Origin of the sequence: Luteolibacter yonseiensis, assembly GCF_016595465.1 — a bacterium.
GTDB classification, from domain to species: domain Bacteria; phylum Verrucomicrobiota; class Verrucomicrobiia; order Verrucomicrobiales; family Akkermansiaceae; genus Luteolibacter; species Luteolibacter yonseiensis.
Genome location: NZ_JAENIK010000008.1, coordinates 173,015 through 288,357 on the forward strand (window position 1 = coordinate 173,015; position 115,343 = coordinate 288,357).

Here is a 115,343-nt window from a genome sequence, read left to right on the forward strand (position 1 = left end):
TCACCTGCTGTTATCGCGGTAGCCGGAGCGTCCGCGCTGATGCTGAAAAACGGCGAACCCGTGCCGATGAACGAAGCCATCGCCGTGGAAGCCGGGGATGTTCTGAAAATCGGCAGGTTCGAGGGAGCCGGAGCACGCGCCTACCTCTCGGTGGCGGGTGGGATCGAGTCTCCCGAATATCTGGGCAGTTGCTCGACATTCACCTTGGGGAAATTCGGCGGCCCGTTTGGAAGGGCGCTGCTGCCGGGGGATGTGCTGGGCATCAGGAGTTCACCGGCTGGAGCCGGCAAGTCTGAAACACCCCATGAAACCGGCCGGTTGAAACCGGCGCCCCTTGGTCACGACTGGCGGATCGCCGTCCTCTACGGCCCGCACGGTTCGCCGGATTTTTTCCTCGATGAGGACATCGACACCTTTTTCGCAACACAGTGGGAGGTCCATTACAATTCCGCCCGCACCGGTGTCCGCCTCATCGGCCCGAAGCCGAAGTGGGCGCGCGCCGACGGCGGTGAGGCGGGACTGCATCCCTCGAACCTGCACGACAACGCCTACGCCATCGGCGCGGTGGATTTCACGGGTGACATGCCCGTCATCCTCGGCCCTGACGGCCCCAGCCTCGGTGGATTCGTCTGCCCTGTCGTCGTGGTGGACGCGGAGCTGTGGAAACTCGGCCAGCTCCGCCCCGGAGACCGCATCCGGTTCGTTCCCGTGGACGAGGCATGGGCGCGGGACCGACAGACCGAGGTGGCTGAATTCATTTCAGGAAAGCGATCGGAACTCGCCGACCCTTCGGAGGCGGCACGCGGTTCGTGTTTCATCGATTCCTTTGGAGAGGGAGATGACGCCGTGGTCGTCCGCCGTGCGGGAGACCGCTATTTCCTGATCGAGTTCGGTCCGCATCACCTTGACCTCAAGCTGCGGTTCAAGGTCCACGTCGTGCACGAGTGGCTGAAGGAGCGGGCCATCCCCGGCATCCTCGACCTCACACCGGGAATCCGCTCGTTGCAGGTCCACTTCGATCCGGGAGTGATCGGGCGCGGTGAATTGTGGAAAATCATCCGGGACGGCATCGAAGGCCTGCCGCCCTTGGAGCAGATCGAAGTGCCGACACGCGTGGTCCACCTGCCTCTGAGTTGGGAGGATCCGAGCACGCTGGAAGCCATCCGCCGCTACATGCAGAGCGTGCGTCCCGACGCGCCATGGTGCCCGAGCAATCTGGAGTTCATCCGCCGCATCAACGACCTGGAATCCATCGACGAGGTGCGCCGGATCTTTTTCGAAGCGTCCTATCTGGTGATGGGGCTGGGCGATGTCTATCTCGGGGCTCCTGTTGCCACTCCGCTCGATCCACGCCACCGGATGGTGACGACGAAGTACAACCCGGCACGAACGTGGACGCCGGAAAACGCCGTCGGTATAGGTGGGGCATATCTCTGCATCTATGGCATGGAAGGCCCCGGCGGCTACCAATTCACCGGACGCACCATCCCGGTGTGGAACCGCTGGCGCAAAACGGCGGATTTCGAAAAACCGTGGCTGCTGAGATTTTTCGACCAACTGCGTTTCCATCCGGTAAGTGCCGAAGAACTGTTGCGGCTGCGCGAGGAGGTGCCACGTGGCCGGCACAAGCTGGAGATCGAGGAAAAGGTCTTCCGATTTTCGGATTACGAAGCGTTCCTGGCGGAAAACTCCGCAGGCATCGAGGCGTTCCAAAACAAACAGCGCGCGGGCTACGAGGCGGAACGCAAGCGTTGGGAGGAAGCCGGTCTCTCGATGGACGCACCCGCGGAAACCGTGGAGGAGGAGGATACCGTGGTGATCCCCGAAGGATGCTCCACCCTCGACAGTCCTGTGACCGGAAGCGTCTGGAAAGTCGAAGCCCTGGCTGGCACGAGGATCGCTGCCGGCACCACGGCGCTCATCCTCGAAGCCATGAAAATGGAGGTCCCGCTGGAAGCCGATGAACCGCTCGAAATCGTCGAAATCCTCGTCGCGGAAGGGGCCAGCGTAAGGGCGGGCCAGCCGCTCGTCATTGTGAAACCCGCAATCTGAAAATGACCATCACCGAACTCAAGACCCGCTACGCCGGAGGTGCCACACCCTCCGAAATCATCGGGGAAATCCGGGATAAGACCATCGCTTGGAATGATCCGGCACTCTTCATCCATCTGCCGGAGAAATCCGTCCTGCTGGAAATCGCCGCTGCCGTCGAAGCGATGCCGGAGGGACTCCCGCTGTGGGGCATTCCCTTCGTCGTGAAGGATAACATCGATGTCGCCGGTTGGCCGACCACCGCGGGTTGTCCCGAATACGCCTACCTGCCAACCAAGGATGCCGAGGTGGTGCGGCTCCTGAGAGCTGCGGGAGCGATTCCGATCGCGAAGGCGAATATGGACCAGTTCGCCACCGGACTGGTCGGCACCCGCAGTCCCTACGGGGTCGCACGGAACGCCATTGACGCGGAATTCCTTCCCGGCGGATCAAGCTCCGGCAGCGCCTCCTCGGTGGCTGCGGACCTGTGCGCGTTTTCCCTGGGGACCGATACGGCGGGTTCGGGCCGCGTGCCGGCGGCATTTCAGGAACTGATCGGCTGGAAACCCACCAGAGGCTTGCTGAGCAATCGCGGGCTGGTTCCCGCGTGCAGGTCGCTGGATTGCATCTCGGTTTTCGCGAACACGGCCGCGGACGCCCTGCTGGTATCGGAAGCGGTGTCCGTTTACGACGAAGCGGATGCTTTTTCCCGGAAGGTGATCCCCAAGGGAGGGATCGGAGCGAGATTCCGCTTCGGAGTGCCGGTGTCTCCCGATTTCGCGGGCGATCCGGACACGCCGGGACTTTTTGCGGCGGCGGTTGAAAAATTGAAATCGCTGGGAGGCACCCCTGTCATGGTGGATCTCACCGCATTCACGGAAGCCGCGAAACTGCTCTACGAAGGCCCGTGGGTCGCGGAGCGCTGGGCGGCGGTCGGAGGGTTCGTGGAAAAAAATCCCGATGCCGTTTTCCCGGTCACTCGGAAAATCCTCGAAGGTTCGAAAGGCTGGGACGCGGCATCCACCTTCCTAGCGCAATACAAGCTGCGGGAACATGCCCGCGACGCGGAGGCTGTCTGGAAAAAGATCGATGTCCTGCTGTTGCCCACCACTCCACGGATCCACACCGTAGCGGAAAATCTGCAGGAGCCCTACGGCACGAATGCGACGCTCGGACGTTACACGAATTTCATGAACCTGCTGGACCTCGCCGCCGTCGCGGTGCCCGCCGGGCGGGCGAGATCCGGACGAGCTCCCTGGGGTGTCACCCTCGCGGCACCGGCGGGCTGGGATGTGGTCCTGCTGGGATTGGCCGCCCGCTTCAGGGGAGAACCGGAGATTGAGATCCGCAAACCGACGAGGATTCCCCTGCTCGTCTGCGGAGCGCATCTGGAAGGACTCGCACTGCATTGGCAGCTCGCGGATCGTGGTGCCGTCCTTCGCGAAAAAACGCGGACCGCGCCGGTTTACCGGATGTTTGCGATGCCGCCGGTGGGAACCATTCCCCCGCGTCCCGCGTTGATCAGGGATGATGAACGCGGTGCCGGCATCGACGTGGAGGTCTGGGAACTCGAAGCCGCGGATTTCGGTGATTTCGTTTCAAAAATCCCCGGACCGCTGGGAATTGGCAAGGTGAAGCTGGAAAACGGTGAGGAAGTTCCGGGATTCATCGCCGAGCCTAGGGCGATCGAAGGAGCCGGGGAAATCACCGATTTCGGCGGATGGCGGGCCTGGTTGGAGCGGTCGTAATCCCGCCCGCCTTATCTTTTCTCGCCAGCGGCGGGATGCTCTGGCAAAAGTCGCGCGTGTCCGAGACCAGAATCCTACAAGCCGCCGATGATGAAATGAAAGACGCCGTGCGCGAGGCCAGCGCCATGCTGCGTGCCGGCGAAATCGTCGCCCTGCCGACCGAAACCGTTTACGGCCTCGGTGCGGACGCGCTGAATCCCGAAGCCGTCGCGAAGGTTTTCGCAGCGAAGGAAAGACCGTCGTTCGATCCGCTCATCGTCCACATCGCGTCGCGCGGGGATTTGAAGGATGTCGCCATCGTGCCGGATGACATCGCGGAAACGGTCAACAAGTTGACCGCCGAATTCTGGCCCGGTCCCCTCACCTTGATTTTACCAAAGCACCCCGATGTCCCCGATCTGGTGACCAGCGGACTGCCGACGGTGGCGGTGCGCCAGAGCGCGCATCCGGTGTTCCGCGCGGTAGGCAAGGAACTCGGACGCCCCATCGCCGCACCAAGCGCGAACCGCTTTGGCAGGATCTCCCCCACCTCAGCCTCCGCGGTGATGAAGGAACTGGAAGGACGCATCCCCCTCATCGTGGATGCCGGAGCCTGCAGCGAGGGAGTGGAGAGCACGATCATCTCCATCGAGCCACGTGAGGGAAAGAAACCGGTTTTCCGGCTTCACCGGGCCGGCCCCGTCACGAAAGAGCAGCTTCAGAATTTCGGCAAGGTGGAGAAATTCCGCGAAAACAAGAGCGAGGCCCCGCAGGCACCGGGTCAGCTCGAAAGCCACTACGCGCCGCTCACCCCGCTGATCCTGTTGGAAAAGCCGGAGGATTTCGTGCCGGAGGAAGGCAAGAAGTACGGCCTCCTCAGCTACACGGGTGACGACGACAGTCCTTATGTGAATCTCCACGACTGGGAAGCCATCGAATCGCTCAGCCCCGGCAGTGGAAAACTCGCCGAAGCGGCGATCCGCCTGTTTTTCGTCATGCGTATGATGGATGAGGCCGGACTGGATGCCATCATCGTGGAGCCGGTGAGCGAGACAGGACTCGGTGTCGCCATCATGGACCGGCTCCGCCGGGCATCGGTCAATTTCAAATAGTCCGTCATGAAACCCTTCCTGCTTTCTATCGCCCTGACCCTGCCCACCTCGGCCCAGGTTCCGGATTGGGAGAATCCCGCGGTTTTCCGGATCAACAAGGAGGCGCCCCGCGCGACCTCCATGCCGTTCCCGACCAAGGAAGCGGCTGCCAAGGGACGCATGGAGTCGCCATGGTGCCTCTTACTGAACGGAAACTGGAAATTTCACCACATCGGCAATCCCGCCGGAAAACCCGCCGGATTCGAAAGCCCATCCTTCGACGACTCCACATGGAAGGAAATTCCGGTCCCATCCAACTGGCAGATGCAGGGCTACGGCGTTCCGCTCTATACGAACATCACCTACCCTTTCGCGAAAAACCCGCCGACGGTGATGGGAGAACCACCACGACATTTCACAAATTTCCCGGCAGACAACCGGAATCAGGTCGGCTCTTACCGTCATCGGTTCAGCCTGCCGGGAGGTTTCGAAAACCGCCGGACCCACATTGTTTTCGGTGCGGTGGACTCGGCGTTCTATCTTTGGATCAATGGTAAAAAGGTCGGTTACTCCGAAGACTCCAGAACGCCGGCCGAGTTCAATATCACCGATTACCTGCAACCGGGGGAAAACCTGCTCGCGGCGGAAGTCTATCAGTATTCGGACGCTTCCTATCTCGAAGACCAGGACATGTTCCGCATGTCCGGCATTTTCCGTGATGTCTACCTCTGGTCGAGAGACTCTCTTGACATCAATGACTTCTGGATAAATACAGGGCTTGCGGACGACTACAAGACAGGGACAATCACCTTCAATGCGAGCATCTCGAACAGTGGAAATACGGATGCTCCGGTGGTTGCCACGCTGACCCTGACGTCACCCGATGGCAAGGTCATCAGCGCGCCTGTCTCCGGAACCGCGCGTGCCGGAGGAAGTCCCACGGAGTTCCATGCGGAAATTCCCAACATCCCGGACGTCAAGGCATGGTCCGCCGAGGTTCCCGACCTCTACCGCTACGAGATCACGCTCGCCGATCAATCCGGCAAGGAAATCGCCACATACGCGGGCAAGACAGGATTCCGCCGTGACGAAATCAAAAACGGACAGTTTCTCCACAACGGCCAACCTGTCCTGATCAAGGGCGTGAATCGTCACGACCACAACCCGCGCACCGGCCATTACGTGACCACCGCCGACATCCGCGCGGACCTCCTCCAAATGAAGCGCGGAAACATCAACGCAATCCGGACCTCCCATTATCCGAATGATCCCGCGTTGCTGGAACTCTGTGACGAGCTTGGCTTCTACGTTGTCGCGGAGGCGAACATCGAATCCCATGGCATGGGTTACAAGGAGGAATCGCTGGCGAAGAACCCGGCGTGGTTCGAAGCCCATCTGGACCGTGTCAAAAACCTGGTCGAGCGCGACAAGAACCACCCGTCGGTCATCATGTGGTCAATGGGGAACGAAGCGGGAGATGGAGAGAATTTCGTCAAATGTTCTGAGTGGATCCACCAGCGTGATCCGTCCCGCCCCGTTCACTACGAACAAGGCGGGTACCAGCCGCATGTGGACCTGTGGAGTCCTATGTATGCCACCATCGCGGAATGCGAGAAATACTGCCGCGAGGAGGAACGGAAGCCTTTGGACCGGCAACGTCCGTTGATCCAGTGCGAATACAACCATGGCATGGGGAATTCCTCGGGAAATCTCAGCGACTACTGGAACCTCATCCGCAAGGAACGTCTTTATCAAGGTGGTTTTATCTGGGACTGGAAAGACCAGTCCTTCCTCCAGATCAAGCACAAGAGCTCCGATCTCGAGGATCGTTCGGGAAATGGCAACGCCTTCCGGCTATTCGGCTCTCTCGCAACAGATGAAGGACTCTACAGCGGCGGCGCAGTCGTGGAGAAATCCGCAGGATTCGACCTGGCTGGCAGCCTGACGCTCGTCGCCGAGGCCCGCCTCAATCTCACAGGGCAGAACCAGGGCGGACAACCGTTGATCACCAAAGGAGACACCTCCTACTCGCTCAAGATCACCGATGATGGAAAAAATCTCGAATTTTTCATTCACTCCGAAGGAATCTGGCACAACGTGAAGGCCGCGCTGCCCGAAGACGCGGCATCGCAGTTCCATACTTACGCCGGGGTGTATGATGGAAAAAACCTGCTCATCTTCATCGACGGCATGGAAGCCGCGACCAAACCCTGCTCCGCTGTCGTATCCAAGAATCCATTCGAAGTCGCCGTGGGCATCGACACCGAAGAAACCGCGCGACGTCTCAAGGGCGCGGTGCGGAAAGCGGCGGTGTATGACCGGGCCCTGACCGCCGCCGAACTCGCCGGGAACGCGGAAAAACCACTGGTCCTGCTCGACTTCGCCAAAGATGCCGAGAAGCCGAAGACTCTGCGCTGTTTCGCCTACGGTGGGGATTTCAACGAGCGTCCGACCGACGGCTCCTTTTCATGCAACGGACTGGTGATGTCGAACGGCGCGCCTTCACCACAGTTTGAGGAGGTGAAAAAAGTGCATCAGGAAATCCACACCTCTCCGGTGGATGTCTCGACTCCGAATGTCAGAATCCGGATACACAACGAGTATTTCTTCCGGGATACCGGCCATGTCACCGGCTCTTGGAAACTGATGGAGGACGGCATGGCAGTCGCGGAGGGGAGGCTCGACTTCGCTCCCGTCTCCCCACAGCAATCAGTGGAACTGGAAATCCCGACAGGGCACACGGCGAAACCCGATGCCGAGTATTATTTCCGTGTCCGTTACGACCTGAAGGCCGCGAATGCCTGGCATCCCGCGGGCATGCCGATCGCGTGGGACGAGATTCCCCTGCCATGGGGAAGGCGCACTCCGGCCTCGCCGGCACCTTCGCAAACCGCCGCCGAATTCTCCGAAGATGAAAATGGGATCACGCTGAAAGCGAAAGACGTCACGGCGGTCGTCGACAAGGCCGACGGATGCCTCCATTCGCTCAAAGCCAAGAATGAGGAGTGGCTGCTCTTCCCGCTGCGCCTGAATTTCTGGAGACCGACCACCAACAACGACGAGGGCGCGAAACTCGATCACAAGCTGAAGGTCTGGCAACATGCGGGCAACCGGGCCAGGGCGAAAAGCGTGACCGCCGTGCGGGACGGCAACGATGTCCTCGTCACTGCGGAACTAGGCATCCCGGCTGCGGACAGCGGCGCGACGATCCGCTACCGCTTCACCGGCAACGGACAGATCGGAATCGAGACGGAATTCCGTCCTGGAAAAGGATTGCCAACCATTCCTCGTATCGGCTTCCAATGCGGTGTTTCCAACAGAGCCTCTATGTGGAAATGGTACGGAAACGGCCCACATGAGAACTATGTGGACAGGAAAAGCGGATCTTGGACGACCGTGCACGAAGGGTTCATTCCCACATTGTTCCACCGCTATGCGGATCCCCAGGAATCCGGAAACCGGACCGACATCCGCTGGGCCACCATTTCCAGTCCTGTCGGCGGAAGCAGCCTGCGGGTGGACGCGACGGGCGGACATCTGCTGGAAATGAGCTGCTATCCCTCCACAGCCCGCGACATCCAGCTCGCGATGCATCCCGGAGAGTTTTCAGACTCCGGATCCCAGACGCTGAACTTCGACCATCGGCAGTCCGGTCTGGGCGGAACGAATTCGTGGGGAGCCCTTGCCCTACCACGGTATCAGATTCCCTCCGACAAGATCTACCACTGGTCGTATCTCCTGACGCTGGAGGAAACCCCGATAGCACCGCAGATCCGATTGCCCCGCGGATTGCCCGCCCTGCCGGGTGGACCTCGGCTTCCGCCGCCTCCGAGGGAGGAAAAGTGATCTCTGACGGAGGTCCGGAGGCAACGCATCCGTCGTTGCACCGCCGAAAATTGGCAACGCGTCGTTAGCCTCCGGAGGCCTGGTTTTGATTCATTGGCACCCGTCCGGTCCGGAATGATTCCGACCCGCGACGGCATTCCAAAAATCAACCGCACCCGACTCCGATCCATGAACAAGACAATCATCCTCACGTCCACCGCGGCAGGCCTCCTATGCCTCGGCGCGCAAGCGGCCATCGTGAACAACAACCTGACCGGCAACAAGGAATACGACGGCTGGGACCGCCTCGGCTCTTCCGCGCCGGGCCTCACCACCACCACCCTCTCGACAGGTTCCGGCTTCGGATCCAACGAAGCCGGCTCCGGTGACGCCATGCTGCTGCGGGTTTCCGGAGGCCACTATCCCGCCAGCCTCGGTCTCTATTCTTTCGGCTCGAATTCCACGCTGCGCGTGTCGGACACGGTGACTTCCTTCAGCGACATCCGGACGGTGGCCATCACCATCGTCTCGTGGAGCAACGGCGATGAAGGGCTGCCCTCCGGATCGTTCAGCAGCCTGCCCACGCTCGGCTTCAACGGAGGAAGCCAGGCATTGGCCGCCGACTGGTTTGGCACGACCCGGGTGGGTTCGGTGGATTTCGGGGGACCGATCCAGACCTATGCCTTCACCTTCCAGTGGGATCTCGGTTCCTTCGGCGATCCGATCACTTCCTATGACGTCTCATGGGGGCAGATCGTGCACACCGGAGTGCTGGGCATCCAATTGGAAAGCGCGGACACCTATTCCCTGAGCAATGCGGTTCCGGAGCCTTCGTCCGCACTGCTGGCGGCCTCCGCCGCGATCCTTGCCTTCCGAAGGAAGAGACGCTGAAACGCATGCAACGTAGGAAACAACTCCAAGCCGGCAAGCTTTCCCAAGCTGCCGGCTTTTTTCATGGGCGGAGCGTTTTCACATGCCTTTCGCCGCCATGACTCCGAAAGACGTGATCACGATCGCCGCGACGATGATCAGCACATAGAGGCTCAGGATCACCAACATCGCGATTCCCAGGAACTTCCAGAACGACCGTTGCTCGTTGAGCGCGCCCTCCAGGTCCATCACACTTCCAGACCGCACCAGATCCCCGATGCGGCTCGCATATTTCCACAGCTTGATCCCGGGATAGATATAAACACCCGCGAACAGGAGGTAGATGCCGCCGAATCCGAATCCGAGCCCCTTGCCGAACATCGGGTTGGAATTTGCCGGGATGCCAATGAGCATCGTGACCAGGGCAAGCAAAACCATCAGTCCCGCGCCGATGAACACCATCACCGAAATGAACCTTACCCAGGGTTTCGTCCTCGCGAGCTGCTCGATGATTCCCTGGGTGATCGCGTTACCGGAAGAAAGGCTCCCCGGGACGCTGTTCGCTACGGGAGAGGAATATGGGTCCAGTGACATGATTCTCCAGACTTTCATGACAGTCCCACCACGACAAGCTGTATCTGGAACGGAGGCTGAACTCCGCGCTTCTCACCCGCCGCCCGACACGTTTGAATCGCTCCGCACGATGTCCGAAAACTTCTACCAACAAACCACCGCCGCACCCGCGACCTCGTTCGATGTCTCGCTGCGGCCGCCGGCGTTTTCGGAATTCATCGGCCAGGAGAAAGTCAAGGAGCGCATCCTGCTCATGCTGGAGGCGGCGAAGCAGCGTGGAGACGTGCTCGACCACGTGCTTCTTTCCGGCCCGCCCGGCCTTGGCAAGACCACCCTCGCGAACCTCATCGCCCGCGCCGCCGGGACCCAGCTTCACACGACATCCGGGCCGCAGATCGAAAAAGCGGGCGACCTCGCGGGCATCCTTACAAACATCCAGAAAGGCGACATCCTTTTCATCGATGAAATCCACCGGCTGCACCCGGCCATCGAGGAATATCTTTACCCCGCGATGGAAGATTTCCGATTGGACATCATCATCGACTCCGGTCCGTCGGCACGGTCGATCCAGATCAATCTGCCCAAATTCACCCTCGTCGGCGCGACGACCCGCTCGGGCATGCTCACCGCTCCTTTGCGTTCGCGCTTCGGCCTGGCGAACCGGCTGGACTACTACACACACGAGGAACTCGCGGACATCATCGAGCGTTCCGCAGGTCTGCTGGACGTACCCACCGAGCGGGCCGGCGCGCTCGAAATCGCCTCCCGTTCGCGCGGCACGCCGCGTGTGGCGAACGCGCTGCTGCGCTGGGTGCGCGACTTCGCCCAGGTCCGGGGGAAAGGGCACATCGATGGAAAAATCGCCGATGCCGCGCTGGCGATGATCGAGATCGACTCCCAAGGGCTTGATGAAATGGACAAGCGCCTGCTCGAGGTGCTCATCTACAAGTTCAACGGCGGTCCCGTCGGCCTGAACTCGCTGGCCGTCGCGGTGGGTGAGGATGCCGCCACCATCGAGGAAGTGCACGAGCCGTTCCTCATCATGCAGGGATACCTGATGCGGACGCCGCGCGGTCGGACGGCGATGCCCGCGGCGTATGCCAAAATCGGCGCGCCGGCGCCGCCATCGAGGCCGGACGAACTCGGTCTGTTCTGAGGGGCATCACAAACCCTCACACAAGCTGCGTCTCGACGAGCAGCTTGTAAGTCCCGTCACGGGCGAGGAGTTCCTCGTGGCTGCCGCTTTCCACGATTTTCCCGTGGCTGAAGACGAGGATCTTGTCGGCATGGCGGACGGTGGACAGGCGGTGGGCGATGACGAGGCTGGTGCGACCGACCATCAGACGTTCGAGAGCTTCGTTCACCTGGCGTTCGCTTTCGGAGTCGAGCGCGGAGGTGGCTTCGTCGAGGAGAAGGATGCTCGGATTCGCCAGGATCGCACGGGCGATCGCGATGCGCTGGCGCTGGCCGCCGGAAAGCTTCGTTCCACGTGGGCCTACCAGGGTATCATAGCCGGACGGCAGGGCGCTGATGAACGAATGGGCGTTCGCCATCTCGGCCGCCCGGGTGATTTCCTCACGCGAGGCTCCGGGTCTGCCATACTCGATGTTCTCAAGAATGCTGCCGCCGAAAAGAAGGACCTCCTGCGGGACGATGCCGAGCTGCCCGCGCAGGCAGGCAAGACTGATGTCGGAGGAATCAGCATCGTCAAAGGACACCCGGCCGTGCTCCGGGGCGTGGAAACCGAGGATGAGGGAGAAGACCGTGGATTTCCCAGCACCGGAAGGGCCGACGAGAGCGACGCGCTGCCCTGGCCGGACATCGAACCGGATGTCGTCGAGCACCAGCACATCGGGCCGGGAAGGGTAGCGGAAGTTGACGCCCTCGAAAGAAAGCCCCCCCTCGAGCCGGATGTCGCTCCGGCCGGTGGCGCGCTCGGTCGGAGTGTCGAGGATCTCGCGGAGACGGTCCGTGGCACCGGCGGTTTGCTGGAACTGGGAGATGATTTCGGGAAACGAACCGAGCGACGCGCCGACGAAAATAGAGAACAGGATGAAGGCCGCGAAATTCGTCCAACCGATCTCGCCATGCGCATACATGCGCGCCCCGAACCAGGTGACGAATGCGACGGTGCCGAAAAGGGCGAAGATGATGAAGGATAGGAAGGCCGCACGGTGGCGGGCGCCGCGCAGCGTGACATCCATGAAACGGTCCAGCGCCCGGTCATAGCGGCGGGCTTCGAACGTTTCATTTCCGAAGGCCTTCACATCCGCGATGGATTGGGTGGATTCCTCGATCACGGTGCCGGCTTCCGCGAGGGAGTCCTGGGCATCCCTGGAAAAACCACGGACCTTCCTGCCGAAGAACGCGATGGCGAGCACGACGACCGGCACGCTGGCGAGCATGATGAACGAGAGCTTCCACGAGGAAATGAAGATGAAAACCAGGCCTCCGACGAGGATCACGCTGTGCCGCACCGCCTGCGGCACGGCGTTGAGCAAGGTGTCCCGGACGATGCCGAGATCGGCGGAAACGCGGTTGCTGAGCGAACCGGAACGCTGCTCGTGGTAGAAACCGATCGGCAGTTTGACGAGATGGGCGAAAATGTCACGGCGCAGGTGGTTCAGCGCGGCCTCACCGGAGCGGATGAACCCCTGGACGCGGAAAAACGCGATCACGGACTGCACCGCCAGCGTACCGACGAGCATCAGCACGATGCGGTTGGATTTTTCCAGGATGATGGCGGGATCCACCCCTTTGATCATCGCGTCGGTCGGATTTCCGATGAGTTCCTTGAGGAAATACGGGAAAGCGAGCGAGAGGACCGCGGTGAAGAAAAGCGCGGCGAGAGATGGCAGGAACACGGCCTTTTCCCGCATGAGATAGCTGAGAACCCATCGGTGGGAAGAGAGGGGCTTTTTCGCTTTCGGCTCGGACAACGGCATGTGCGGATGGGAAACGATTGGGCGGGCTGCGTCAATGACCGCGAATGCTGGAAATTTTCCATTTGCCAATCCTCCGGAAAATTCTGAGTCTCATAGTTATGAAAATATCCCGGCTGTGGATTCCCGCCATTTTCGTGCTTTCCGCAATGTCCGCACAAGCGGTGGTGAACCTTTCCGGGAATATCAACAACACGGCTCCCGGAATCATTCCCGGCTTCGGCCTCTTCGGCAATGTCGGCGTGGTGAACACCAGCGGTTCCGGGATCTACCTGGGCGGTGGATGGGTGCTGACGGCGAATCATGTGGCGGGATCGCTGCCCGCCACGGCGACGTTCGGCGGCGTCGCCTACCCGACCCAGGCGGGAAGCTGGCAGCGCATCACCAACCCGACCGGCATGGGATTGAGCACCTACACGGACATGGTGGTATTCCGGCTTGCGGGTTCATTGGCGTTGCCAACGGTGGATCTCGCATCCTTGAGCCCCGCCCTGTCGGACAACGCGATCCTGGTGGGGAACGGACGCATTCAGGAAAACACTTCCACCACCTGGATCCATACGCCGGTGGCTGGAATCAACAACGATACCTGGGTCGAAACCCCTCCCGGCAGTCCGAACCGCGAGGGCTATGAGACCATCGGAACCCACGAAGTCCGCTGGGGGGTGAATGACGTGGCCTCCGTATCGGTTCAGACGGTGAACATTGCCGGGGCGGATGTACGGTATTTCACCACGAGCTTCGACAACCCGGGGTATGCCAACGAGGCGCAGGCGGTGACGGGAGACTCGGGTGGCGGGGCATTCATCTACAGCGGCTCATCCTGGAAGCTCGCCGGCATGATGTTCTCCGTGGCGACCTATGAAAACCAACCCGGCGGGGCGAATTCCGCCATCGTAGGACAACAAACGGCGATCGCCGACATCGCATCCTACCGGAACCAGATTCTGGCGATTGTTCCGGAGCCGTCGACGGCCCTCCTCGGGTTGTTGGGCTTGCTCGGATTCTGCAGGCGCAGAAGGTGAAAACCCGCAGGGAAACGAGGCCAGATGCTAGTCCGGCCCCTATTTTCCCCCCGCCACCCGGCGGTCTCCCCACTCTCCGCTATTGCGCGTGGCCTGCGGATAGGCCATGAACGGCGGCCATGACGGGTCGAGAAATACGGGAACTGCTGGATCACGCGGGGGTGCTGCCGAGCAAGCAGCTTGGGCAGAACTTCCTCATCGACCCGAATATGGCGCGCTGGATCGTCTCCCAGCTCGAAATTTCCCCGGATGACGCGGTGGTGGAGGTCGGCCCGGGAGCGGGTTCGCTGACCACGCACCTCGTGGGTCAGGTGCGGAAGTTGATCCTGATCGAGTTCGACGCGCGCCTGGCCGCCGCGTTGAAGGAAAAGCACAAGGACGATCCCGGCGTGGAGGTCCATCATGAGGACGCGGTGAAGTTCGACGGCAGGAAACTCTTCAAACACCGCCCGCTGAAATTCCTCGGCAATCTCCCGTATTCCTGCGGCGGGGCGATCATGAAAAACCTTCTCAGCCGTCCGCATCCGTTCGACCGGGCGGTCATCATGCTGCAAAAGGAAGTCATCGACCGTCTCGCGGCGCAGCCGGGTACCAAGGACTACGGCATTCTTTCCCTGCGGACACAGGCGAACTGGGAGGTGAGATCCCTCCGCACCGTGCCTCCCGAAGCGTTTTACCCGCAGCCGAAGATCGACTCCAGCGTCGCGGTGCTGACACCCCGGACGAGCGGGCTGCCGGTTTTCGACTACCGCTTGTATGACGAGCTCATCCGCCGTGGCTTCGCCCAGCGCCGCAAGCAGTTGAAAAAGCAACTGCCCGACGGGCCCGATTGGGAGACCGTCACCCGGGAACTGGGCGTGAACACCACCGTGCGCGGCGAGGAACTCACGCTGGTCCAGTGGGTGGATCTCACGCGGGCCTTCGATCCACACCCGCTCAAGGACATCGCCCAGAAAGCCGGGGAGATCTTCGATGTGGTGGATGAAAATGACAACGTCACCGGCACCGCCACCCGTGGCGAGGTGCACGCACAGAAGCTGGTCCACCGCGCGGTGCACGTCTTCGCCTTCAACAAACGCGGGGATCTGTTGCTCCAGAAACGTTCGTCGCTCAAAGATCTCTGCCCCGGCCTCTGGGATTCCAGTGTCTCCGGCCATCTTGATTCCGGTGAAGATTACCTCGCCGCATCCGTGAGGGAGCTGGAGGAGGAAATGGGCATCGTGTCAGAAACCACGCCGGAGGAGATCGCCCGCATCACCCCTCGCGAGGAAACCGGCTGGGAACACGTGCGCCTCTACCGGGTCCGCTACGATGGAGCGCTGCGCTACCCCTCGGCGGAGGTCGAAGCGGCCATCTGGTTCCCGTTGGAAGAGGTCGGCGCGTGGATCGCCGCGAGACCTGCCGACTTCGCACCCGGTTTTCTCCAGTGTTGGGAAAAATTCAAATCACTACCGTCATGACACGCCTGCTCGTCTCACTCGCCGCCAGCCTGGCGCTGGTTTCCTGTCACAAGCCCGCACCGGATGCCCTGTCCTACCGGATCGTCTCCACCCGCGAGCACGACGGAGGAGCCTACACCCAGGGTCTCCAACTGGTGAACGGCCGCCTTTTCGAAAGCACCGGCCAATACGGTGAGTCCACCGTGCGCGAGCTCGAACCCTCCACCGGCAAGGTCCTCCGCAAGCGTCCGCTCGCGAAAAACGTCTTCGGCGAGGGGCTCACCGTCATGGGCAACGAGATGTGGGTGCTGACTTGGAAAGAGAAAACCGTTTATGTGCTGGAGCCGGACACCTTCAAGCCGATCCGCACCCATACCTACGAAGGCGAGGGCTGGGGACTGGCCAACGATGGCAAACAGCTCATCATGAGCAACGGCAGCGAAACGCTGAAATTCCTCAACCCCAAGGACTTCACCGTCACCAGGTCACTGGAAGTCAAGGACGGCACGCAACCGGTCCGCATGCTCAACGAACTGGAATTCATCGATGGCCAGATTTTCGCCAATATCTACCTGACGGAAAAAATCGCCCGCATTTCCCCGGAAACCGGCCAGGTCACCGGCTGGCTCGACCTCAAGGGCCTCCGCAACCAGCTCGCGAATCCCGGTCGCGCCGAGGTTCTCAACGGCATCGCCCACGACCCGGCCACCGGCCACCTGCTCGTCACCGGCAAATACTGGCCCCAGATGTTCGAGATCAAGATCGGGAAGAAATAACCGTCCCCGGCTTGCTTAGCCGCACCACCCGACTACCTTCCGCCGCCGATGCCCCTGCCTGATCCAAGCCAAGAACCCGCGATCCGGGACCCGAAAAAGCTTCGCAACACCGCATTTGTCCTGCTCGCCATGATGATCGTCGGTGGCGCGCTGATCCTGAAAGCCTACGAGCAGTGGTCCGTGAAGCAGTCCCAAGACGACCGGCCCGCCGTCGTTTACCGCATCACTCCGGAACGCGACCTGCGCATGCTCCGGCAGGATGGAAAGACCGTCGATCTGGTGGATCTGCGCGGAAAGGTCATCGCGCTCAACGTCATCAGCCTGCGTGATCCCCAGGCCGCCGAACGCAGCCTGGCGGTGATGAAACGTCTCGCCGGGACCCGCAAGGCGGACGGCGACATCCACCTTGTCACCCTGATCCTCGACCCCATGCCCTCGGAGAAGCTCCTTCCAGCCCTCCAGGAAACGGCCGCGGCCCACGGCATGACCCTGCCGCAGTGGTGGCTTGGCAGCAACGAGCCAAAGACCCTCCACAAGTTCATCAAGAACGAGCTCAAGGCGAATGTTTACCCCAACGAGGCAAGAGGCAGTTGGGAATACGACCCCGCCATCGTGCTGATCGATAAAAACGGCCATGTCCGCCGGGCGGTGGTGCCGCAGAAACAGGGCGGCCCTCCGTTCATCGCCACCTTCGATTTCGACCAGGCCGCGGGATGGGACGCGAAGGGAGTCAAAACAGGCACGGATCATTCCAATTCCGAGCAACTGGAAATCCTTCTCAACCATACCATCGACAAGCTTCTGGCAGAAAAATACGTGAAATGAAAAAGAACACCACCATCGCCCTCTTCTACACCGGCGTGGCCGCTCTCTGCGTCGGGATCCTCGCCATCGCGTTCTCACTGAGGCCCGGACTGACCAACACCTATACGGAACCGGCTGTGGACATGGGGAAAGACACCGTCCGCGAATGGTTTCCCATTGAAAAGGATCTCGCCGCCGTCAACCAGGACAACGAGTCCGTCAAGCTTTCCGACCTGCGCGGCAAGGTGTGGGTCGTCGCCGAATTCTTCGCCATCTGCCCGCATTGCGCGGTGAGGAATGGCGAGGAGCTGCGGAAGCTCTATGACGAGTTCAAGGGGAATCCGGATTTCCACATCACCTGCATCTCGGTGGACCCGGAAAACGACAAGCACGACAAGCTCTCCGACTACGCCAAGGCCCTCGGCGCCGAGACGAAGAACTGGTGGTTCCTCAATGCGGGTGAGGTGAAGGCCACCCATGAATATCTCGAAAAGGAACTCAAGTTCTTCGGCATCCGCGAGCGCACCGATCCCGTCGATGTCGAGGCGAACGGCAAATTCGCCCACGACCTCGGCTTCCTGCTGGTGGACCGGGATTTCAAGGTCGTCGGCAAGTGGCCCCTCGCCGACGCACGCTCGGAGGACGCGAAAAAGCGTGACCCGGAACTTTACCAGAAACTCAAGGACGATCTCTACGGACGCATCCGCCAGGAGCTTGGCAAGAACTGAACCACCGGCACCCGACCATGAATGACGAGCGCAAACAATGGCTGTCCCGCCCGCCGCAGGAAGCCCTCTCGAAAAAACTCGGCACCATCGCCTGGATCCTGACCGCGGCGGTGCTCGCCCTGGTGATGGTCATGCGCGGGCCGAAGATTCCTTTGCCGGACGGCTGGTCGTTCGCCTTCCTGCCTCCGGTGCACGCGGTGCTGAATTCGCTGGTGGCCGTCTCGCTCATCGCCGCCATCGTCGCGGTGAAACAGGGGAAAATCCGTCTGCACCGGATTTTCGTTTCCATCGCGATGCTGTTGTCTGTCGGATTCCTCCTTTGCTACGTGGCCTACCATTTCACCACGCCGGAAACCCGCTACGGCGGAGAGGGCGCGCTGCGCCTCGTCTATTTCTTCCTGCTCGCCACCCATATCGTCCTCGCGGCGGTGAGCCTGCCGTTCATTCTTCTCACCTTCATCGCCGCACACACGAACCGTTTCGCCGCACACCGGAAACTGGCGCGGTGGGTGTTTCCCATCTGGCTTTACGTGGCGGTCACCGGGCCTGTCTGCTACCTGATGTTGAAACCGTATTACGGATGATGGCGCGGGCGCGCGGAGCTTGTGAAGGATCCGCCCGCCGGGCGGTGGTCACTCCGCCGGCTTGGCTTCCTCCGGCTTCGGAGCATCAGGTTTCTGCTTGGGCGGTGGCGGTGGAAAATCCTCGGTCGAGATCTTCAGATCGTTGTTCCGATCCAGCAGCTCGAAGCGCTCTTCCTGCTGGTCCTCGGTGAGGTTTTTCACCGCAGGCCCGAGACGGAATTCCTCGAAGGAAAGTGAACCGTCGCCATTGGTATCCAGCTTGCGGTTGATCTGCTCGGGCGGTTTCTCCGGGCGGTCACCGTCTTTTTTCGGGCCGCGGAACGGAGGCTCGGGTTTGTCCTTCGGAGTGATGACACCGTCGCCGTCCGTGTCCAGGCGGCGGAACACCGTATCCTGTTTCTCCGGCGGAAGTTTCTTGAAAACCTCACCTGCCTTGAACTCCTCCAGACTGATCCCGCCGCTCTTGTCGGAGTCGAGTTCCCAGAACCGTTTCGCCGGGTGGTCACCCTTGTCGTGGGGTTTTCCGAAGCGGCCGAGCTCTTCGCGGCTGAGCTTGCCGTCACCATCCTTGTCGAGACGTTTGAAAATGTTCGCGCGCTTTTCCTCCGGGATGTTCACGATGCGGGGCATGGCGGCGAACTCGGCGGTGGACAGGAATCCATCGTTGTCCTTGTCCGCGGCCTTCCAGGTTTCGGCAAATGGCGGACGGGGCCCCGGCGGGCGTCCCTTTCCCTCACCCGGCGGCGTCTTCTCCTGTTCCGGCGGTTGGGCAAGGCACAGGACTGGCATCAGCATTCCGGTGACAAGTAAGGAAACAGGGATTGTTTTCATTGGCGATTGAAGCTTTCCTAGCCGCGCTCCGCGCAGCTAACGAGCAAAGAAACTCCACCCCGAAGGAAAAGTTTCGCCCCCGCCGGAATGCCTTCCATCCATTTTCAACCGACCACCCATGCACATCCGCGACATTCTCAGCGACCCGAAGCCATCGCTCTCGTTTGAATTCTTTCCGCCACGCAGCGCGGCGGCATGGGAGGACCTTTACCAGGCCATCCGCGAATTGGAACCGCTGCACCCCACCTTTGTCTCGGTGACCTACGGCGCGGGCGGCGGCACGCGGGAACTGACGCATGATCTCGTGGTGCGCATCAAGGAAACCACCTCGATCCCGCCGGTCCCCCATCTCACATGCGTGGGCCACTCGGAGGAGGAGGTTTTTGAAATCCTCGAACGTTATGCGAAAGCGGGGGTGAGCAACATCCTGGCGTTGCGCGGAGATCCGCCCAAGGACAGGCCGGATTACGATTGGTCGGAAAGCGGCTTCCGCCATGCGGCGGACCTCGTGGCGTTCATCCGCAAATTCAACGAGTCCGGCGCACACCCGGACCCGCGCGGATTCGGCATCGGGGTGGCGGGATTTCCCGAAGGCCACCCGACGACGCCGAACCGGGTGGATGAACTCGATTTCCTGAAGGCGAAGGTGGATGCGGGAGCTGACTACATCTGCACCCAGTTGTTCTTCGACAACCACGACTTCCTGGACTTCCGCGACCGTTGCGATTTCGCGGGCATCCGTGTGCCGATCATCGCCGGCGTGATGCCGGTGACCTCGCTCTCGGGGATGAAACGGATGGCCGAGCTCGCCGCGGGCGCGCGCTATCCGGCCAAGCTCCTGCGTGCCTTGGAACGGGCGAAGGCGAATCCGGAGGCCGTCGAGCGTGTGGGCATCCACTACGCGGCGGAGCAATGCGCGGGCCTGCTCGACGAGGGAGTGGATGGCATCCACTTCTACACGCTGAACAAAAGCCACGCCACGCGGGAGATCTACAACAGCCTCGGGCTGACGGCGGGGGTCTGAACCTCTGGAAAACAAGGAAGCCCCGCCTTTGAGGGCGGGGGGATTGGGCATCTCCGTTTCAGCGGCGGCCCTGCTGGTAAAGTTCCTCGGCCTGGTCGAGGGTGAGTTCGTAAAGAGTGCCCTTCAACGGCACCACCATCGGAATCCGCCCCAGGTTGGCATCCACGGGGAATTGCTGCAGGAGCCTTGGAGAGCGCTCGAAGATGTCGGGAGGCAGGGTGATGCGAACCGAGCCTTCGTAGCGGAGCATGCGGGACGAGCGTTCCGTGGCCTGCACCTCCAGTTGCCGGGCATCCAGGGTTTGTGTCATCCGGTCCATCAAGGACGTGTTTTCCAGCGCCTTGGCACCCCCCGCACGTTTCGCCGCCTGACCCGCCTTGCGCAGGGTGAAATCGAGCGCCTTGTCTTTCTTCGCAGGTTCGGCAACGACATCCTCGGAGTCCTCGCCATCAAAAATCGGGGTTGCTCCCCCAGTGGCCGCCTTGTTGAGCGACTCCTGGATTTCCTCGGGAGTGGGAAGCTTCACGGTGAACCCGCCATCGATAGAGAAATGGTCGCCTCCGCTGAGGCTCAGCTCTGTAACACTCATCCCGCCATTCGTCGTCTTCAGCTGGATGTATCCCTCGGTGAAGTCCACCCGGTGGTAGTTCCGTACGATGTCCAGATTGGAAAGGGCCTTCAACAAATGCACGCGGTCCCGCAAGGTGAGGGTGTCCTGTCCGTCCAGAAGAATGCGGCCTTCGAAACCAACCCCTTCGGGCGAGTTTGTCGATCCCGTGACCTTGAAATCTCCGGAGATCGTACCTTCCAGGAAATTTCTCATCGCGGGAGCCAGAACGCTGTCGAGGCCCAGTTTCCGGAGTTTCGCCACCCCGTCGATCGTCGGACGCTCGCCACCGGTCACCCTCGTTCCGGACAAATCCACCGTTCCCTCACCCCGGCGGAATTCCGCCTTTTCAAACACCATTCCCTCCGGGTCGCAGGCGATCGTCAGGTTGACGATGCTCAGATCCGTCAGCCAGTTTTGGGAAAATTTGCCGCCGGTGAACATCAGCTTCATGCCGGTGGCCGAGTTCTGGATTTTCAGGTTGCTGCCGGTGATCTCACCGCGGGTCCTGTCGGAGTAGCCCCAGCTCAGGGAAGCTTCCGCGATTTCGTATGCGTTCGTCGTCACGCCGCCCGACCGGGTGAAGAGGGCCTTGGACAGCATTTGCGCGGACTCAGCATCGTCCGCTCCCGCGCGCAGTTCCATATCCAGCCGCGAGATGAAAACCGTGCCGGTGTCCCAGTTGTTCGAAAAGCCGTCCAGCAGGTTCATTTTCCCCCGGAGGTTTCTTGCCTCCAGCCGGGTGAAAAACGTCTCATTTCCACCTTCGGCGGCGATCTGCTGGATATTGAACTCCCCTTGGGCGCGGCCGAACCCCTTGAGCTCGGCCTCGGTCGCGTGAAGCCCGGCCTTGAGCTTGTCCTGCAGGCCTGCCCTGAATTTCTCGGACTCCAGCCGCTTCATCAGATAAACCCAGCCGCATGCGGCGACGATGAGGAGGAAGACCAGCCCCCGGAAACCCATTCTCAACAAATGGAACATCACGGTTCCCTTCGAACCACTGCCCGACATCGAATAACGGATCTGGAACCAGAAACCCTGATTTGACACCCACTGGCTCAGGCGCTCGTTGAAATTTTGCGATTGCTCGGACTCCATAATTCTACTCGGCTTCGACGCCGCGAGTAAATCCGCTCGCACCCTATGAGGCGAGGCAAATTTCCTCGCACTCGTCCACCCGAACCTCTACCAACCGCCCCGTGGAAGCCACCGACTACAAAGTCCGCCTCGAAATCTTCGAAGGCCCCCTCGATCTGCTGCTCTATCTCATCAAAAAGGACGAGGTGGACATCCATTCGATCTCAATCGAGCGCATCACCCGGCAGTATCTGGACTACATCAACACCTTCAAACTGCTGAACATCGACCTCGCTTCCGAGTTCATCGTCATGGCGGCGAACCTGATGTATCTGAAAAGCCGGACCCTGCTTCCCCGTGTCGACCAACCGCCGGAGGAAGACGCGGAGGACGACGATCCGCGCTGGGAGCTGATCCGGCAGCTCATCGAATACAAGAAGTTCAAGGATGCCGCCGGTTTCCTCAGCCTCAAGGAAATGGAACAGGAAGGCAGCTTCGCCCACCAACCGGACGCGGCGGACGCTCCTGTGGAAGAGCCGCCCGCGTTGGCGGAGGTCTCGATCTTCGACCTGATCCGCGCGTTCCAGAACGTGTTGAAACGCTTCGAGGAATCGCACGATTTCGGCGACATCATCGACGACCGCTACACGGTCTCGGACAAGATCGAACTGCTGCTCGGTCATTTCAAACCCGGAGAATCGCGGCGTTTTGAAACACTTTTCCAGTCCGCCACGACCAAGGCGGAAGTCATCGTCACATTCCTCGCGCTGCTGGAGCTGATGAAGTTGAACCAATTCATCGTCCGCCAGAACGAGCTGCTCGGAGACATCGTCATCGAGCGGCGCGACAACCAGTCCGTTGCCGCGCTGGAAGCCGCGGAGGTGGGTGCGGATTACGCGTGAGGAGGCGAAGAACCCTCCCACATGCGAAAAGCCCGGTGGAACCGGGTTATTTCCGGGCCTTCAACACCACTCAGTTCACTTCGAGAACGACATCATCCTCCGTCCACAACGCGCGGTCCGGCCCCGCCGACCTCACGTCGATTTGACGCGAGGTGACCGGGTGGAAAAAATACGGCGCACCCCAGCGATCCAATAGTTCGCCGTTTTTCGCAAACGCCGGATGGTCGGGAGGCAGGACCGCGAAACCCTTGAAGTTTTTCCCCGCCAGCGCCCCGGCGATTTCCTCGTTCAGACCGCCATCGGGATTCAGCCCGTTGTTGGCCTTGCGGAAAATCGTGAGCAGGAGTTCGACGATTTCGAGATCCTCCTGCGGACTGGTTTCGCCGGAGTTGAGCCTCCGCGCGATTTCGGCGGCGTCGGGCAGCAGGTAGATCCGGGCCGGGGTCGTGGGTTGCAGGATGAGGGGCTGGGTATTCTCCGACGCCGGGTGAGGAGCCGGCTCCGGCAGCTCCGGAGCCACCGGGTCCGCTTGGCGGCCTGGAGTGAAACTCCGCTGATCTTCTTCCCGCAACCACGCGACCAGACCGATCGCGAGGAGAAGGAGACCAACGGAGAGGAGCGTGACGGGTTTCTTGCGTGACATGACCGCGTCTCAGAGGAAGCCCAGGTTCGCGCTGCCGCCGAAGGGATTCTCAAACCGTGAAAGGTTCGGAAAAATATCCGCGAGGTAGTTGGCATCGACGCCCAGCCAGTTCGCGGAAACAGCCGCATATTGGTCCACCGAGGTCGTCGGTATCCATCTACCCCGGTTGCTCGACCCGGCGTCCAGCCCCGCGCCCAGAGCGAGGGAAGGAAAGGAACCGTAGATCTGCCCGCCATTCACCGGACCGCCGAGGACGATCTGGTGGCCGCCCCAGCCGTGATCGGACCCGGCCGTGGCAGCATCCTGACCGTTGGGCGTGAGGGTGCGGGTGAAGTCCGAGTGGGTGATGGTGACCACATTATCGTTCACCCCGAGCGCCTTGAGGGTCTCGTTGAATGCCTTGAGACTGTTGCCGAGCTCTCCCAGCAGATTGTTCTGTGCGTCGAGCTGGTCCTGGTGCGTGTCGAAGCCGCCGATGCTGGCGAAGAAGATCTGGCGGCTGTTGCCCAGACTGACACGGCCCGCGATGAGTTTCGCGATCGATTTCAGCTGATCGCCGAGGGGCGACTGGGCGTTCGCGAACTGTGCGTCGAAATCCACGCCCGAGGTCGCCGCAGCCGTGAGGGCCGCTCCGATGAGCCCCTCGTTCGCGCGGGCCCGTTTCACCACTTTCGCATGGTCGTCATCAAGCAGGTGCTGGTACGTATGGTTGGTGATGTCGTCGAAGGCCTTGAGCCGCTTGCCGGTGAGGCTTGTCTTGTAAGTTCCATCCGTATTGAGCGCGGCACCATAAGGACCGCTGGCATTGCTGTAGCCGGCCAATGGAATGGCCCCCTCCGGAGTGACGGCATACTGCACCTCCTGATCCGCCACCTGCAGGCTGTTGATGCCGGCCAGGCTGACGGAAAGCGACACCTGCCCCTGCGCATGTCCCTGCGAGGCCAGCAGATCGGCAACCCGTCCGCCCCAGCCACGGCTGAAAGGCTGGTCCGGCACCGAACTCTGCCACTGGACCTGTTGGTCCGAATGCGAGAAAAGCTGTGGTGGCAGGGGCACCGTACCCGCGTTGTATTGGGCGCGCGTGGTCGGATGCACCAGAGTGCCCACGTTTGCCACGAAGGCCAGCTCTCCGCTGTTGAAAAGATCCGCGATCCCTCCCGCCGCGGGGTGAGTGCCGTAGTCCGCGCCGCCACCGGTCAACGGAATGGAGGCCGGCTGTCCGGCGACGTAGGCAGGATCATTCGAGTCGAGGATCTTGAGCACGCCGCGGGCGGTCTTGTATTGTTCGTAGGAGCCGTGGGTGCGGCGCGGGATGAGCAGGTTGTTCGAGTCGTTCCCGCCGAAGAGGAACAGCACGACCAGAGCCTTGTAGCCTCCCGCCGGTGTGGTCTGGGCCAGCGCGGAGTTCACCAGCCGGAGATGGGCCAGGGTGTTCACCACTCCTGTGATGCCGAGCGAGGCGCAGGCGGACTGCCGGAGGAACGAGCGGCGGGAAAAGAAGGAGTTGTTGTCTTGGGATTTCATGATGATGAAGGGACGAAGGGATGAAATGAGACGGATTTACTTCTGGTTGACGTATTCCGGCGAGGTGGCCAGCAGGTAGAGCAGCTCCTTGACCCGAACCGCGGTGGTGGTCGCGGGGTCCAGCGAAGCGACCGTGTCCAGCGTGATGCTGCGTGGATTCGGCGTGGCCGCGGAACCGTAGCTGTTCTTGAAGTTCCCTGCGGTGAGAAGCAGGTCGAGCTGATCCAGCACCACGGTGGATGCCTGCGCCACCGTGTCACCGGCGGTGATCCGGGCGTCGTAGAGCTGTTCGTAAACAGTCCGGTCGAGCTTCACGTTTTCCTCCAGATCATCCGTGGAGCCGACGAGGCGGTTCACGTTCTGGCCATTGTTGTTCTGGATGAGGGTATTCGCGTAGTTCGTCGTGCGGATCACGCTGGTTTCCGTGCTGAGCTGGAGCTCGGGTGCCACCAGTCCGGCGGCGGCGAGCGAACCGCCGGGGTTGAAGCCGGGGAGGAACCAGTTGAAAACCGTCGGCGCGTTCTGCGGCGTCTGGGCGAGCTGGTCATCGGTATTCGGATAGCGGTAGAGCGTGGTGCCTGCGGGGAAGTTGTTCAGCTGCCCTGACGGATAGCCGAACGAAGTGAGGGCCGAGAGCGGGAGGGTGGATTTTCCGTCCAGCGCGCGGATCAGCTGCAGATAACGAATGATCGGTTCCTTCTGTTTTCCGTAGCCGACCTGGTTCACGAGCGTCAGGTCGCGGGCCTCGGGATCGAGAAGGATCGCCTTGATGACGGCTTTCAGGTTTCCACGGGTGCCGGAGCCGTTGTTCTCGAATTTCTGGGCGACGCGATAGACATACCCACGGCTCGGGTTCGAGGTGACCAGGCGCTGGATGAGCTGGCGGCTGATGAACGGCCCGACGTTCGGGTGGGCGTAGATGATGTCCAGCGCCGCGGCGAGGTCGTCCTGGCCGCTGAGCCCGGCGGCGATGCTTGTCCCGAGCACGGTTTTCGCACCGGTGTCATGGTAGGCGGCGAAGTTTTTCAGCGGGTTGGTCCATGATGCCTGGTAGTAGGCAGGGCCGTTCCCTTGGAAAAAGTTCGTGTTGTCCTGCTCGGGATACCCCGCACCCGCGGTGCCGTTTTTCTTGCTGAAACTCCAGCCGGTGAAAACCCGGGCGAGGTTGGTGATGTCGTCATTGCCATACGTGGCGATCGGCAGGCCATCGCCGCCCAGCTTCAACGATCCGTCCGGATGGAGCTGCACCAGCCCGATCGAGAAAAGCTGGAGGATCTCGCGGGCATAGTTTTCGTCCGGACTGATGAGCACGTTGCCACTGCCATCGGTCACGGTTTTCTGGTTCTGCAGGTGGCTGAGGTATTTCCCCATCACCGGGCTCTTGCTCACATCCCCCAGCAGGCTGCGGAAGCCGCCGTCCGCCTTCGCACCCAACTGGTCGTAATAATTCGCCAGGCCGTAATGCCTGCTGCGGAGCAGCGCCAGTTCCTCGGACACCACGAAGATCTCGCTCAGCGCGAAAGCCGTCCGCTGCCGGAGCTGGTCCTTCGCCTTGGCGGAAATGAGCCACCAGCCCCTGCGGCGGTTGTGGTAGTCCACCTCGTTGTTGGTGGTGAAATTCGAGGGAGATGCCCCGCGCAGATTCCACTCGTGGGCGTCGGCCGCCTGCGTGTAGTCCAGCAACCGTGTCTGGCCGAGAGCGAACTGGGCCTCGATCCATGCGGCGTATCCGGCGATGCGGTCACCGGCGTGGGTCGTCTGGATCGAATCCACCAGCGCGTCGATTTCCGGCTTGGTCGCGCCGAATGTCGCCTGTGTCAGGAAGCGGGAGACATCACGGGTCAGCGCATCCCCCGTCAGGACCGCCGGTGCGGGCGCGGCGGGCGGCGGGGTGAAAGTGCTTGAGCCGGTCTGGAGGCCGAAGGTGCCCGCGATCTCTCCCGCCGGATAGGTGCCGGTACCGATGTTCAGGTAGATCCATTTTCCACCGCTCTGGAACAAGCCGTCGACAAGATCCTGCCCGGCCAGCGCGCCGACCGGATTGACGGTCCACGTTTCATTGATGACCTGTCCGATCGGCAGGGTGGGACGCAGTTCCTGTCCGATGCCGGAGGTCACTCCGTAACGGATGTAGGCGTTCACCTGGTTGGAGGTGAGGCCGCTGAAGCCGAGGTTCACCCGCGCCACGGTTTTCGAACCGTTGAGGTAGAGCGTCGCGATGCCGGAGGCATACGTCTGGGCGGTGCCCTGGCGTGTCAGATAGGCGACGAACAACTGCTCGTTTTGAGCCGTGTCTGTCGCGTCCTTGATTTTCACCGCCGCCGTGGATGGCGAGCCGAGGGAATAGGCGGCTCCGGACGAAAGCGTGAGCGCCACGGTTTCCGGATATTCGTTCAGCGAATCCAGCACGGGAACGATGAAGATGGTCCGCACGCTTTCCCCCGCCGCGAAGGAGATCGATCCGGTGAGCGTGTTTCCGCGATCATCCTTCACCACATAGTCGCCCGCCGAAGCGGTGCCGGTGAGCGCGAAGGAAACCGTTGCCGGTGCGACTCCTCCGCTGCGGGTGATGAGGAACGCGGCACGTCCGCCTTCTTTCTCGAAAGCATCCGGAACCGACGCCGCAACGGTCAGGGTGCCGGCCCCGTTCGCCACATTCGGATTCGTGCCGTAGGTCTGCTCCGCAAGATTGCCCAGTCCGTCTCCATCTGGGTCGAGCGCTCCATCGGCGGAGTTGTTCGGATTCAGGCCGTTCGCCAGTTCCCATGTGTCCGGCAGCCCGTCCTCATCCGTGTCCAACGCGCCGGAAACCGCGAGGAATCCCGCCTTTTCCGCCGTGTGTGCGATGTTCACCTCCAGCGAGGTTTCTTCCTGCAATCGAAGATCCGCCCCTCCGGCGGTCAGGTTCGCGAAGCGGGGCGTCACCGGATCCGCATCATTCCGCGTCTGCGGATCCGCGAACAGGAAAGGTTCGGCAAGCTTCCGGGCGAAAACCAGCGGCCTGAAAAACTCGGTCACGTCAGCGGCCGTCACGCCCGCATGAACGGAGAGATAGGGCGGAGTGACCAACCGGCCATTGCCTTGCTCGACCGCCAGATAATGCACCGTTTCGTCGGCATGGGTCTGATCCTGCGCCGACTCCTCTTCCAGTCTGACCGAAAATCCGGTGGCCGTGACTCCGCTGAGGCGCGACTTCACCGCGCTGCTCCCATTCCTCGTGACGGTCTGCGTCAGCACCGCCGGAGCCGCTGCGAATGCTTCCGCAAACGTCCGCGCCGACGGGGTGTTGTTCACCAATGTGGACCGGCCGAACTGCCACTGCAGTCCGCCGATGACATACGTCCCCTCCTCCGCCACGACATAGTGGACCTGCTCCTGCGCGTGGATGCCGTCTTGGAAATCCCATTCGTCGAACTGCCACTCGAAACCGGTCGAGGTGACGTTCCGCACCCGCACTCCCACGGGTTCCGGATCGTTCTGCGTCGCGGGTCCGAAGACTACCACCGGGTTTGCGTAGCTCTTGGCGAATGTCACCGTCTGCCAGGTTCCCGCAGCCGCCTGCGCCTGCACCAGCTCGCCGAATTGCAGCTTCGAGCGCAGTTCTCCCGCCGTTTCACCGAGCACGAGGTAACCCACGTTTTCCGCGTTATGTGTGGTTTCCGTCGCTGCGGATTGCTCCTCCTGCAGGAAGATCTCAACCCCGGTTTTCGTCAGGTTCCGCTGGCGGACCACAAAGGGATCGCTGCCGTTCGCCGTCTGCCCCTGGGCGAAAATGAGCGGCTGCCGCACCGTGCCGCCGAAGGTGATAGGCTTCCATGCATCCGTCACATTCGCCGCGGTCCTGACCGCTTGGAAAGATGTTCCGTCCAGTGTTCCGCTGGCTTGGGCGATGGCGATCCAGCCCACCGATTCATTCGACAGCGCGGCGGTGTCGGATTCCTGGGTGAGCGCCTTCACCTGGAAATTGGTGGTGGTGACCGCCTGCACCCGGCTGGTCACCGCCTTGGCATTCGCCACCGATTCGACCTGGGCCAGCACGATGGGAGTCGTGGTGAAGCCCGTGCCGAGGGCCACCGTCTGCGCCGTGCGCGTCACCCCTGTCGTCCGGCCCGCTTTCCAGGTCTGCCCATCGATGGTGTGCGTGCCCGGTTCGATCGCAAGGTAGTTCAAGGTCTCCTGGCCGTGCACCCCGTCGAGATAGTCCCATTCGTCGATCTGGTATTCGAAACCCGTCGCGCTCACATTGCGGACGCGGGCTGCGAAGCCGGCCGGATCCAGATGGGTCGGCGTGCCCAACACCACCACCGGCACAGCCGGAAACGGAGTGATGAACGTCACGGTTTTCCACGTTCCGGCATTCGGCTGTGAAAATGTGAGGGATCCGGATTCATATTTCGGGACGGCGGCGGCGATTGCGGAGATTCCGATCGACAACAACGAGGTAAGGAAGACGGCATTGCGCCGCCCGGATAAGGGATGGGTCATGGTGGAAATGAGGGATTTCCAACACCAGGGGCCACGCGGCCTATGGGCGGAGGATGATTTCGGTCACTCTAACCGGCCTGCGGGATGCCGCAGGTGGGTGCCGCCGCCGTGTGGAACTACCGGTGGGCGAAATCGACGATCCTCTTCCAAAGGTCTCTGTCGCTGCTCGTCCGATTCCAATATGAATCGCTCAAGCGGATTAAATCATTACTTAAATGAGCAATATGGTCAACAATTTTCTTACAAATGAACAATGCTGCCAATTGATTTATTTCCAGCAATTTACAAAATGATGCAACACCTCTTGAGGAGAAGCCTCCGTGGAGGCATGAACAAACGTGCCCGAGAAACCTCCATCACGGTCCCCTTGGATACCCGGCATCACCGATCTGAAAAATATCGGTCCCCCTGGCTGCCATCACGGATGCACGGCACCTCATCAACTGGAGCAAATGATCCACACCTCCGCTCCGCCAACGGACGGGCGCTTTGCCACGAAAAACAATCCGGCGGTTTGAACAACCCCATCGCCCTCGCACGATCGTCCACAAGGACGATCAGCGGGCCACCACTTTACGAGAGACGGAAAACGATCCGCGCCTTCGTAAGATCGTAAGGAGACATTTCCATCTTCACCTTGTCACCCACGACGAGGCGGATGAATCGCTTGCGCATTTTCCCGGAAATGTGGGCGAGCACTTCGTGACCGCTCTCCAGTTTCACACGGAACATGGTTCCCGCGAGAACCGAGGAAATCTCGCCGTCCACTTCCACCGCCTTCTCATCTTCGTCCTTGGAGGAACGCTTCGGCGGACCGTAGCGGTTGCGGTTGGTACGACGGCCGGAATTCTTAGGGCGTGGAGGCATGGTGGAGTGGAATAAAACAAGCGGCGGAGCAAAAACCTCCGCCGTGCGACGAGTCGGTAACTTATCCCAGCGGCGCCATCAATCCCAAAAAATGCGGGATTTCGCCACACTCGTGCTTTTCTGCATCACCCCACGCTTGCCAAGGCGTCCTCGAACCTCCACTTTTCCCGCCGCAGCCATCGTCGAGTGGCATTTCCAAAAACCGCACTATCTTCAATTGCCATGCCTGAGATCACCGAAAAAGAACTCCCCGCCAATCTGAAGCCACTTTGGCTCAAAGCGCTCAGCGCCGTTCAAACGAATAACCTTCCCTATGGCATCAGCCTGCTGCAAGCCGTGCTCAAGGATGCTCCCGGCTTCCTCGACGGCCGGAAGATGCTCCGCAAGTGCGAGTTCCAAGTGGCCGGCCCACCTAAGAAAAAGGGCGGTCTCTTCGGTTCCTCCGGTGGCACGAAACTGGCCGGCCAAGCGAAAAAAGATCCTCTCGGAACCATCCCTCTCATTGAAAAAGAGCTGGAGAAGGATCCATACAACGACGCTTCCAACGATCTTCTCTTCGACACCTTCTTCAAGCTGGACCTTTTCGAAAGCGCCGCTTTCGCCCTCGAAACGGTCCGCAAGGGCAGCCCCGAGAATGCGAAGCTCCTTCACAAGCTGGCGGAATTCTACATCAGCCGCGAACAACCGATGCAGGCATCGGAAGTCTACAACGACATCATCAAGCACCACCCGACCGACGGCGCCGCCATCAAGGGTTCCAAGGATTGTTCCGCCCGCGCTTCCATGCAGAAGGCGAAGTGGGATGAGAACTCGGACATGCGCTCGCTCATGAAGAACAGCGCGGAGTTCGAGGAACTGGAAAAGGCTTCCCGCACCGGCCTCACCAAAGACCAGCTCGAAGAGCGTCGTGACGCCGTCATCGCGAAATACAACGAGAACCCGAACAATCTGGCCACCGCCAAAGACCTCGCCGGGCTTTATGAGCAACTCGAGGATTGGCACAACGCGCACGCCTTCTACGGCTGGGCACACACCCTCAGCAATGGTGACGTGGCGCTCGCCACCAAGGCCGGTGCCATGAAAGACCGGGCTCTTGAGACGGATCTGAAAAACCTCGAGGCCGCTGTCGCGGCGGACCCGGGCAACGAGGAGCTCAAGGCGGCGCTCGACGCACGCAGGGCGGACCGCCTGGCGGAGCAGGTGCAGGAAGCGCAGAAGCGTGTCGATCAGAACCCGACCGACCCGCAGCTCCGCTTCGAACTGGGCAGCGCGCTCTACCACGTGGGAGACCACAGCGGAGCGATTCCACACCTCCAGCAGGCGACGCGCAACCCGCACATCCGCACCAAGGTCCTGCTCCTGCTCGCCCGCACGTTCCGCGCCAAGGGCATGTTCGACCTCGCCATCAAACAGCTTTCGGACGCTCTCGCCGATCTCGTCGCCATGGACAACACCAAAAAGGAAGTCCTCTACGAAAAGGGCCTCATCCACACCGAAATGGGTGGCAAGGAAGCCGCTCTCGATTGCTTCAAGCAAATCTACGAAGTGGACTACGGCTATCGTGACGTGGCCAACCGCGTGGAGTCCTCCTACGCGTGATGCCCTTGCGGGATATCTGACAATCACCTCGCCGTCCTTCTCAAAGAGGGACGGCGTTTTTTTGGATCCGTCACGCCGGGCTCTACCGCGGCGACGGCAGGCCCCGTGCTCCCGGGAAGCCGTCGCACCTTGATCAAAGGAGGTCGGATGCCCGGGCGGGTACCGTCCCGGACCGGATCCCGGTTGCGTGGCATCCGGTGCGAATCGACCATTCTCCCAGGTATCAACCGTGCCGCCCCGGAGGCTCGGCCACAACCCAGTCACCCGCAACGATGCGGGTGATCTCGAACTGCTTGGACTCCGCCTCGCTGTTGCGGCGGATCTCAATGGTCGCACGGCTCATTTTCTGCCCTTGTGAAAAGAGCTGTTCCATCCTCCGCGCCTCGGCCGAGCCGACCTTGCAATAGCCGCGAAGCAGCTCTTCGGTATCCGGCGAGGCGATGGTATAACAAACCCAGTCCTTTTCGGTGTAGAGGCCGTTGTAGTAGGAATCGTTCCCCACCAGGACGCGCACCACTCCTTGGTCGATTTTTTTCGTCACCAGGTCCTGCCAGGACGGGCGGTTGGAACGGGCGAACGCGTCAAAATCCACCTTCCACTCTCCCGCTTCGTCCGGAGTGAGAAAGGCGAGACGCTCCACCGGTCTTTCGGAATTCTTGTAAACCACGAGCACTCCCTCCAACAACAAACCGTCCGTATCCATGCTGCTGAGCCAGTCGTATCGCTCCACGACGCCGTCACGTTGTTCGCTGGATTTCAGGAATTCCAGAACCTCGGCGCTGGTGGCACCCCCCATGCGGAAAAGGGCGGGCATCTGGTCCTGGTTGCGGTTCGTCAGGGCACGCTTCACCTTCTCCAACGCCTGCTCCTTGCTCGGGGATGGAAATTTGGAAACCACACGCTCCTCCGCCACGGGCTCTCCCGGATGCGTACGCACCACATTCTGGAACACGCGCGACTTGGCCCAGAGGGAAAAACAAACGCCCAACACACCCAGGGTCGCCCCCCCCAACAGGACGGACCAGACCAGCAGGACCCTGCTGCGGTTGGCATCCGGCTTCCCCTCGCCGCGACGGCGCAGGCGACGGGTGCCGGTCGAGGAAGTGAGGCCGCCACGCAGACGCGAGACACGGCCGATGTCGGGCGCTTCACCGCCCGTCCTGCGACGGGTGGATGCGATTCCGCATTGGATATCGGGAGTTTTCATTGGGGGATGATCCTGGGGAAGGATTGGAGCCTCGACGCTCGGCAGGATCAGATCCGCCCATGAAACGGGGGAGCGGGTATCACCCTGATTTACGATGACAGGGTTACTAATAAATCCCGGCCTGAGTGCGCAAGCCCAGAAATGTTACAAGTCAAATGATTTTTCCAAAAGAAATAACCATTCTCCCGTGAATGCCGTTCATTTGAAGCGATCTTCAAATGGCTTGGATCCCACAACCCAATCTTCCGCAACAACTTGGGAAATTTCCACCTGTCGGGAATCCCCGCCTTCCACCCGGCGTATCTCCAAAGTGGCCCGGTTCATACTGGGATTTTTCCTGAAAATGGACGCCATCGCGGCCGCCTGGGGAGAGTCTTGCCTGCAATAGCCCAGCAGGATCCGGCTGGTGTCCGGCGAGGCGAGGCCGTAGCAGACCCATTGCGTCTCGTCCCGGAAGACGCCATTGTAGTAGGAATCCGCCGCCGCGTAGATCCGGACCCGGGCCGACTTCGCACCCTTTTCCAGAAATTCGTCCCAAGAGGGGGTCACGGTCCGGGCGAACGCGTCAAAATCCACCTTCCACTTTCCCGCCTCGTCCGGGGTCAACATGGCCACCCGGTTGCGGGGCAGCTCCGTGCCTTTGAATGCGACGATCAGGCAGTCGACCGCCATGCCGTTCCCATCAATGCTGCCGATCGAATACACCTTTGAGACCACTCCATCCACCTGATCGAGCGACTTGAGAAAAGCCACGATCGCCTCTGGCGATGACTCGCCCAGACGGAAATATTCGGAAATTCTCTCCGGTTCGCGGACAGTCAGGGCCTCCTTCACCAACGCGATGGCATCCGCCTCCGGCAATGACGGAATGGCGGGCCTGATGAATTCGTCCTCCTTTGCCAGAGCCGCCGGCCTTCGCGCCACTTCCCTTCTTTCCATGTTCGGACGGATCCACAGCCAGACCGAAACCCCCAGGATCACCAAAACCAATCCGGACAGCAGCAGCGACCACATGAGGATGACCTTCCGCCGGAACTCGCGGCCCCGGTCAGTCTTGCGGATTTCCCCGCTCGCGCTGCCGCCCCCTTCCCCCCTGCGCTTGCGCCGGATGGTTCTCGGCAATCCGGTACCGGGCATCCGCCCTACTTTCCCGATGTTGGGAGCATCCCCCTCCGAGCGGCCATTCTTGCTGGAACGGACGGAACGCTGAAAGTCGTCGGATTTCATAGAGGGGGGATGGGGAAGGAGGAACTCAACTGGTGACGCTCAGCGCGGAAACATCGTGATCCGGTAGCGGTTGTAACGGTCGTCCGGACGGAAAAGCCAGCCGGGCTGGCGATCCACCACCTCATAACCGGTCAACATGAACTCGGGCAGGAATTGGTTGCTGTTCGGATCATAGGCCTGGGCTCCGGTGTAGTAGCCCCGCAGGCGGTATTCGAAATTATTGTCGAACGCATAGCGCTGGCCGGAAGGGCCGTTTTCGGACATGCGGTCCGGCGCGTGTTTCTTATCCTCCCGCAGGACAACGAGCTTGCCCCGGTTCCACGATTGGCGGGGCTGGCGGACATAACCCCAGAAGCGGGTTTTTTCGACGAAATAACGGCGTCCGTAGAAAAAGTCACCGGTCGGCTCGCTGGCGATTTTCGCGTTCCTCTCCTCCACTGTCGGTCCGCCCAGGTTGCCGGAACCCATTGATGGTCCGCACTGCGTCAACAGCGCGCACACGCTTCCGAGCAGGATCATTTTCAGTGAGAAATTCGCCATGGAGGAAACCTAGCCGCCTTCCCGCCCGCCCCGCAAGCGCGGAACCGGGGCAATAACCGGATATAAGACGAATTTCCCCGCTTGGCAGGTCCCGCCGATCCACGGATGTTCGGGCATGCCCCGCATTGTCATCACCATCGGAGATCCCGCCGGCGTCGGACCGGAAGTCATCGACCTCGCGCTCGCTTCCGGAAAAATCCCCTCGGGTTTTGAAATCGAAGTGCTCGGCGACAGGACCGCGGGCACACCCGGCCGACCGGACAGCCGTTCCGCCGCCGCCGCGCTCGCCGCGCTTGATGAAGCCGTGCGCCGGTTGAAGGAAGGCAGCGCCGACGCTGTCGTCACCGGCCCGGTCTCGAAGGAAGGACTCCAGGCCCTCGGTTTTCCGTTTCCCGGCCAGACGGAATACTTCGCGGATGCGTTCGGAGTGGCGGACTATGGAATGCTCCTTACGGGAGACACCCTGAGCGTCGGACTGGCGACCATCCACGAACCGCTGGCCAAGGTCCCGGAGCTTCTCACGCAGGAATCCATCCTCCGCATCGGCCATCTCACCGCGGATTTCCTGAAGCGCCGGGGCATCGCCAGGCCGAAGATCGCGGTGGCCGGACTCAATCCCCACGCCGGAGAGAACGGAGCCTTCGGGGACGAGGAAATCCGCACCATCACCCCTGCCATCGCCCGCCTGAACGCCACCGGAGATGCGGTCTTCAGCGGCCCGGCCGTGCCGGACGCCATTTTCCGCGATGCCGCACAGGGACATTACCATGCGGTTCTCGCCATGTACCACGACCAGGGTCTGATCCCGCTCAAGCTGCTGGACTTCGACACGGCCGTGAATGTCACTCTCGGCCTGCCGAAGCCCCGCACCAGCCCGGACCACGGCACCGCCTTTTCCATCGCGGGAAAAAACCTCGCCAGCCCGTCCTCCATGATCGCCGCCATCCGGCTGGCGTGCGAACTGGCTTGATCCGGCAGGCCGAACCACTAGCGTCACGGATATGAAAAACTGGATGTCCTGGGAAGGCGGCGTGGATCTCATCGCCAAAACAAATGCGGAACTCGAAATGCCGAACGTGATCGTCCACGTCGCACGGATGGTCCACACCCCCGCAGGCTCCTCACCAAGCGGCATGATTTTCTGGCAACCGGATCCGGCGGCACCTCCTCTCGCATTCGGCTTCGTGAGCGGTGACGAGGCGGTGGGCGGTTATTTCTCCAAGCACATCTTCGCGGGAACGCCCTTCGAGGGAGCCCCCGTCATCCTCGGAACCATCACCATCGACATCGATTCCGAAAAGGCCACCGCTCGGGTGGAGATTCCCGGCTTCGTCTTCGAATCGCACCTCACAGGGTTCTCTGAAACCACACTGATCAACCGCGCGCCGCTGCCAACCGCGCCGTTTCACCAACAGGGCCTCGAAGCCGCCGCCAGCCATGCGGATCTGAAGGTGAATGGGGAGAAAATCGAACTGGTCATCCCACCCGTCGGCATCACAGGCGGTCCCTGTGCGGTCGTCGCCGCCAGCGGAATCTACGCACGCTGAGTTCCCGGATCACCCGCCTCGCGCCCGCGGTAAAACACGGCGAACACGACGAAACACACCGCGATAATCCCGGCGAGGATGGACCAGAAATCCAGCCAGCCGTGGCCGTCCGCCGTGACGTAATGTCTCCTCACCCAACCGCAGACCACCGCGCCCACCAGCGGGCCCAGGCCGCTTGTCACCAGTGACAGCAATCCCTGCGCCTGGCCGCGCATGCCCGGATCCACCCTTCGGTCCAGGAACACCTGCGCCGTGATGAAGTAGAAGGTATAACACATGCCATGCAGCATGATCCCCGCGATGTGCCAGCCGATCATGCCGCTCGCTCCGGCGTAACCACTCATTCCGAACCGCACCACGGACAGACCCAGCGACCACAGCAGCACGGTTTTCACACGGAATTTCATCATCACGGACCCCACCAGCAACATCGCCGCCACCTCGGTGATCTGCGCCAGCGTCATCGTCGCCGTGGAACGCTGGTCTCCAAGGACCTTCAACAACTCCGGCGCATACATGTAAAAGGCCGTCAGCGGGATCGAGTAAATCGCCGTCACCACGAAAAACACACAGTGGTCGCGGTGTTTCATCAGGGAAAAGGCGTCCAACCCCAGTCGGCTTTGCCAGGAACTTCCCTTCCCCAACGGCGGCGTGTGCGGAAGAAAGAACGCCAGCATCCCCACCGTCATCCGCGTGGCCGCCGAGGCATAGCCGGCGGTGGGGCTGGTGTCGGCTTTCAGGACATAACTTGTGGTCACCCCGGCAAGCATCCACCCCAGCGTCGCGCCGAGCCTGACCAGGGGAAACTTCCGCTCACCTTCGGACAGATTGGTCAATGCGATGGTCGTGAGGAGTCCCCATGCCGGCCCCGAAACAAGCGAGTAACAACCGAGCAGCGCGACGAACCACCACGGATTCCACCCGGCGTGCAGCGTGCCGAACGCGGCCAGCAGAGCCACCGATCCGATCAACGAGGTCCACGCGAACAACCGGTCCGCCGCCACCCGCTGGTCCGCCAGCGCGCCGCCTATCAATGGGGAAATCACCGCGCACAACGGCGGCACGATGAACACCAATGCGACCCAGTCCTCCAGCCCCCTTGCTTTCAATATGTTCGTGAGGGCCGGCATCCAGAAGCCGGGTGTCATTCCTTGCAGGAAAAACACCAGCCACAACCGGACGAAAACCCCGCGGCCGTTCGTCGAGGTTCCTGTTACGCCATGCACGTCCATTCACTACCCATCCCCATCGGAAAAGGCCAGCGGGATAGGAAAAATTCCGCTTGCGGGTACCCCCTCCTTCTGATTTGTTCTAAGGAACACTGTTCATAGCGATGCAAGACGACCTCACCCTCCGCCAACAAGAGATTCTCGACTACCTGCGGAAATCCCAACGCAAGACCGGGATCATGCCGTCCACCCGCGAGATCCAGCACTATTTCGGATTCGCAAGCCAGACCGCCGCCATGAGCCATCTGCGTGCGCTCGAGCGCAAGGGCGTCATCCAACGGCTTCCCGGAAAAGCCCGCGCCGTCATTTTCCCGGAAGAGCTCGACCGTGGCGAGATCATCGATATCCCGGTGCTTGGAAACATCGCCGCCGGCATGGCGCAGCTCTCGGAACAGGACCGCCAGGGCTGCATCTCCATCGACATCGCCTCTCTCGGACTCCCCCGCCATGCGAAAACCTTCGCTCTCAAGGTCCGGGGTGAATCCATGATCGATGCCCACATCTGCGATGGAGACACCGTGATTCTCGAATTCCGCGAGCCGCGCAAAGGTGACATCGTCGCCGCCCTCATCGACGGAGAAACGACGCTGAAACGCTACGTCGTGGAAAAAGGCAGACCCTTCCTCCGTGCGGAGAACCCCCACTTCCCGGACCTCGTTCCCGCGCAGGAACTCGTCATTCAAGGTGTCATGATCGCCTTGCTCAGGCAATCGATATGAATGGGACAGCCCCGCGGTTGAGGCGGAGGCTTCCAAGCCCTTGAAAAGGGCGCTTCTTCATGAGCGGCCCACGAACGCCTGATGATGACCAACGAATATCATTCCCCGGCGATCGGGTAAGGCTCCATGTCGTGGGCATCCTTCCAATAAAGGTAGAGTTCACGCCAGCGGCGGAACAAGCTTCCGCCCTCGTCCCCTTCGCCGATGCTCCAGCCACGGACATGAAACCAATGGAGCAATCTCATCTTCTCAGCCTCCAGGCGCGCCCGCGCCTCGCGGGAAAGCGGGGCATTGGAATTCTCAATACTTGTCAGATAGTAGTATTTCTCAGTCTGGAGCTGGTTGAGTGAAAGCGATGTTCCCGATCGATAGATCAAATGGATGATCGAGGGACCGGTCACCACGATTGCCGCGAGAAGAGCGATCAGCAGCAGGCATCGGGCCGAGGCGGATTGGGGTATGATTTTCATGACTAATGAAGATTTTGTGACAATCGATGCCTGATCCGGAAATCGGTCGGATGTCGGGGTTCAAGTGTTGTCATTCCAGCAGCATCCAGCGATGCAGGGTGACATGAGAGTCGTACCATGGATTGCGGTCCGTCTTCGGATTCCCGACCGCCACCTTCCATGGCCCTGGATCGGCTTGGATCCATCTCCCCTCGCCGAAGCAGACCATCACGTGCCGGCCATCTCCCGTGACGGCGAGATCTCCGGCGGACAGCACACCGGAATCCAGATCCCGCAGTTTGCCAGCCATGCCCAGCGGTCGGGTGAATCCGCGATAATTTTCGCCCAGGGCCTTGGCGCTCGTGTCAAACCACCACTGTTCCGCCCATTGACGGAGGGCGGTCGGATTTGCGGTTTCAAAAGCGGTCTCCCACAGCGCATCCCTCAACGCCCTGCGGGGCAGGCCGGAGCAATCGACGCCCCTGCGGCCCTCTCCTCCCCACAGGTAGGGAACACCCTCCATCCGCCCGAGCGCCGCGACATAGCGGCTCGAAAGGTCGCTCGGAGAGACAGGCTTGCCCGGCATCAGAAACGGAACCACGCACAACACCGGCACCACCAGCAGGGCGAACCGTAAAACCTTCCGGTTCCAAAACAAAACCATCCCCGCCGACAGCAACGCCAGCAGGGACAACGGGAGACCGTAGCGCAATGCCCCGTCATGATACGGATGAAATGCCAATGCGACCAGCCCGGTGACCCCCGCCGTGAAAACCACCCGGAAAAATTGACGAATCATCCCCGTGTCATGTGACGGTTCGGGCGGATTGACGATGAAGATCCGCACCTTCACGGAAATTTCACACTGGAGCCCCCACCGCCAGACGCGCCATTTCTTGAGAAACCACCTTTGACGTGCGCCGTCTGAGGACGCACATTCCGCCCGCCATGGCTTTTGCGGATGTTTTTCCTGAACTGATGAAGCGACCGACTCCTCTGATGAGGCGTTTCCTCCAGCTTGTTTCCGAAGAGACCGGGGGTCCGCTCGAAACGCTGGCCCGCCAGAGCCAGCAGGTGACGCGCCGCCACTTCGGGAAGACCATGCGCCTGTTCGCCCCGCTCTACGTCTCGAACGAGTGCGTGAACAACTGCAAATACTGTGGTTTCTCGCGTGATGCCGCCATTTTCAGGACCACCCTGACAATCGACCAGGTGGTGACCGAGGCGAAGCACCTCCATGGCCTCGGTTTCCGCAACGTCCTGCTCGTCGCGGGCGAACACCCGAAGTTCGTCTCGGACGGCTACCTCCAGGAATGCCTGGACGCCCTCAAGCCCTTCATCCCCACCCTGGGACTCGAAGTCGGGCCGATGGAGGACGACCAATACGCGGAAATCGTCAGCCATGGTGCCGAGGGACTGGTGGTCTATCAGGAAACCTATCACCGGGACACCTACCAACAGCTCCACACCGCCGGACCCAAGAAGAATTTCAACTGGCGGCTGGACTGCCCGGAGCGCGCCTACGCGGGAGGCTTCCGCCGCATCGGTATCGGCGCGCTGTTCGGACTGGCGAACTGGAAATACGAGGCGCTCGCGCTCTGCGCCCATTTGGAATACCTCTACCGCCATTGCTGGAAAGCGCAGTTCACCGTCGCGTTTCCCCGCATGCGCCCCTACGCGGGCAATTACGAATATGAGCCGGATCCGGACCTCTATCTTCCCGACAAGGCCTTTGTCAGACTGATCGCCGTGTTCCGCCTGCTCTTCCCCCAGGTCGGCATCGTGGTTTCCACCCGCGAACCCGCCGCGCTCCGCGACGCCATCGCCACCCTCGGAGTGACCCACATGTCCGCCGGCGCGCGCACCGAACCCGGCGGCTACACCGGCGCGGGCAGCGACGACCTCCACCTCACCGTGAAAGGCCGCCGCGTGGAGCTTGAGGAAAAATCCGGTTGCGAGAAAGCCACCGAGCAATTCCAGATCACCGACCACCGCAGCCCCGCCGAGGTCGCCGCGATGCTGCGTTCGCAAAACCTCGATCCCGTGTGGAAAGACTGGGATGAGTCGCTGCTGGCGATGGCGTGAGGGAACATCGAACATCGAACATCGAACATCGAACATCGAACATCGAACATCGAACATCGAACATCGAACATCGAACATCGAATATCGAATATCGAATATCGAATATCCGACGCCACACACCAGATGGCGGAGGGTGGAAACAAGGCACCGCCCGCAAACGGGCGGCGCCCTGCGTCCGATCAATCACTGAAGACGCCAGCGCTGCTGGAGCGCGCCATTCCAGCCCCACTGGATCAACGACTGGCCGTTGGTCATCGTGCTGGCGCTGTCAAGGGACGCGCCGCTCTGCTGGTTCCAGATCCTATAACTCCCGTCCGTCTGCAGATCCACCCACCATCGTTGGTTGCTTCCCCGGGTGGCGGGCCATTGGATGATCTTCGTGTTGTTGGCGGAAGTGCCACCCGGAACATCCAGCGATTTCCAGCTGGACTGGCTGACGATGTTCCAGGAGTTGTCCGCATTCTGGCTGAAGTTCCAGATCTGGGTCTGGCCGTAGTTCAGGCCCCATAGACCGACGGTGCTGTTGTTCGCGGTCAGGCCGAGGGAGTCGATCGCCATGTTGTGCAGGCCCACGATGGTATGCCGGCCCCAGATGTTGCTGGGGATGTTGACGGGGGTGAATTGCAGCCAGGCCGCGGCATCGCAGAACCGGTTGGTGATGATGTTGTTGTCGTTCGGAGTCTGCTGGGTGAAGTTGCTCCACGTGATGTTATAGTCGGTGCGCCGGCGGGCCCACGCGGCGTTGGCGTTGGCCACCGCCCAGCTGTGATAGGTGGCCCACTGGCGGTTGTCCCGGCAGAAATGTCCCAGAGCCCGGGCGTATTCGTCCGACCAAGTGTTGGTGCCGCCTCCGGTCATGATGCCGTCGTTATACCAGAGTGAACCCTTGACATAATCGAGCGCCCTTTTGGCGTCGTTATAATACATCACGTTTCCGGTGATTTGGTAAAGGTAGTTGGCGTAATCCGCGAACGTTCCCTGGTTATACACATTCCTGCTCGTGTTGACGGTACCGTTGGGTTCTATACCGTTGTAAACGTGGCCGTTCGAGGTGTTGTAGAGATTGGCCCTCACCCAGGCATAGATCTGGACCGCTCGGTCCAGGTACCATTGGTCGTGATTTCCCATGTAGATCAGGCAGGCCGCCTTGCCCATGGTATTGTTGGAGAGGGCCTGCTTGTCGATGGTCTGGCCCGGCGGAGTCATGTTCGGCTGCTGCTCCCAGATTCCACCTCCGTTGTACTGGGTATCCCAACCGCGCGCCCACACCATGTCGAAGCAGGGGACGCGGGCGTTGTAGAGCAGGTCCGCGTTGCCGGTGATGAGATAACCGCGGGCCAGCATGATGGAGATCCATCCGATATCATCGTTCCAGCCGTCCCACTCGTAGCCCGGAGGAAACTTCTGGAGAAAGGTGGTGCAGAGCGCGTTGACAAGATTCTTGTGCGCGATGCTGCCGGTCCGCTCGAAGGCGTCCTGCGCGATCATGATATTGATCGCGCCGGTCCAGCCTTCATCGAACGTGTTTCCATTGATCTTATTCTTGTAGTAGTTGCCGTTCACGAGGAAGGCATTGTTGAAGCCGTTGAACATCGTATCGGCATCGCCAGCTCCGATGGCGGAAGCCGGTTGGACAAGGACGCTGCCGGCGGCGATGGCGAGGGCGGCCAGGAAGGACCGCGCCAGCCATCCCTTCCGGACCGGCGTCATGGCTTTTTTTCCGGACGAGGACATGGCTCCGCCATTCGCTTTTTCCAATGCATGTTTCATTTTATGGGTTTTGTTTGGGTTTGCGATATCGCGACCGTTTTCGTCGTGCCGCGTGAACCACCTGATGGCATCGAATAAATATCCGATGGATATACCGTGATTCATGATCAGGCTGCGCCATGTGAACGCTTTTGATAAGCTCCCCAAGTAGGGAGTTTTATCAGACCGGCCGCCCGAGCCACGCAGGACCACATGAATACATGTGGATCTTGTCTCCCGATCTCGGTTTCATCAGCAATCCGACCTATATAATTGAATATTCCAATCCTTCGAAAACATGATGCGAGCATTGCTCCATTTTCCATACAGGATATGGAATGAGCAACCCTGCCAGTGACGGCACGATCGATGATGGAACGAAATTTCCGAGCCTTCCGCCATGAAATCACGCGGCAGCATCATGAAGCCCCACAGGCTTGGAGCATTGGATTTCGATCCGGATCCGGAACCTGCCTTTCATACAAAAAAACCACATCCGACCCTACCGGCGGGCGGGTTTACTGCGTCGCCACCTTCACCAGCAATCCGGATTTCCGCACGTGCCTGAGGTTCATCGCGAAGAAGATGGCCGCCACCGCGCCCCAGACAAGATTGAGCAGGAGCGCGTGCTCCACATTTCCCCATGGCACCGGTTTTCCGGAGAGGACGGTGCGCATGCCTTCGAAGACGGGTGTGCAGGGCAGGGCCATGGCGGCGGGTTGCAGCCATGAGGGCAGCACGGAGACCGGATAAAACACGGCGGCGAGCGGCTGGATGAAGAACGGGATGGCCCAGGCCAGACTCTCCGCCGCCTGGCCGAAGCGCATGATGAGGGCGGTGGAAATCATGCCGAGGAACCAGCCGAAGAGGATCAGATTTCCCAAGAACGGCAGCAGGCCGAGGCCGAGATTGGTGAGTTGGAACTGATAGGCCAGCGCCGCGACGATGGTGAGGACGACGAGGGTGACTCCGACACGCAGCACTCCGACGACGCAGGTGGATGCGACATACTCCGCCGTGCGCACGGGCGCGACGAAGACGTTGAGCAGGTTGCGGGTCCAGACATCCTCAAGGAAAGAGATGGCGACCCCTTGTTGGGAACGGAAAAGCACGTCCCACAGGATCATCCCGCCGATGAGGAAACCGATCGAAGATGGAAAGCCTCCCTCCCCATGTCCCTTCAGGTAGGTGGTGAGGAATCCCCATACGAGCAGATCCACCAGCGGCCAGAAGATCAGCTCCACCAGCCGGATCGGATGGCGGGTGTAGAGATACAGGTAGCGGAGGACGAGGGCTTGGACGGTGTTGATGGAAAACGGCATGGCTTCGGGTGGTTACTTCACGATGGCTTCCACCTCACCGCGGGCGACGCCGATGAAGAGGTCTTCGAGGGAACTGCGGTTGAATTTCTCCGCGATGTGGTCAGGCGTTCCTTCCGCCAGGACCTTTCCACCGTGCAGGAAGATCAGGCGGTCGCATACCTCGTGGATGTCCCGCATGTTGTGGGAGGTGTAGAGGATGGAGAGGTTGTTCTCGTGCTGGAGCTTGCGGAGCAGTTTCCGCACACGGTCGGCGATGTCCGGATCGAGCGATGCCGTGGGTTCGTCCAGCAGGAGCAGGCGCGGCTTGTTGAGGAGGGCCTTCGCCAGGTTCACGCGGGTGGACTCTCCGGCGGAGAGGGTGCCGGTGACGGATTTCCGCAGGTGGGTGATGTCGAGGAGCTCGAGCAGTTCTTCGATGCGCTGCTTCGGTTTTGGAATGCCGTAGAGCTTGGCGAAGACATTCAGGTTCTGCCAGACGAGGAGGTTCGACGGCAGGGCGGTGTAGGCGGAGGAGAAATTCACCTGCCGCAGGATCTCGATCCGGTGCTTCCACAGATCGAGCCCGAAGACCCGGATGCTGCCCGATGTCGGCGTGGTGAGGCCGAGCAACAGGTTCATCGCGGTGGTTTTTCCCGCCCCGTTCACACCGAGCAGGCCGAGTGATTCCCCTTCCGCGAGGGAGAACGAAAGGCCGTCGAGCGCGGTGGACGTGCCGAAGGATTTGGCGAGGCGGTCCGCTTCAAGAATGGGAGTGGCGTCGGGCATCGCCGCAAGCTGGCACCTCCGGCATGGGTTTGCCACTAACATTTGACGCGATCCGGTGGTGGCACGGACCGCGTCATAAAAAAGAGGCGCCGGTCAGCGGACAAATTCCAGCAGGTCCTTGTTGAGCTGGTCCTTGCTGGTGTCTCCGAGACTGTGCGTGCCGCCCGGATAGATTTTCAAAACGGCGTCCGGCACCAGCTTCGAGGAAATCAGGGCGGACGCGCCGATGGGCACGATCTGGTCGTCATCGCCGTGGATGATGAGCGTGGGGATGTCGAATTTCTTCAGATCCCCGGTGAAGTCGGTTTCTGAAAACGCCTTGATACAATCGTAGGCGTTCTTGTGGCCGGACATCATGCCCTGCGTCCACCAGGACTGGATCAGGCCTTGGGAAATTTTCGCTCCGGGCCGGTTGAATCCGAAAAACGGTCCGCTCGCGACATCGAGAAAAAACTGCGCGCGGTCCGCCAGATAGGCGGCGCGGAATCCATTGAAGACATCGATGGGAAGCCCGCCGGGATTCGCCTCGGTCTTGAGCATGATGGGCGGCACGGCACCCATCAGCACCGCCTTTCTCACGCGCTTGGTGCCGTGACGGCCGATGTAACGCGCGACCTCGCCGCCACCGGTGGAGTGGCCGATCATCACGACATCCTTGAGATCCAGTTTCTCGAAAAGCTCGGCAAGATCGTCGGCATACTGGTCCATGTGATTTCCATCCCACGGCTGGCTGGAACGTCCGTGTCCACGGCGGTCGTGGGCGATGCAACGGAAGCCGTTGGACGCCAGATGGAACATCTGCGCCTCCCATGCGTCCGCCGTGAGGGGCCAGCCGTGGCTGAAGGTGACGACAGGGCCGGTGCCCCAGTCCTTGTAATAGATGCTGGTGCCGTCCTTGGTGGTGATCGTGCTCATGGTTTTGTTTGTTTTTTGGGTAGCGACTGTTTTTTGCGAAGCGGCGTCTGTCAGGAAAGGGAGCCCCATGACGGAGGCAGCCGTGGTGAAAAAGAATCTGCGACGTTTCATGACCTATCATTCTCCGCGGATTCGTCAACGAGCTGTTGGATGGCGGCAGCGACCGCGAGATCCTCCACCTGCCCCATCTTGTGGGCGCGGAGCTGTCCGATACGGTCGATGAGAAGCAGGCTGGGAGTGCCGCGCATCTGGTAGCGGCGCATGGATTCCGGAATTCGGTCATGGCCGGCACGGTCGATGCCCACGGGGAATTTCACCCGGAACTCGTGCATGAAGACACGCAGCGCGTCGGGAGTCATGACGGCATGGTTTTCAAAAACCGTGTGGATTCCGACGACCGCGACGTCCTCTGGATCGAAGAACTGATGGAGCCGGCTGGTCTGTGGCACGCCGTGCAGGACGCAACCGGGGCAGAGCATCTGGAACGCGTGCAGGACGACAACCTTTCCACGCAGCGCCGCAAGTCTCAGCGGCTCCGCCGTGTTCAGCCATTCACTGACGCTCCATTCCGGAGCGGGAACAGGATCAGTCAGGAAGATGGGATTCATGAAGGATTTCACAAAATGAAAAGCTCATGCCTCCAGCACGGCGGACAGGGTGATGTCCGCGCGCAGAACCTTCGAAACCGGGCACCCGGATTTCGCCTGCACGGCGATTTCCTGGAACGCCTCATCCGTAATGCCCGGAATTTTCGCCGTGAGGGTGAGATGGACGGCGGTGATCGCGAGGGCTCCGGGATCGAAGGTGAGATCCGCACGGGTGGCGATGGACTCCGGTGGGTATCCGGCATGATCAAGGGAAAGCGCCAGGGCCATTGAAAAACATCCCGCATGGGCAGCGGCGATGAGCTCCTCCGGATTGGTCTCCTTGCCATCTCCGAAGCGGGAGCGGAAGGAATAGGGAGTTTCATGGAGGACATGGCTCTGGGTTCCGAGAGTGCCGGATCCATCCTTGAGGGAGCCGGTCCAACCGGCGTTCGCGGTGCGTTTCATGGGTATGTTGGATTGATAGGTCAGATAGAATTCACTAACGATCTGAAGCGATGGAGCTCTCCGCCCACTGAAGCGCGTGATCCGCCACTTCCTCCCAACCTTTCTCCGCGATGATGTAGTGGCTGCGGCCGGGAAACTCCTTGAACGCGGTGACCGCCGGGCCCCGGTATTTCCGGAAATTCTTCCGGTTCAGCGCGGAGGGCATGATGACATCCTTTTCCCCGCCGATGAGCAGCAGCGGAGGGCGCTTCGCATTGCGGAAGTTCACGGCGGTGGGAGCGTCCGGCATGAGATTCGCCAGAGCGGCCTGGAAAATGGAACGACCGGAGGCGGGGATCGCCTGACGTTCGTATTCCTTCCTCACTTCCGTTTCGGAAAGCGTGTTGGCGAAGACTTTCCAGAACTGCGGCAGGGTGAACAGGAAGGTCCCCCAGAAAGTCCCCGGCTTCAGGAACGAAGGAAGCAGCGCGAGATACGTGGAAACCGGAAGAATGTAGATCCCCTTCGGCGGCACGGAATCGATGGCCACTCCGGCGGCACCGAGCCCCTTGTCGATCAGGACCTGGGTGATGACACCGCCGTAGGAATGTCCGATGATGATCGGAGGCTCGGGAAGGCCCCGGATGATCCTCGCATAATGATCGATGACTTCCGCAGCCCCCACGCCGTTCAAGCCGGAAGGATCGCGCCTCATCGCGGCGGCATCCCCCTTGATGCCCGGCCATGCGGGTGCGACCACCTCATGACCGAGCGCTTCGTAGTGGCGTTTGAAATGCTCCCAGCAAAGCGGTGTGACCCACAATCCGTGGACCAGAACGATGGTTCTTTTTGAATGGCTCATGGTTGTCTTGCGGATGAACGGATCATCGGAATCCGATGTTTCATTTCGTCTGATAGGGCAGGCTCAGGTCCTTCGACGCCACCGAATACACTTCGTAAACGCCGAGCATCGGCTTCGCCATGCAACTCGTGTTCACCTGCATGTAGCAGGTGACGCCGTCGAACTTGAACTTCGTCCTGTTCCGCAGGTAGTAGGCGGGAACGATGGCGCGCAGGGTGTTCCCGCGCTCGACGACGGAATGGCCGGCTGCATCCAGATACATCGGCATGCCGCAGTTGGTGGGAGGCAGGACCACACTCTTGTCCTCTTTCTTGAACTCCTTCACCGCCAGCCCGCCGGGGACACGCTCGTCCTTGGCGAGCAACGCCCAGTGGGTGTGATAGATCACCTTGTCGTCATCATACTTCCCGTTGGCGTCCTCGTCCCACAACGGCGTGTCGTCGAAATCCGGATGCGAGGTGATGGCCAGCGCCACGATCCCCTCGGCATTTCCCATGCCCACATCCGCCGCCTTCAGCGTGGTGGGGAAAACATAGGCCAGCACCGGAGCGCCATCCAGCCCGCCCACGGCTTTCGGCACGGTTTTTCCCGCGGGGCCTTCGAGGTTCATGCTGAAGACCATGAGATCGAGTTCTTCCTTATATTCCACGGAGACCTCCTTGATTTTCAGACCGGGGGATTTCGCGAATGCCGGATCGCTGTTGATCTTCACCTCGCATCCGCACACCGGGACGAGGGAAACGGAGAATGCGAGAGCGGCGAGAAGAAGTTGGGAACGTGTTGGCATGATGATGGATGGTTTGATTGGGGAAGGATGATGCGCCTCATTTGAGGCCGCCATTGATGTGGAGGGATTCGCCGGTCATCCAACCGGACTCGTCGGAAGCGAGGAAAACGACTCCCGGCGCGATATCTTCCGGCTGCCCCACGCGGCCGAGCGCGGTCTGCTCGCCGAGCGCGATGAATGTTTCGATGAGTCCTTGAGCATGCACACCGTCGGTTTCGATCGGACCGGGGTTGATGGAGTTGACCCGGATTTTACGGGCCGCCAGCTCTTTCGAAAACGAGCGGGTCAGGCCGTCCACCGCCGCCTTGGTCGCGCCATAAACCGAGACGTAGGCCGGTGATCCGATGCTGACCACCGAGCTGGTGTTGATGATGCTGCCGCCCCGAGGGTTGAAGTATTTCAACGCTTCCTGAGTGCTCAGGATAATGCCGAGCACATTGATGTTGAAAAGCCGGTGGAAATGCTCGGGCGTGATTTCCCCCAGGGGAGCCAACTCGTAAATTCCGGCATTGTTCACGAGGATGTCGATTTCGCCCAATGCCTCCGCGCTCTCGCCAAAGAAACGGGCGATGTCGGCGGGATTGGAAACATCGGCACCGATGGCGACCGCCTTTCCGCCAGCGGCGGTGATTTCCGCGACGACGCGTCCCGCGCCCTCCTTATCGGAACCATAATTGACAACGACCGCCGCGCCTTCCGCAGCGAGGTGTTTGGCAATTCCCGCTCCGATGCCTTTCGAAGCTCCGGTGACGACCGCGTTCTTTCCTGCGAGTCTGGGCCATTTCGTGCACATGGTTTTCAGGGAATGAGGGTTAGAATGTGGCCGCGATCCCGGCAGCCGCCTGGTTGGCATTCGCGACGGCGGCGTTTTTCGCATCGGGGCCGGCGAGCGTCGGCTCCACGAAAACTTCGCTGACATCGGTGAATCCGATGAAGCCGAGAACTTGTTTGAGATAAGCGCTCTGCTGGTCGTAGGATTCCGCTCCAGTCCCTGGCCCGTAAGCTCCGCCCCGCGCATAAACCGCCGCGGCCGGCTTGCCGGTGACCAGGCCTTTGTAACCCTCCTCCGGCGTGTAGCTGAAAGTCAGACCGGGTTGGACGAGGAGGTCGATGTAGTGCTTCAGCTTGTAGGGAATGCCGAAGTTCCACATGGGTAGCGAAAACAGGATCTTGTCAGCCGATTTGAAATGATCGGCAAGCGACACCACCCTCCCCCAGGCCGCGATTTGCTCCGCCTCGGGTGACTGTCCGCCGAGCACGGAATATTTCGCATCAAGCGTGAATCCGTCGAACTCCGGCAGATCCTCCTGCCAGAGATCGAGCGTTTCAACACTGTCGCCGGGATGCGTGGCGAGATAACTCGCGATGAAGTGTCCGGCGACTTCGATGGATGCCGAGCGGCTGCCGCGCGGGGAGGATTGGATATGCAGGATTTTTGCCATGACGGTTCGTGTGTTCGAACCGTTCTTGGGAAGCCGCGCGGGAACGTGACATCATTTGATGAAAAAATTTTCCAATGCCCCGCCGCGCGCCATTTTCGAAACCGCCCCGGTCGTCATGCGGGCGATGGACATGGAATCACTCGATATCCCCGAGTGGTCCGACGGCGATCCACTCCGATTCCCCCGGTTTCACTTTCAATGTCAGCGGCTCCGATGAACCCTTGTCAGGGATGAAAATCCGCATCCCGCTCTCGACCGTATGCACCGCCCCGGTACCGGAAACCCCGCCCAGACGGATGCGCCCCTCGATCTGATAGACGTTTGTCTTGCCCGAAGGCTGGACCTCGGTCCACCGGTTGCCAGAACGCGTCCAGACACGCTTGCCGGGATCATCGTGGGGGTAGTCGAAAGTGAAGCGGGACGGACTGCGATCGGCGGGATCGGGGGCCGGTTCCTCCAGTTCCATGAACGGCGCATACCCGCGCAACGGGACAAACCGTTCGTCCGCAGCCGCGTTCCAAAGTTCGGTGTAGCCAAGCGCGCACGCATTCCGCAGGGCTTTTACGGCGATCTCACGGCAACGCTCCGCACAGCCCGATTTATCCTGCCCGGACAATGAGGAATCGGAATCGATGACAGGGACGTTCCTCGCCGAGAGAACCGCAAGATTGATCCAGTCCTGCCAGATCGGCAGCGGCTCCTGCGCACACTCTGACAACGCTTCCGTCGCCGCCCGACCATTCCCGCTGTCAACGCAGGTTGTGGCCAATCCCCCCAGATGCGAACGCAGGGCGAGCTGGTAATTCGGATTTTCCGGCAGGATCCGCAGGGCTTCGCGCTGGCAGGCAACCGCCTTCCGCAATGACACCACCGCCGCCCCCGCCTGGTTTTCCCGCCTTTCCACGACAGCGAGTTTTTCTTTGGCAAGTCCCTCGACATACCAGGTCTGGGGATTCGTCGGCTGGTCATGCCGCAGGCTTGAGTAGAGATCGGCCGACTCCCGAAGCGCTGCCCCCGCTTCCGCGTCACGCTCAAGCGAAATGAGCGCGCTTCCTAGTATGCTCAACGCGCCCGCCAGGGCATCCCGTGGGGCGGGCAGTGAAAAATACTCGCCGACGATGCGCCGGTCCACTTCCACCGCCCGTTGCAGGACGACGATGGCATCGGAATGCCGGCCCTGATGGTGAAGCAGGAACCCGAGGTTGTGACACGACATGCCGAGGGGTGAGCTGTATTCGCGCTTTCCGGGAAATTCCGCAGCGATTTTTTCCTGAATCCCGATCGCTTCCCGGAAGACCCGCTCGGACTCCCCGATCTGGCCGGCGTCATGAAAGAGCCCGCCCATGGTGCTCAGGCACGAGGCGAACTGTGCGCGGTAGTCTGGCTCGGACGGCACATCCGCAATCAGCCCGCGCCCCACGTCCATGGCCCGCGACAATGTCCGCCGGGCCTCATCTTTTCTCAGGACGGTGCTGAGCGCCATCGTCCGCTTGAGAAGGATCGTCATCAAACCGAAACGCACGGCGGGATCGGCCGGAAATTCCTTAACCAGTTGTTCGGAAATCTCCATCGCCCGTTGCTGGGCATCCAGGGCCTCCGCGCTTCTTGCCTGGGTGGTGAGAAGATCGGAGAGGTTGTGATGGTGGAGGGTCAATGCCTCGCGGTGGCTCCGTTCCTTCGGGGATTTCCGCGAAAGCTTTTCGTGGATGTCGATGGCTTCGTGGAAAAGCATCTCCGCTTTCCCGAAATCACCCAGCTCCTGATTGATCCTCGCCAGCCTCCCCATCGCCTCGGCCCGGTCCGACAGCAGCGAGGGATCGCCACCGGTCTTCCGTTCCATTTTTTCGTAAAAACGCATCGCGGTTTCCAGCAGTTCTTTCCGGAGAGGCTCGAAGTTCGCATCCTTCAGCCGTGGATTCTCGGTGACGCGGCTGAGGTATTGTTCCACCGCCTCACGCGCGTCATTGTAGTTCGCCTGCGCTTCAGCACGGCTGCGTTCCGCCTCCCTCGCCTGCCACAGGCTGACTCCGGTGCCGGTCACCAGCGCGGCGCCAACCAGTCCGGCGGCGGTGAAGGCGGTGCGGTTCCGCCGGACCAGTTTGGAAAACTGGTAGTTCCAGGTAGGTGCCGCGGCGCTTACCGGCTCCTGCCGGAGAAACCGCCCCAGGTCCGCGGCCAGCGCGGTGGCGGTACCATAGCGCCTGCCGCGGTCTTTTTCCAAAGCCTTGAGGACGATCCAGTCCAGGTCCCCCTTCATCATCCGGCGCAGGCGCGGAAGCTCGCTCCCCCTGCACGCGGCGGCGTCCAGGGATTTTTCCGTCACCGATTGAAAGCCCGTGCTGGGTTTCGCCGCCTCCTCCTCACGGATGCGGCGCAGGAGCTGGTCTCCGCCGGTCACCTCACCGCCCGAGCGGGCAAGCGGCGTCTGGCCTGTCAGCAGTTCATAAAGGATGACGCCCAGCGAATAGATGTCGCTGCGGGTATCCACATCCGGCACGCTCCCCGCTTGTTCCGGGCTCATGTATTCCGGCGTGCCCACCACCGCTCCGGCACGGGTCCGCAGCAGGCTCGCCTCGTGATCCGCCCCGTCCGGCGAGCCCAGTGCTTTCGCGATGCCGAAGTCGATCACCTTCGGAACCGGCGTCCCGTCCACCAGGGACACCAGGATGTTCGAGGGTTTCAGATCGCGGTGGAGAATCGCCTTCTGGTGCGCATGTTGCACGGCGTGGCAGACGGGGATGAAGAGCTCCAGGCGCTCGCGGATGGAAAGGTTGCGGGAATCACAGTAACGGGTGAGCGGTTCCCCCTTCACCCACTCCATCGCGAAATAAGGCCTCCCGTCCGGTGTGGTCCCGGCGTCCCAGACGGCGGCGATGTTCGGGTGATCCATCAGCGCGAGCGCCTGCCTCTCCGCACCGAATCGGGCGATGATCTCCCGGCTGTCCATGCCGCGCTTGATCAGTTTCAACGCAAGCTCCCGGCGGATGGGTTCGACCTGCTCCACCTGCCAGACCGAACCGAAGCCGCCCTCACCCAGCGGGGCGACGAGGCGGTAACGCCCGATGACCACGCCGGGGTGCTCCGCCTCATCATGCGCGAGCGGACGATGGCCCAGATCGAACCATCCCGCCACCGTGGGTTCGGCGGGAAACTGCGATTCTCCGGAAGCGGTCGCATCGTCATTCACTGCCGGGAATATGATCTGTTCCCGGGAAAAAAGGCAATGTCGTCCTAACAGTCTTGAAACGGCGGTGCGGGCAGGCTGGCTACAACCGCCGCAAGGCCCTTTTCAACGCCGTCAGTTCCGCATCCACCTGTTCATCGGTGGGAAACCGCAGCGTATCGCCGATCTGCCGCCGCAGGATATCCCGGAATTTTCCGCGCAACCGGCTCACCACCTTCCGCGCCGCCTCGCCGCTCATCCCCAGCGCGTCCGCCGCGTCGGCGTAGTTCCCCCCCGCTTCGGACCTGGGATTCAAAAAAGGTTCCAGAATGGCGAACTGCGTCCCCCTGCCCGCTCCATCCTCTTCTTCTCGAAGCGTGCCCAGTGCTCCGAGCAGCACGGTCATCGCCCACTGGTGGTCGAAGATCTCGTGAGGGGTGAGCGCTTCGGCGGGTTCTCCGAAATTCCGCTCCGCCTCATCGACATCGAGCGAGAGGATCTCATATCCACCGCCGCGCTTGAGGGCCAGCCCGCGCTCCCTCACATCGCCCGCATAACGCTGGAACGCCGTGAGCAGGAATGTCCTCAATTTGCCCAGTTCCTGGCTGGCGGAAGAAAACAGGCCCCGCTCCAGCAAATATTGGAAAAATCCCTGGGTCAGATCCTCGGCGTCCTGACGGCCGTTTCCCGTCCTGCGGGCGAACGCATACAGCGGATACCAATAGTTGTGGCAAAGGGTTTCCAGCGCGCGTTGCCGCAGTTCCGGAGCTCCTTCCCGGCAGACGTCGACGAGCATGGTCCATTGCGTCTGGGGAAAAGGCGAAATGCGCGTCGTTCTCATTCATACGCACGTCACCATGTTCCGCCTCCGGATTCGAATCTTTTTCTCTTGAAACGAATCGGTTGCCAGTCCGCAGGATCTGGGTATGCTCCGCGCCCCGGCAAAAGACGCCGGCCCATGAAAATGAATCATCCCCATGTAGCGATCGTAGGTGCGACGGGTGCCGTCGGCGTCGAGATGCTCCTTTGCCTGGAGCAACGGAATTTTCCACTGAGCAAGCTCAAGCTGCTCGCCTCCGCTCGTTCCGCTGGGAAAAAGATGACCTTCCGTGGTGAGGAAATCACCGTGGAGGAGCTGACCCACGACTCCTTCGGGGACGTGGACATCGCCCTTTTCAGCGCGGGTGGCGGGATTTCCCTGGAATACGGCCCCTCCGCAGCCGCGGCGGGCGCGGTGGTCATCGACAATTCCTCCGCTTTCCGCATGGATGCGGATGTCCCTCTCGTGGTGCCTGAAATCAATCCGGAAGCGGCGAAGAACCGCCCGCGCGGCATCATCGCGAATCCGAACTGCACGACCATCATCTCGCTGATGGCGCTGGCACCGCTGCACGCGGCGTTCGGCCTGCGGTCCATCATCGCCTCCACCTACCAGGCGGTGTCCGGCTCGGGAGCCCAGGGCATCGTCGAACTGGAAGAGCAGATGAAGGCCATCGCAAGCGACCAGCCTTTCACTCCGAAAATCTACCCGCGCCAGATCGCCTTCAACGTCATCCCGCAGGTGGATGCGTTCACCGACAACGGCTACACCAAGGAAGAGCTCAAGATGCTCAACGAAGGCCGGAAGATCATGGACCTGCCGGAACTGCGCGTTTCCTGCACCTGCGTGCGCGTGCCGGTCTACCGCTCGCACTCGGTTTCCATCACCGCACAATTCGAGCGCCCCGTGGATGTCGCCGCCGCCCGCGCCGCCTACGAAGGCAGGCCCGGCGTGAATGTCGTCGATGATCCATCCGCCAAACTTTTCCCGGTGCCTCTCGACACCACCGGCAAGGACGACTGCCTCGTCGGCCGCATCCGCAAGAACCTCGTCTTCGACAACGCGCTCGACCTCTGGGTCGTGGGCGACCAGGTCCGGAAAGGCGCGGCTCTCAACGCGGTGCAGATCGCGGAGATCCTGTGATGCAGGAGGACGTGACGACCTCTTACAGCGGAGGCTGCAGGTGATGATCCACCCAAAGGACATCGATGGAGCCTCCATCGCCGTTTTCATCTGGGATCAAACCCATTCCTATGGTGGCAGCATGGTGCTGTTCGGCATCGCGCGTTTTTCAAAGGGTGGATTTTTTGTCGAAAGGGAATCGGAACCTCTCCAAATGCCGATCCCGGAATCCGCATGGGAAAATATCCGGGAAAACGATGACCGGGGTGAAGGGAAAACTTTCGAGTTGGCGGACTACATCGTCATGCTGAGACTTGGCCCGCTGCCCGAGGACGATCCGCCCGAGAACTACGAAAGGATCGATCTCCCGCCCCTCACACGACAATGGACCTCAAGACCTACCTGAAAACCACCGCCTCCGAAGTGGATGCGGCGATGGATTCCTTTTTACCAAAGGCGAAGGAACGCCCGGCCACGATCCACGCGGCCATGCGCTACAGCGTCTTCGCCGGAGGGAAACGCCTGAGGCCCGTGCTCTGTCTTGCGGCGGCGGAGGCTTGTGGTGGTGAAGTCTCAAACGCCCTCGCTCCGGCCTGCGCGGTGGAACTGATGCACACCTATTCTTTGGTTCATGACGATCTCCCCGCGATGGACGATGACGACCTGCGCCGCGGACGCCCGACCTGCCACAAGGTCTATGGCGAGGGCATGGCCGTCCTTTGCGGCGACGCCCTTCTCACGGAAGCCTTCATCGTGCTCGCGAAAGCCCCGGCGACCAAACGCTACGGCACGCGCGAGTTCATCGCCGAGCTGGCGGAAACCGGCGGCAGCCGCAAGCTCATCGGCGGCCAGGTGATGGACCTTGAAGGCGAAGGAAAAAAACTCACCAAACGCGACCTGGTCCGCATCCATGAGGCGAAGACCGCCGCACTGCTCACCACCTCGCTGCGCCTCGGCGGCATGTCCGCCAATGCGACCCCGGCGAAACTCGACGCCCTGACGAAATTCGGCTACGCGCTCGGGCTGGCTTTCCAGGTGATCGACGACATCCTGGATGTCACCCAAAGCACCGAAGTGCTGGGCAAGACAGCGGGCAAGGACGAAGCGGTGGAGAAATCCACCTATCCGGCGATTCTCGGGCTCGATGCCTCGCGCAAGGAGGCCGCGAAGCTAACGAGATCCGCCATGGAAGCGCTGAAACCGCTTGGTAAAAAGGCGGCCCGGCTGGAAGAGATCGCCGCTTACTTGCTCAAGCGGGAATATTGAGGGTTGGGGGCGAGGGGAGAGCCGGCCTACCCGGCCCTCCCGCGCCATCTGAAATTCTCAATGCCCCGCACCTTGTTGCTCCTGGATGTACTCTTGTTTGAGTCCCAATGCTTCCGGTGCGTGCAGGACGAGCATCTTCATGCGCGCGTCCTTCGGAATGCTGGAGCGGGTGGCTTTTGACACGACGATCATCAGGCCGATCGAAAGAGGCACCGACCAGATGGCGGGCTGCTCGCAAAGGATGCGGAGCAGCGGGTGCTCCTTCCAGAAATCGTTGATGCCGACGAAGCTGGCGAAGACCTTGCCCATCGGCCCCTTGTCCAAAGCGAGCGTGCTGACATTCACGACGGCGGCGGAAACCAGGGCGCAAAGACCGCCGGTGAGCATGCCGGTCGCTGCACCCTTCATTGTCATGCCACGCCACCAGACGCTCATGAAGAGCAGCGGGAAATAACTGGCGGCGGCGATGGCGAATGCCTGGCCGACCATGAAGTTGATTTCCAACGGCTCGACCAGGGAGCCGAGTCCCACGGAAACGGTCCCCACGAGCACGGCGCACCATTTGAACATTTTCATCCGTTCTTCCGCAGTCGCTGTCGGACGCAGCATCCGTCCGTAAACATCGTGTGCCAGCGCGCCGGTCATCGAGACCAGCAAACCGGAGAAGGTGCTCATGAACGCCGCGAAGGCACCCGCGCAAGTGATGCCGCTGAGAATCGAACCGAGTGCTCCGTATTTGTCGCGAATGAGGATGGGAAGCTCCAGAACCACCTTGTCCGGACCTTTCGAACCGGTCGCGGCGTAAAGCTCCGGCAGGAAGTTGCGGCCCAGCACCCCGAACACCGGCGGGAAAACATAGAAGACGCCGATAAGGATCATCACCCACATGGTGGTCTTCTTGGCGGCCACACCGTCGGGATTCGTATAAAACCGGACAAGGATGTGTGGCAATCCGGCGGTGCCGCAGACCAGCGCGACGATGAGTGAGAACGTGTAGAGCAGGGAGAGCGGACGCGTCTCCTCCGGGCTGAGGCCCGCGGCCTTCGCCGCCTTCGTGGTGAGCGGACCGAAGGGGGCGATCCAGGATTCGTCCTTCGGTGCTTTTTCCGGCAGGGCCAGACGTTCGGCCGTCGCAGGCTCCGCCGTCCGTACGATGGGAGCGGGATCGGCGGCGGACTTGTTGACGGAGAGATTCTTTCCGTATCCGCCATAGACGAACAACAGGACGAAAATCGGCGCCGAGATGGCGAACATCTTGATCCAGTACTGCACCGCCTGCACGAGAGTGATGCCTTTCATGCCGCCCAGCGCGACATTCAGCGTGATGACCGCGCCGACGACCGCGACGCCCACCCAGTAGGGAAGGCCCGGGAAGATGTAGGCGAGCGTCGTGCCCGCGCCCTTCATCTGCGGCATCGTGTAGAAGAAACCGATGAACAGCACGAAGCAGACGGCGATTTTCCGGAAGACCGGCGAGTCATAGCGGCCCTCCGCGAAGTCCGGGATGGTGTAGGCACCGAAGCGCCGCAAAGGCCCGGCGATGAACAGCAGCAGGAACAGGTAGCCGCACGCATAACAAACGGGATACCACAGCGCGTCATATCCGGAGAGCATCACCATGCCGGCGATGCCCATGAAGCTGGCGGCGCTGAGGTATTCACCGGAGATGGCGGAAGCATTCCAGCCGACGGAAACTGAGCGGCCCGCGACGAAGAAGTCGGACGCGGATTTCGAGGATTTCGCGGAGCGGAATCCCATGATGATGGTGACGACCACCGTGATGGCCGAGAAGGCCAGGATCCAGCCGTCGATTTTTTGAGTGAAGTCCATGGGTGTGCCGGCTTGTTAGTTTTTCCGCTTGTTCCCTTCCGCCGCGTTGACGACCTCGGCATCCTCCAACGCCATCGAGCGGGTGATGAAAATCCGCGCGATCACCCAGACATACGGGAAAAACAGCACGCCGAGGATGAGCCAGGTGAGGGTGAATCCTCCCACCCGCCGCGCCATGAAGACCGGGGCGAGGTAGTTCAGCAGCGGCAGGCCGAAGAGCAGGATCACGAACGCGGTGGCGCAGGTGACGGAGAGCTTGAGCTGGCGTTTCATCAGACCATGGAGGAATTCCTCGCTGTGGATGAAGTCGGTTTCCTTCGGTGGGTTTTCGGGCATATGATATTACTGCTGGAGTCTAGAATGAGAACAGGAACCCATGCGCGGTGCGTCAAGAACCATTTCCCTCCGGCGGCCTCACAATCGGGTAACGGGCAGGGTGAAGTTCCCGGTTTCAAACCCGCGATTTTCCATTACGCTCCTCCCATGCCGTCGCTTGAAAGCTTTTTGGATCCCGCCACCGTCTCGCTCAAAATCTGTGGGGTCACCACCCGTGAGGATGCCGGCCAACTGGTGGCGATGGGTGTCGATGCCCTCGGTGTGAATTTCTGGCCCCGCTCGAAACGCTATCTCCCACCGGAGGATGCGGCCTGGTTGCCGGATCTGGCGGGAAAGATCCTGCGCGTCGGTGTGTTCGTGAACGAGCCACCCGAGCTTCCGTTGCGTCTGGTTCGCGAGGGGTATCTCGACGTCGTTCAACTCCATGGAGATGAGAAACCGGAAGACGCCGCGGCATTCCGTGAGGCGGGCATACCGTTCATCAAGGCCATCGGCGTGAAGACACAGGCGGACCTCGCGCTGGCCACCGGCTACGGAGCCATGGCCATCCTGCTGGACGCGCACGCGCCGGGCATCTACGGCGGCACGGGCGAGGTGTTCGACTGGGAGGTGGCGTCGGAATTCCGCAGGGAGAATCCCGATCTGCCAGTCATCCTCGCCGGAGGCATCGTCCCGGAGAACGCGGGGCTCGCCGCGATGAGCGTGCAACCCGCCGCGCTGGACATCGCATCCGGCGCGGAAATCTCGCCAGGCATCAAGGACTTTGAAAAAGTCTCCGCATTTCTTACCGCACTGCACCGCTGATCCGACATGTTGACCGACTCGCATTGCCATCTCGCCTCCCACAAGTTCTCTGCCGGGGAAATTCCGAACCTGCTTCAACGTGCGCGCGATGCCGGCGTGACACGACTGGTTTCCCTGGTGACCAGCCTGGAGGATCTGCAGGCGAATCTCACCATCGCGGAAAATCCCATGGTCCACACCTGCATCGGCATCCATCCTTGCGACGTCCATCACGCTCCGGACGATGCGACAGCGCGGCTTGCCGGGTTCTCGGGAGATCCCCGCGTGTGCGGCATCGGCGAGACCGGCCTCGATTATTTCCATCCGGCTCCCGATGGCTGGAGCGAGGAGGCTTTCCGCGAACGCCAGCGCACGTTCCTCCGCCAGCACTTCGAACTCGCCGCGTCGGCGAAACTGAATGTCGTGATCCACACGCGGGACCGCGAGGGCTGCGGTTCGTTCGAAGACGCCCTTTCCATCTACCGTGAGTACCATGCTTCCGTGCGGGCCGTGTTCCATTGTTTCATCGGCCCATGGGAGAACGCCCGGCGCGTGCTGGACCTCGGCGGACTCGTCTCCTTCGGCGGCGTCGCCACCTTCAAGACCGCACACGATGTCCGTGAAACCGTGAAGCGGTGTCCTGCGGGAGATTTCATGTTGGAAACCGACGCGCCCTACCTCGCTCCCGAGCCCTTCCGGGGGAAACGCAACGAACCGGCGTTCGTTCGAAATACGGCGGAACGCATCGCCGGACTTCGCGGGGAATCGTTGGAATCCCTCGCCCTCCACACCACCCTTGCCGCCGTCACATTTTTCCGGTTGCGCCCGGAAGCCGTTTGAATAAAGAACCGTTCCGGCGACGTTTCAACAATTCTCCGGCGGCACCCTCGTTCCGTCCTTCCCAATCCAACTCCAATCCGCTACCTCCATCATCATGACATCGATCCGCATCCTGGCCCCGGCGCTTCTCGCCTGCGCTTTCGTTTCCTGCGCTTCCCAAAAGGCAGATCAATACGACACACCGAACGCCGCGGGCGCGGCACAAGCCAGCGCACCCGCCACCGAATCCGCGAATCCGGTTTACGACACTCCCGCCGCTTATGAGGAAACCGGCACCGCCGCCGTGGCGGATGGGTCCGGAGTGAACATCCCCGCCTCACCCGCTCCCGAAGTCTCCGCACCCGCCGCTCCACCGGCACCATCCAACGGAGCCGCCATCATCCATACCGTCGTGGCCGGCGACACGCTCTCCGGCATCAGCGCGAAGTACAAGGTGCCTTCCGCCGCCATCAGACAGGCGAACAACATGACCAAGGACACCGTCATCCTCGGCAGAAAAATGGTGATCCCACCCGTCCGCTGAATTTTCCAACCGCCGCCGTCAGCCATGCGCTGCCGGCGGCTTTCTTATTTAATCCCATGCGCATTCTCCCTACCCTGCTCCCCGTCCTCCTCCTGACCTCCGCCTTCGCCCAGACAGAACCCGCGGCGGAGGCTCCCGGCGCCAGCGCGAAGGAAGCCGCTCTCGACAACCTGTTGTCCGAAAGGAATTCGGACAAGGCCCTGGAGGAGGTCATCGAGGCAGCCCGGAAAAACGGCATCAGCGAACAAGCCATCCTCGAGGCACGCTTCCTCTATCATGTGGACCGCCGCGAGGATGACGAGGTCGCGGCGATGCTGCCCGAGTTCACCAAACAGAGCGAGAGCTTCAAGCTGGCGGACTCCGCCATCTTCAGCGTGAGGGAAGACTGGCTCGCCGTCTGCGAATACGTGCAGGCCATCGCGGCGTTGAAAAAATCCGACAAGGCGGGCTTCAAGACCCACATCACCGAGGCGTTCTGGCTCAGCCCGCGCCAGGCCTCCGCCTTCGCTCCACACATCGAACGCATGCGGTTGGAGGAATCGATGAGTTCGGTGAAGATCGACTTCGAAACGAAGCTGGCATCCGTCACCGGCGGCGATCCCGTCGCGCTCAAAAGCCTTCTGAAAGACAACAAGGCCATGATCATGCAGTTCTGGTCACCCTCGTCACGGGAGTCGGAAGCAACGCTCCCTGACTATGCCATCGCGGCGAAGGCGCTCGGGGAAAAAGGCATCGCCATGGTCACCATCATCCCCGATGACTCCGCGAAGGCCCTCGCGGACGCACGCAGGATGATCGCTCCATTGGGAGCGAAGCCACCGGGCGCGTGGCTCGTCGACCAGAAGGAAAATCCGCTGGCCCGCCAGCTCCGCGTGCAAGCCCTTCCTCTCTTCGTGCTGGTCTCGAAGGAAGGCCGCGTGCTCTTCAACGGCGATCCCACGGACGACGGCTTGTGGGACGCGCTGCTCAAGATCGACCCGCAGATCCAGCGTCCGGAATCACATGGCATCGGCGAATGACGCGCGTCCCTCAATTACGATGAATCTAGTAGATCGATGGAGCGTGTCGGAAATATTTAAGATTTCTTGAAAATCGACACGTTTCAACTTGACGCGACATCGAACTACTAGTTTCGTCGTCGTTAGCGAAGAGACACATTTATGGCGCGGCCCATCCACCCATCCAATCTCGAACTGCAAGCCCTATCGGTTTTATGGCATGAAGGTCCTTCGACCGTCGCCGCCGTCCAGGAAACCCTTCCTGATAGAAAAGACCGCGCCTACACCACGGTGCTCTCCGTCATGCAGAGCCTGGAGCGCAAGAGTCTGGTGAAACGCTCGCGGGTCGGCCGTGCGGATGTCTATGCCGCGGCTTATTCGCAGGAGGTCATCGTCCAGCGCGCGACGCATGATTTCCTTACCAATGCTTTTGGAGGACGTCTCGGTGAGGCGCTCCTCGCTATCCTCTCCGCCGGCACATTGACGCCGGAAGAGAAAACAAACATCGAACGCGAACTCCAACGACACAAGACAATGGCTGCAAAAAAAACTGCGAAGAAAGCAGCGGTGAAAACCGCGAAGAAGGCCGTGAAGAAGGTCGCCACGAAAGCCCCGGCCAAAAAGGCCCCGGCGAAGAAGGCGGCAAAGAAAGCGGCAACCAAAGCCCCCGCCAAAAAGGCTCCTGCGAAAAAAGCAGCGCCCGCCAAGAAAGCGGTGAAGAAGGTCGCCAAAAGCGCTAAGAAAGCCGCTCCCGCCAAGAAAGCCGTGAAGAAGACGGTGGCCAAGAAAGCGGCTCCTGCGAAAAAGGCGGCACCCGCCAAGAAGGCCGCTCCCGCCAAAAAAGCCGCTGTGAAAGCAGCACCAGCCAAGAAGGCGGCTCCTGCGAAAAAGGCTCCCGCCAAGAAGGCCGCTGTCAAGGCAGCGCCTGCGAAGAAGGCTGCCAAGAAAGCTGTGAAGAAAGCGGCATCGAAGTAATCCACACCCCGGGAGGACGAACCGACTGTCCCGCGTGCGGGACAGCCGTCAGCACCATCCGGATACAAGGTTTATCAACGGCGGGAGATCAGAGGATCTCCCGCCGCTTTTTTTAGCAAAAAAGGGGTTGCATCCCATACGGCGTCCATCCTAGCTTCGCGCGCCCTGAAGGGGCACGACCTATCGCGCGGTTAGCTCAGTGGTAGAGCACCACCTTGACACGGTGGGGGTCACTGGTTCGAACCCAGTATCGCGCACCATTTTTTCCACTTGTCCCCAGCCAGATCCATCCTGCGATGAACGCGGAGTCGCCCGCACCCGAAGAGCTGGACGCTCTTCTCCGGCTCTTGGATGACGAAACGCCCGGCATTCGGGAACGCATTGCGGAACGCCTCGCCCTGGGCAGCGGCGACCTCAGCGAATGGCTCGCCAGCCGTCCCCGGTCCCTGAGTAAAAAAGAGGAGAGGATTTTAACCGGACTGCTCGGTCCCGCCCGCCGCAGGACGCTCACCCGTGAGTGGCTCGCTCCCTCCGGTGGTGCCGCCGCGCTGCAGGAAGATTGGGAAACCTTTGAAGCCCTGCTGCGCGTCCTGTCGGATTTCCTGCACGACGGCGTCACGCTCCGGCAACCGCTGTCGGACGCGCTCGACCTGCTCGCGGAGGAGGCTGCCGACGAAGGCGTCACCACCGCGAACGAACTGCGGGTTTATCTCTTCGAGGAAAAGCGCCTGACCGCGAACCAGGTCGAATACCACGACCCGAGAAACTCCGACCTCGCCTGGTCCATCGCCGAAGGACGTTCGAATCCCCTGGGCCTGTGTGTGATCTTCATGCTCACGGCGCGTCGTCTGAATCTTGAAGTGGAGGGAGTCAATTTCCCGGGTCACTTCATGTGCCGTATCTTTGAGGATGGCTTTCCCATCATTGTCGATTGCTTCGGCGAAGGCCGGCTCCACCTCCAGGCATCCCTGCTGGAAAGCCCGGATCTCAACCGCGCCCAGCGCCAGCAGCTCCGTTTGACGGCGGATCCCGGCACGATCCTGCTCCGCCTGCTCAACAACCTCGACCAGGCGCTCGCCCAAGCCGCGAGAGATGAGGATGCCGCCTTGATCGAACAGCTCCAGGCCACACTCGCGTGAAATCGAACGGCACTCGTGAATGAGAGCCTTCCTTCCACCCGCCTACGGGATTATTCCCAAACCCCCAGTGCGGCCAACTGGCGGCCCGCGGCCTCGGCCCACCCTCTGTTGGCCGCAGGCGATGCGGGTGACGGATGCAGCACACGCCCGATCGACGCCTTGCTCCCGCAGGATTCCGCGGCACGGCGCAGGCGTTCTTCCGCGAAACCTCCCACACCGATCAGCCATGATGGCTTGAGCAACGAGATTACCTCGCTGAGATGCTTCTGGCACGCGGCCTCCACCGGAGCCATTTCCGCCACGGAGAGCTTGTCAGGCGTCAGGTTCGCCCCCGTCTCACTCATCCAGACCAGAGGGCAGTAGTTGAGGACGAAGTGATCCTTGAAGAAGGCATCCGCCGTGCCGAACCGTTCCGCGAACAATCCCCACAAGCGGCGGCCGCTCACTTCGGAGCGCTGGCATTGGAAGCCTTCTATGGGACGCTTCGGATGCTCGCGCGCGGGTTTGCCGACAGGCGCCTCGATGCCCATCCAGTCACGCACCGCCGCCACCTCGCCGAAGGGCACGCCCGTCTGAGCCATGCCGAACGGTCCCGGATTCATTCCAAGAAAGACCACACGCTTCTTTCCCTTCCCGAACCGCTCCAGGTACATCCGGTGTGCTTCCCAGGTATAGTCCAGGGTGCGGTAAACGTAGGCCACCGGCGGCGAAAACTCCAACTCCCTCAGCTCGTCCGCCAGGCGCGCGGTGGATGGGATCAACTCGTTCATAAAAATTCCCTCAATGTTTCCACGCGAGCGCCAGCACCAGCAGCGCGACCGGGATGTAGATCAGCGTGAAGAAGAACAACTTCCGAGCCGAGGTCCGCTCGCCGTCACGCGAGAATTTCAACGCCAGCGCCATCATCACCAGCGCAAGCAGCGGCCCGACGATGGTCCACAGCAGGTTCGCGAATCCCACGAACGCCGGCAGCAGCGAGAACACCGCCAGCGAGAGCGCGAACACCGCGGACAGCACTCCGCTTTTTTTGCCGGTGAGATCGCCGTTCGACCACATCTTGTAGCCCACCGATTCATACTCCTCGCGGCACAGCCAGTTGATGGCGATGAAGTGCGGAAGCTGCCAGAAAAACAACAGCCCGAAAAGGAACCAAGCCTCCCAACCAACAGCCCCGCCCGCGCCCACCCAGCCGATCACCGGAGGAATCGCTCCCGTGACCGCACCGACCAATGTGTTCGTCGAACTCAGGCGCTTCATGGGCGTGTAGGCGAAAACATAGACCGCCACCGTGGCCGCCGCGAGGTAGGCCGCGAGATGTCCGACCTGCACCGCGAGGTGGATGATGCCGATCGCTGAAAGCACCCAGCCGATGCCGAACGCCACCAGGGGGTCCATGCGGCGCGAAGGCAGCGGGCGGTCCGCCGTGCGCTTCATCCGGGCATCCAGGTCCACCTCCATCAGTTGATTGAAAGCCGCCGAGCCGAACGCCGCCGCCGCGGTGCCGAGGAGGGTGTGGAGCAGTCTCATCCAGTCCATCCCCGCTCCGAGCGAATAAAGGAGGAATCCGACGAACGTCGTGATGAGGACGAAAAAATTCAGCCGCACCTTCATCAGCACCGCCAGATCCTGCCGCAGTCCCGGGATGGGCAACAGGGGCTCGGCCGCAGCATTCGTGTCATTTGTTCCAGATTCGTCCATGGCGCGGCGGGATGATGCCCCGATCCCGTCGTTTTCCAAGCAGTGACTTGGCCCCGGCGAGTTTTCCCTGGGGCAAGCCAGTGCTCGACTCCGGGAAAACAGCCGCTAGCATGCGGTTTCAAAACCCACCACCGTGCGATTCCTCCCCATTTCACTCCTGCTTTTAGGACTCTGCCATGCCGCGGAAGTCAGAACCTGGACCGACGCCCAGAGCCGGAAGATCGAGGCGACCCTTGTCCGCATCGAGGGCACGTCCGTGGTCCTCAAGCTTGCCGATGGCCGCGAAGCCCCGTTCCCGCTCGACAAGCTGTCCGAGCCGGACCGCAAATACGTCGAGGACAACCGCGCGCTGACACCGACCACCAAGGAGCTGAAGCCCGCCACGAAGGTGGAGACCGAAAGCCCGGACGCTTCGAAAAAACTCAATTTCGACGATCCTTGGCCCGAAAGCATCCGTTTCACCGAGGACCCGGAGATCAGCACCATCGAGGAGAACGCGGAGAAAAAACACTTCATCTACGAGAGCGCCAACTACCGCTACGTCTGTGATGTCCGGCTCGCGAAGTCCGTGGTCAAGGGCTTCGCCGTCATGTTCGAAGCCACCCATCTTTTCTGCCGCACCATGCCTCTCGCGATCAACGGCGGCGTGAAAAAGGATGGAAAACACCAGATCCTGCTTTTCGAAAAATTCGACGACTACGTCAAAGCCGGCGGTCCCCCCACCAGCGCGGGGGTATACATCGGCGGCAAGGGCGTCGTCATGGTTCCTCTCGGCAGCCTGGGCGTGAAACCCGTGGGCAGCGGCTACATGCTGGACCGCGACAAGAGCAGCAAGACCCTGCCCCACGAACTCACCCACCAGCTCACCCCGGACCCTTATTATGACAAGGGGTCGATGGGATGGTTCACCGAAGGAATCGCCGAATACGTCGCCGTCACCCCCTACCGCTCCGGCTCCTACAGCGTCCGGGGCAACCAGAAGGACATCTTCGACTACGCCACCGGCTATGGATCGAAGGACATGGGAGGCCGCGCGCTCGGCACGAAAATCCATCTGCCGCCGCTCAAGGATTTCATGCTGCAAAGCTACTCCTCCTTCCTCGAACAACCCCAGCTCAGCTACGGCTGCGGCCTGCTCATCACCACCTACTTCCTCCACATGGACGGCGCGGGCGACGGCAAGCGCATCAAGGCGTTCCTCAAGGCCCTCCATGAGGGCAAGGACGGCGAGGCATCGCTCTCCCTCCTGCTGGACGGCCGCACCTTCGAGGAACTCCAGAACGACCTGATCAAGGCATGGAGCCGCAAGGGCGTGGATTTCACGTTCGGGAAGTAGGTATCGGAAGTCGCAGACCCATGATCCGAGCCACCCTCATGTCCCTGACCGCCGCGCTCGCCATGCCGGTCTGTACTGCCGAAGAAAAGCCCATGACCGTCGAACAGGCGGGAGGCTTTGTGAAACTCGCGCTAGCGGGGATCGACCGCGAATATCCGAACAAGACCGGCCACGTGATGACCGGCCCCGAGGATCGGAAATCACCGGCCGGGATGCACCCGGTGTTTTACGGGCATTTCGACTGGCACTCGTCGGTGCACGGGCACTGGATGCTGGTGCGTCTCCTTAAAAATTTCCCCACCGCCCCGTTCGCGGAGGAAGTGCGCGGCGTGCTGAAACGCCGTTTCACCGCAGAAGGACTGAAGGCGGAAACCGCGTATTTCCAACAAAAGGAAAACCGCAGCTTCGAGCGGATGTATGGCTGGGCATGGGCGCTGCGCCTCGCAACGGAATTCCACGGATGGGACGATCCCGACGGCCGCGAATGGGCGCAAAATTTCCAGCCTTTGGAAAAGGAAATCACCAGCCTGGCGAAAGCCTACCTGCCCAAGCTCGATTGGCCGGTCCGTTGCGGGTTCCATCCGGAGAGCGCGTTTCCGCTGGCACAGATGCTCGACTACTCGCGGAAGACCGGCGACGCGGAGTTTGAAAAACTGCTGGTCGCCAAAGCCCGGGCGTTTTATGCGAAGGATCGCACCTATCCCACCGCCTACGAACCCTCCGGCAATGACTTCTTCTCACCGGGCCTCAACGTCGCGGATCTGATGCGGCGGGTGCTTCCCGCGGATGAGTTCGCCAACTGGTTGACCGGTTATTTCCCCAACCTCGCCGCGGGAGAAGCAGGCAATCTCCTCACACCGGTCACCGTCAGCGATCCCAGCGACGGCCACCTGATCCATCTTGCGGGCCTGAATCTCAGCCGCGCCTGGACGATGCGGGGGATCGCCTCGGTTCTTCCAGAAGGTGATGCCCGCAAGAAGGTCCTGCTGGATTCCGCGGCAAAGCATGCGGATGCGGGAATGGCACTCGTCTCCAGCGGCCACTACGAGGGCGAGCACTGGCTGGCTTCCTTCGCTGTTTACCTGCTCGACGACGCCGGGCTCTGACAAGCAACCGGAGGGCAAAGAGTGGCGCGTTCATTCTGAACGCAGCGTGCCGGGGATGCTGTCTCTCGGCAGTTCGCCGGAGCGGTCGTCAGAATGGCGACGCCCCTTGCTTTCGGCAATCGCCGCTTGTCCGCGGTTCCCCGCCTGATAGGAGTGCTCACGAATGAACCGCATCGACCGACTCACCGGCATGATCCTGCTGCTGCAAGGGCAGCGCGTGATCACGGCGGAGCAGATCGCCGGGCATTTCGAGATCAGCGTGCGGACGGTCTATCGGGATCTCGCCGCCCTTGGCGAGGCTGGGGTGCCGATCATCGCCGAGGCGGGCATCGGCTACAGCCTGATGCGCGGCTACCACATGCCGCCGGTGATGTTCACCGAGGACGAGGCGGCGGCGCTTTTCATGAGCGGCGTGGTCACGGAACAGATTGCCGACGATTCCCTGAGCCAGTCGCTGAAGTCCGCGCTGCTCAAGGTGCGATCCGTCCTGCCACAGGAGAAAAGGGACTATCTCCACCAGTTGAAGGACAAGGTCAGCGTCTCGTTCCGCCAGAGCCATGATGTGGGAAAGCGCGAGTCCCTGATGCCGATACAGGATGCGGTTGTCAGGAGACGTTGTCTGAGGATCGGCTACAATACCGCCAGCCAGGGCGACATCACGGAGCGTCTGGTGGAGCCGCTCGGGTTGGTATTCTACGCCCGGCGGTGGCATCTCATCGCCTGGTGCCGGTTGCGCAAGGAGGTCAGGGATTTCCGGTTGGACCGCATGGCGAGCTGGAAGGTGATGGATGAATGTTTCCAGGAACACTCTGGTTTTCTTTTGAAGGAGTTCCTGCGGAAGAGCATCGAAAACCATGAACTGACCCCGGCCACGGTCATCGTCGAGCGCGGGGCGCTCGAGCGCTTTCATGGAGAAATCCCCTGCACGCGGATTTCTGAGGAAATCCAACAGGACGGGCGTGTTCGGCTGGAACTGCTGACCTATTCGTGCGAATGGCTGGGTGGCTGGCTGCTGGGATTCGGAACGCGCGTGGAAGCGGTGGAGCCGCCGGAGCTTCGCGATGGCATCCGCGACGCGGCGCTCGCCGTGGCCGCACGCCATGCGGAAGAATTTTCCGTCGTTTGAAACCCTGCTGACATAGGGTTGTCAGCAGGCCGTGGTGGAATCCTTTCGTCGCCCGCAACAAGGGCGCGCGAAACCAAAAACAACCACCATCCCTATGAAAACAAACGCACTGAACTGGTTCGAGATCTTCACCAACGACCTCGCCAAGGCCACCGAATTCTACAGCACCATCCTCAAGGCGGAACTCACAACCCCGTCCTCCGGCTGCAACATGGCGATCTTTCCCTACGATGCCGAAAGCGGCGTGGGCGGAGGACTCACCCAGATGGACGGCCACAACCCCGGCCCCGGCGGAACGATCGTCTACCTGAACGTCGAGGGAGATCTGGACGGAGTCCTTTCCCGCATCCCCGCCGCCGGAGGCAAGGTCCTGAAGGAACGCTTCGACATCGCCCCCCACGGATTCATCGGCATCTTCAGCGATCCGGAAGGAAATATCGTCGGCCTGCACAGCATGTCCTGAGACGGCCCGAATCACCCGCCCCGTTGTCCTGCACAACGGGGCGGGAATCAGAAAAAGGCCGGATCCCGCCACGAGCGGGATGCGTCGATTTCAGAAGACCGTTTTCCATGAGGAACGGCGTTTTAGGATGATTTTCGAGTGTAAACTCAGCGTTCGGCAAAAAGAAGCCCGGACACCTCCCCCCAATGGGTCGTTGCGGCAGAGTAAGTTATGTGGGAACTTAGCCATTGAAAGGTCTCCCTCGGTTTTCCAACGGGACACCCCGTCTGTCAAAACCCACCGCGCGTTTGCCTGTCGTTTCCGTGTTCATCCACGGCGGCATCTCCGCATTCGATCGTCCAAACCCATCGGCTTCTTCCCTCATGTCAAAACCCACCTCTTTCGAGCGCCCCGCCGCGTCGCCGGGAATCCGGCTCGCGTCAGCCATCGCCCTTTTGTCAGCCGTCACAGTCCCCGCGCTGCGGGCCGACATCACCTACAATCTTAATTTCGATCCCGCATCATCCCCGCAGACACAACAGGTGGCGAACTCGGTGGCGGTGGCGGCCGCGTTCTACAACCAGTACGGCTCGTTCAACAAGCACTGGAGCGTGAATTACAACGCCGGAATTCCCACGGCGGAGGCGAATTACAGCGGCTACATGGGCTACGGCGGCATCCGCAATGAACGCGTCGTGTTTCATGAGGCGGCACACACATTCGGCATGGGCACCGGCCCGAACTACGGCAACCTGATCTCGGGCGGCGTCTGGAAGGGCAGATACGGCAACCAGGCACAATTCGACACTTATAATGACTTCGGAGACGGACTGCATGGCGATGGTCACGCCGTCTGGCCCAGCGGCTACAACTATGACAACGAGGATGGCGTCATCGAGCGGCACTGGCACACCCGCATCATGGCCGGCATCCGCGCGGACATGGGCATCCTCTCGTTCACCCGGGAAGCGAGGAATGAGGGGGTGGTGGCGGGTGAGACCGCCGAGTTCCGCGTGGAGTCTCCCATGGCGGCGTCATGGCAGTGGTCCAAAAACGGAGTTCCCCTGACGAACGGAGGCGACATCTCCGGAGCGACCAGCCCGAGATTGAGGATCGCCAATGCCGAAGCCGCCGACGCGGGAAGCTACCGCTGCACCGTCACCGGCGCGAACGAAACCCTGAACAGCCGCCCCCGCCAGCTATGGGTCCATGCGGCCGCACCACTCGGGCAATGGAACTTCAATGGCAACCCCGGCGACGCCCTCGGCCTGAACCACGGCACCGCCATCGGTTCGCCCGCCTACGTCGCCGGAAAAACCGGTCAGGCCGTGGATCTGGATGGGACGGATGATTACATCGATCTTCCCGACCCGGTCGGGCGCGCCGGAGACATCACCGTGGCGACCTGGGTGAACTGGGACGGAGGAGGCAACTGGCAGCGCGTCTTCGACCTCGGCTCGAACACCTACCAATACCTGTTCCTCAGTCCCAAATCCGGCGACAACACCCTGCGGCTGGCGCTGAAGGACAGCATCAATGGCAGGGACGTGGAATACCAAGTCAACGCCCCCGCCCTGACCACCGGACAATGGGTCCATCTGGCGGCGGTGTTGAATGGCAACTATATGACTCTCTATGTGAACGGAAAGCCGGCGGGTTCCGCTTTCGATCTCGACGCCAGTCCCGCCCATTTCCCAGCCACGAACAACTACATCGGCAAAAGCCAGTCCGCGGACCCGCTTTTCAACGGACGCGTGGATGACTTCCGCATTTATGGCAAGGCCCTCTCCGGTTCGGACGTCTGGTCGCTGTGGGGGCAGAGCGCCAATCAGGCGCCGGTATTTTCACAGCCGGTCATCACGCTGCCGGCAGTCAGCGCGCTGGAGCCTTTCGCGCCCCAGACGGTCGCCCCGTTCGCCAGCGATCCGGATTCGAATCCTCTCACGTTTTCCAAATTATACGGCCCCGCCTGGCTGGCGGTCGCGGCGAACGGCACCCTCACCGGACAACCCGGCGCGGGCAGCGGTGGAGAAAACACCTTCATCATCCGCGTCACGGATCCCTCCGGTGCGAGTTCGGATGCCACGGTGAAAATCCAGATCCACGCCCCGTTGGCCGCTCCCGTGACTTCCAGCACGACCGCCCCCGTCACGGATGACGACGATGCCTATCATTTCGCCAGCAACATCGGCGAACCCGACACCATCAACGGCACAACCAACGCCGCCGACAATGATGAGTCGACCTACCTTGCGGAGGACCGGAGCAGCAAAGGCCAGACCTTCACGACAGGGACCAGCGCCCAGGGGTATTTCCTCCAGTCCTTCACCGTCCAGCACGTGAACTGGCCCACCGTCACTCCCAATGGATCGGGCTACGACATCCAGCCGGGCGACCAGTGGGAATTCCAGATCGGCACGATGAGCGGCACCACCAAGACTCCGCTTCTGAGATATACCGCGGTGTATGACGGCACGGCCCTCACCGGCAGCGGCACGGGCGGCACCGGGCGCTACCTGACGTTCAACGTCTCGGGCATGGCCGTGCGGCTCGAACCTGCCACGACCTACTACTTCGAAATCGCGCCACTCTCCGGTGATCCTTATTTCGAGATGAACAGCAAGCGCACCGGCACCTACGCGGGCGGCACCGCCTTCCGGGGCAACGTCGCCGGCACGCTCGGCACCAGTGTCACCCCGCTCGCCGGAGACTACATTTTCCATGTGAATCTGGAGGCGAAAAACATTATCGCCCCCGGCACCGTCGCCTACTGGAACTTCGAAGAAGGTTCCCCGAACACCTACGTTCCCTACGCCCGCACCACGGACAACCAGTATCAGGGAAGCCTCTTCGACCAATCCGGAAACGGCAACCACCTCTCGGTCTGGACAGGGAACTGGCAGTGGTACCGTCCGCAGGTGCCATCCGGCACCACACCGCAGACCGGCATCGCCAACTCCCTCAGCATCCAAAACGCGGGTGCCTACCCCTCCATCACCTCCACCGGCACCTCCCTGGCAAGCTGGAGCCCGGAAACGTGGACCATCGAGGCCGCCATCCGGCCCGACGATGCCACGAACGGCTACCAGACCTTCATCGGTCGCGACAGCCGGGGAGCCTTCGCCGGAGATCCGGCACTCGCCGCAATTTATTTCACAGTGGTACCCAACGGAGGCCTGCGCTTCATGTTCACCGATGCGGCGGGAAACAATTGGGACATCACCACCGCCGCAAACACCATCCAGGATGCGAAATGGCACGCCGTCGCCGCCACATCCGACGGCGACACCCTTTCACTCTATCTGAAAAACATCAGCAATGGTGCCACGGCGTACACGCTTCTCGGCACCCGCGACATCTCCGCCAGCGCGAATCCCGCCATTTCCACCGGTGCGGGTGATGGTGGCGACTGGGATCCCGGGACGATCACGATCGCACGCGGCCTCCACAACGGCGGCCACACCGACCGCTTCTTCGGCCACATCGACGACGTCCGGCTGACCAACGGCGCGCTCGCACCCGAAAACTTCCTCTACAGCCCGCTCGGCTCCATCCAAGCGTGGCGGCTCGGTCATTTCGGCACCACCGCCGCCACCGGCAGCGCGGCGGACAACGCCGATCCCGATGGTGACGGCTGGGACAACATCAGCGAATACATCTCCGGCACCCTGCCCAACAATCCCTCCAGCAAGCTCGGCATCGCCAGCCTTCTCGCCGAGGGCGATGACCGCACCATCACCTTCCCGACCATCAACGGACGTTACTACACCGTGCAGGCCACCGACACACTTGTCGCTGCGAGTTGGGAAACCGTGCTCACTTCGGGCGTCCCTGCGGCGAACCTTCCCGGCACCGGCGGCGACCTCCAGGTGACCGACAGCGGCGGAGCCACCCACCCCAAGCGCTTCTACCGCATCCTCGTCACGAAATAGCGGCGATCACGGAATTCTCAGGCAATGAGCAAGAGGCGGGCGGGCGAACCGGGGAGACTTTCCGGAGCACGATGAACACAGGGTGATGCGGAATTTCCCGGATAATCCACGGCGATCCGCCAGAGATTCCCCACCCCGAAAGTGAACGGGCTTGCACCGGGAAGAGGATCATAGTGGAGATCGTAGCAATGGTCCGCGAGGTATTCGAGGAAACCGGCATCATCCGGCCCGCCGTAGTCCTTGAGCAGGATCGCGCGGACGGCGGGATCGTCCACGCGACGGCGGGCCTGGTCCTTTCCGAGACCTTCGCTGGAAGGACCGAGGTAGGTGCACAGCCACGTGTCCGCCTCATCGGTGGCGGTGTCCACGTGAAAGGAGTAAACATCGGTGCGCAGGAGGCCGGGGTCCTCGTCGCGCTCGTAACCGGTGATGCCATTGAGTTCGGAAAACAGTCCATGCCGGCGGAGAAGATCCAGGTCGGCAAGCATGGCATCCACCGCCATCTGGCAGGCGGGAGACCAGGATGTTTCCTCAAGCAGCAGGTCCTCCACCGGAATGATACCGCCGGGAAGCGCCAGTTTTTCGATCACACCCGCATAGTCTCCGGCAAGCGTCCGCTCCCAGCAAAGGGCGTTCACCCCATCCGCGAACGGAGTGGTGAGAAGTTCCTCGAAACTGGCGACACGACGCACGTTCGGATGCTCGGCTGGCGGAGTGGAGGTGGACATGCCGGAACGTAGGAAAAGCGGAAGCGGGAATCAACCCGCCGGGCTGTCTCAAATCCGCAGGGCGGTTTTCAAGAACGGTGCCGTCCGCGAGGTCTTCGATTTCGCCACTTTCTCCGGCGTACCCTGGGCGATGATCTGGCCGCCGGCCTCGCCCGCTTCCGGGCCGAGGTCGAGGATCCAGTCGGCTTCGGCGGCGACGGCCATATGGTGCTCGATGACGACCACCGTGTGCCCTTCGTCCGCAAGGCGGTGGAGCACGTCAATGAGGCGTTGCACGTCTTCGAGGTGCAGGCCGACGGTCGGCTCCTCGATGAGGTAGAGGTTGCGCTGGGTGAGAGCCGCGTTGTTCAGCGTGGCTTTCGTGCCGCGACCCTTGGTGAGTTCGGAGACGAGCTTGATGCGCTGGGCCTCGCCACCGGACAAGGTGGGGCTGGCCTGACCCAGTTGGAGATAACCGAGACCGGTATCCGCCATGAGCTTGAGCGGATGGGAGATCCGTGGCTGGGATTCGAAAAACGCCGCGGCATCGTCGATGGTCATCGCGAGGACCTCACCGATGTTTTTCTGCCTGAAGGTGACTTCCAGCGTGGCGGGGTTGTAGCGCTGGCCGTTGCAGGTTTCACAATGGACCCAGGTGCTGGGAAGGAAATCCATCTCAAGCTTAACCCGGCCGTTGCCCTTGCAGTCGGGGCAGCGTCCGCCCTCGGTATTGAACGAGAACCGCGAGGCGTCGAAGCCGCGCATGCGTGCTTCCGGAAGCTGGGCGAACAGGGCGCGGATGTGATCGAACACCTTCACATAGGTCGCCGGACAGGAACGCGAGGTCTTGCCGATCGGTGACTGATCGACCTCGAAGGTGGCCTTGACCAGCTTTTCCCCGCTGGTCTTGCCGAAAGGAAGTTCTGATTTTTTAACGCGGGTGGTCTTGGCCTCGTTCTTGAAAAGCGCCGCGATGCAGGAGTGCATGAGCGACGATTTCCCGGATCCGGAGATACCCGTCAGCACGGTCAGGCGGCCCAGGGGAATGGCGACATCGACGTTTTTCAGATTGTTCGCATGGCAACCGGCGAGGGTGAGGAACGGGTGGTCCTTCCCCACGGCGCGGCGTGATCCACGGAGCGGGTGATGCATCACGGCGGAGAGCGCGCGGTAGGTCGGGGAAGAAGAAGCGGCAAGTACGGGGTGATCGGTGGCCGGTGAGGAAGAATTGCCAGTGGAGTGCTTTTTCCTACCTTTTCCACCGACCACTGGTGGCAGATCACCTGGCGCTTTGGGAATCTCGGGCGGCTTTCCTTGGTAGACGATTTCCCCGCCGAGCCGGCCCGCGCCGGGACCGAGGTCGATGAGGTGGTCCGCGGCGACGATGGTGTCTTCATCGTGCTCGACGATAATGAGGGAGTTCCCTTGGTCGCGGAGGGAGATGAGGGTCTTGAGCAGGGCGGCGTTGTCGCGCGGGTGGAGGCCGATGGTGGGCTCGTCCAGCACGTAGAGCACGCCACGGAGGTTGGATCCAAGCTGGGCGGCGAGGCGGATGCGCTGGGATTCTCCGCCGGACAGCGTGTTTCCCGAGCGATCCAGTTGGAGGTAGCCGAGGCCCACTTCCTGCAGGAAGGTAAGCCGCTGGCGGATTTCCGGCAGGATGTCTCGGGCGATGAGAGTGTCGCGGGAATCGGTGAACGTCAGGTCCGTGAAATGGGTGGTGGCGGAGTTGATCGAGAGTTTTCCGAGGGCGGAGATGGGGGTGGAGAACCTGCCACCCCGGCCACCCGCCGGCGGTGATCCTTGCAGGCGGACGGCGGAGGCGGTGGGATTGAGACGCGAACCGTGGCAGGCGGGACACTCGGTGAGTTCGTTGGACTCCATGCGGTCGATGGCGCGGTCCGCATCCATCTCGGCCTCCAACACGGTGTCGAAACGCGAGGTGTCGAGATGCTGGCGGCGCTTCGGCACCCGGCCATGGCCACGGCACTCCGGGCACCAGCCGTGCGGAGAATTGAAGGAAAACAGGCGTGGATCGAGCTCTTCGAACGACTGGTTGCAGCTCGGACAGTTCGAGTGGGTGGAGAGAAGGTGGATTTTCCCATCCGCGGTGTGGAGTTTGATGATGCCTTTTCCGATGTCGAGCGCACGGGGGATGAGGGTGTGCAGGTCCAGATGATCGGTGACCGGTGAAGAGGACGACACATGGGAAGAAGCATTCTTTTTCCCCACCTTGCGACCAGCCACCGGTTGCCGGTCGTTCGAAACCTCCGCAACCACGACGTCGATATCGTGCTCCTTGAAGCGTTCGAGGCGGGTGAAGGTTGATGCCTCCTGGAATCCGCCATCCACCAGCAGGCTTGTGAATCCCTGTTTCACCGCCCATTCGGCGATCTCGGTGTGGAAGCCTTTTTTACCGCGGATGATGGGAGCCAGCAATCTGACAGCACCGCTTTTCAAGTGGTCGCGGATGGTGTTTTCGATGGCCGCCAGCGACTGCTTCTCAACCGGGACATGGCAGTCCGGGCAATAGAGGGTGCCGAGCTTGGAGTAGAGGAGGCGGATGAAATTCCACAACTCGGTAACGGTGGCGACGGTGGATTTTCCGCCGCCTTGGGAAATGCGCTGCTCGATGGCGACGGTGGGCGGAAGTCCCTGGAGCTGGTCGATCTCGGGTTTTTCCAACTGCTCGGCGAACTGCCGGGCGTAGGCAGACATGGAGTCGAGGAAGCGCCGCTGGCCCTCGGCGAAAAGGATGTCGAAGGCGAGGGTGGATTTTCCCGAACCGGAGAGGCCCGAAATCACGACGAGCTGGTCGCGCGGGATGTCGAGCGAGATGTTCTTGAGATTGTGGTGCCGCGCGCCACGCAGGGTGATGGAGTTGGAGGAAGCCGGGAGTTCCGGGTTGGGAAGCGGGAGTGAAGAGGAAGACCCGGTGGAACCCTCCGCTCCTTTCGTCACGCCGGCGAGGGCTTGTTTGAGGAACCCGGCGGTGGGGGTGTCGAGTTTCGCAACCTGTTCGGGTGGACCGGTGGCGACGAGCTGGCCACCGTGTTTTCCGGCTTCCGGACCGAGATCGAGCAGCCAGTCGGCGGATTTGATCACATCGAGGTTGTGCTCGATGACCAGCAGGGTGTGACCGGAATCGACGAGTTTCTGGAAAACCGTGAGCAGGTTTTCGATGTCGGAGAAATGGAGGCCGGTGGTGGGTTCGTCCAGGATGAGAAGTTTTCCACGGGCGGAGCCTTGCGTTTCGGTGGAAGCGAGGAGCTGGCAGAGTTTCAGCCGCTGGGCCTCGCCACCGGAAAGCGTGTTGAGCGGTTGGCCGAGCTTGAGATAGCCGAGGCCGACCTGGACAAGTGGTTCCAGCAGTTTGACGATCTGCTGGTGGCGCTTGGCATGCGCCGGGATGAGGCCGGCGACTTCGGAATAAAATGCGATGGCGTTCGCGACCGTCAGATCCAGGATGTCATGGATCGACTTTCCAAGATAATGATAGTCGAGTGTGGAGGGTTTGTAGCGTTTCCCGTTGCAGTCCGGGCAGGTGACGTAGAGGTCGGAGAGGAACTGCATCTCCACCTTTTCAAAGCCGTTTCCCGCACAACGGTCGCAGCGGCCGGCACCGGAGTTGAACGAGAAAAATCCGGTGGTCAGCTCGCGGGCGCGGGCTTCCGGGGTGAGGGCGAAAAGCTGGCGGATGGGATCGAAGGCACCGAGGAAAACCGCCGGTGTGGAACGAGGGGTGCGTGCGACCGCCGTTTGATCGACAAGCTCGACGCTGGCCAGATGCTGGGAGCCGGTGAGGGATTTGATCGGAGCGGCGTCGCCCTCGGCTTCCTGGCCGAGCTTGCGGGCGAGATTCAAATAAAGCACGTCGTGTGCGAACGTGGATTTGCCGGAACCCGAAACTCCGGTGAGGCAGACGAAGAGACCGAGCGGGATCTCGGCATCCAGCTTTCTCAGGTTGTGCCGCGTCGCGCCCTTGATCGAGAGCACCTTCTTCGAAGGCTTGCGGCGTGAGGCCGGAACCGGGATGGATTTCGCACCGGTCAACCAAGGAAGGGTGCCCACCGCCGGAGAAGTGGAAATGTTTTTGGAAGCGACCGCCTTTTTCTTCCCTCTTGCACCGGTCACTGATGACTGGTCACCTGGCACTCCCCCGCCAGTCACCGGACCTTGGTAAATGAGCGTGCCGCCTTCCGATCCGGCGGCGGGACCGATGTCGATGAGCTGGTCCGCCGCCTGCATGACGGCTTGCTCGTGCTCGACGACGACGAGGGTGTTGCCCTTGTCGCGGAGGCTGTGCATGACACCGACGAGGCGGTCGATGTCGCGGGGGTGGAGACCGACGGTCGGCTCGTCCAGCACAAAGAGGGTGCCTGTCAGGGAAGCTCCGAGGCAGGTGGTGAGATTGACGCGCTCGACCTCGCCACCCGAGAGGGTGCGGGTGGTGCGGTCCAGCGTGAGGTAACCGAGGCCGACCTGGTCAAGGTAGCTGAGGCGGGAGGTGATTTCCGTCAGGACAAGCTTCAGCGTGGCATCCGGAGTGCCGAGCGCGGTGTGCTCGTTGATCAGTGGAGCGGAAGAGGCGACCAACGCGGAGAACCACGGAAGAAGGTCGCTGATGGACATCGCCCACAGTTCCGGGAGGGTTTTGCCTTCGATTTTGAAACACAGGGACTCCGGCTGGAGGCGCCGGCCACGGCATTCCGAGCAGGTGGTGTAGGAACGATAGCGGCTGAGGAAGATCCGGACCTGCATCTTGTAGGCCTTGGTTTCCAGCCAGTCGAAGAAGCCCTTGATTCCATACCAGTTGCCGGATTGCCAGAGGTCCTCAAGCTGTTCGGGAGTCAGATTCTCCGTCTTACGATCTCCGTAGTAGATCCATTCCAGCTCGGCCTCCGTCAGATCCTCGACCGGGCACCGGGTATCGATGCCCCGCTCCTTGCAGTTCCTGACGAGGTCGCGCAGGCACTCGTCTCCGCGCTCGCCCTGGAAGGGCTTGATGGCCCCTTGGGCAATGGAAAGGGATTTGTCAGGAATGGTTTTCTCCAGATCGATCCCGATGACCCGGCCGAAGCCACGGCATTTCGGGCACGCACCGAGCGGGGAGTTGAAGGAAAACAGCGCCGCGGTCGGCGGGCGGAGGGTGAAGCCTGTGGCGGGATTCGTCCAACTCGTGCTGAACGAGCGCGAGCTTTCCGATTTCAAGCCGGAGCTTTCCGTCAAATGGACGGTGGCATGGCCCTTGCCGAGACGGAAGGCGGCTTCGAGCGCCTCCAGCAGACGGGATTGGTTTTCCGGAGTGACCTTGAGCCGGTCCTGGAGAACATGGATTTGCGGCCCCAACCCTGAGGTTCCGGAATCGAGGGGTTCGTCGGTGCGGTGGATTTTTCCGCCGATGAGGACGCGGAGGTAGCCCTGCTGGTTCAGGATGGGAAAAATCTCCTCAGGTTTCGCCTCGGGCGGGACGGGCAGGGCGAAGGTGATGTGAACGGACTGTCCCGCGAAATTCGCGAATGCCCATGCGGCGGCGGATTCGGGGGAATCCGGCTGGATGGTCTCGCCGGTGTAGGGGTCGTAACCGATGGCGAGACGGGCGAAGAGCAGCTTGAGATAGTCGTTGATCTCGGTGAGCGTGCCGACGGTCGAGCGGGTCGTCCGCACATGGTTTTTCTGCTCGATGGCGATGGCAGGAGGAATGCCCTCGATGGAATCGACATCCGGCTTGTCCATCCGGTCGAAAAACTGCCGGACATAAGGCGAGAACGTCTCGACGTAACGGCGCTGCCCTTCCGCGTAGAGAGTGTGGAAGGCCAGCGAGGATTTGCCCGATCCCGAAGGACCCGTGACGACGGAAAGCTTGCCAAGCGGAATATCCAGATCGAATCCCTGGAGATTGTGCTGGCGGCAGCCGCGCAGGCGGATGACCTGGCCTGGAGTGGTCGGAGCGGATTTGGGGGCGTCTTTGGGCACGCCCGAGAATAGCGGCAAACCCGCCATCCGCTAGTGGAAGAGTCGGGAAAATTTTCCGCCCTCAGTCATCTCCCGAACCACTCTGGGGATCGGCTCCCAGCATCAGGTCCGCGAAGTATTTCGGCGACTCCTTGGTTTTCTTGATCTCCCGCTCCAGAAGGGTGATGGCTCCGGGATCGTTTTCGGCTTTCAGGCTCTCGATCTTTTTGTCGATGCCTTGGACGTAAGTGCTCGAATGGGATGACAGCCCCTGCTGGAAGGTATCGTCGATGCCGGTCTGCAGCTGGAGATATTGGGCATGGACGGTATCGATGCCGGGGATCTTGGAAAGCGGACCGTCGAGCTGCCTCGGGATTTTCCCATCTTTTCCTTTCCAGTTCCCCACGGCATTTTCCACGGATTTGTCCACGGATTCGCCGCTCAGCTTCATCTTGCGGAGAAGGTTTCCAGTCTCCCTGAGGAAACTCGAGTTGTTCCCGCTCAAGCTCAAACGATAGGTGCTGATCAATGGCTTGGCGCGGTCCTGGAGATTTTTCCTGCCTTTTCCAAGGTATCCGGCGACATCGAACTTCGCATCCACGGCCGGTTCGGCGTCTCCGGGAGAGGGAGCGACGGAACTTTCACCGGAAATCAGGGGAGCTTCGGAAGATCCAAACGCCGAGCCGGAAGCCTCCGGCTGGGGTTCCGGAGTCTTTTCAGCCACCTTCGGCTCGGGCAATCTCGGAACGACGGGAGTTTCCACCGGTTTTTCCACTTTGGGAGCGGGAGGAGGCGTTTCGACGATTTTGGGAGCCTCCGCCGGCGTCGGTTTCGAGAAGAAGAAATAGGCACCCGCTCCGATGGCGGCGGCGAGCACCAGGAAAACAACCGTGGAGGAACCCGAACCCTGGGATTTTTTCCCGTAGGTTTTGACGGGAGCCACGCGCCGTGGTGCGGCGGCCGATGGAACATGGGAGACCTTCTGCTCGAGCGCGGCGCCGATGGCCCGCAGTTCCTTGGAGATCTCCGCCGCGCTGGCAAACCGTGCGGCGGCGAGGGGCATGGTCGCCTTCTTGACGATCTTGTCAAAACGAGCGTCGCAACGGGAGACCGCCGAAGGAGGCCGGGGGTCCTGTGCCGGGAGTTTTCCGGTCAGCAACTCGTGAAGAAGGACTCCGACGGAGAAAATATCCGCCCGATAGTCCACCGAGTGGGGCGCGTTCACCACTTCCGGCGCGGTGTAGTGCGGGGTTCCGAAAATTTCCTCTCCCTCCTCGATCTGCCTGTCCGCAGGCCGCGCGAGACCGAAATCCCCGATCTTCGGCTGGGCGTTCAGATCCAGCAGGATGTTCGAAGGCTTGATGTCGCGGTGGATGATGCCGTTTTCGTGGGCGTGGGCGAGACCGTCGCAAATGCCCGCGACGAGACGGATCACTTCCTTCTGGTCGATGGCGGTCCCGTAAGCCGAGTGGTAGACCGATTGGCCCGGCACATATTCCATGATGATGAACAGCATGCCGTTCACCTCGCCGAAGTCGAAGACACCAATGAGGTTCGGGTGGTTCAGCCGGGCCATCGCTTTCGCCTCGGCCTCGAAGCCCGCGCAGAACGCCGCATCCTTGCTGAACTCCATGGGCAGGATCTTCAGCGCCACCGTCCGGTCGAGCGACCGCTGGACCGCACGGTAAACCGCACCCATGCCGCCGGTGGCGATGAGCCCCTGGATGTCATATCCCGGAAACAACGGTGCGAGATCGGCGGGGTCCGGTGCTACAAAGCCGACTTGTTCATGGGAATCACTCATTGGGAAAATATGGGAAAGCAACGTCTGTAGCTCGCGCGGCAGGCTATGCGGAGGGGTATTTGAATTTCAAGGTTAATGATTTACACTGTAAAATTCGGTTAGACACAGCTGCATGTCGTATGCCAACGCATAAAAACGGAATCGTCTTGCGCATTTGTCTGTAAATTCGGGATTTCTATTCACATGAACGAAACGAATGTCATGAAACTTTGCGGCGAGGCCGGAATCCGCCGCATGGTGGCCGCGTTTTACCAACGGATGCGGTCGGATGACCTCATCGGCCCCATGTATCCGGCGGATGACTGGGAGGGATCGGAGAGCCGGTTGGCGGAGTTCCTGCTGTTCCGCCTGGGTGCCTCCACCCATTACATCGAGACCCGTGGACACCCCAAGCTGCGGATGCGCCACGTCACGTTCAGGATCGGCCTTGCCGAGCGCGACCGCTGGATTTCCCTGATGGGCTCCGCCATGGACGATGCGGAGATACCCGCCCCCGCCCGGGAGTTCCTGGATCCGTTTTTCGCCCAGGTGGCGGACTTCATGAGAAATCAGGCAGACCGGTGAGATCACCCGAGAGGGGCGTGGTAAAACACCCACTCGGGCAGCTTGATCGACAGGTTGTAAAGCAGGTGGAGCACGATCACGGTGGTCAATGATGCGGTGCCCGAATACAGCAGCGCGCAGGAGAACCCGAAAACCCCGACGCTGATCAGGCCGTAGCCATCATAGATGTGCAGGACCGCAAACACCGCCGAGGACAGCAGGGCCGCCGGCAGAACGCCCAGACGGTTCCGGAACGAGCGGAACAGCAATCCGCGATACACGATCTCCTCAACGACCGGGGCCAGCACACACGCCGAAACCAAGGCGTAAACCAGTCCCCAGCCGCCGGCCTCTCCCCGGCTGAGCCCTCCCCCGGGCTCGTTCGGGTCGACATTGCCCATGGCCACCCGCAGGAGATGATCGAAGATCATCAACAGGGTGAACATCCCGAAAATCGGCCGCCATGCAACGGGCGGGACCAGCCCAAGCACCCGGATGCCGTGGGAAGGACGCCGGAAAAGCAGGCCCAGCACGATGACGGCGGGCAGCACCCGTGCCAGCGAATCCAGCGCGATCCCTGCCAGCGGATGCATGCCGGGAAACACTCCCGCAGCCAGATCCAGCGTCATGCTGAAACCGATCCATGCCAACGTGGCCAACATGAACACCACCAGACCCAAGGGCAGGGACCATGCCTCGCCGTAGCCCCGGAACCGTGGGAAAAATCCCTCCTTCAAACAACCCAGCGCGCTGGGAATGAAAGCCAGGCCCACCAGGCCGAGCAGGGAAACCATCGCCCCGGTCGCAACCGCCCGGGTTTTCAACCGATCCATATCCTCCTTGTATGCCGGGCCCCAATCCATTCCAGGGGAATCCTCCGGCTCAAGGGATTCCAACCATTTGGCCTCCCACCACGTTCCTTGGTGGAGAGCCAGTCTTTCCGCGGTTTCCCTGATTTCGGAGGAAGTCCGGATCCCTTCCGGCATCTTCCCATCTTCCAGGGCTTTCAGCATGACGAACGCCTCACGCCCCTGTGGGGAGAGTCCGCCCTCGCGCGCCAGTTTTTCCATGGCTTCGAGCGCCTTGCGCTTCGTCACCCAGGGCAACTCCACGCCCACCAGGGCACGTTGCCATGCGGCATCGTCCGCCATCGCATCCGCCAACCGCAGATCCCGGTCGATTTTCACCAAGGCCATCTCCTCGGTCCCCGGCGGATAGCCGGCGTTTTTGCCGAAATAGAGATCCCACAACCAGATCCCCAGAACAAATGCCAGCAACGCCACGAACGGCTCCGGATAGACCCGCCGCAAGATGACCCGATAGGGATTCCCCGACGGAACGCCCGCTTGCCCATGCTTTTTGATAGAATCCCAATCTGGACAAAAACGCCCGATAAGCAAGCTCTCCTGATTTTCCACTGGCACGCCGGCATCCGCCGCAGCAGGGTGGACGCACCGCCGCCTCTCATGTCCGATCCTACCGAATCCGTCATCATCGCCTCGTTTTGCACGGCACTCGGTGTTTTCATGCTCACCGCGATCGGCAGGAAAATTTTCGAAGGAAAACAGGAAACCGGTCCGCTGCCGGCCCCGCCGTTTCCTGATGAGGAGATCTCCCTACCCGCCCGCCCGGACTCGCCCTACCAGCCACCGACGGCCGTCACGCCGCCGCCCGCCACGCCCCAGTCCGGCATTCCCATCGCATTCTACCGCCCGTTGGACCTGCTCGGGGTGGGCTTGATTTTTCTCGTCTTCTTCACCCTCGTCGTCGGTTCCGTCCAGATGGCGGCGAGTGGAAAAGAGACCGACCTGGACCCCAGCGGACTGATCTCCTCGATCATCTTCCAGTTCGTCAGCGCCGCCATCGTCACCGGGATGGTATTCAAGCGCATCCGCCCCATCGCCTGGCTGGGCCTGAGGTGGCGGAACTGGCCATGGGTATCCCTCATCGCCCCTGGCGCGGTCCTCGGCATGTGGCTCATTTTCGGAGGACTCCAGGCCTCCGGCTACATGGAATGGATCGAATCCCTCGGCTGCGAACCCATGCAGGAAACCGTCAAGCTGCTGCAGGATTCCACCGACCCGACGTTGATCGGCCTCATGATCTTCGCCGCCGTCATCGCCGCGCCGTTTTGCGAGGAAATCGTTTTCCGCGGCTACCTGTATACCGTCGGGAAGAGATTCGCGGGTCCATGGATCGGCGCGTTCTGCTCGGCACTCATCTTTTCCGCCGCCCACGGCAGTGTCGCCGCGCTGCTGCCGCTCTTCATCTTCGGACTCGTGCAGGTTTTCATCTACGAAAAAACCGGCTCCATCTGGGCACCCATCGCCGTGCACCTGCTGTTCAACGGTGCCACCGTGCTGGTCCAACTGGCACCACGCTTCGGCTACCCCATTGATGCATCGCTGTGAAAACCCTGCGCGACATCGGTGAAGACGCCCTGATCGACCGCCTCATCGGTCTCGTCCCCCGCGATGCGAACCCTGCGGCAGGCCCGGGAGACGACTGTGCCGTCATCGACCAAGGCGGCTCCACCCTGCTGTTGTTGAAAACCGACGCGCTTGTCGAACACGTGCACTTCCTGCCCACCGCCCCGGCGCACGCCGTCGGGTGGAAGGCCGCCGCCCGCGTGGTCTCCGACTTCGCCGCGATGGGAGGAAAACCTGAACACTTCCTCATCACCCTGGCCCTGCCGCCGGAAACGACTGTGGACTGGGTGGAAAACCTCTACCGCGGCTTCGGCGGTTGTCTGGAAAAATTTGGTGGATTCCTGGCCGGAGGAGAAACCTCCGGTGTCCCGGCCGGATCCGCCGCCGTCATCTCCATCGCCGCAACCGGCAGCGTGTCGCGGGAAAACCTGGTGCTCCGCTCGACCGTAAAGCCCGGCGACATCCTCTTCGTCACCGGCACGCTCGGTGGATCGATCCACGGCAAGCATCTCGATTTCACCCCCAGGATCCGCGAGGCGGAATGGCTCGTCACCCATTTCAAACCGTCCGCGATGATGGACCTCTCCGACGGCCTCGGCAAGGACCTCGCCCGCCTCGCCGCCGCCTCAGCCTGTGGATTCCGGATCGAACGCGAAAACCTCCCCCTCACGCCCGGATGCACGGCGGATCAAGCCATCGGCGATGGTGAGGATTTCGAACTCCTCTTTACGATCCACGAATCCCTCGTCGGGAATCTCCAGGCGGCGTGGCCCTTCACAGACACTCCGCTCACACGCATCGGGAAAATGGAGGAAGCAGGAAACGGTGAGACCCTCGAAGGCGGCTGGGAGCACTTCCAAGCCTCACATCAATGATGTCAAAAATGCCGCAGCCAACAGCGATCATCCGCAAAAATGATTCATGCCAACATTCCGCATCGGATCGATTCAAACATTGGATAAGATGAACAAAAAACGCCTGCCTTGGATTTTCCTCGGGACTGCCATATTTTCCATGGTCGTGGCGGCGGTGTTTTTTCCCGAACCGTCTTTGCTCGCTGATCTAGAAAATCGGTGTTCCGGCTATCAGACATATCTCAACCCGTCGCAGGGATTGACCGGCGATTTCAACCGCTGCAGCCGAGCCAGATGCACATGGGATTTTTTTGAAACGATCAGAACGAATTATGGCTTTGATAAGCCATTTGATTCATCCAAGACCATCGGTTGGTCTTCGTGTCATGAGGCTTGGTGGACTCCACCCGGAGACAATGTTTACATAAAAAATTCGAAAGACGACACACGGGAGCTACTGGCATACAAAGAGGGTTATGTTTACTACGATATCTCGACCTGGTGAGGATCAACCCTCCCCCAGCGACCCTCCCAGCGTTTATAGAGGGGCGCGGCTTTCGCCCAAATCAAGCGAAGGCGATATGTCCCGAGTGATGCCACCGATTTATGTCGACAATGCGTTTGTCGCAAGATGCTCTGAAGTTATCGTCCGAGTCCCGACACCCCTCAAAAATGCACGCGCGAACTAAAACGGCCAACAAGGTGCCGGGGACAATCCGGCCCAGCTCCGTCCGACAAAACACTTCGCGCACGTCTTCCTTACCTAAAAGAGCCCCATGAAATACCTGATCTCATTTCCAAGCAAAGCGATGATCGTTCCCGATGGCGAATGGGAGGCGGTGGTTCACGACTCGCACGCGGTGATCGAGGAAGCGAAGGCCGCCGGTGTCTATGTCTTCGGCGGCGGCATCGACGAAGCGGTCCCGCCGGTGCTCGTCTCGGCCGATGGCACGTTCTCCGCAGGCGGATACCCGTGGGCGCCTCCGCTCAATGGCGGATTCACGGTGCTCGAGCTGCCCTCCCGTGAAGAAGCCGTCGCGTGGGCCGCGCGCATTGCGAAGGCCTGCCGCTGCCAACAGGAACTCCGGGTGTTCGGCTTCGATCCCGCTTCTTGAAACAGAACCGACGGAGAGTTGAGGAAATCTCCTGAGACGGATCCGGGTGGCTCACCCCTCCTTCAGGTCCTCCAGCTCCTCCCAGCGCGTGTAAAGTTTCGCCGCTTTCGCCTTCAGGGCATCGAGTTTTTCCACCAGCTCGGGAATTTCCGCAAACCGCTTGGCTTGGAAATCCGGGTCGTTCAGCAAGGCCTCCAGCTCTCCGGCCTCCTCCTCCACTTCAAGAATCGCCGCTTCCATTCCTTCCAGTTCCGCCTTTTCCTTGAAGGTCATTTTGCGAGACTTCTTCTCGACCGGGGCCGCCACCGCCGCTTTCTGACGCGCGGCGGCATCCCGCGCCGCCGCCTGGGCCTGGATGCGCTCCGCAGCCTCGCGGGCCTGGCGCTTCTCCAGGTAGTAGGAATAATTCCCCGTCTGCACCGTGATGCCGTTGTCCTCGAAGGCGATGATCTGGTCACAGATGCGGTCCAAAAAGTAGCGGTCGTGGGAAACGACGATCACGCTGCCGTCGAACACCGCGAGGGCTTCTTCCAACATCCGCAGCGAGGGCAGGTCGAGGTCGTTCGTCGGCTCGTCGAGCACGATGACATTGCCACCGTTTTTCAGGACCTTCGCAAGCATCAGGCGGGCGCGTTCACCGCCGGAGAGGAGGTCCACCCGTTCGTTGATGCGCTTGTCGTCGAAAAGGAACCTCCGCAGGTAGTTCCGCGCGCCGAGCGGCTGGTTGCCGAACATGAGCTTTTCATTCCCGTCGGAAATCTCGTCCAGCAGCGAACCGGTGCCATCGAGCGCCATGCGGGTCTGGTCGATGTAGTTCACCTTCACCCGCTTGCCGGTGACGGCGGTGCCCTCCGTCGGCTCGATCTGCCCGAGGCAGAGCTTGAGCAGGGTCGTCTTGCCCACACCATTGCGTCCGACGATGCCGGTGCACTGGCCGGGGCGCAGGCTGAGGGTGAGATTCCGGAACAACCAGCGAGGCGTCACCTCGCCGCCGACATTCACCCCCGCGCCCTCCAGTTCGACCACGATGTTGCCAAGGTCCGGCGGCGGCGGGATGAGCAGGTCCATTTCCCGCTCCTCGGGCGGGGCCTCCATGCCCTCGATTTCGTAAAACTTGTCCAACCTCGTCCGCTGTTTCGTGCCGCGGGCCTTCACCCCGGAGCGGACCCACTCGAGCTCCTCCCGCAGGAAACGCTGGCGGCGGCGTTCGGTCTGTTCGGCGATCTGCTGGCGCACGGCCTTCGATTCCAGGAACGCGGTGTAATTCCCCGGGTGGGAGAAGGCACGCCCCTGGTCGATCTCGATGATGCGGGTGGCGATGACATCGAGGAAATAGCGGTCGTGGGTGACGAAGATCACGGCCCCGGGAAATCCCTTGAGCGCGTCCTCCAACCAACGGATGGACTCGGCGTCCAGATGGTTCGTCGGCTCGTCCAACAGGAGCAGGTCCGGCTGGCAGACCAGTGCCCGGCACAAGGCGACCCGGCGCTTCTCACCGCCGGACAAAGGACCGACGGCGGCCTCGAGCGGGGGTGTGCCGAGCGCGGTGGAAATGGACTTGATGCGCGCCTCCAGGTTCCAGCCATCCGCGTGGTCGATGAGATGGAGCAGGTCGCTCAACTCCGCCTCCGAACCGTCGCCATTTTCGTAACGGCGTATCGCCTCGACCACGTCCGCAGCGCCGGAGGCGATGTTTTCCTGCACGCTCAACTCGCCATCCAGCTCGAACTCCTGGGGCAGATAACCGACACGGAGCGCCCTGCGGCGGGAAATTTCACCGGAGTCCGCCATCTGCTGGCCGGTCAGGATTTTCAAGAGCGACGTCTTGCCACAGCCGTTCCGCCCGACGAGCCCCACCTTCTCCCCCGCGCCTACGGCGAGTGTGACACCGTCGAGCAGCGTTTGATAACCATAGGTCAGGCGGATTTCGTTGGCGGAGAGCAGAGCGGACATGGAACGGCGTGGGTGTGCCCTATCCTGAGGGAAACGTCCATCGCGGATGTCGCGACCAACGGCATTCCCGCATGTTCTTAGGACGTGGCCCGTTCCTCTTCCAAAACAAGCCGGATGCGCCCACCTCATGGGCCACCGTCGGCCCATGCCACGCCAGAATTGACATGGGCCGACGGCCACCCTCCAAAGCGAACCGACTGGCGCAGGATGGCGGAACCCGGCACGATTCCGAAGCCGTTACCGGTGACAGTATGTTCACCCGGTCTTGCGGCGGATGACAGGCCGTGCTAACCCCTTTTCACACATGGGCATCGCTGATCGAGATTATCAACGGAACACCTCGCGCCGCAGCGGCTTTTTTTCCCAAATCACGCCGGCGGTGAAGTGGTTGCTGATTCTGAATATCGGAATCTTCGTGCTGGATGCGATCATTGAAAGGACGCTCGGTTACAGATGGCTCGAGTCTTATGGAGCGTTCACCATCCAGTCCGGGATCCAAACCGGAAGGGTTTGGGAATTCATCACCTTCCAGTTCCTGCACGGCGGCTTCTTCCACCTGTTGATGAACTGTCTGGGAATCTTCTTCTTCGGCCCATGGATGGAGAGGTGGTGGGGCACCGGGAAATTCGTGATGTTCCATCTGCTGTGCGGGGTCGGCGGGGCGCTGTTTTTCGCGCTGCTCGCCGTCACCGGCGTGCTGCCGGGTGACGACCTCCAGGCTCCGCTGGTCGGAGCGTCCGCCGGCATCTATGGCATGCTCGTCGGGGTGGCGGTGATTTCACCGGACATGCGTGTGCGGCTGCTTTTTCCGCCGGTCGAACTCTCCATGCGGCAGGTGGCCTTGGGAACCCTGGGGATTTCCGCCGCGATGATCTTGTTGAGGATCGGTGGTAACGAGGGAGGCGAGGCCGGACATCTGGGCGGAGCCTTGGCAGGCTATGTCCTGATGCGCTACCCGCACCTCCTGGGTGACAGGGGCATCCGGATCTTCCAGCCCAAGGTGACCAAGCCGAAGCCGCAGCCGAAGATCCGCCCGCGCTCCGGACTGGAGAAAATCCGGGACACCGAGGTGGACCTGATTCTCGACAAGATTTCCAGCCATGGATTCCAAAGCCTCACGCAGGAGGAAAAGGATCTCCTGCAACAAGCCTCCACCCAGAAACAATCGAAACGATGACCGACGCGGAAATGATCGACTCCCCGGATGCCGGGCGCCAACTCGCCCGTCTCAGGGCCATCATGCACCGGCTGCGCGCACCCGGCGGCTGCCCGTGGGATGCGGAGCAGACCCATGAATCCATCGTGCCGAACCTGATCGAGGAAGCTTATGAAACGGTGGACACGATCCAGCGTGGAGACCATGAACACCTGAAGGAGGAGCTCGGCGACCTGCTGCTGCAGGTCGTCTTCCACAGCGAGCTGGCCGAAGAAGCGGGCCGGTTCAACCTCGACGACGTGGCGCGCGGCATCAGTGAGAAACTGGTCAGGCGGCATCCGCATGTTTTCGCGAGCAGCGGAGTTTCCACCACGGACGGCGTGCTCGAACAGTGGGAGGCGATCAAACGCGCGGAAAAGGGAGACGAGGAAAAGCCTTACCTGCACGGGGTGGGCAAGGGGCTGCCCGCGCTTTTACGGGCAGCGAAACTTCAGAAAAAGGCGGCGAAAGTCGGATTCGACTGGCCTGACGAAGCCGGCGTCCTGGCGAAAATCCACGAGGAACTGCTCGAACTGGAAACCGCCATGGCCGCACAGGATGAGGCGTCCGTCTCCGAGGAAATGGGCGATCTGTTTTTCTCCATGGTAAATCTGGCCCGCTTCCGGAACATCGACCCGGAGGTCCTGATGGCCTCCGCGAACGCCAAGTTCGAATCGCGGTTCGGAGAAATGGAGCGCACCCTCCGGTCCGGCGGGGTTTCACTGGATGCCGCCACGCCGGAACAGATGGACACGGCGTGGGAAACGGCGAAGCGGAACCTTCGGAGCTAGGAAATGTCCTAGCCCGCCCGGCAGGATCAAGGCGTGATGGTGATCGCCTTGGAAGGGCCGGCGGGGAACCAGTTGTTGCCCAGTTTCGTGCGGAGACGCAGGCTCCACTGCTCCTTGTTCACCAGCTTGGCGCCTGCGGTGGTGGCGTTGAGGGTGAAACTCTTCGCATTACCGGCGAGCGTGGTCACCTTCTTCGTCTCCAACGTGTCACACTTGAGAACCTGGATGTCATCGATGAAAATTCCGGTTGGCGACTTGGGAGCCGCCTCGTGGGTGTAAACCGCTCCAGCGCTGGCATAGTAGCGGAAACGGATGCGGATCGGCTCGGTGGATGCGGGCAGCGCGGCGCTGAAGGTGGAAACCTTCAGGTCGTATTTGGTATCCGAGACACCCACGATCGGCTTGCCGACGGTGACCCAGGAAACACCGCCTGTCGCGGATGCCTCGACCACGAGCGTGGAAGCCTTGGTCATGAAACCACGGCGGAACTTGAAGCCCAGCTTCCCGCCGCTTTTCACCAGAATGTCACGGTCGAGTTCAAAGGTTTGATCGGGAATTCCCCGCACCAGAAGATCGTAGGAAGTCGGAAATGTGAGTTGGAAAGCGCATTTCCCGACGACGGCACCGAATCCGGCATAGGCGGCGGTTTTCACGATGAGCGGGTAATTCGCACCCGTACCGTCGATGACTTTCACATCCTTCGCGACTTCCGCGGTTTCTTTCCAAGCGACAGCGCTCTTCTTGGCGGCGACAACCTGCAAACCTTCCGCACCGGCAGGCGGCACAAAGGTGTAGCTGCCGGTTTTCTTGGCCGACAAGCTCGCGGCTCCGGTGATGGCCTGGCTGGACAGAAGCCGGTTCGGATTGATGAGCGTGACCTTGTAGCTGTAGGAGTCGGGAACACCTGGTCCGCTGACTCCGGTGACGCTGACGTCGAATGCGGTGTCATTATACACCGTTCTGATCTGGGCCGATGTCGGGAGCTCCCAGATGATGGCAGGATCACCATATGAGGAATCGCGACGCGTGGCGACAAGCGCCACTGCCTTGCCGGCGGAATCCTTCATCTGCACCGTGGCCTTTGTAAAATCCGCCCCCTTGCAACTGAGGGACCAGAAACGGGAGTTCAGATCCACAGGGAAAAAGCCGGGTGCCGGATAGGCCACGAAGGCCGGTTCCTGCGGCAGTATTTCCAGAGGGCTCTGCGAAACGTAGAGAACGTTGGTCGGAGGGACGTAGGCTGACTTTCCGGGTTGGTCGCCCGTGGCGTAAACGGTGGCTTCCGGATGGAGGTTCCAGCGGCGGTGACCCACCAGATTGTTCGCCGAAGAGGAAGTGAGGCTGCTGGACTGCTCTTCCTTCATGTATTCAAGAATCGCTCCCGGTCCGTAGGCCCCGAAGGCGAAGTTGCCTTTCGCCACGGCATTCCAAGCCATTGGCGACCAACCGATCAGGTTGCTCGGCGGATTGTGGGTCATCGCGGGGTTCTTGCCCGTGCCCGGATCGTAGTTCCGGACCAGCATCAGAGCGGCACTCTGGGCGGCGGTGGATTTCAAAGTGCTCCCGATCGGAAGGGGGAGCGGATCTTTCAGATCGATGACAAGCGGAGAATTCGTGGATACTTTCGAGTTCGTGTTCACCCCGGAAAGAGCCCGGAAAAAGTTCAGGCGGCGCTCCACGTCTCCGACAAATGCCGCCGAAGTCGTTCCGTTATTTCCGGTATAATTGCCCGTCCACTTGATCCGGGCTTCGTAACCCTCTGACGCTTTGTAGACAGCATGCCAGAAGGCAAGCACGTCGTTACGGTTGTTCCGGTCTACGGAAAAACCACGTGTTGCGACGGGATAAGTACCGGGAAGCCAAGCCTTCGCGCTTGGAACTCCAACCAGCATACAAAGGGCGATGCGAGCCAGAAACGAACTCTTATTAGGCATGTCGGGCGGGTCAATAGTAACTTACCCATTGAAACGCAATACAAAATGTAAAATTATTTGGACATCTTCTTTATCAAGCCACAAAGATTTTATAATTAATCATTACTGGAATTCATAACGAAGGGCCGCCAAACAAAAAATCGTTGCTGTTTCCACGCGAAGTACGATCTCGCCGAGTGAAATTTTAAAAAATCCCGCGTCTGAGGCGGCCTGCGTCTCCTCGGCGGTGAAATCTCCTTCCGGACCCACAAGCAAGGTTGCATGGGTGGTCCCGGGATGATCCCTGAGGACAGAACGAAATGGCCTGGCGTCCGGGGCAAGCGAGGCGATGAGCTTCAGGCCCGGCGCGGCTGCCTGATCGGATATCCAACGCTCGAATGTCAGAGGGTCGGCGACCTGCGGCAAGGTATCCTGCCCGCACTGCTTGCAAGCCTCGAGGGCATTGCGGCGCCATTTCTCGGATTTCCCGTCTCCCGGCTGGACGATGGTATTCCGGGTGACAAGCGGTTGGATGGCGGTGATTCCCAGTTCCACGGATTTCTGGACGATGAGGTCCATGTTTTTCCCTTTCGGAATCGCCTGCGCCAGCGTGATGGCCGGCATGGGGGACCGCGAAGGCAGGATTTCGCCTATTTTCAACGGAACGTGGTCCCGCGATACGGAAAGCGCTTCCGCAGAGGCGCGGCGTCCCTCGCCATCGAAGATGATGATTTTTTCCCCCGCCCTGCCCCTCAGGACCTGGGAAAAATGACGCGCTTCATCGCCGACAAGCGTCGGCTCGGTGAGCCATGCGCCCGGAGGTAGGAAGAAGCGCGCCATCGGGATTACGGATTACAGATCGAAAAACCGCTTCGCCTTCTTGAAGAAGCCTTCCTGCATCGGCGAGTTGTGATCGCCGATGGATTCCGAAAAAGCCCGGAGTTTTTCCTGCTGGTCGCTGTTGAGCTTTGTCGGCACCTCGACCTGCACGGTGACGTTCAGGTCGCCGCGGCGGCCGTTGGTGAGCGACGGCATTCCCTTATCGCGAAGACGGAAGGTGGTGCCACCTTGGGTGCCCATCGGGATCTTGATGGATGACTGGCCATCAAGCGATGGAACCTTGAGCTCGCCTCCGAGGGCCGCGACGGAGAATGGCAGCGGCACGGAGCAGTAGAGGTCGGAATCATCGCGCTCGAAAACGTCGTGATCGCGGACGTGGAGGAAAACGTAGAGGTCGCCCGCCGCTCCGCCACGGACACCGGAGTCGCCATTCCCCGAGGAACGGAGGCGCGTGCCGGTATCGACACCCGCAGGGATGCGGAGCTTGATCCGGCTGTCGCGCTGGACCCTGCCGTCGCCCTTGCAGCTCGAGCACGGATCGGAGATCGTCTCTCCCGCGCCACGGCATTCGGGACAGGTGGCCTGCTGGATGAAGATGCCGGACTGCCGGCCGACCACACCGCGACCACCGCAGGTCGAGCATGGCTTGACGCCGCCGCTGCCCTTGGTGCCTTTCGAACCGCAGGGTTCGCAGGGGACATAGCGCTCGATTTCCAACTCCTTCTCGACACCGCGTGCGGCTTCTTCGAGGGAGATTTCCAGGTCGTAGCGCAGGTCGCTGCCTTTTTGCTTCCCGGAACCCCGGCGCGAGCCGCCGCCACCGAAAAATTCCTCGAAGCCGCCACCGAAGGCACCGCCGAACATCTGGGAGAAGATGTCCATGGGATCGTGGAAACCACCTCCACCGGAGCGACCGCCGCCGCCACCGCTGAACGCGGCATGACCATAGCGGTCATAGGCGGCGCGCTTGTCGGCGTCGCTCAGCGCTTCGTAGGCTTCGCCGAGTTCCTTGAATTTTTCCTCGGCGGTGTGATCTCCGGGATTTTTATCCGGATGGAATTTCACCGCGAGCTTGCGGTAGGATTTCTTGATCTCGTCGGCAGAGGCGTCCCGCGAGACACCCAGAATTTCGTAATAGTCGCGTTTTTCGGACATGGAAAAGGTTATTCAGCGGAGGTTGGGAGCTTGGAAACCACGACGCTGGCCGGGCGGAGCAGGCGGTCGCGCAATTTGAATCCACGGCGGGTGACTTTCAGGATGCGGCCCTCTTCGCCTTCGGCGGATTCCTCCTGCGCCACGGCGTCGTGAAGGTTCGGGTCGAACGCTCCGGTGGTGGGGATCTCCTCCACGCCCTGACCGCTCAGGAAGTCGTTGAGCTGGCGGCGGACCATGTCCATCCCGATGTAAATCATGGACTTGGTGTCCTGGGAGGCGGCCATCATGCCCATCTCGAAGTTGTCAATGACGGGCAGGAGGTCCTCCAGCAGACGCTGGTTCGCGTAACGGATCGCGTCCTCGCGCTCGCGGGCGGTGCGCTTCCTGAGGTTGTCCATTTCCGCGGCGGTGCGCAGCGAGACTTCCTTCCATTTGGCGGCTTCCGCTTCGAGTTCCTCCCATGGATCAAGCCCGGCAGTCTCTGTGGCGGGAGCCTCGGAAGTGATGTCCACTTCGGCTTCGGTCCCTGGAGTTTCCTGCGTTTGGTTCGGATCGTTGTCGGCTTGCATGGCGCATACGTGTAGTCACGAATAGGCGAGCGTCAACCCCTTGGAGCATCCCCGGTGGCCTCCGGGGCAGGAAATCCGCTTGCTATCACGGCATTCACCCAGTAACCACTCGCCCCCACCGTCTCCCCTCCCGGTTCCCGACTCTCCCATTTATGAAGTTAGCCAAGTTGCTTTGCGCCGACCACATCCTCCTCGACATGGAGGCCACCGAGCATTGGCCCGCCATCGTCGAACTGGTGGGACACCTGGTGGCCACCGGACAACTTCCTTCCGAGCAGCAGCAGGAAATGCTGGATGCCTTCAAGGCGCGCGAGGAACAGGTCAGCACCGGCATCGGTTCCGGCGTGGCGATCCCGCACGCGTTTTCAGATCACTTGGAGCGGGTCATCGCCGTTTTCGGCCGGTCCAGGACGGGCATCGACTTCGAGGCGCTGGACAACGCGCCGGTGCATTTCATCGTGCTCTTCATCGTCCCGCGCAAGGACTACCACATGCACCTGCGGACGCTGGCGGCGATCGCGAAAATGTTCACCAACGGCGAGGTTCTCCGCCGGCTTGGCGCGGCGGTGAGCCATGACGAGGTTCTCGCCATTTTCGACTCCAAGCCGTCCCGCGTGGGAGTTTGATTTTTTTTCAGCCGGTCTCCAACCGCCCTTTTCCCATGACGCTTCTTCAAGAACTCGAATCCCGCCTTGCCGCGGCACTCAGTGCCGCGCTCGGGGAACCCGCAACCGCCGCCGTGACCGCCGCCGCGGATCTGCGATTCGGCGACTACCAGTCGAACGCGGCGATGGTTCTGGCCAAGCAGCAGAAGAAGAACCCGCGCGCGCTGGCCCAGGAGATCATCGACAAGCTGGAGCTCTCCGGCCTCGCCACCGCGGACATCGCCGGCCCCGGATTCATCAATTTCCGCATCCTGCCCTCCGCCTATGCCGCCCACACCGCCGCGCTGATCCGTGACGAACGCCTCGGCGTACCGGCCACCGGCTCGGGGAAAACCATCGTCGTGGATTTCTCGGCCCCGAACGTCGCCAAGCCGATGCACGTCGGCCACATCCGCTCGACGATCATCGGCGACTCCCTCGCCCGCGTCGCCCGCTTCCTCGGCTACAATGTCATCGCGGACAACCACATCGGCGACTGGGGCACCCAGTTCGGCATGATCATCCACGGATGGAACCATTTTCTCGATGAAACCGCTCTCGCCGCCGATCCCATCGCCGAGCTCGTCCGCATCTACCGCAAGGTGACCGCGATCAAGGATGAGCCGGGCATCCTGGACGCGTGCAAGGCGGAGCTCGTGAAACTCCAGGCAGGCGATCCGGAAAATCTCGCGATCTGGCAACAGTGCATCGACCATTCGAAAGCCGGTCTCCAGAAAATCTACGACCGCCTGGATGTGAAATTCGACTACTGGCACGGCGAAAGTTACTACAACGACCGCCTCGCCCCGCTGGTGGATGAGTTCCTGGAAAAAGGCCTCGCCCGCGAAAGCAACGGCGCGGTGTGCGTCTTTTCCGACGGCACGCTTCCCAAGGAGGAGGATCCCTACATGGTCCACAAGGAAGACGGCTGGACGGACAACCCCGCCATCATCCGCAAGGCGGACGGCGGATTCCTCTACGCCACCACCGACCTCGCGACCATCCAGTTCCGCATCGACGAATGGAAGGCCGACCATGTCTGGTATGTCGTCGGCGTGCCACAGCAGCTCCATTTCCGCCAGCTCTTCAACGCCGCGACGCGTTGGGGGAAAACCGGTGATTTCCAGCACGTCCAGTTCGGCTCGATCCTTGGCGAAGACCGCAAGCTCATGCGCACCCGCTCCGGCGAGAACGTCGGCCTGGTGGAAGTGCTCGAGGAAGCCGTGGAACGCGCGGCGAAGGCCATCGCGGAGAAAAACCCGGATCTCCAAGGCGAGGAAGCCGCACAGATTTCCGAAATCGTAGGCATCGGCGCGGTAAAATTCGCCGAGCTGTCACAAAACCGCATGACGGACTATGTGTTCTCTTGGGACCGCATGCTCGCCCTGCAGGGCGACACCGCTCCCTACCTGCAATACTCCCACGTCCGCATCCGCTCGATTTTCCGCAAGCTCGACACCCCGTTCGACGCGACCACTGCGGAAATCCACCTCAATGAAGAGGCGGAAATCCACCTCGCACGCCTGCTCGCACGCTTCGGCGAGGTGCTGCCGACCATCCTTGAAGACTTCCGCCCGAACCTGCTCGCGAACTACGTGCTCGAGCTCGCCCGCGCATTCCACTCGTATTTCGAAGCCTGCCCGGTGCTGAAAGCGGAGGAACCGGTCCGCTCAAGCCGCCTCGCGCTCTGCGACCTGACCTCCCGCACGCTGAAGCAGGGATTGAGCCTGCTCGGGATCGACGTACCGGAGCGAATGTGAAAGTATCTTTCCATTCCCCCCATGCCGACCTCACCGATCATCCGTCCCGTGCCGCGCTTGGGCCTTGTCACATTCCTAGCCTGCGGGATCTTCTTCCACTTCTCCGCGCGGGGAGCGGGACCCAGCCAATGGCCGCTGCTGGAAGTGAAGACAGTCAGTTCTCACCCCTCTGCCGGGGCTACGATAACGGATATCGTCGCGGCTCCGGGTGTGGCAAACAAACTCTACCTCGCGCAGCAGACCGGGAAAGTCACCGCGTGGCTCAACGATGTTCCGCAGAGCCAGGTTTTCATCGACCTGGAGCTGGATGATCATGGTGAGGAGGGATTGTTGGGAATGACCTTCGCCCCTGGCTATCCAGTCAATTCCCACGTGTATTTCTGTTATACGCGTGGCCGGGATACGAGACTGAGCCGCTATGAGGTGGATACCATTCAGGACCGCGTGCTGCCTCATACCGAAGAGGTGATCCTCACGATTCCGAGGCAGAATGACACGCATTTGAGCGGGCAGATCCGGTTTGGAGCCGATGGATTGCTTTACATGTCCGTGGGTGATGACGGTGGGCCGGGAGCGATCAGCGGAAACGCGCAGGATCTCGGGCGGTTGCACGGGAAAATCCTGCGCATTGATCCTGAAGGCGCGCCAGCAGGACAGGCGTACCTGATTCCACCGGGGAATCCACTGGTGGGGCAGCCTGGGACGTCCCCTGAAATTCTGGCATGGGGGCTGAGAAACCCGTGGCGGTTCACTTTTCATCCGGTGAGCGGGGCACTCTATATCGCGGACGTGGGAGAGGACCAGAGAGAGGAAATCAACGTGCTGCCCGTACACCGGTTTGGGGAGGGAGTGAATTTCGGCTGGCCCTACAAGGAGGGGACGCTGGATGTGCCGGGATTCACGAATCCCGGCAAGGTCCTCACGGCACCTTTCTACGAGTACGCCACCGAGAGCGCGGTGATCGGCGGAGAGTTTGTGACCCTCCCTCGCGGCACCGGAGAGCCCCTTTACCTGTTCGGAGATTTCGCTGGAAACATCCGGGCACTCGGTGCGGATGAAAATGGCGGGCCGGTGGTTCGTTTGATCGGCCGGAGCGGCTTTTGCTGCGCGATCGGCAAGGATGCGGCCGGCGTCCTCTATTTCGGAGGCGATTTCACGGCTCTGAACAAAGTGGTCGACGCCACCACGGTGACGGCTCCTGCTTTCGCGCTCCCGAGTGGTGATTACGTTGGCCCGCTGGACCTCGCCATCAACCCGGGACAACCGCAGGCCTCCATCCGCTACACGCTGGATGGTAGTGATCCCTCCGCATCCAGCCCCCAGCTTCCGGCCTCCGGCAGAGTTCTGTTGTCCGAACCAGGCACCGTGAAAGCCCGTGCTTTCTATGCCGACATGGCTCCGAGCGAAGTCGTGGCGGCCACCTACAACCTACAGGTGAACGAAATTCATCTGCCATACGGACCCCTGAACGATTACACCCAGATCCCGCTCATCTCCGGCACCCCGCTGGCGACCATCCGCTACACCATCGACGGATCCGAGGTTACAGAGAGCAGTCCGATTTACGACCCCTCCAATCCTCCTTCGGATCTTTTCATCATGCGGCCTACCCAGGTCAGGGCGCGCGCATACCGGGCGGGCTGGCTGCCGGGGACCCCATCCAGCAGGTATTACAACTTGTTTGTTTCCAGTCCTGAGATCTCGAACGTGCCAGATCAGGAACCGCTCCGGATGTTTTCGCCCGTGATACTCACCTCTCTCACTTCGGGTGCGACGATCCGCTACACGACTGATGGAAGCATTCCGAACGAAAGCTCCCCGGTTTACAGTGAACCTATCTATCTGATGCCGGGTATGGTTCTGCAAGTGACCGCCTCGAAAGCAGGCATGACCGGGAGCCGCCCCGCCTGGCTGGGAGGTTCAGGCATCTCCGGGAGCACCGGCGTGGGATACGCCATCACCCCCTCCGGCGCGCATTTCCAGGGAGACTCAGGCCCGACAGCCTCGTCACCGCTGAGATACCCCATCCACGTCGCACGCAAGGCCGACGGCACTCTCTTCGTCGCCGGGGACAGTTATTCACCCGCGCTTTGGAAAATCAGCGGCGGCACGACCACCCGGATCTATCAGGGCGTGGATGCCGACCGGTTTACCGAGTTGCATGTGGCATCCAATGGGGATCTCATCGCGCTTTGCAGCAGAAAAGTCTGGAACTTCCCCTCGCCTCTCCACGCCACCCGTTCGCCGGACGTATTGCCCGGCGTGACCGCAGCGACGCTTTTCCCCGATACGGACGGAAGTTTCCTAGCGGCAGAAAATGACTTCTCCTCAAATACAATCTACCGCTGCCGCCCCGGAATAACTCGGGTGCGGTTTTCGAACGCCAGTTCCCCGGTCCTTTCCATCGGCAGATCGACGGATGGAGAAGTGCATTTCACGACGAAAGCCCGGGTAATGCGGGTATTGGATGGCACCACAGCAACAGTCTATGGGTCTGGAACACAGGGCAAATCGGACGGCGCTGCGAACGTGGCCACTTTCATGCAGCCACGGAGCTTCACGAGCGACCGGATCGGAAATGTTTATGTGCTTGACGTTGAATCGTATGGCAAGGGCCGCGTCAGGAAAATCTCGCCGGAAGGCAACGTGACGACGCTGGAAGGGCCGATGATCAAAATTGATGGGACGCCCCCTCTCCATGGCAGTCGCATTCTGGAAGCTGAAGGATCCCTTGCCGTGGATGACAACGGGACCCTCTATGGCGCGAATGGAGAATTTGTCTGGCGGTTCGTCCAGGATGACTGGGACAACGACGGGATTCCCGATGCGCTGGAACAGAGCGAGGGCGCGCCGTGGGTCGTCGGGCGGGACGACAGGAAGCACTCGGCTGTCCCGGGTGGCATCTCCCATGTCGCGGCATTTGTGTTCGAAGGAAACCAGATCGGCTTGGATCCCACTGCCACCGGAATGGCGTGCATGCGCAGACTTTCCGATAAAACCGGCATCGTGGCGGCGAGAGTCGAGCCCGGGATGTCCTGCGTATTCGAATTCAGTGCGGATGCGGCGACCTGGTATCCCCTGGGACCTGCGATCCTGGCAACCGGCAAGGATGTTTCCATCAAGGTTGATTTCCCGACGACGGCTCCCGCCCGGTTTTTCAGGTGCCGGATGATGACTCCGTGAAGATCGAGGATGGATTCAGAGGATTCCCTCCCGGCACGTACGGGTGAATTCCGTCATGATTTGCCATCGCAAAGTCATCAAAGATGGAATTTCCCGAGACACCCGAGTGTGTATCCGAAAACGACATGTCCGATCCAACTGAGCAGGAGGCTGGCCGGCGTGATCACGAACATCATGGCTTCACCTTGGGGCGAAATTTTGAGTGTGACGATGAGGCACGCCCATACAAAACACCCGAAACCAAGGCCTATGTATTTCGTCACGCGGGACGTGATGCGGGCTTGCTGACGTTCGGTGAGGAGTCGCTTGAGGAGGGCGAAGGCGCAGACAAATGCCATGCCCATCCCACCACCATTGCCGAGGTACCGCCAGAGGTATCCTAGAACCGCGTGAGGATTGGCATCCCCGACCAGCATGCCGCCGATTTTAGGAATGAAATCATCCATCCACCCGGCCATGACGAAAGGTATCCTCACGCCGTCGTAACAAGTGACCGCGATGATGCCCATGACGTAACCATGCAGCATGAGTCTGCCATAGCGGGGCTGGAAACAGCTCAGACCCATGGCGACACCAAGCGCCGGAACTACCAGGAGGAGCGAAGCAAAGGGAAGCGTGAAAATCCCCATGAGCGACAAGGCAAGAGCCGTGATGGGAGCGAACCCGATCCCGAAAATCAACGTCGCGGCCATGCCGTCATGAAGAAGTGGCGCGGCGTTTTTCCATCGCATGCCGGGATGCGTGAGAAAATCAAACGAGAGACGGATGGTTGTCGTTTTCATACCAATTTCGGCGGGCAAATGCCAGTCAGCGTCAATTGACCTTGTACTCGGCCCGGACAATGGTGATGATGTCCTTTTCGTAGGATGAGGTGTCGTTGTTGCCCTCGGTGGAGGTTTCGGTGGAGTTGGCCGGGTTGATGTTGATGATTCCCATCGACGAGTCCACGAGCGGCCCGATGCCGGTATTGCCAGCCGAACGCAGGATGTTCTCCGCACGGTTGCGGGCATCCTTGGCGGCCTCCGCAAGCATCTCCAGCTTGAGTTCGCCGAGGCGGGTATAGTAATAGTTCGGCGCATTCGAGCTCACGAAGACGCCCTGTTCCAGCAGCGAGGTGATCTCGCGCGAGGCCTTCTCGATTTGTGGCACGTCCGGAGAACTGACGGATACCACCTGCATGGCGCGGAAGCCGGCGGACTTGCGGGTTTCCGTCCGCAATGGCACGGTGGTGCCGGGAAGCACCTTGTCCTCACGCACCATTTCGAACTCCTCGGTGATGCTGGCTGACTGGGTCTTGATGTCGTCCGGCTTGATGCCCTGGGCTTTCAAAAACGCAACCACTTCATCGGTCCCCCCCTTCAGCGAAACATAGGCGGCGGTGCGGTCGCCACCCTTGCTTTCGATGGTGGCCGACCACTGGATGAGATCGGAGACGATTCTCTTTTTTGCAGAGCCGGTGATGCGGATGTTGTTTCTATCCGGCTGTTTCCGGACATCCCGCCAGGTGCTGGCGGCGATGTAGGTGGAGCCCACAAGGCCCAGAGCCAGGGCAAAGGCGGCAAGTGGCGGCAGGCTGATACTGCGGACGGGGCGTTGGGAAGAGTTGTCGGTGTTCATGGTCGGATTGGTGGCGACGGATGGAATAGCTCCCCGTCATCCAGCAAATGCGGAATTCTTCCGACAAAAGGATCAGGAAAATTTTTGATCCTCGAAATTTCCCAGCCAAAGACCGGCCGCAGCCCCCTATCAGCGGTCCGTTTTTTTACCCGGCTCCGGAAACAACTGGTGGCGGAGTTCGATCCGGTCCGCGGCGGCCGCGATCTGTCTGAGGCGGTATTGGAAGACGGCATCTGTCGGTTTCGCCCCCGCGGGCAAGGTCACTTTCAGCCAGCGTGGCATGGTTTTCCCAAGGGAATCATCGGCGGGCGGTTCGGCGAAGGCCTTGAGCAGCGTGGGGAACGGGATGAGTTTTCCATCGTGGTAAAACTGGCCGCGTTCGTTCGCAGTCAGGGCGGTAATGCTGTCTTTAAAGAGCCCGGCGCGCACCAATTCGACGGCGGCACCGGTGTCCTTGGATTCTATCACCAGCTTTTCCAGTTCAGCATTCGTCTGCCGCAGCCTTTTGATTTCCTCCGCATAGCGTTCCTGATTCACCACCTCGTTGCCAACCTTGTCCAGCAGGGTTTGGTTTTCCCGACGGAGTGCTTCGAACTCCGTCGGAAGCCCTGCTTCGCTCGTGTTCCTCGTGCTGATCTCTCCAAGCATTTTTTGGTTCGATTCAAGCAGTCCGGAGAGACGCTCCTTGTAGTCGACGAGCTCCAGTTTCTGCTGATCCAACTCGGCGTTTTTATGCTCCAACTCCGCCTTGGCATCAAGCGCCCGCTTCATGCCGATGGATGTTCCCACCGCACCCAGGATCAGCATCAACAGCAGCGCCGCCCCCGCGAATACCGGGCCGCGATGACGGCGCGTGAAGCGCAGCGTGACATAAGCCATGCTCGGTGAACGGGCCTCGACCGGCTTATGCTGGAGAAAGCGCTGCAAGTCTTCCGCCAGCGCTCCCGCGGATTCATAGCGGCGGGCCGGATCTTTTTCCAAGGCCTTGAGCACGATCCAGTCGAGATCACCGCGCGGGGATCGCGGCGGGACAGCGCCCGCCTCCGCGAGCCTGGCGCTCGGTTTCGGAGGGATGACTTCGCGGATCAGGCGCTGCATCTCGGCGTAAGTCGCATCGCGGAGTCGAGGGCCGTCCAATGGCGTAGTCCCCGTGAGAAGTTCAAACAAGATCACGCCCAGCGAATAGATGTCGCTGCGGGTATCCACCGCCAGCGGATGGAGCTCCGCCTGCTCCGGACTCATGTATTGCGGCGTGCCGATCATCCGGTCGTGGCGGGTGAGGAACGTCTGCTCCGTCAGCTCCATCCCGATCGCCTTCGCGATTCCGAAGTCGATCACCTTGACCATCGGCTTTCCATCGTGGGACGAGACAAGGATGTTGGACGGTTTCACATCGCGGTGGATGATGCCTTTCTGATGCGCGTGCTGGATGGCTGCGCAAACATCGGTGAAAAGCTCCAGGCGTTCACGGGTACCGAGATGATTTTCCTCGCAGTATTTCGTGATGGGCACTCCCTTGACCAGCTCCATCACGAAGTAAGGCCGCCCTCCGTCCGTCGTCCCCGCGTCATGCACCTTCGCAATGTGCGGATGATCCATCAGGGCCAGAGCCTGGCGCTCCACCTCGAAGCGGGCGATCACCTCCTTCGAGTCCATGCCCGGCTTGATCACCTTGAGCGCGACCCGGCGTTTCACCGGCTGGCTTTGCTCCGCGAGAAATACGGTGCCGAAACCGCCCTCGCCGATCTGTTGAATCAATTTGTAACGGCCGATCATGTCGCCTTCTCCTTCCCTGTGTGTTTCACGCCACAGCGGATCGGCAAAAGGTTCCAAAAATGTCTCGTCCGCAAAGTGAGCGGCGATCAGCGACTCGACTTCTTCCCGCAACGCCTGATCCCCCGTGCATGACTCGTCCAGATAGGCGGCGCGTTCCTGCGGACCGGGGATTTCCAAGGCCGCATGCAGGATGATTTCCGGAGTGAGTTGATTCGGCACGGCGGGTGGTTCTTGATGGAAATGCGGGACCGGCATGGACTGATACCCACCACCCTATGCGAAATCCCCCCGCAAAAGGGATCAAAAACTTCGGCCTCCACGATGGATCCCGAAAAGCCGGAGGCCCCTCAATCGTCCCGTTTCAGTTCCCGGAACAACCAGGCCCGCGCATAGATCCAATCCCGCTTCGCAGTGGGCGTCGAGATGCCTAGGGCCTCAGCGGTTTCCTCGATCGTCATTCCTACGAAATAGCGCAACTTGACCACCTCGGCCTTGCGCGGCTCGACTTGGGCGAAGCGATCGAGGACCTCGTTAATGGCGAGAATTTCGTCATCTTTTACGGAAGGAACAGCGATGACGTCCTCGACGAAACCGGTTCGCTGTATTTCGCCGCCGTGGCGGACCGCCTTCCGATGCCGCGCGCGGTCGATCAGGATGCGGCGCATGGCTTCAGCGGCCGCGCAAAAAAAGTGCTTTCGACCTTCCCACTGTTGCTCCCCGGGCGAAAGCTTCAGGTAAGCTTCGTGCACCAGGGCCGTCGCCTGCAAGGTATGTGCCTCAGCTTCCTTCCCCAGGCGCCAAGCCGCAAGTTTGCGCAACTCCCCATAAACGAGCGGTATCAGATCTTCCGCCGCTTGCCTGTCACCCTCGCTTGCCGCGTGGAGAATGCGGGTCACGTTGTCGTTGCCGTGTTTCATTCTCCACGCTCCCGTTTTCTCAAAGCGTCTGGCAATCAAAACCGGATGGGATCGATCATCCGCCCCAAGGACCCATAAAATAGATATCCCACTCGCTTTCCCAAGTGTGCTCGTAATCAAAGCATTGGAACCGGTCCGCTCCAACCGCCTCGCGCTGGGCGAATCGACTTCACGCGCACTGAAGAAAGGGGCGAACCTGCTGGAAATCGACGTGCCCGAGCGGATGTGATTGGAACGATGGCCGACCGGAAGCCCACCTCCTCACCGGCAATAGCCGCGTCCATAGTATCCATACCCGACGGGACGGTAATAACGCGGACCGTAGTAATGGGAGTGGTGGCTGTGGTTGTTGCCGATCGCATAACCCAGCAGGCCGGCGGCCGCCACACCCGCGACAGCCAGGGCCGGATCAACTCCCACATACCCCGGCGCGGACCGTGGCATCGGTTCCTGGGCGTATCCCCCCTTCGAGTCCTGGCTGTAGGAAGCCACGGGCTCCCCGCGGCCTCGGGCAGGGTAGTAGCAACTCACGCTGGAAACGGCGCAAGCGGCCGACAACAGGGTGGAAGTCAGCTTGGGCAGATGTTTTTTCATCCCCCATAAGACTGCTCGCCCCGCCATCTATTCAATCGGAATTTCCCCGGGATGAAAAAATCATCTGACAAACACGGACGCCCCATGCCGCACTTGGGACAGGATGCCGAACGGAAATTCCCTCATCATGCCACTTTCACATGTCGTTGAAATTCCCCCTCCCCATTGGCCCGGATCCAGCTATTACGGCGGCGGACGGCTGTCGGGCATCCGTCGGTTGCCCGCCTGTGGCGACCCTCGGCATTATTCCTCGGGGCGGATGGAAGAATCTTGATGTCCGCCCGCCGCAGCTTATTCTCGAATGACAGTTTTTAATACCATCTCAGTACCTCCCCACATGCCTGCTTTCTACGTCATCGGTCATAAAAATCCGGACACCGACGCCATTTGCTCGGCAATCGGCTACGCCTCACTCCTCCGAGCCGTGGGCGAGGAACCGAACGCGCTGGCGGCACGCTGTGGTGAGATTTCCCAACGGACGAAGTGGGTTCTGGAACGCGCCGGGCTGGATGCGCCGATGATGCTCACGGACGTACGGGTGAATTCCGGCATGATCTGTCACCGCAAGATCATCAAGGTGAGCGTCTCGGACACCTTCCTCACGGCATACCGCCGCATGCTCGCTGCCGAAATCCGTTGCGTGCCGGTGGAGGATGACGAAGGCAACCTGGTGGGCATCCTGCGGTATTTCGATCTCCTCAAGCTCCTGCTGCCCGCCGACACGGAAGGCCTGAGCGTGCGGACGGTCCATGTCTCCCTCGCCAAACTGGCGGATACCCTCAATGCGGAAAGCCTCGGCGCGCTGCTGCCGCCATCCGAATTCGAGGAGGATCTGATCCTGCTCGTCGGCGCCTCGTCCCAAACCACCGTGGACAAACGTCTCAAGCAGGCGGTCGCGGAAGGAAATGTCGGCAAATTCCTCGTCATCTGCGGCGACCGGCCGATCGTCCAGCGCTATGCCATCGATCACGGAGCCCGCGCGTTGTTCGTGACGGGTGGCAATCCGGTTTCCGGAGAAATACTCGCCTACGCGGCCCGCAAGGGAGTGGTCGTGCTGCGCTGCCATCAGGACACCGCCAGCGCTTCCACCCTCATCCGGTGCTCCCGCACGGTCCGCCACGTGATGGAGAAAAATTTCCTCACCGTGGGAGCCACCGAGCCGGTTTCCCGCCTGCGGAAACGCCTGTCCACAGTCGACCAGGATTTGTTTCCGGTGGTCGAGCACACGGGCGGAAAAATGATCGGCGTCCTTTCGAAGTCCGACCTCGTCGATCCACCGCGCATCCGGCTCGCGCTGGTGGATCACAATGAATACGCGCAGGCCGTCAACGGCATCGAGGAAGCGGAGATCACCGAGGTCATCGACCACCACCGCCTCGCCGGGGACCTGGTTTCCCGCGAGCCGATCCGCTATCTCAACGAACCCGTCGGCTCGACCTGCACGCTCGTCGGCCGGAAATTCTTCCATCGCGGCCTGATGCCCGCCCCCAGCGTGGCGATGTGCCTGTGCGCGGGGATCGTCTCGGACACGCTCTGCCTCACCTCCCCCACCACCACCCTGCTCGACCGTGAGATGCTCACCTGGCTCAGCGGCGTGGCCGGGGTGGATCCCAAAAAGTTCACCGACGAGTTCTTCGGCGTGGGATCTCTCATCGCCAATGGAACTCCGGACGAGATCCTCAACGCGGACCGCAAGGAGTTCAGCGAGCAAGGTCTCTCCGTCAGCATTTCCCAGGTCGAGGAACGCGACCTCCATGGATTCGCGGCACGTCGCGAGGAGTTGGAAACCGCGCTGAGGGAGCTTTTCATCCACCAGAAATACGATCTCGCCGTCCTCGCGGTGACGGACGTGGCGCTGCACCACAGCATGATCCTCGCCATCGGCCAGGAATCCGCCGTTTCCAAGCTGCCTTTCGAACGCATGGACGAGACACTTTTCCACGCGCCGGGTGTTGTCAGCCGCAAGCGCCAGATTTTCCCGGCGGTATGCGAGGCGATCCAGCTTTCCAGGTAGGGCTACACACTTCATGAGCGCAGAAGGGACACCTTGGTCACCGTTCCAGTCTCCAGAGGTGCGTGAGATCTGGGCGCACATGACTGGCTCTGAAAGAAACAAGGCGTCCCGACTGGGCGGTCTTTATGGTTTGTGGGTCGCTGTCACCTTTGCCGGGCCGCTGGCATTTGCCATCGCCCTTGGAAATTTCACTTTTGGAACCGCTGCTCTTGTCTTGATCATCGTTCACATCGCCTGCGTTCCTGCCTGGCAAAAGAAAATACGCCGCTTTCTGTGTTCCACGGGTTGGGCCCGGGAGCGCGACTTGGCACCGGAACGGCTCAGATTGTTCACTTTCCGAAAATAGCCAGGCTACCCGCACGCATTGGCCCTTGCGTCGTGCTCCGCCGCCCTTCGCCGGGAGCTTGTCATCTTCGGTTGAAACTACTCCGCCAGATAACCGCTCAAGGCCTCGCGCAGGGAAGTCCGCGCGCGAAACAACAAACTCTTCACCGCGGAAACGGACAGATTGAGCACGGTGGCGATCTCCTCGTAAGAAAGCTGCTCGTAGCGCCGAAGCACGACGGCCATGCGCTGGACTTCCGGCAGCGAGGCGATGGCGGCGTCCACCGCTTCCTGTAGTTCGGCCTGGAGCAGCTCCGCGTCGGGCTGGCGGTCGGGATTCGCCTCAATGAGCTGGCTGGTGTTCTCCTCCCGCTCGTCGGAGGAAATTTCCTTCTTGCGGCTCTTGCGGCGGGTCTCGTTGAAAACGAGGTTCCGCGTGATGGTGTAAAGGTAGGTCGTGAACTTGGCGTCCGGCCGGTAGCGTTTCGCGTTCCGCCAAATTCGCAGGAACACCTGCTGCGCGATGTCCTCGGACTCGGAGGCGTTCCCCAACATCTTGGCAACCGTGCCGATGACCGCCTGTTGGTGGCGCTCGACGAGCTGGCGGAACGCCTCGTGATCCCCCGCCGCGATGCGCTCCATGAGCGCGAAATCGATGCCGCTGATGTCAGCCAGGGATGGTGCGGGATCTGCCTCCATTTTCAGGAAAAAAGGTGTCTCGGCAACATTGGCGAACGACATGGGTCATCCAACCGCCGCCAGCGGTGGAAGTTGCGTTTGAAAATCGATCCCAGCCGGTCCATTTCCTCAAAGCTCGGCGGATTTCGCCCAGGTTTCCACCTCTTCGTCCAAAAATAATTCCCCGATGACCTCCCGCGCCCAGTCCTCGGACTTGGCCAGATGATTCAGCATGCGCCAGGCGACGACCTGTGTCGCGGGCAGTTCGCTCCAGACGGTCTCGGCCAGGCACTGCCATTCACGGCCTTTCAGGCGTTTCGGATTTTCCAGCACTTCGAGACAGGCTTCACTGACCAGCAAGGTCCGTTCCAGATCCGGCTCCACGGCGACGGGCGGCACTTCGTAAGGGCGCAGCGGGACACCGGCGGCACCCGTGAGTTCGCATTTCGACTTCGCACGCCGCGCCAGATCCTTCCCCAATGCCTGCAATGCGGCGACCCGCGCCTGATGCGCCTCGTAACCCTTTCCCATGAATGAGGCTATCACGGCTGGTCAAACGGATGGAATCTTGAAATTTCAGCAAAAACACGGTTGTCAGCTTCCCATTTCCCAAAGGAGTGCTAGCCTCCTCGTTGTGAAACTCACGAAGTATCATCCGTCGATCCGGCGCTTGCAGGAAGACTTCGCCGCACGTGTGGCGCGGAGGAAATACACGGCGGCGCGCGGTCCCAGGCGTGAGCCCAGCAAGATCACGGATAATAGCGTACCTTGGCTGGAGAATCCCGCCTCCGTGGCGGATTACATGGAAATCTCCGCACGTGTTCTTGAAAGCGAGACCTTATGGCTGAAACGGTTCAATCTTTCATCGACGAACTGACCCGGCAGCATCGGGTGGTGATATTGGGTGGCTTGGCCGTGATCGCCCATGGTTACAGCCGTCACACTCAAGATGCGGACATTTGGCTCGATCCGCTTTCATCGGCACAGGAATGGGCCGATGCGGTTGAATCCGCCTGCGCGAAAACAAAAGGTACCACCATTCATGGACTTCCAGGCTGGGTTGAAATTTCAGGTGCGGAAGTGGCTCATGCGGCCGAAGAGACAGGAATGTTGCGGATTTTGGGACTGAATCTCCCACTTGATATTTTCAGGCGACCCAACGAGTTCGAAGAGATTGATTTCGACTCTGTCGTATCGAGAACTTCACCAAGCGGTGACGGCACATTACTGCCCGATCCTTTGGATCTGATTCAAAGCAAGTTGGCGACGGGAAGAGATAAGGACCTCAAGGATATCCAACACCTCGAATCCGTAATCCGGGCCGACTACAAAAAACGGCTTCCCGCCGCCACACTTGAGGAAGCAACCCAGTTGCTCGAACGATTTTCCGAATGGCAGGTTTTACAATTTGCGTTGGAAAATCCATTACTGGGGGTCCGGGATCTGGCCATGACCCACTTGCACGAGTTCGCTGAAGCGGGGGATCCGTTTTCCAAGGCGATCCTCGAGGGGCGGGAACTACCTTGACAACCACTCCACCGCCGCCGCCGCCGCATGGGTCGCGGTGGCGAAACATCCCTGCATGAGGTAGCCTCCGGTGGGTGCCTCCCAATCGATCATTTCTCCGGCGAGGAAGACACCGGGAAGCTTCTTCAACATGAGCGATCCGTCGATCTCGCTCCATAGGACGCCGCCGGCGGAGGAGATCGCTTCATCAATGGGACGCGGCCGGGTCAGTGGAACACGGCAGTTTTTCACCTCGCCGGCGAGGGAAGCGGCGTCAGGGTGGGATTTCTCTCCGAGAATGGCGACGGCGGGCTCGCTGAGTTTCCAGCGAATCGCGGCCTCCTTGAGGAAGTCCCGGCGCACGGACTCCATTTTCGCGACGAGCTGTTCCTCGGTGAAGGTGGGTTTGAAATCGATGGAAACCGCGGGTTCGTCCATAGACCGGAGGATCGTACCAAGTTGGTAGATCGCCCCACCCTCGAGACCGTAGCGGGTGACCATGAGTTCGCCAATGGCGGTCTGTGCTCCGGCACGGACATGGATGTTCTTCAGGGGACGTCCCTCGGCGGCGGCCAGAACTTCCTCCGGCCATTCATGTTCCCATCCGCAGTTCGCCGGAGCGAGCGGGTGATGGGAAATCCCGAGTTCTTCGAAGATCCGCACCCAGCCCCCGTCCGAGCCGGTCTTCGTCCACGAGCCACCACCGAGCGCGAGGATGACGGCATCGGCGGTGGCGGTGTGGCCGTTTGAAAATCCAAGCCGCGGTGAGGCATCGATAGAAACCAAGCGGTGGTTCATTTCCAATCGCACGCCCAGCCCCCGCAGCCGCTCGATCCAGCGCCGGAGCAGCGGCGCGGCTTTCAGCGCCTTCGGATAAACCCGTCCGCTGGTCGCTTGGAAAGTTTCCACCCCCAGCTCCGCCGCCCATGCCCGGAGCGCGGCGGGGTCGAATCCGGAAATGAGTTTTCCCCAGATTTCCTCCGGTTGGTCCGGGCCCGTGTAGCGGGTGATGAAACGGTCGAACGATTCGCCGTGGGTGAGATTCAGGCCGCCCTTTCCCGCAACCAGGAATTTCCTGCCGCAGGACGGCTTGGCGTCATACAGCGTGACCTTCAGGCCTGCGGTGGCCGCGACTTCTGCGGCGCGGAGGCCGGCGGGGCCGCCACCGATGACGGCAAGTTGGGAGTGGGTGTGCAAGTGGCGGGGAGGCTAGGATGGGGAAATCCGGAAGAACAGCGAAGAATCCGGACAGGGAAACGATTCGGCGGGACCTCCCGAGGGAAAAACCCGCCAAACCCGCCCCTCGACGGGCTGGGTTGACAGAAAGACGCCAGCCCCCCATGGTCCGCGTGTTTACCGCTGTTTTGCGCCCTAATCATGATATTTAAAAGTCTCTGTCGCCACGCCGGTATCGGTGCGAATTCCTATGTGTTGAAAACCAAGACCGCGCAGGTGGTGCTGGATGCAGGCATGCACCCGAAACACGAGGGCAGCGAGGCGATCCCCCATTACGAGTTTCTGGACGGCAGGACCGTGGACTCCATCATCATCACCCATTCGCACCTGGATCACGTCGGCACGCTGCCCGTTTTCCTCCAGGGCCAGCCTCAGGCGAAGGTGTTCATGAGCCCGGAAACGGCGGAACTCGCCACCGCCATGCTTCATAACTCGGTGAATGTCATGCAGGCGAAGCGCATCGAGCACGGCATCGCCGAATATCCTCTTTTCGAACATCGCGAGCTGGATGAAATCGAGGATTCCTTTGAAACCCGCGCCATCGAGCGTCCGTTCGATCTCGATCCCGAGGGTGTTTTCCGGGGCACGTTCCACGATGCGGGCCACATTCTCGGCTCCGTCGGCGTGACCATCGAGTGCGAGGATAAAAAGGTTTTCTACACGGGTGACGTGAACTTCGAGCACAGCACCCTTCAAAAAGGCGCGCTCTTTCCGGAGGGGAAAGTGGACGCGCTCATTGTGGAAACCACACGGGGCGAGCAGGCCCGCGACCCGAAATACGACCGCAAGAACGAGGAAAACGAATTCGCCGAGGCCATTAAAAACGTCATCGGCCGCAAGGGCTCGGTGCTCATTCCGGTTTTCGCGATGGGGAAAACCCAGGAAGTCCTTGGAATGATCCACCGCTTCAAGGCAGAGGGCCTCATTCCGAAGAAGACCCCGGTGTACATCGGCGGGTTAAGCACGAAGATGACGCAGGTCTATGACCGCTTCAGCACCACCTCCCGCCGCCACCTGCCCAATTTCCGTTTCCTCAAGGACATGGAGCTTGAAGCGGGCAGCAAGAAGCGCAAGGGGCCCATCCCCTTCCACCCCGGCTGCATCTACGCGCTTTCCAGCGGCATGATGTCGGAGAAAACCGTTTCGAACAATTTCGCGCGCCAGGGGGTCTTGGAAAATGCCAAGCACGGTCTGTTTTTCGTCGGCTACGCGGACCCCGAAACGCCCGGCGGCAAGATCCGCGAGGCGAAACAGGGCGACTCCATCGTGCTCGACCCCGCCTACCCTCCCGTCACACTGAATTGTGAGACCCGCATCTTCGACTTCAGCGGCCACTCGACCCGCGAGGCAATCCTCAACTACATCCTCAAGGTCGCACCGAAACAATGCTTCCTCGTCCATGGTGACGATGGCGCGGTGGCGTGGTTCAAGCAGGAGATCACGCGCCGTCTGCCGAACACCAAAGTCATCATCCCCGAACCGGGCGTGGACTACGTGATCTGATTCCTCCCCACATTTCCCCAAAACCCAACCCATCCGCCATGTTAGAGAATCTTCTCAAAGCCCTTCCGCTCGTCGCACCCATCGCCCTCGTCTGCCTCGGCCTGGGATGGGCGCTGCGCGGTCTTTTCTCCAAGCCCGCGGCCACCGCCAAGGCAGCTCCGGCGGCTGACGCCGGAAAACAGGACCGGGTGAAAAATCTGGAAGCCGCTTTGGAGAAATCCCGCAGTTCGCACAAGGCGACCAAGACCGAGTTGGAAACCCTCCAGGCGTCCAGCGTGGCCAAAGCCACCTTGGAAGCGGCCACCTCGGAACTCGACACCGCCCGCAAGGAACTTGATGGCGTCGGCAGGCGCATTTCCGCACTGGAGGCGGATCTCAAAAAATCCCAGGAAACCATCAGGAACCTGAACAGCCGCGCCAACGAGGTGGACAAGACCCAGAAGGACCGCAGCTTCACCCTCGAAAACGAACTCTCCAAAGCCCGCGAGCAGCTCTCCATTCTCCAGAACCGCCCCGACGACAGTGCCGATCTCCAAGCCGAGATCGAACGCCTGCGCGAATCCGTCGCCGTTTCCACCCGCTACGCCGGGGAAATGAGGAAGCGTGAAGCCGCCGCGGTGGAAGCTCTCGAAAAAGCCGAAGCGCGTCTTGCGGACGCCGGTTCCGCCGCCCGCTCCGCCCCCGCCTCCAGAAAAATCGGCCCCGTCGCCGATTCCGGCCGCATCGCCGCAGCGAAAGCCGAGGTGCTCCGCATTGTCGAACAGAACAAGGCGAAAGCCGCGGCGGCCGCCATCGCCGCACCTCTTCTGCCTGCGCTGGAAAACTTGACGGAACCTGCCAAGGAAGAGCCTGCCGCTGTGGCGGAAGAACCGGCTGCTTCCATCGAAGAGGCTGCGGCTGTCGTGGAGGAATCCATCGCGCCCGCCGCAGAGCCAGTTGCTCCCGTTGAGGAGCCAGCCTCTGTTATTGAAGAGCCGGCCGTATCCGTCGAGGAGTCTGTCGCGGCCATCGAGGAACCCGTCGCCGCCGATGAGCCTGTCGCTGCAGCCGAAACTCCGGTGGCAAACGAAGAAAAGGAAGACGAGCCGAAAAAGCCGGCCCCCGGCGAGCTCTTCACCTTGGAATGATCCATCGCAGCGTCGGTCCGTGGTCGCTGACGGATCCTTGCAACCACCCCTCCGCCGATTGACTGGGGAAGAACGACGCGAATCCGCGGATCCGCATCCATCGGCGATTGAAAAATCCATCCGCGAGGTTCCCAGAAATGATTCTTCATTGAGGAAAGATCTTCTGAAAGCCGCGAAAACCCATTTCCGTAAAACCCGAAACCCATGCGAAAAACCCTGCCGCTCGTCCTGCTTTCCCTCGCAGCCGCAAACGCCGCGCCGCTTCAGAAACAAACCATCGCCGGGGGATTCCACGACCCCATGTCCATCACGGTCGCCCCGGATGGCGACATCTACCTCGTCGAGCGCGAAGGCAAGCTCCTCCGCATCCGTCCCGGCACCGGCGGCGTTTTTGAAATCGGCAATCTCACCGTTTCCGCGCTTCGTTCGACCGATCCCAAGAGCAACTCCGCCGTGGAGGACGGCTTGCAAGGCATCGCGCTCGATCCGGATTTCGCCAAGAACCAACGCATCTACCTCTACTACAGCCACCCGGAAAAACTGCTGGACCGCCTGTCCCGCTTCACCCTGAAGGACGGCAAGCTGGACGTTTCTTCGGAACTGGTTCTCATCGACGTTCCTTCCGAACGTCACGACCGCATCTGCCACCATGGAGGTTCCGTGCAATTCGGCCCGGACGGACTGCTCTACCTGAGCATCGGTGACAACACCAACCCCTTCGACAGCGACGGCTACGCCCCGATCGACAACCGCGAGAACCGCCTGCCGTGGGACGCCCAGCGCAGCGCCGGGAACACGAACGACCTGCGTGGCAAAATCCTCCGCATCCGACCGACCGAAACCGGCTACGACATCCCGCCCGGCAATTTGTTTCCGAAAGGCACCCCGAAGACCCGTCCGGAAATCTATGTCATGGGCTGCCGGAATCCGTTCCGCATCTCCATCGATCCCAAAAACAGCACGCTTTACTGGGGCGAGGTCGGCCCGGACGCGTCAAAACCTTCGGACAAAGGCCCCGCCGGTCACGACGAGGTGAACCAGGCCAAGGCCGCCGGCAACTTCGGTTGGCCGTTCCTCGTCGGGGATAACAAGCCTTATCCGATCGTGGACTTCACCACCGGCAAGCCCGGCCGCATGACCGATCCTGCGAAGCCGCAGAACACCGGCATCCGCAACACCGGACTCACCGACCTGCCACCCGCCCAGTCCGCATTCATCTGGTATCCGTATGACGAAAGCCCGGAATTTCCGGTCATGGGCAAGGGTGGCCGCAATGCGATGGCCGGTCCGGTCTTCTACCACGACTCCGGCCGAAAGTATAACATCCTCGACAAGAGCGACGACCATACCCTGCTC

98 protein-coding genes and 1 tRNA gene (2 of these 99 running past the window's edge) are annotated in these 115,343 nt (G+C 61.0%); 52 read left to right on the forward strand and 47 right to left on the reverse strand.

The window, feature by feature from the left end:
- From uca to JIN84_RS06965, 5 genes are all read left to right on the forward strand, one after another.
- A protein-coding gene (uca, locus tag JIN84_RS06945) for an urea carboxylase (protein ID WP_200350307.1) crosses the window boundary here: on the forward strand, positions 1–2,052 show its 3' portion. It extends 1,533 nt beyond the left edge of the window; only the last 2,052 of its 3,585 coding nucleotides appear in the window; its start codon lies off the left edge, out of view; the stop codon is at positions 2,050–2,052.
- A gap of 2 nt (positions 2,053–2,054) precedes the next feature.
- Positions 2,055–3,779: an allophanate hydrolase gene (atzF, locus tag JIN84_RS06950; RefSeq protein WP_200350308.1), complete on the forward strand. Its 1,725-nt coding sequence runs from the start codon at positions 2,055–2,057 to the stop codon at positions 3,777–3,779.
- Between the two features lie 56 nt (positions 3,780–3,835).
- Positions 3,836–4,870 carry an L-threonylcarbamoyladenylate synthase gene (locus JIN84_RS06955; RefSeq protein ID WP_325099569.1) on the forward strand — a complete coding sequence of 345 codons (1,035 nt, stop codon included), beginning with the start codon at positions 3,836–3,838 and terminating at the stop codon, positions 4,868–4,870.
- 6 nt (positions 4,871–4,876) lie between these two features.
- On the forward strand, positions 4,877–8,695 hold the full coding sequence (locus JIN84_RS06960; protein WP_200350309.1) for a glycoside hydrolase family 2 TIM barrel-domain containing protein: 3,819 nt from the start codon (positions 4,877–4,879) through the stop codon (positions 8,693–8,695).
- Positions 8,696–8,863: 168 nt separating this feature from the next.
- Positions 8,864–9,565: a hypothetical protein gene (locus JIN84_RS06965; RefSeq protein WP_200350310.1), complete on the forward strand. Its 702-nt coding sequence runs from the start codon at positions 8,864–8,866 to the stop codon at positions 9,563–9,565.
- Positions 9,566–9,643: 78 nt separating this feature from the next.
- On the opposite strand, the gene JIN84_RS06970 is transcribed toward JIN84_RS06965, so the two are convergent.
- Positions 9,644–10,138 carry a DUF5362 family protein gene (locus JIN84_RS06970; RefSeq protein ID WP_200350311.1) on the reverse strand — a complete coding sequence of 165 codons (495 nt, stop codon included), beginning with the start codon at positions 10,136–10,138 and terminating at the stop codon, positions 9,644–9,646.
- A gap of 109 nt (positions 10,139–10,247) precedes the next feature.
- Between JIN84_RS06970 and ruvB the strand changes: the two genes are divergently transcribed.
- Positions 10,248–11,273 (forward strand): Holliday junction branch migration DNA helicase RuvB, encoded by a 1,026-nt coding sequence (ruvB, locus tag JIN84_RS06975; protein ID WP_200350453.1) that lies wholly within the window; start codon positions 10,248–10,250, stop codon positions 11,271–11,273.
- 16 nt (positions 11,274–11,289) lie between these two features.
- On the opposite strand, the gene JIN84_RS06980 is transcribed toward ruvB, so the two are convergent.
- Entirely contained in the window at positions 11,290–13,062 is a 1,773-nt protein-coding gene (locus JIN84_RS06980) for an ABC transporter ATP-binding protein (RefSeq protein ID WP_200350312.1), read from the reverse strand.
- A gap of 98 nt (positions 13,063–13,160) precedes the next feature.
- On the opposite strand from JIN84_RS06980, the gene JIN84_RS06985 reads away from it, so the two are divergent.
- From JIN84_RS06985 to JIN84_RS07010, 6 genes are all read left to right on the forward strand, one after another.
- Complete coding sequence (locus JIN84_RS06985) at positions 13,161–14,084, forward strand: PEP-CTERM sorting domain-containing protein (protein ID WP_200350313.1); 924 nt, start codon at positions 13,161–13,163, stop codon at positions 14,082–14,084.
- Positions 14,085–14,203: 119 nt separating this feature from the next.
- The gene (rsmA, locus tag JIN84_RS06990) at positions 14,204–15,544 is read left to right on the forward strand and encodes a 16S rRNA (adenine(1518)-N(6)/adenine(1519)-N(6))-dimethyltransferase RsmA (RefSeq protein WP_200350314.1); all 1,341 of its coding nucleotides are present in this window, start codon (positions 14,204–14,206) and stop codon (positions 15,542–15,544) included.
- Entirely contained in the window at positions 15,541–16,299 is a 759-nt protein-coding gene (locus JIN84_RS06995) for a glutaminyl-peptide cyclotransferase (RefSeq protein ID WP_200350315.1), read from the forward strand. The genes rsmA and JIN84_RS06995 overlap by 4 nt, the downstream gene beginning before the upstream one ends.
- A gap of 48 nt (positions 16,300–16,347) precedes the next feature.
- The gene (locus JIN84_RS07000) at positions 16,348–17,124 is read left to right on the forward strand and encodes an SCO family protein (RefSeq protein WP_200350316.1); all 777 of its coding nucleotides are present in this window, start codon (positions 16,348–16,350) and stop codon (positions 17,122–17,124) included.
- Entirely contained in the window at positions 17,121–17,831 is a 711-nt protein-coding gene (locus tag JIN84_RS07005; protein WP_200350317.1) for an SCO family protein, read from the forward strand. The genes JIN84_RS07000 and JIN84_RS07005 overlap by 4 nt, the downstream gene beginning before the upstream one ends.
- A 17-nt stretch (positions 17,832–17,848) precedes the next feature.
- Positions 17,849–18,415, forward strand: a complete 567-nt coding sequence (locus tag JIN84_RS07010) for a DUF420 domain-containing protein (RefSeq protein WP_200350318.1) — start codon at positions 17,849–17,851, stop codon at positions 18,413–18,415.
- 48 nt (positions 18,416–18,463) lie between these two features.
- Here the strand turns inward: JIN84_RS07010 and JIN84_RS07015 are convergent, their stop codons facing one another.
- Positions 18,464–19,246: an EF-hand domain-containing protein gene (locus JIN84_RS07015; RefSeq protein WP_200350319.1), complete on the reverse strand. Its 783-nt coding sequence runs from the start codon at positions 19,244–19,246 to the stop codon at positions 18,464–18,466.
- A 118-nt stretch (positions 19,247–19,364) separates the two neighbouring features.
- Here JIN84_RS07015 and metF point away from each other — a divergent pair, with 118 nt between their 5' ends.
- Positions 19,365–20,270 (forward strand): methylenetetrahydrofolate reductase [NAD(P)H], encoded by a 906-nt coding sequence (gene metF, locus JIN84_RS07020; protein WP_200350320.1) that lies wholly within the window; start codon positions 19,365–19,367, stop codon positions 20,268–20,270.
- 58 nt (positions 20,271–20,328) lie between these two features.
- Here the strand turns inward: metF and JIN84_RS07025 are convergent, their stop codons facing one another.
- Positions 20,329–21,975 (reverse strand): translocation/assembly module TamB domain-containing protein, encoded by a 1,647-nt coding sequence (locus JIN84_RS07025; RefSeq protein ID WP_200350321.1) that lies wholly within the window; start codon positions 21,973–21,975, stop codon positions 20,329–20,331.
- A gap of 101 nt (positions 21,976–22,076) precedes the next feature.
- Between JIN84_RS07025 and JIN84_RS07030 the strand changes: the two genes are divergently transcribed.
- Positions 22,077–22,856 (forward strand): segregation/condensation protein A, encoded by a 780-nt coding sequence (locus JIN84_RS07030; RefSeq protein WP_200350322.1) that lies wholly within the window; start codon positions 22,077–22,079, stop codon positions 22,854–22,856.
- A gap of 70 nt (positions 22,857–22,926) precedes the next feature.
- On the opposite strand, the gene JIN84_RS07035 is transcribed toward JIN84_RS07030, so the two are convergent.
- The 4 genes from JIN84_RS07035 to infA form a co-directional block, all read right to left on the reverse strand.
- On the reverse strand, positions 22,927–23,499 hold the full coding sequence (locus JIN84_RS07035; protein ID WP_200350323.1) for a hypothetical protein: 573 nt from the start codon (positions 23,497–23,499) through the stop codon (positions 22,927–22,929).
- Positions 23,500–23,508: 9 nt separating this feature from the next.
- Positions 23,509–25,023, reverse strand: a complete 1,515-nt coding sequence (locus tag JIN84_RS07040) for a DUF1501 domain-containing protein (protein WP_200350324.1) — start codon at positions 25,021–25,023, stop codon at positions 23,509–23,511.
- Between the two features lie 36 nt (positions 25,024–25,059).
- Positions 25,060–29,508 carry a DUF1800 family protein gene (locus tag JIN84_RS07045; RefSeq protein WP_200350325.1) on the reverse strand — a complete coding sequence of 1,483 codons (4,449 nt, stop codon included), beginning with the start codon at positions 29,506–29,508 and terminating at the stop codon, positions 25,060–25,062.
- 573 nt (positions 29,509–30,081) lie between these two features.
- Positions 30,082–30,375 (reverse strand): translation initiation factor IF-1, encoded by a 294-nt coding sequence (gene infA / locus JIN84_RS22950; RefSeq protein ID WP_200350326.1) that lies wholly within the window; start codon positions 30,373–30,375, stop codon positions 30,082–30,084.
- A 222-nt stretch (positions 30,376–30,597) separates the two neighbouring features.
- On the opposite strand from infA, the gene JIN84_RS07055 reads away from it, so the two are divergent.
- On the forward strand, positions 30,598–31,974 hold the full coding sequence (locus JIN84_RS07055) for a tetratricopeptide repeat protein (RefSeq protein ID WP_200350327.1): 1,377 nt from the start codon (positions 30,598–30,600) through the stop codon (positions 31,972–31,974).
- Between the two features lie 223 nt (positions 31,975–32,197).
- On the opposite strand, the gene JIN84_RS07060 is transcribed toward JIN84_RS07055, so the two are convergent.
- From JIN84_RS07060 to JIN84_RS07070, 3 genes are all read right to left on the reverse strand, one after another.
- Positions 32,198–33,181 (reverse strand): SH2 domain-containing protein, encoded by a 984-nt coding sequence (locus JIN84_RS07060; protein ID WP_200350328.1) that lies wholly within the window; start codon positions 33,179–33,181, stop codon positions 32,198–32,200.
- 198 nt (positions 33,182–33,379) lie between these two features.
- On the reverse strand, positions 33,380–34,408 hold the full coding sequence (locus tag JIN84_RS07065; protein ID WP_200350329.1) for a hypothetical protein: 1,029 nt from the start codon (positions 34,406–34,408) through the stop codon (positions 33,380–33,382).
- A 39-nt stretch (positions 34,409–34,447) separates the two neighbouring features.
- Positions 34,448–34,948 (reverse strand): hypothetical protein, encoded by a 501-nt coding sequence (locus JIN84_RS07070; protein WP_234043256.1) that lies wholly within the window; start codon positions 34,946–34,948, stop codon positions 34,448–34,450.
- Between the two features lie 115 nt (positions 34,949–35,063).
- On the opposite strand from JIN84_RS07070, the gene pdxA reads away from it, so the two are divergent.
- Both pdxA and JIN84_RS07080 read left to right on the forward strand, forming a co-directional pair.
- Positions 35,064–35,918, forward strand: a complete 855-nt coding sequence (pdxA, locus tag JIN84_RS07075) for a 4-hydroxythreonine-4-phosphate dehydrogenase PdxA (protein ID WP_200350330.1) — start codon at positions 35,064–35,066, stop codon at positions 35,916–35,918.
- Positions 35,919–35,949: 31 nt separating this feature from the next.
- The gene (locus tag JIN84_RS07080) at positions 35,950–36,495 is read left to right on the forward strand and encodes a hypothetical protein (protein WP_200350331.1); all 546 of its coding nucleotides are present in this window, start codon (positions 35,950–35,952) and stop codon (positions 36,493–36,495) included.
- On the opposite strand, the gene JIN84_RS07085 is transcribed toward JIN84_RS07080, so the two are convergent.
- Positions 36,483–37,721 carry an MFS transporter gene (locus JIN84_RS07085; RefSeq protein WP_325099571.1) on the reverse strand — a complete coding sequence of 413 codons (1,239 nt, stop codon included), beginning with the start codon at positions 37,719–37,721 and terminating at the stop codon, positions 36,483–36,485. The genes JIN84_RS07080 and JIN84_RS07085 overlap by 13 nt on opposite strands.
- A 107-nt stretch (positions 37,722–37,828) precedes the next feature.
- Here JIN84_RS07085 and lexA point away from each other — a divergent pair, with 107 nt between their 5' ends.
- Positions 37,829–38,443, forward strand: coding sequence for a transcriptional repressor LexA (gene lexA / locus JIN84_RS07090; RefSeq protein ID WP_200350333.1), 615 nt, complete (start codon positions 37,829–37,831; stop codon positions 38,441–38,443).
- Between the two features lie 98 nt (positions 38,444–38,541).
- On the opposite strand, the gene JIN84_RS07095 is transcribed toward lexA, so the two are convergent.
- Positions 38,542–38,913, reverse strand: a complete 372-nt coding sequence (locus tag JIN84_RS07095; protein WP_200350334.1) for a hypothetical protein — start codon at positions 38,911–38,913, stop codon at positions 38,542–38,544.
- Between the two features lie 70 nt (positions 38,914–38,983).
- Entirely contained in the window at positions 38,984–39,691 is a 708-nt protein-coding gene (locus JIN84_RS07100; RefSeq protein WP_200350335.1) for an NlpC/P60 family protein, read from the reverse strand.
- Between the two features lie 179 nt (positions 39,692–39,870).
- Between JIN84_RS07100 and thiH the strand changes: the two genes are divergently transcribed.
- Positions 39,871–40,977, forward strand: coding sequence for a 2-iminoacetate synthase ThiH (gene thiH / locus JIN84_RS07105; RefSeq protein WP_234043257.1), 1,107 nt, complete (start codon positions 39,871–39,873; stop codon positions 40,975–40,977).
- Between the two features lie 183 nt (positions 40,978–41,160).
- Here thiH and JIN84_RS07110 read toward each other — a convergent pair whose 3' ends face one another.
- From JIN84_RS07110 to JIN84_RS07165, 12 genes are all read right to left on the reverse strand, one after another.
- Entirely contained in the window at positions 41,161–42,747 is a 1,587-nt protein-coding gene (locus JIN84_RS07110; RefSeq protein WP_200350337.1) for an RICIN domain-containing protein, read from the reverse strand.
- A gap of 497 nt (positions 42,748–43,244) precedes the next feature.
- Complete coding sequence (locus JIN84_RS07115) at positions 43,245–44,048, reverse strand: ABC transporter permease (protein ID WP_200350338.1); 804 nt, start codon at positions 44,046–44,048, stop codon at positions 43,245–43,247.
- Positions 44,049–44,060: 12 nt separating this feature from the next.
- Positions 44,061–44,813 (reverse strand): ABC transporter ATP-binding protein, encoded by a 753-nt coding sequence (locus JIN84_RS07120; RefSeq protein WP_200350339.1) that lies wholly within the window; start codon positions 44,811–44,813, stop codon positions 44,061–44,063.
- Between the two features lie 93 nt (positions 44,814–44,906).
- Positions 44,907–45,728, reverse strand: a complete 822-nt coding sequence (locus tag JIN84_RS07125) for an alpha/beta fold hydrolase (protein WP_200350340.1) — start codon at positions 45,726–45,728, stop codon at positions 44,907–44,909.
- 107 nt (positions 45,729–45,835) lie between these two features.
- Positions 45,836–46,336, reverse strand: a complete 501-nt coding sequence (locus JIN84_RS07130; protein WP_200350341.1) for a peroxiredoxin family protein — start codon at positions 46,334–46,336, stop codon at positions 45,836–45,838.
- Between the two features lie 24 nt (positions 46,337–46,360).
- Positions 46,361–46,780 (reverse strand): OsmC family protein, encoded by a 420-nt coding sequence (locus tag JIN84_RS07135; RefSeq protein WP_200350342.1) that lies wholly within the window; start codon positions 46,778–46,780, stop codon positions 46,361–46,363.
- 34 nt (positions 46,781–46,814) lie between these two features.
- A complete protein-coding gene (locus JIN84_RS07140) occupies positions 46,815–47,621 on the reverse strand; it encodes an alpha/beta hydrolase (RefSeq protein ID WP_200350343.1) in 807 nt (268 codons plus the stop codon).
- A 40-nt stretch (positions 47,622–47,661) separates the two neighbouring features.
- Positions 47,662–48,408, reverse strand: a complete 747-nt coding sequence (locus JIN84_RS07145; protein ID WP_200350344.1) for a hypothetical protein — start codon at positions 48,406–48,408, stop codon at positions 47,662–47,664.
- A 37-nt stretch (positions 48,409–48,445) separates the two neighbouring features.
- Positions 48,446–49,201: an SDR family NAD(P)-dependent oxidoreductase gene (locus JIN84_RS07150; protein WP_200350345.1), complete on the reverse strand. Its 756-nt coding sequence runs from the start codon at positions 49,199–49,201 to the stop codon at positions 48,446–48,448.
- Positions 49,202–49,220: 19 nt separating this feature from the next.
- Complete coding sequence (locus tag JIN84_RS07155) at positions 49,221–49,850, reverse strand: FMN-dependent NADH-azoreductase (protein ID WP_200350346.1); 630 nt, start codon at positions 49,848–49,850, stop codon at positions 49,221–49,223.
- Between the two features lie 136 nt (positions 49,851–49,986).
- Positions 49,987–53,037 carry a protein kinase domain-containing protein gene (locus JIN84_RS07160; protein WP_200350347.1) on the reverse strand — a complete coding sequence of 1,017 codons (3,051 nt, stop codon included), beginning with the start codon at positions 53,035–53,037 and terminating at the stop codon, positions 49,987–49,989.
- Between the two features lie 79 nt (positions 53,038–53,116).
- Complete coding sequence (locus JIN84_RS07165) at positions 53,117–53,809, reverse strand: RNA polymerase sigma factor (protein ID WP_200350348.1); 693 nt, start codon at positions 53,807–53,809, stop codon at positions 53,117–53,119.
- 168 nt (positions 53,810–53,977) lie between these two features.
- Between JIN84_RS07165 and JIN84_RS07170 the strand changes: the two genes are divergently transcribed.
- From JIN84_RS07170 to JIN84_RS07180, 3 genes are read left to right on the forward strand one after another with little or no spacing between them, the layout of a single operon-like run.
- The gene (locus tag JIN84_RS07170) at positions 53,978–54,976 is read left to right on the forward strand and encodes an aspartate-semialdehyde dehydrogenase (RefSeq protein ID WP_200350349.1); all 999 of its coding nucleotides are present in this window, start codon (positions 53,978–53,980) and stop codon (positions 54,974–54,976) included.
- Between the two features lie 43 nt (positions 54,977–55,019).
- Positions 55,020–55,361: a hypothetical protein gene (locus tag JIN84_RS07175; protein ID WP_200350350.1), complete on the forward strand. Its 342-nt coding sequence runs from the start codon at positions 55,020–55,022 to the stop codon at positions 55,359–55,361.
- On the forward strand, positions 55,340–56,221 hold the full coding sequence (locus JIN84_RS07180; RefSeq protein ID WP_200350351.1) for a polyprenyl synthetase family protein: 882 nt from the start codon (positions 55,340–55,342) through the stop codon (positions 56,219–56,221). Before JIN84_RS07175 ends, JIN84_RS07180 begins: the two co-directional genes overlap by 22 nt.
- 57 nt (positions 56,222–56,278) lie before the next feature.
- Here the strand turns inward: JIN84_RS07180 and JIN84_RS07185 are convergent, their stop codons facing one another.
- Positions 56,279–58,051, reverse strand: coding sequence for a solute symporter family protein (locus tag JIN84_RS07185; RefSeq protein WP_200350352.1), 1,773 nt, complete (start codon positions 58,049–58,051; stop codon positions 56,279–56,281).
- Between the two features lie 15 nt (positions 58,052–58,066).
- The gene (locus JIN84_RS07190; RefSeq protein ID WP_200350353.1) at positions 58,067–58,387 is read right to left on the reverse strand and encodes a DUF485 domain-containing protein; all 321 of its coding nucleotides are present in this window, start codon (positions 58,385–58,387) and stop codon (positions 58,067–58,069) included.
- Positions 58,388–58,534: 147 nt separating this feature from the next.
- Between JIN84_RS07190 and JIN84_RS07195 the strand changes: the two genes are divergently transcribed.
- From JIN84_RS07195 to JIN84_RS07225, 7 genes are all read left to right on the forward strand, one after another.
- A complete protein-coding gene (locus tag JIN84_RS07195; RefSeq protein WP_200350354.1) occupies positions 58,535–59,191 on the forward strand; it encodes a phosphoribosylanthranilate isomerase in 657 nt (218 codons plus the stop codon).
- Positions 59,192–59,197: 6 nt separating this feature from the next.
- Entirely contained in the window at positions 59,198–60,010 is an 813-nt protein-coding gene (locus JIN84_RS07200) for a TatD family hydrolase (RefSeq protein ID WP_200350355.1), read from the forward strand.
- Positions 60,011–60,104: 94 nt separating this feature from the next.
- Positions 60,105–60,533, forward strand: a complete 429-nt coding sequence (locus JIN84_RS07205; protein WP_200350356.1) for a LysM peptidoglycan-binding domain-containing protein — start codon at positions 60,105–60,107, stop codon at positions 60,531–60,533.
- Between the two features lie 56 nt (positions 60,534–60,589).
- On the forward strand, positions 60,590–61,552 hold the full coding sequence (locus JIN84_RS07210; RefSeq protein ID WP_200350357.1) for a TlpA family protein disulfide reductase: 963 nt from the start codon (positions 60,590–60,592) through the stop codon (positions 61,550–61,552).
- Between the two features lie 141 nt (positions 61,553–61,693).
- Positions 61,694–62,506 (forward strand): BlaI/MecI/CopY family transcriptional regulator, encoded by an 813-nt coding sequence (locus JIN84_RS07215; protein WP_200350358.1) that lies wholly within the window; start codon positions 61,694–61,696, stop codon positions 62,504–62,506.
- A gap of 185 nt (positions 62,507–62,691) precedes the next feature.
- A tRNA-Val gene (locus JIN84_RS07220) sits at positions 62,692–62,766 on the forward strand.
- Positions 62,767–62,802: 36 nt separating this feature from the next.
- Complete coding sequence (locus tag JIN84_RS07225; protein ID WP_200350359.1) at positions 62,803–63,645, forward strand: transglutaminase family protein; 843 nt, start codon at positions 62,803–62,805, stop codon at positions 63,643–63,645.
- A gap of 50 nt (positions 63,646–63,695) precedes the next feature.
- Here JIN84_RS07225 and JIN84_RS07230 read toward each other — a convergent pair whose 3' ends face one another.
- Complete coding sequence (locus JIN84_RS07230; protein ID WP_200350360.1) at positions 63,696–64,415, reverse strand: uracil-DNA glycosylase family protein; 720 nt, start codon at positions 64,413–64,415, stop codon at positions 63,696–63,698.
- Between the two features lie 10 nt (positions 64,416–64,425).
- The gene (gene cyoE, locus JIN84_RS07235; RefSeq protein WP_200350361.1) at positions 64,426–65,343 is read right to left on the reverse strand and encodes a heme o synthase; all 918 of its coding nucleotides are present in this window, start codon (positions 65,341–65,343) and stop codon (positions 64,426–64,428) included.
- Positions 65,344–65,476: 133 nt separating this feature from the next.
- Here cyoE and JIN84_RS07240 point away from each other — a divergent pair, with 133 nt between their 5' ends.
- The 5 genes from JIN84_RS07240 to JIN84_RS07260 all read left to right on the forward strand — a co-directional run bounded on the left by JIN84_RS07240 (position 65,477) and on the right by JIN84_RS07260 (position 73,285).
- Positions 65,477–66,679 (forward strand): SHD1 domain-containing protein, encoded by a 1,203-nt coding sequence (locus tag JIN84_RS07240; RefSeq protein ID WP_200350362.1) that lies wholly within the window; start codon positions 65,477–65,479, stop codon positions 66,677–66,679.
- Between the two features lie 20 nt (positions 66,680–66,699).
- Positions 66,700–67,785: a DUF2891 domain-containing protein gene (locus JIN84_RS07245; protein ID WP_200350363.1), complete on the forward strand. Its 1,086-nt coding sequence runs from the start codon at positions 66,700–66,702 to the stop codon at positions 67,783–67,785.
- Positions 67,786–67,948: 163 nt separating this feature from the next.
- Positions 67,949–68,911, forward strand: coding sequence for a helix-turn-helix transcriptional regulator (locus tag JIN84_RS07250; RefSeq protein ID WP_200350364.1), 963 nt, complete (start codon positions 67,949–67,951; stop codon positions 68,909–68,911).
- A 94-nt stretch (positions 68,912–69,005) separates the two neighbouring features.
- Positions 69,006–69,374 (forward strand): VOC family protein, encoded by a 369-nt coding sequence (locus tag JIN84_RS07255; RefSeq protein ID WP_200350365.1) that lies wholly within the window; start codon positions 69,006–69,008, stop codon positions 69,372–69,374.
- A 362-nt stretch (positions 69,375–69,736) separates the two neighbouring features.
- Positions 69,737–73,285: a LamG-like jellyroll fold domain-containing protein gene (locus JIN84_RS07260; RefSeq protein ID WP_200350366.1), complete on the forward strand. Its 3,549-nt coding sequence runs from the start codon at positions 69,737–69,739 to the stop codon at positions 73,283–73,285.
- A gap of 17 nt (positions 73,286–73,302) precedes the next feature.
- On the opposite strand, the gene JIN84_RS07265 is transcribed toward JIN84_RS07260, so the two are convergent.
- The 3 genes from JIN84_RS07265 to JIN84_RS07275 are packed head-to-tail and all read right to left on the reverse strand — an operon-like array spanning position 73,303 to position 81,751.
- Positions 73,303–74,013, reverse strand: a complete 711-nt coding sequence (locus JIN84_RS07265; protein WP_200350367.1) for a DUF1826 domain-containing protein — start codon at positions 74,011–74,013, stop codon at positions 73,303–73,305.
- A gap of 48 nt (positions 74,014–74,061) precedes the next feature.
- On the reverse strand, positions 74,062–79,995 hold the full coding sequence (uvrA, locus tag JIN84_RS07270; protein ID WP_200350368.1) for an excinuclease ABC subunit UvrA: 5,934 nt from the start codon (positions 79,993–79,995) through the stop codon (positions 74,062–74,064).
- 34 nt (positions 79,996–80,029) lie between these two features.
- Entirely contained in the window at positions 80,030–81,751 is a 1,722-nt protein-coding gene (locus JIN84_RS07275; RefSeq protein WP_200350369.1) for a serine/threonine protein kinase, read from the reverse strand.
- A 183-nt stretch (positions 81,752–81,934) separates the two neighbouring features.
- On the opposite strand from JIN84_RS07275, the gene JIN84_RS07280 reads away from it, so the two are divergent.
- Positions 81,935–82,315 carry a globin domain-containing protein gene (locus JIN84_RS07280; RefSeq protein WP_200350370.1) on the forward strand — a complete coding sequence of 127 codons (381 nt, stop codon included), beginning with the start codon at positions 81,935–81,937 and terminating at the stop codon, positions 82,313–82,315.
- A 2-nt stretch (positions 82,316–82,317) separates the two neighbouring features.
- Here JIN84_RS07280 and JIN84_RS07285 read toward each other — a convergent pair whose 3' ends face one another.
- Positions 82,318–83,604: a CPBP family intramembrane glutamic endopeptidase gene (locus JIN84_RS07285; protein ID WP_200350371.1), complete on the reverse strand. Its 1,287-nt coding sequence runs from the start codon at positions 83,602–83,604 to the stop codon at positions 82,318–82,320.
- A 156-nt stretch (positions 83,605–83,760) separates the two neighbouring features.
- Here JIN84_RS07285 and JIN84_RS07290 point away from each other — a divergent pair, with 156 nt between their 5' ends.
- The 4 genes from JIN84_RS07290 (at position 83,761) to JIN84_RS07305 (ending at position 86,692) form a co-directional block, all read left to right on the forward strand.
- On the forward strand, positions 83,761–84,705 hold the full coding sequence (locus tag JIN84_RS07290) for a CPBP family intramembrane glutamic endopeptidase (protein WP_200350372.1): 945 nt from the start codon (positions 83,761–83,763) through the stop codon (positions 84,703–84,705).
- Complete coding sequence (locus JIN84_RS07295) at positions 84,702–85,598, forward strand: thiamine-phosphate kinase (RefSeq protein WP_200350373.1); 897 nt, start codon at positions 84,702–84,704, stop codon at positions 85,596–85,598. Before JIN84_RS07290 ends, JIN84_RS07295 begins: the two co-directional genes overlap by 4 nt.
- A 46-nt stretch (positions 85,599–85,644) precedes the next feature.
- Positions 85,645–86,082 carry a hypothetical protein gene (locus JIN84_RS07300; RefSeq protein ID WP_200350374.1) on the forward strand — a complete coding sequence of 146 codons (438 nt, stop codon included), beginning with the start codon at positions 85,645–85,647 and terminating at the stop codon, positions 86,080–86,082.
- Positions 86,083–86,353: 271 nt separating this feature from the next.
- On the forward strand, positions 86,354–86,692 hold the full coding sequence (locus tag JIN84_RS07305; protein ID WP_200350375.1) for a YciI family protein: 339 nt from the start codon (positions 86,354–86,356) through the stop codon (positions 86,690–86,692).
- A gap of 51 nt (positions 86,693–86,743) precedes the next feature.
- On the opposite strand, the gene JIN84_RS07310 is transcribed toward JIN84_RS07305, so the two are convergent.
- The gene (locus tag JIN84_RS07310; RefSeq protein WP_200350376.1) at positions 86,744–88,645 is read right to left on the reverse strand and encodes an ABC-F family ATP-binding cassette domain-containing protein; all 1,902 of its coding nucleotides are present in this window, start codon (positions 88,643–88,645) and stop codon (positions 86,744–86,746) included.
- A gap of 304 nt (positions 88,646–88,949) precedes the next feature.
- Here JIN84_RS07310 and JIN84_RS07315 point away from each other — a divergent pair, with 304 nt between their 5' ends.
- The gene (locus JIN84_RS07315; RefSeq protein WP_200350377.1) at positions 88,950–89,822 is read left to right on the forward strand and encodes a rhomboid family intramembrane serine protease; all 873 of its coding nucleotides are present in this window, start codon (positions 88,950–88,952) and stop codon (positions 89,820–89,822) included.
- Positions 89,819–90,631 (forward strand): nucleoside triphosphate pyrophosphohydrolase, encoded by an 813-nt coding sequence (mazG, locus tag JIN84_RS07320; RefSeq protein WP_200350378.1) that lies wholly within the window; start codon positions 89,819–89,821, stop codon positions 90,629–90,631. Before JIN84_RS07315 ends, mazG begins: the two co-directional genes overlap by 4 nt.
- A 26-nt stretch (positions 90,632–90,657) precedes the next feature.
- Here mazG and JIN84_RS07325 read toward each other — a convergent pair whose 3' ends face one another.
- The 4 genes from JIN84_RS07325 to grpE form a co-directional block, all read right to left on the reverse strand.
- Positions 90,658–92,523 carry a hypothetical protein gene (locus JIN84_RS07325; protein ID WP_200350379.1) on the reverse strand — a complete coding sequence of 622 codons (1,866 nt, stop codon included), beginning with the start codon at positions 92,521–92,523 and terminating at the stop codon, positions 90,658–90,660.
- 144 nt (positions 92,524–92,667) lie between these two features.
- On the reverse strand, positions 92,668–93,384 hold the full coding sequence (locus JIN84_RS07330; RefSeq protein ID WP_200350380.1) for an RsmE family RNA methyltransferase: 717 nt from the start codon (positions 93,382–93,384) through the stop codon (positions 92,668–92,670).
- Positions 93,385–93,396: 12 nt separating this feature from the next.
- Complete coding sequence (gene dnaJ, locus JIN84_RS07335; protein ID WP_200350381.1) at positions 93,397–94,539, reverse strand: molecular chaperone DnaJ; 1,143 nt, start codon at positions 94,537–94,539, stop codon at positions 93,397–93,399.
- A gap of 8 nt (positions 94,540–94,547) precedes the next feature.
- On the reverse strand, positions 94,548–95,108 hold the full coding sequence (gene grpE, locus JIN84_RS07340; RefSeq protein ID WP_200350382.1) for a nucleotide exchange factor GrpE: 561 nt from the start codon (positions 95,106–95,108) through the stop codon (positions 94,548–94,550).
- Positions 95,109–95,260: 152 nt separating this feature from the next.
- Here grpE and JIN84_RS07345 point away from each other — a divergent pair, with 152 nt between their 5' ends.
- The 3 genes from JIN84_RS07345 to JIN84_RS07355 are packed head-to-tail and all read left to right on the forward strand — an operon-like array spanning position 95,261 to position 100,695.
- Positions 95,261–95,734: a PTS sugar transporter subunit IIA gene (locus tag JIN84_RS07345; protein ID WP_200350383.1), complete on the forward strand. Its 474-nt coding sequence runs from the start codon at positions 95,261–95,263 to the stop codon at positions 95,732–95,734.
- 35 nt (positions 95,735–95,769) lie between these two features.
- Entirely contained in the window at positions 95,770–97,512 is a 1,743-nt protein-coding gene (argS, locus tag JIN84_RS07350; RefSeq protein WP_200350384.1) for an arginine--tRNA ligase, read from the forward strand.
- A gap of 21 nt (positions 97,513–97,533) precedes the next feature.
- On the forward strand, positions 97,534–100,695 hold the full coding sequence (locus tag JIN84_RS07355; RefSeq protein WP_200350385.1) for a chitobiase/beta-hexosaminidase C-terminal domain-containing protein: 3,162 nt from the start codon (positions 97,534–97,536) through the stop codon (positions 100,693–100,695).
- Positions 100,696–100,772: 77 nt separating this feature from the next.
- Here JIN84_RS07355 and JIN84_RS07360 read toward each other — a convergent pair whose 3' ends face one another.
- From JIN84_RS07360 to JIN84_RS07375, 4 genes are all read right to left on the reverse strand, one after another.
- Positions 100,773–101,477 carry a hypothetical protein gene (locus JIN84_RS07360; RefSeq protein ID WP_200350386.1) on the reverse strand — a complete coding sequence of 235 codons (705 nt, stop codon included), beginning with the start codon at positions 101,475–101,477 and terminating at the stop codon, positions 100,773–100,775.
- 31 nt (positions 101,478–101,508) lie between these two features.
- Entirely contained in the window at positions 101,509–102,312 is an 804-nt protein-coding gene (locus JIN84_RS07365) for an SIMPL domain-containing protein (protein WP_200350387.1), read from the reverse strand.
- A 129-nt stretch (positions 102,313–102,441) separates the two neighbouring features.
- Positions 102,442–104,343, reverse strand: a complete 1,902-nt coding sequence (locus JIN84_RS07370) for a serine/threonine protein kinase (RefSeq protein WP_200350388.1) — start codon at positions 104,341–104,343, stop codon at positions 102,442–102,444.
- A gap of 92 nt (positions 104,344–104,435) precedes the next feature.
- Positions 104,436–105,005 (reverse strand): sigma-70 family RNA polymerase sigma factor, encoded by a 570-nt coding sequence (locus JIN84_RS07375; protein ID WP_200350389.1) that lies wholly within the window; start codon positions 105,003–105,005, stop codon positions 104,436–104,438.
- A gap of 106 nt (positions 105,006–105,111) precedes the next feature.
- Between JIN84_RS07375 and JIN84_RS23360 the strand changes: the two genes are divergently transcribed.
- A complete protein-coding gene (locus tag JIN84_RS23360; protein ID WP_200350390.1) occupies positions 105,112–105,234 on the forward strand; it encodes a DALR anticodon-binding domain-containing protein in 123 nt (40 codons plus the stop codon).
- 32 nt (positions 105,235–105,266) lie between these two features.
- Here the strand turns inward: JIN84_RS23360 and JIN84_RS07385 are convergent, their stop codons facing one another.
- Positions 105,267–105,599: a hypothetical protein gene (locus tag JIN84_RS07385; protein ID WP_200350391.1), complete on the reverse strand. Its 333-nt coding sequence runs from the start codon at positions 105,597–105,599 to the stop codon at positions 105,267–105,269.
- A gap of 337 nt (positions 105,600–105,936) precedes the next feature.
- Here JIN84_RS07385 and JIN84_RS07390 point away from each other — a divergent pair, with 337 nt between their 5' ends.
- Together JIN84_RS07390 and JIN84_RS07395 are read left to right on the forward strand one after the other, a co-directional pair.
- On the forward strand, positions 105,937–107,613 hold the full coding sequence (locus JIN84_RS07390; protein ID WP_200350392.1) for a putative manganese-dependent inorganic diphosphatase: 1,677 nt from the start codon (positions 105,937–105,939) through the stop codon (positions 107,611–107,613).
- A 13-nt stretch (positions 107,614–107,626) separates the two neighbouring features.
- The gene (locus JIN84_RS07395; RefSeq protein WP_200350393.1) at positions 107,627–107,959 is read left to right on the forward strand and encodes a hypothetical protein; all 333 of its coding nucleotides are present in this window, start codon (positions 107,627–107,629) and stop codon (positions 107,957–107,959) included.
- A 77-nt stretch (positions 107,960–108,036) separates the two neighbouring features.
- Here the strand turns inward: JIN84_RS07395 and JIN84_RS07400 are convergent, their stop codons facing one another.
- Together JIN84_RS07400 and JIN84_RS07405 are read right to left on the reverse strand one after the other, a co-directional pair.
- Complete coding sequence (locus tag JIN84_RS07400; protein WP_234043261.1) at positions 108,037–108,678, reverse strand: RNA polymerase sigma factor; 642 nt, start codon at positions 108,676–108,678, stop codon at positions 108,037–108,039.
- Positions 108,679–108,744: 66 nt separating this feature from the next.
- Complete coding sequence (locus JIN84_RS07405) at positions 108,745–109,146, reverse strand: hypothetical protein (RefSeq protein ID WP_200350394.1); 402 nt, start codon at positions 109,144–109,146, stop codon at positions 108,745–108,747.
- On the opposite strand from JIN84_RS07405, the gene JIN84_RS07410 reads away from it, so the two are divergent.
- Positions 109,145–109,492 (forward strand): hypothetical protein, encoded by a 348-nt coding sequence (locus JIN84_RS07410; protein ID WP_200350395.1) that lies wholly within the window; start codon positions 109,145–109,147, stop codon positions 109,490–109,492. The two genes, JIN84_RS07405 and JIN84_RS07410, sit on opposite strands and share 2 nt — an antisense overlap.
- The gene (locus JIN84_RS07415) at positions 109,456–110,142 is read left to right on the forward strand and encodes a hypothetical protein (RefSeq protein ID WP_200350396.1); all 687 of its coding nucleotides are present in this window, start codon (positions 109,456–109,458) and stop codon (positions 110,140–110,142) included. The genes JIN84_RS07410 and JIN84_RS07415 overlap by 37 nt, the downstream gene beginning before the upstream one ends.
- On the opposite strand, the gene JIN84_RS07420 is transcribed toward JIN84_RS07415, so the two are convergent.
- Positions 110,134–111,318, reverse strand: a complete 1,185-nt coding sequence (locus JIN84_RS07420) for a BaiN/RdsA family NAD(P)/FAD-dependent oxidoreductase (protein ID WP_200350397.1) — start codon at positions 111,316–111,318, stop codon at positions 110,134–110,136. The genes JIN84_RS07415 and JIN84_RS07420 overlap by 9 nt on opposite strands.
- A 180-nt stretch (positions 111,319–111,498) precedes the next feature.
- Between JIN84_RS07420 and JIN84_RS07425 the strand changes: the two genes are divergently transcribed.
- From JIN84_RS07425 to JIN84_RS07435, 3 genes are all read left to right on the forward strand, one after another.
- Complete coding sequence (locus tag JIN84_RS07425) at positions 111,499–112,860, forward strand: MBL fold metallo-hydrolase (RefSeq protein WP_200350398.1); 1,362 nt, start codon at positions 111,499–111,501, stop codon at positions 112,858–112,860.
- A 38-nt stretch (positions 112,861–112,898) separates the two neighbouring features.
- Positions 112,899–113,987: a hypothetical protein gene (locus JIN84_RS07430; RefSeq protein WP_200350399.1), complete on the forward strand. Its 1,089-nt coding sequence runs from the start codon at positions 112,899–112,901 to the stop codon at positions 113,985–113,987.
- A gap of 204 nt (positions 113,988–114,191) precedes the next feature.
- Positions 114,192–115,343 carry the 5' portion of a PQQ-dependent sugar dehydrogenase gene (locus tag JIN84_RS07435; RefSeq protein ID WP_200350400.1) on the forward strand. 1,023 nt of this gene lie beyond the right edge of the window, so the window shows 1,152 of its 2,175 coding nt (coding positions 1–1,152); its start codon is at positions 114,192–114,194; its stop codon lies beyond the right edge, outside the window.

Excerpts from the sequence above, each read along its gene's own strand:
- atzF (WP_200350308.1), top strand. The coding sequence starts at position 2,055 with ATGACCATCACCGAACTCAAGACCCGCTACGCCGGAGGTGCCACACCC.
- JIN84_RS06960 (WP_200350309.1), top strand. The coding sequence starts at position 4,877 with ATGAAACCCTTCCTGCTTTCTATCGCCCTGACCCTGCCCACCTCGGCC.
- JIN84_RS06965 (WP_200350310.1), top strand. The coding sequence starts at position 8,864 with ATGAACAAGACAATCATCCTCACGTCCACCGCGGCAGGCCTCCTATGC.
- JIN84_RS06970 (WP_200350311.1), bottom strand. The coding sequence starts at position 10,138 with ATGTCACTGGACCCATATTCCTCTCCCGTAGCGAACAGCGTCCCGGGG.
- ruvB (WP_200350453.1), top strand. The coding sequence starts at position 10,248 with ATGTCCGAAAACTTCTACCAACAAACCACCGCCGCACCCGCGACCTCG.
- JIN84_RS06980 (WP_200350312.1), bottom strand. The coding sequence starts at position 13,062 with ATGCCGTTGTCCGAGCCGAAAGCGAAAAAGCCCCTCTCTTCCCACCGA.
- JIN84_RS06985 (WP_200350313.1), top strand. The coding sequence starts at position 13,161 with ATGAAAATATCCCGGCTGTGGATTCCCGCCATTTTCGTGCTTTCCGCA.
- rsmA (WP_200350314.1), top strand. The coding sequence starts at position 14,204 with ATGACGGGTCGAGAAATACGGGAACTGCTGGATCACGCGGGGGTGCTG.
- JIN84_RS06995 (WP_200350315.1), top strand. The coding sequence starts at position 15,541 with ATGACACGCCTGCTCGTCTCACTCGCCGCCAGCCTGGCGCTGGTTTCC.
- JIN84_RS07000 (WP_200350316.1), top strand. The coding sequence starts at position 16,348 with ATGCCCCTGCCTGATCCAAGCCAAGAACCCGCGATCCGGGACCCGAAA.
- JIN84_RS07005 (WP_200350317.1), top strand. The coding sequence starts at position 17,121 with ATGAAAAAGAACACCACCATCGCCCTCTTCTACACCGGCGTGGCCGCT.
- JIN84_RS07010 (WP_200350318.1), top strand. The coding sequence starts at position 17,849 with ATGAATGACGAGCGCAAACAATGGCTGTCCCGCCCGCCGCAGGAAGCC.
- JIN84_RS07015 (WP_200350319.1), bottom strand. The coding sequence starts at position 19,246 with ATGAAAACAATCCCTGTTTCCTTACTTGTCACCGGAATGCTGATGCCA.
- metF (WP_200350320.1), top strand. The coding sequence starts at position 19,365 with ATGCACATCCGCGACATTCTCAGCGACCCGAAGCCATCGCTCTCGTTT.
- JIN84_RS07025 (WP_200350321.1), bottom strand. The coding sequence starts at position 21,975 with ATGGAGTCCGAGCAATCGCAAAATTTCAACGAGCGCCTGAGCCAGTGG.
- JIN84_RS07035 (WP_200350323.1), bottom strand. The coding sequence starts at position 23,499 with ATGTCACGCAAGAAACCCGTCACGCTCCTCTCCGTTGGTCTCCTTCTC.
- JIN84_RS07040 (WP_200350324.1), bottom strand. The coding sequence starts at position 25,023 with ATGAAATCCCAAGACAACAACTCCTTCTTTTCCCGCCGCTCGTTCCTC.
- JIN84_RS07045 (WP_200350325.1), bottom strand. The coding sequence starts at position 29,508 with ATGACCCATCCCTTATCCGGGCGGCGCAATGCCGTCTTCCTTACCTCG.
- infA (WP_200350326.1), bottom strand. The coding sequence starts at position 30,375 with ATGCCTCCACGCCCTAAGAATTCCGGCCGTCGTACCAACCGCAACCGC.
- JIN84_RS07055 (WP_200350327.1), top strand. The coding sequence starts at position 30,598 with ATGCCTGAGATCACCGAAAAAGAACTCCCCGCCAATCTGAAGCCACTT.
- JIN84_RS07060 (WP_200350328.1), bottom strand. The coding sequence starts at position 33,181 with ATGAAAACTCCCGATATCCAATGCGGAATCGCATCCACCCGTCGCAGG.
- JIN84_RS07065 (WP_200350329.1), bottom strand. The coding sequence starts at position 34,408 with ATGAAATCCGACGACTTTCAGCGTTCCGTCCGTTCCAGCAAGAATGGC.
- JIN84_RS07070 (WP_234043256.1), bottom strand. The coding sequence starts at position 34,948 with ATGGCGAATTTCTCACTGAAAATGATCCTGCTCGGAAGCGTGTGCGCG.
- pdxA (WP_200350330.1), top strand. The coding sequence starts at position 35,064 with ATGCCCCGCATTGTCATCACCATCGGAGATCCCGCCGGCGTCGGACCG.
- JIN84_RS07080 (WP_200350331.1), top strand. The coding sequence starts at position 35,950 with ATGAAAAACTGGATGTCCTGGGAAGGCGGCGTGGATCTCATCGCCAAA.
- lexA (WP_200350333.1), top strand. The coding sequence starts at position 37,829 with ATGCAAGACGACCTCACCCTCCGCCAACAAGAGATTCTCGACTACCTG.
- JIN84_RS07095 (WP_200350334.1), bottom strand. The coding sequence starts at position 38,913 with ATGAAAATCATACCCCAATCCGCCTCGGCCCGATGCCTGCTGCTGATC.
- JIN84_RS07100 (WP_200350335.1), bottom strand. The coding sequence starts at position 39,691 with ATGATTCGTCAATTTTTCCGGGTGGTTTTCACGGCGGGGGTCACCGGG.
- thiH (WP_234043257.1), top strand. The coding sequence starts at position 39,871 with ATGAAGCGACCGACTCCTCTGATGAGGCGTTTCCTCCAGCTTGTTTCC.
- JIN84_RS07110 (WP_200350337.1), bottom strand. The coding sequence starts at position 42,747 with ATGAAACATGCATTGGAAAAAGCGAATGGCGGAGCCATGTCCTCGTCC.
- JIN84_RS07115 (WP_200350338.1), bottom strand. The coding sequence starts at position 44,048 with ATGCCGTTTTCCATCAACACCGTCCAAGCCCTCGTCCTCCGCTACCTG.
- JIN84_RS07120 (WP_200350339.1), bottom strand. The coding sequence starts at position 44,813 with ATGCCCGACGCCACTCCCATTCTTGAAGCGGACCGCCTCGCCAAATCC.
- JIN84_RS07125 (WP_200350340.1), bottom strand. The coding sequence starts at position 45,728 with ATGAGCACGATCACCACCAAGGACGGCACCAGCATCTATTACAAGGAC.
- JIN84_RS07130 (WP_200350341.1), bottom strand. The coding sequence starts at position 46,336 with ATGAATCCCATCTTCCTGACTGATCCTGTTCCCGCTCCGGAATGGAGC.
- JIN84_RS07135 (WP_200350342.1), bottom strand. The coding sequence starts at position 46,780 with ATGAAACGCACCGCGAACGCCGGTTGGACCGGCTCCCTCAAGGATGGA.
- JIN84_RS07140 (WP_200350343.1), bottom strand. The coding sequence starts at position 47,621 with ATGAGCCATTCAAAAAGAACCATCGTTCTGGTCCACGGATTGTGGGTC.
- JIN84_RS07145 (WP_200350344.1), bottom strand. The coding sequence starts at position 48,408 with ATGCCAACACGTTCCCAACTTCTTCTCGCCGCTCTCGCATTCTCCGTT.
- JIN84_RS07150 (WP_200350345.1), bottom strand. The coding sequence starts at position 49,201 with ATGTGCACGAAATGGCCCAGACTCGCAGGAAAGAACGCGGTCGTCACC.
- JIN84_RS07155 (WP_200350346.1), bottom strand. The coding sequence starts at position 49,850 with ATGGCAAAAATCCTGCATATCCAATCCTCCCCGCGCGGCAGCCGCTCG.
- JIN84_RS07165 (WP_200350348.1), bottom strand. The coding sequence starts at position 53,809 with ATGCTCGTCGACGTCTGCCGGGAAGGAGCTCCGGAACTGCGGCAACGC.
- JIN84_RS07170 (WP_200350349.1), top strand. The coding sequence starts at position 53,978 with ATGAATCATCCCCATGTAGCGATCGTAGGTGCGACGGGTGCCGTCGGC.
- JIN84_RS07175 (WP_200350350.1), top strand. The coding sequence starts at position 55,020 with ATGATCCACCCAAAGGACATCGATGGAGCCTCCATCGCCGTTTTCATC.
- JIN84_RS07180 (WP_200350351.1), top strand. The coding sequence starts at position 55,340 with ATGGACCTCAAGACCTACCTGAAAACCACCGCCTCCGAAGTGGATGCG.
- JIN84_RS07185 (WP_200350352.1), bottom strand. The coding sequence starts at position 58,051 with ATGGACTTCACTCAAAAAATCGACGGCTGGATCCTGGCCTTCTCGGCC.
- JIN84_RS07190 (WP_200350353.1), bottom strand. The coding sequence starts at position 58,387 with ATGCCCGAAAACCCACCGAAGGAAACCGACTTCATCCACAGCGAGGAA.
- JIN84_RS07195 (WP_200350354.1), top strand. The coding sequence starts at position 58,535 with ATGCCGTCGCTTGAAAGCTTTTTGGATCCCGCCACCGTCTCGCTCAAA.
- JIN84_RS07200 (WP_200350355.1), top strand. The coding sequence starts at position 59,198 with ATGTTGACCGACTCGCATTGCCATCTCGCCTCCCACAAGTTCTCTGCC.
- JIN84_RS07205 (WP_200350356.1), top strand. The coding sequence starts at position 60,105 with ATGACATCGATCCGCATCCTGGCCCCGGCGCTTCTCGCCTGCGCTTTC.
- JIN84_RS07210 (WP_200350357.1), top strand. The coding sequence starts at position 60,590 with ATGCGCATTCTCCCTACCCTGCTCCCCGTCCTCCTCCTGACCTCCGCC.
- JIN84_RS07215 (WP_200350358.1), top strand. The coding sequence starts at position 61,694 with ATGGCGCGGCCCATCCACCCATCCAATCTCGAACTGCAAGCCCTATCG.
- JIN84_RS07225 (WP_200350359.1), top strand. The coding sequence starts at position 62,803 with ATGAACGCGGAGTCGCCCGCACCCGAAGAGCTGGACGCTCTTCTCCGG.
- JIN84_RS07230 (WP_200350360.1), bottom strand. The coding sequence starts at position 64,415 with ATGAACGAGTTGATCCCATCCACCGCGCGCCTGGCGGACGAGCTGAGG.
- cyoE (WP_200350361.1), bottom strand. The coding sequence starts at position 65,343 with ATGGACGAATCTGGAACAAATGACACGAATGCTGCGGCCGAGCCCCTG.
- JIN84_RS07245 (WP_200350363.1), top strand. The coding sequence starts at position 66,700 with ATGATCCGAGCCACCCTCATGTCCCTGACCGCCGCGCTCGCCATGCCG.
- JIN84_RS07250 (WP_200350364.1), top strand. The coding sequence starts at position 67,949 with ATGAACCGCATCGACCGACTCACCGGCATGATCCTGCTGCTGCAAGGG.
- JIN84_RS07255 (WP_200350365.1), top strand. The coding sequence starts at position 69,006 with ATGAAAACAAACGCACTGAACTGGTTCGAGATCTTCACCAACGACCTC.
- JIN84_RS07260 (WP_200350366.1), top strand. The coding sequence starts at position 69,737 with ATGTCAAAACCCACCTCTTTCGAGCGCCCCGCCGCGTCGCCGGGAATC.
- JIN84_RS07265 (WP_200350367.1), bottom strand. The coding sequence starts at position 74,013 with ATGTCCACCTCCACTCCGCCAGCCGAGCATCCGAACGTGCGTCGTGTC.
- uvrA (WP_200350368.1), bottom strand. The coding sequence starts at position 79,995 with ATGGCGGGTTTGCCGCTATTCTCGGGCGTGCCCAAAGACGCCCCCAAA.
- JIN84_RS07275 (WP_200350369.1), bottom strand. The coding sequence starts at position 81,751 with ATGAGTGATTCCCATGAACAAGTCGGCTTTGTAGCACCGGACCCCGCC.
- JIN84_RS07280 (WP_200350370.1), top strand. The coding sequence starts at position 81,935 with ATGAACGAAACGAATGTCATGAAACTTTGCGGCGAGGCCGGAATCCGC.
- JIN84_RS07290 (WP_200350372.1), top strand. The coding sequence starts at position 83,761 with ATGTCCGATCCTACCGAATCCGTCATCATCGCCTCGTTTTGCACGGCA.
- JIN84_RS07300 (WP_200350374.1), top strand. The coding sequence starts at position 85,645 with ATGCCAACATTCCGCATCGGATCGATTCAAACATTGGATAAGATGAAC.
- JIN84_RS07305 (WP_200350375.1), top strand. The coding sequence starts at position 86,354 with ATGAAATACCTGATCTCATTTCCAAGCAAAGCGATGATCGTTCCCGAT.
- JIN84_RS07310 (WP_200350376.1), bottom strand. The coding sequence starts at position 88,645 with ATGTCCGCTCTGCTCTCCGCCAACGAAATCCGCCTGACCTATGGTTAT.
- JIN84_RS07315 (WP_200350377.1), top strand. The coding sequence starts at position 88,950 with ATGGGCATCGCTGATCGAGATTATCAACGGAACACCTCGCGCCGCAGC.
- mazG (WP_200350378.1), top strand. The coding sequence starts at position 89,819 with ATGACCGACGCGGAAATGATCGACTCCCCGGATGCCGGGCGCCAACTC.
- JIN84_RS07325 (WP_200350379.1), bottom strand. The coding sequence starts at position 92,523 with ATGCTGGTTGGAGTTCCAAGCGCGAAGGCTTGGCTTCCCGGTACTTAT.
- JIN84_RS07330 (WP_200350380.1), bottom strand. The coding sequence starts at position 93,384 with ATGGCGCGCTTCTTCCTACCTCCGGGCGCATGGCTCACCGAGCCGACG.
- dnaJ (WP_200350381.1), bottom strand. The coding sequence starts at position 94,539 with ATGTCCGAAAAACGCGACTATTACGAAATTCTGGGTGTCTCGCGGGAC.
- grpE (WP_200350382.1), bottom strand. The coding sequence starts at position 95,108 with ATGCAAGCCGACAACGATCCGAACCAAACGCAGGAAACTCCAGGGACC.
- JIN84_RS07345 (WP_200350383.1), top strand. The coding sequence starts at position 95,261 with ATGAAGTTAGCCAAGTTGCTTTGCGCCGACCACATCCTCCTCGACATG.
- argS (WP_200350384.1), top strand. The coding sequence starts at position 95,770 with ATGACGCTTCTTCAAGAACTCGAATCCCGCCTTGCCGCGGCACTCAGT.
- JIN84_RS07355 (WP_200350385.1), top strand. The coding sequence starts at position 97,534 with ATGCCGACCTCACCGATCATCCGTCCCGTGCCGCGCTTGGGCCTTGTC.
- JIN84_RS07360 (WP_200350386.1), bottom strand. The coding sequence starts at position 101,477 with ATGAAAACGACAACCATCCGTCTCTCGTTTGATTTTCTCACGCATCCC.
- JIN84_RS07365 (WP_200350387.1), bottom strand. The coding sequence starts at position 102,312 with ATGAACACCGACAACTCTTCCCAACGCCCCGTCCGCAGTATCAGCCTG.
- JIN84_RS07370 (WP_200350388.1), bottom strand. The coding sequence starts at position 104,343 with ATGCCGGTCCCGCATTTCCATCAAGAACCACCCGCCGTGCCGAATCAA.
- JIN84_RS07375 (WP_200350389.1), bottom strand. The coding sequence starts at position 105,005 with ATGAAACACGGCAACGACAACGTGACCCGCATTCTCCACGCGGCAAGC.
- JIN84_RS07385 (WP_200350391.1), bottom strand. The coding sequence starts at position 105,599 with ATGAAAAAACATCTGCCCAAGCTGACTTCCACCCTGTTGTCGGCCGCT.
- JIN84_RS07390 (WP_200350392.1), top strand. The coding sequence starts at position 105,937 with ATGCCTGCTTTCTACGTCATCGGTCATAAAAATCCGGACACCGACGCC.
- JIN84_RS07395 (WP_200350393.1), top strand. The coding sequence starts at position 107,627 with ATGAGCGCAGAAGGGACACCTTGGTCACCGTTCCAGTCTCCAGAGGTG.
- JIN84_RS07400 (WP_234043261.1), bottom strand. The coding sequence starts at position 108,678 with ATGTCGTTCGCCAATGTTGCCGAGACACCTTTTTTCCTGAAAATGGAG.
- JIN84_RS07410 (WP_200350395.1), top strand. The coding sequence starts at position 109,145 with ATGAATGAGGCTATCACGGCTGGTCAAACGGATGGAATCTTGAAATTT.
- JIN84_RS07405 (WP_200350394.1), bottom strand. The coding sequence starts at position 109,146 with ATGGGAAAGGGTTACGAGGCGCATCAGGCGCGGGTCGCCGCATTGCAG.
- JIN84_RS07415 (WP_200350396.1), top strand. The coding sequence starts at position 109,456 with ATGGCTGAAACGGTTCAATCTTTCATCGACGAACTGACCCGGCAGCAT.
- JIN84_RS07425 (WP_200350398.1), top strand. The coding sequence starts at position 111,499 with ATGATATTTAAAAGTCTCTGTCGCCACGCCGGTATCGGTGCGAATTCC.
- JIN84_RS07430 (WP_200350399.1), top strand. The coding sequence starts at position 112,899 with ATGTTAGAGAATCTTCTCAAAGCCCTTCCGCTCGTCGCACCCATCGCC.